The sequence below is a fragment of the Paractinoplanes hotanensis genome (genome assembly GCF_023717965.1).
In the GTDB taxonomy this organism is placed as follows: domain Bacteria; phylum Actinomycetota; class Actinomycetes; order Mycobacteriales; family Micromonosporaceae; genus Actinoplanes; species Actinoplanes polyasparticus.
Genome location: NZ_JAMQOL010000063.1, coordinates 1 through 100,780, shown reverse-complemented (window position 1 = coordinate 100,780; position 100,780 = coordinate 1). Strand labels below are relative to the sequence as shown.

The following is a 100,780-nucleotide window of genomic DNA, read 5'->3' as shown; positions in this document are numbered from 1 at the left end:
ACTGCCACTGCCACTGCCACTGCCACTGCCACTGCCACTGCCACTGCCACTGCCACTGCCACTGCCACTGCCACTGCCACTGCTGACCGCTGCCGCATGCTACGGCTTCCTGCTACTGCTGCGGGCTGCTGGCGCACCTGCATTCGCGCAATAAGGCACCAATCGGCAATGGTGTTTCCCAATCATCCGCCGAGCGAGGCTCTCAGAAGCATCGGAAGCGGCGCAGACTCGCTATTTCCGCACCCAATCTCAAAGCCTGCCCAACCGCAAGTCCTTCCACAACAGCAATTCAAGCGATTGTTTCTCGGCCGACACAAAAGCCGCAAATGCGCCCACCCACTGCCGCAAATGGCTGCACCCACCCCAACCACGACACACCGCGCCTGGCAACCGACCCCAGCCACCCACTCAGCGTTTACTGGCCGCACCCACTAAAACCACGGCGCACAGCAACACCCGAACCCCGATGCCGCGAAGACCGCAACTAAGCGATCCCCAACCCCTTAGCCCGAGGCACCGAAGCAGAAGCAGCCACAACCGGCGTGGCATCAGCAGTAGGCAGCGAAACAGTCACCTCCAGCCCACCCCCCTCCTGAGCCACAGCCGACACAGTCCCCCCATGCGCGTCACAAACCGCCCGCACAATAGAAAGCCCCAACCCAGACCCCCGAGACCCCGTACGCTCCCACCCCCCACGACGGAACGGCTCGAACAACCCAGGCACATCCCCCGGCTCCACCTCATAGCCGGTGTTACCCACCACCAGCCGGGCCTGCCCGTTGACCGTTGAGGTGCGCAACCACAACCGCCCCAGCAGGTGGTTGTAGCGGATGGCGTTCTCAATCAGGTTCCCCGCCAGCCGGTCCAGCAACGACGGATCCCCCACGACCGGCGCCGCCTGCAGGTCGGTGGTCACCTCGAGCTTCAACCGCTCGGCTTCGGCCTGCACGGCTGACAGGGCCGTAGTCGCGCTCATCGACAGGTCGGCCGGCACCTTGCGCACCAGCCGGCGCCCCGACTGGGCCTCCGAGCGGGCCAGCACCAGCAGCGCGTCCACCAGGCCGTTGGCTCGTTCCGACGCGTTGCGGACCACCTTGGCCATCCGGCGGTATTCGGCCACGTCGGCCTCGTCGTCGCTGAGCGTCACGTCGATCTCGGTGCGCATCACGGCCAGTGGCGTGCGCAGCTCGTGGGAGGCGTTGGCCACGAAGCGCTTCTGGGATTCGAACGCGCCGGCCAGCCGGTCGAGCATGGCGTCGAACGTACGGGCCAGTTCGGCCACCTCGTCGTCGGCACCGGAGTATTTGATGCGCTGGTCGAGCGTCTCCTCGCCCAGCCTGCGCGCGGTCTGGGTGACCGTGTGCAGCGGCCGCAGCGCCCGGCCGGCGACCGCGTAGGCCCCGGCGATGCCGATGATCCCGATCGCCACCAAGGCGACCAGTCCCTTGACCAGCATCTCGCGCGACGCCTGCTCGACCAGCCTTTCCTGCCAGCCCTGGGCGTCGACCACGGCGCCGTTGGTGAGCGTGACCGTCGAGCCGGCCCGCAGGTCGACGCCGGGGTGCATCACGTCGCCGACCAGCAGCCAGGCCAGGACGACCAGGATCGCGCCCGCGCCGACCAGCAGGATGCCGTTGAGCAGGGTGAGCCGGAGCTTCAGGGTGGGCCGCAGGGTGAAGCCCGGGCTTCGTTTGGCGCGGGCGGGGTAGACCGTCATGAGAGGACGACCGGTTCGGGCACCCGGTAGCCCGCGCCGACGACGGTCTCGATCAGCGGCGGATCGCCCACCTTCTTGCGGAGCGTCATCACGGTCACCCGTACGGTCGTGGTGAAGGGGTCGGTGTTGGCGTCCCACACCCGTTCCAGCAGCTCTTCGCTCGACACCACGCCGCCCCGCGCCTTGAGCAGCTCTTCGAGCACGCCGAACTCCTTGTTGGTGAGCTCGATCGGGGTGCCGCCGCGGGTCACCACCCGGCGGGTCTGGTCGAGCACCAGGTTGCCCACGGTGAGCACGGGCGGGGCGGCCGGGGTGGCGCGCCGGCCCAGCGCCTGCACCCGGGCCACCAGCTCTTCGAACGCGAACGGCTTGGCCAGGTAGTCGTCGGCGCCGAGCTGCAGTCCCTCGACCCGGTCGGCGACCGTGCCGCTGGCGGTCAGCATGAGCACCCGGGTGAGCGCGCCCGACTCGACCAGGGCCGCGCAGATCTCGTCGCCGTGCATGCCGGGCAGGTCGCGGTCGAGCACTACCACGTCGTACCGGGTCACGTAGGCCATCTCGTGTCCCTGCAGCCCGTCGTACGCGACGTCGACCGCCATCCCCTTGCGGCGCAGCCCGCGCGCGATCGCGTCACAGAGGTTCCGCTCGTCCTCGACCACCAGCACCCGCACCGCAGTTCCTCCGTCAAGCTCGCCGGTCACAGCCTCGCCGACGTGAACCGGTCACAGCCTCGCCGACCCGAGGTGAACCGGACGTGAAGAGGCCGCATGTGAAGGCTACCGAAGCCTCCACAGGGCGACGTTCGCGTTGACCAGGCGGCAGATGAGCAGACCGGAGGCTGCCTGGCAGCTGTTGGACACGTCGTCGGCCGTGCCGAGCAGGCGGACCGAGAGCGTGGCCGGGTCGAGGATCGCGTAGTGCAGCAGGTACGAGCCGCGCACGTCGAGCTTCCCGTAGAACCGCCCGTCCCCGGTGCCGGCGAGGTACTCCCAGCGGCCGAAGTTGCCCCGGACCTGGCCGGTCGCCGGGTCGAGCACCCACAGGCCGGGCTCGTCCGGTCCCCGCTCGGCCCGGGTGGCCAGCAGATAGTCGCCGACCCCGTCCGCGTACGCATATTGGGAGGACCGCCACAACTCGAGCCCCGTCGCCGGGTCGATCGCCGTCATCCCCCGCTGATGCTGGAAGGTGCAGATCAAGCGGCCGCAGCCGGCCTGCATCCAGCTCGTCGACAGATCGGCCCGGGTGTGCCAGAGCGGCGTCAGTCCGGGCAGCCGGTACGCCCCGAAGCCGGCCGCTCCCTCGTCGGCCATGACCAGGTCGTCGACCGGCCAGACCAGCCCGTTGGCCCGTCCGGGGCGCGGCGGCAGCGTCCGGGTGGCGATCAGCGCGCCGGTGTGCGGGTCGCGGCTCTCCAACCGGCCGGAATCGCTCAGCAGCACCAGCCAGCTCGGGAAGTTCCCCTCCCAGCCGGTCTCGGCGATGTAGCCGTCCGCCGGACGGGACAGTTTCCAGCGGGTGGCGCCGGTCCGCAGATCGACCCCGAGCACAGAGTCGTCGGTGCCGAGCAGCACCAGATTGTCGGGCGCGGAGACGGCGATCAGCCGGGCCGTCCGCCGCCACCGGACGTGGTCCGTGCCCTCGGTGACCGCCACCGCGGCCCAGATGCCGCTCGCGTCGACCTGGTACGAGACGACCATCGTGCCGCCCACGAGCAGCACCTGGTTGATGCCGCCCGAGACGGTGACCGTGGTGCTGCTGAGCAGCCGCGCCGCGGGCAGGGTGAAGTTCCGGACGACGCGCCGGCTCACCTGCGACACGAGCGTCGCCGAGCCGCCGACCAGCAGCATCCGGTCGCCGCTGAGGAACGTCGTGTCGCCGAGCCGGGCCGGCACGATCGTCGGCGACAGCCGGAACGGCACCGGCGCACCCGCCGTGACCAGGGCCAGCAGGGCGATGGACAGCAACGCCAGCAGGGCCCGGCGCGGAACCAGCCGGTCGGCCTGGGCGGCGTCGGGCGGTGCCTCGCGGGGCACCTCGCCGAGTTCGATGACTCCGTTCGCCACGGCGCACCCCCGCCCATTGTGGCGCTGGGCGGGTCAGGCCCGGTAGGCCCAGATTCGCAGACCGCCATCCGTGCGGCACACCACGTGCTGCTCGTCGGAGGCGCAGTCGCTGACCGGGCCGCCGGTCTCGCCGAGCGGCTGGATCACGTCGCTGCGCGGGAGCACCACGCCGAAGGTGCTCGCGCCGGCGTCGAGGCCGCGCCGCAACACCATGGGCCGGCCGGGCCGGCCGAGCACCTCGTTCTGCCAGCCGGCCAGGTCGACCCGGGTGGCGCCGGTGGCCGGGTCGGCGAGCCGCACCGGCAGCCCCGACTCGCTGTTCCACTCGATCACGTAGCCGTCCTGCTTGCTCAGGTCGACGTCGTCGGGAGCCCGCCAGAGCGCGTCCCCCGTGCGGGGGTCGAGCACGTCGAGCTTCCGCCGCTCGCCCGCGCAGAACAGGCCGCTGCAGCTGGCCGGGTCGACCATGGTTGCGGGCACGGGTCGCGACCAGCGCCGCTCGACGGTGTCGGCCGAGTAGGCGACCTCCTCGGTGACGATGCCGTCCCGGCCGTACGCGACCGCCATGAGCCCGTCGACCAGGGCGCCGCCGGACGGCCCGGCCCCGTTGACCGGCGGCAGCGGCGCGGCCCGCACGACGGCGCCGGTCGTGCCGTCGATGCGCTGGAGCCGGTCGGACGAGAGCATCAGCAGCGCCGGCTCGTCGCCCGGTGCGACCGTCACGCTCACCGCCCCGCGGGCGCTCACGGTCCAGATCGTCCGGCCGGTGCCGAGGTCGACGCCGCGCACGTCGGTGCGCAGCGGGGGCTCGGTGTGCGGTACGCCGGTGGCCGAGAAGAACAGCTGGCCCGGCTCGCCGGACGCCTGGTCGTAGACCGTGCCCGGACGGAACTCGTGCTGCTGCACCACGCCGACCCGGCCACCCGGCAGCGGCGTGATCGTCGCCGGTGACGTCCACCGCGTCCGGCCGCTGCCCGCGTCGACGACGGACGTGACGTTCCGGTAGGAGAAAAGCACCACGTCGCCCGCCTGCTGGGCCTCGAGCCCGCCCCAGCCCATGTCGTCGGGGTCGGCGAGGGTCACCCGCAGTTGGTTGCGCCACAGCTCCCGTGGGGGCTCGGCGATGCTCCAGGCGGTGGTCACCCGCTCGGAGCCGTGCACCGCGACGGTGTAGACCCGGCCGCCGGTGAGCTGGAACGGCGTCTCGGGGCCGCCGGGCGCGGGCACAGCGCCGAGGTAACGCCAGAGCACGGGATACACCGGAGCCGCCCCGCCGATGGCGAGCACGAGCACGGCCACGAGCACCAGGCCGGGGACGCGGTAACGGTGCGCGGGCGGCGGCGCGGTGAGCGTCGGGTCGGGCTGGGCGGTCAGGTCCAGCTCGATCACCGCCAACGCCTACCCCTTCCGGTCGTACGCCCAGACGACGAGCTGGCCGTACATCGAGCGGCACACCAGCCGCCCGGGTGCGGCCTGGCAGTCACCCGTGCCGGCCGGCAGCGGCCCCAGCAGCCGTGGCTGCGTCTCGCCCGGCTGGGCGACGGCGACCATGGTACGGCCTCCGACCTCTTCCGAACGGGTGACCAGCAGGTGGTCCTCGTGCTGAACACCACTGGAACCGGCCGCACCGTAGATCGGGCGCCAGCCGGTGAGGTCGACCTCGAGCTGCCCGGTGTCCGGATCGATCAGGCCGAGCGGCTGGGTGTTCTCGGCCGACCCGTAGGCGACGAACTGGTTGCCGAACTGCTGGACGCCCCGCCACTGCGGGTTGGTCCAGCGCACGTCTCCCGTCGCCGGGTCGATCGCGCGCATCCCGTCCGGCCCGGTGAGGCAGGCCAGCACCCCGCACGCCTCGATCTCGTAGTAGCCGTCGGCCGGTTGCGACCACAGGTTGCGCAGGGTCACCCCGTCGTACGCCGAGAACTCCATGTTCGGCCGGCCGGGGTGCCGCAGCAGGATCGTCCCGTCGACCACCACCGGGTTGCTCGGGTCGTAGTCGGCCGGCGGCACCGCGGCGGTGGCCAGCCGCTCGCCGCTGACCAGGTCGTGCACGGCCATCGTGCGGTCGTCGTGCACCAGCAGCATGCGGGTGCCGGAGTCGCCCGGGCCGGGCAGCCCGATCAGCACGGCGCTGGACGGCACGTCGACGGTCCAGCGGGTGCTCCCGGTCAGCGGGTCGATCGCCTCGACCGGCCCCTGCACCCGCCGGGCGGCCCCGCCCATGCTGCGGGTGGGCGAGGCGGCGAGCAGGGTCGGCGAACCGGCCAGGGTGACCACGGTTCCCGACCGGCTCCACCGCTCGCTGCCGTCGGCGAGCGAGATCGCGGTGGTGCCGGGGTCGCGCGAGCCGATGGTCCACGGCCGCATCAGGATCAGCCCGGAGCCGAGCCGCAGCCGGAAGGCGGGGGCGGTCTGTCCGGCCTCCCACTGCGTCCCGCCGTCGCTCAGGTTGTAGGCGCTGAGCATGCCGAAGGTCTGGGCCAGCAGGCGGCCGTCGTCGGTCAGCGCGTACGCGTCGGCCGGCCCGACCTGCAGGCTGAACACCTCGGTGAGCGGCGCCTTGGCGGGCGCCGTCGAGGCGCCCGCGGTGAACAGCACGAGCGCGGCCAGGACGGCGGCCGGGAACCAGATCGGGAACACCGAGCGTTGCGGCGAATCGTACGAATCGGGTTCTCCGCGTTCCAGACCCAGATCGATGATCACCGTGTTGCTCTGCACCGTCATGTTCCAAAGGTAACGAGCAGATAACGGTGATGCCCCACGCTGGTCCGGTTCGCGGGGCTATCACCGAATTATCGGAGCCGGGAAATCATGCTTTACGCTGAAGCTCCGGCTGGTCGGCCAGCTTCGACACCCACTCGGTGACGTCGCGGGAGATGTCCTGCGCGGTGAGGCCGAGTTCGGCCAGGAGCTCGCCCCGGGTGCCGTGCGGGTGCCACCCGGCGGGCACGCCGAAGTCGCGCAGCGGCACCTCGACGCCCGCGTCGCGCAGGGCGCCGGCCACCGCATCGCCCACACCGCCGGCCCGCACGCCGTCCTCCAGCGTGACGACCAGACGGTGCTGGGCGGCCAGGCCGGTCAGCTCGATCGGCACCGGGCGGACCCAGCGCGGGTCGACCACGGTGACCCCGAAGCCCTGCCCAGCCAGGCGGTCGGCCACCTCGAGGCCCAGCCCGGCGAACGAGCCGACCGCGACCAGAAGCACGTCCTTGGTCTCGTCTTCGCGCAGCACGTCGACCTGGCCGACGCGGTGCACCGCGGGCAGAGCGGCCGGTACGGCGCCGGTCGGGAAGCGGACAATCGTCGGGCCGTCCTCGACGGCGACCGCCTCGCGCAGTTCCTCGCGCAGCGTGGCCTCGTCGCGAGGCGCCGCGATGCGCAGGCCGGGCACGACGCCGAACACGCTCATGTCCCAGATGCCGTAGTGGCTGGGGCCGTCGGGGCCGGTGATGCCGGCCCGGTCGAGCACGAAGGTGACCGGCAGCTCGTGCATCGCCACGTCGAGCAGCACCTGGTCGAAGGCCCGGTTGAGGAACGTGGCGTAGACCGCGACCACCGGGTGCAGGCCGCCCATGGCCAGGCCGGCCGCGCTGGTCACCGCGTGCTGCTCGGCGATGCCGACGTCGTACGCCCGTCCGGGGTACTTCTTGGCCAGCGCGGCGATGCCGGTCGGCTCGGCCATGGCGGCGGTGATGCCCACCACGTCGGGCCGCTCGTCGGCGATCTTGACCAGCTCGTCGGCGAAGACGTTGGTCCACTTCAGCTTGGCCGAGGCGAGCAGCTTGCCGGTCTCGGCGTCGAAGCTGCCCGGGCTGTGCAGGCAGTCGGCCTCGTCCTGCTCGGCGGGCCGGTAGCCGTAGCCCTTGCGGGTGACCGAGTGCACGATGACCGGCGCGTCGAAGCCTTTGGCCCGGCGCAGCGCCGATTCCATGGCCTGCTGGTCGTGGCCGTCGACCGGGCCGATGTACTTGATGCCGAGGTCCTCGAACATGGGCTGCGGGCTGACCGCGTCCTTGATGCCGCGCTTGACCGCGTGCAGCACCTCGTAGACCGGCTTGCCCACGACCGGGGTCGAGCCCAGCGCGTCCTTCACCAGGTCGAGAACCTTCTCGTAGCCCGGGTTCAGGCGCAGCGTGGAGAGGTGGTCGGCCAGGCCGCCGATCGTCGGCGCGTACGAGCGGCCGTTGTCGTTGACGACGATGACCAGGCGGTTCTTGGCCGCGGCGATGTTGTTGAGCGCCTCCCAGCACATGCCGCCGGTGAGCGCGCCGTCGCCGACCACGGCCACGACGTGCCTGTCCTCGCCGCGCAGGGCGAACGCCTTGGACATGCCGTCGGCGTAGGACAGGGCGGTCGAGGCGTGCGAGTTCTCGATGAAGTCGTGCTCGCTCTCGGCCCGGCTCGGGTAGCCGGTCAGGCCGCCGCGCTGGCGCAGCAGGTCGAAGCCGCCCTGCCGGCCGGTGACGATCTTGTGGACGTACGCCTGGTGACCGGTGTCGAAGAGCACGCGGTCGCGCGGCGAGTCGAAGACCCGGTGAATGGCCAGGGTGGTCTCGACCACGCCGAGGTTGGGGCCGAGGTGGCCGCCGGTGCGGGACACCTTGGCCACCAGGAAATCGCGAATCTCCGCCGCCAGGAGGGTCAGCTGCTCGGGGGTGAGGCGCTTGAGGTCACCCGGAGAGGTGATGCTGGCCAGGATGCCGTCAGAGGCGGAGACGTCGCTCATGGGGTCGAAGTCTATCGGCGTGGGGCGACAACGCATCCCGTCCGAAGGGCCGTCCCCAGCTCCTACACACAACCGACACATGGACGCGACCTGCGATCTTGCGGTGATCTACCGCACAGTAACAACCCGGTATCAAAGACTGGGGCGGCGTCGGGCAGACTTGGGGCACGCGACTGGCGGCACCGGGGATGGATCGACCATCGGGGAGCCTGTCACGGGGAGTCGACCGCCTGGGCCCCCGTGCGACAAGGGGGTCGCATGTCCGCACGCCTACTTCCCGGCGCTCCGGTCGCCGAGGCGGTCCTGGCCGATGTCTCCGAGCGCGCTGCCAAGCTGAAGGCCCAGGGCGTCACGCCCAGCCTGGCCACCGTGCTCGTGGGCGACGACGACGCCAGCGCCGGCTACATCCGCATCAAGCAGCGGCAGGCAGCCGAGCTGGGCTTCGAGTCCCCGCACCGGCACCTCTCCGGCGACACCACCCAGCAGCAGTTGCTCGACGTGATCGCCGAGCTGAACGCCGATCCGGGTGTGCACGGGGTGCTGATCCAATACCCGATCCCGGCCCACCTCGACTACGACGCGGCGCTGCAGACCCTCGACCCCGACAAGGACGTCGACGGCATGCACCCGCTCAACATGGGACGCCTGGCCGTCGGCCTGCCCGGTCCGCTGCCCTGCACCCCGGCCGGCATCGAGGCGCTGCTGGCCCACTACGAGATCCCGGTCGCCGGCCACGAGGTCGTCATCCTCGGCCGGGGCGCCACGCTGGGCCGGCCGCTGGCCATGCTGCTCGCCCAGAAGCGCCCGACAGCCAACGCCGCCGTCACCGTGGTGCACACCGGCGTGCCGGACTGGGCCCGCTACGCCAAGCGGGCCGAGATCCTCATCGCTGCCGCGGGAGTGCCCGGCATCATCCAGCCCGAGCACGTCCGCCCGGGCGCGACGGTGATCGGCGCCGGCGTCCGCTACGAGGGCAAGCGCCTGCTGCCCGATGTGGCCGAGGAGTGCGCCGAGGTCGCCGGAGCCATCACCCCGCGCGTGGGCGGGGTGGGCCCGACGACGGTGGCGATGCTGTTCCGCAACGCGATCACCGCCGCCGAGCGCGCGGTCGCTACAGCAGCGTGACCTTCCCGGTGTCCGGGTCATAGCGCGCGTCGGCCACGCCCAGGTGGCCGGCCTGCGCCTTCTCGCGCGCGATCTGGCAGAGGCGCTCAGCGCTCGAGCAGCGCGACGCACTCCACATGCTGGGTCATCGGGAAGAGGTCGAAGGCCCGCAACGCGGTCAGGCGCCAGCCCAGCTCCTGGAACGTGTTGATGTCGCGCGCCAGCGAGGCCGGGTCGCAGGCCACGTAGGCCACCGCGCGGGGCGCTGCCGCCACGACCGCGCGCACGACCTTGGCCCCGGCGCCGGCCCGGGGCGGGTCGAGCACGACGAGGTCGACCGGGCCGGTCACCCGGCGACGCAGCAGCGCGGAGTCGACCCGCGCCTGCACCACCTCGGCGTGCGGCAGGTCGGCCAGATTCGTCCGGGCCGAGGCCACGCCGGCCGAGGAGGACTCGACCACCGTCGTACGGCCGTGGGTGTGCCCGGCGACAGCCGCCGCGAACAGCCCGGCCCCACCGTAGAGGTCCCACATGCTCTCGCCCCCGGCCGGCCGCAGCATCTCGACCACCGCCGCCACCAGCGTCTCGGCCGCCGCCGGATGCACCTGCCAGAAGCCCTCCGGCGGCACCCGCCAGGCGCGCCCGACGGCCCGTTCGGTCACCTCGGCCGGGCCCTCGACGAGCTGCCGCCCGCCGCCGCCCAGCGTCGTGCCCTCAGCCGGGTCGTCCGGCGGCAGCAGGCCCCCGGCGCCGGTCGGGCGGGCGAGCACGGTCACGTCGCCACCGGTGGTCGCCACCGCCTCCAGCGCGTCCGCCTCGGGCCATTCCCGCCGCAGCAGGTCGAGCTTCTGGATCGCGGGATGCGCGATGCGGCAGCGGTCGATGGCCACCACCTCGTGCGAGCGATGCTTGAGCAGCCCGGCCCGGCCGGCCGCGTCGACCGCGTAGCGCACGCGGCTGCGCCAGCCCAGCAGCCCGCCCGGCAGCTCCTCGACGTGCACCTCCCGGCGCAGTTTGGCCAGCCGCCGCAGTTGCTCCTCGACGACGGACGCCTTCCACCGCCGCTGCGCCTCGCCCGAGGCATGTTGCAGGTCGCAGCCGCCACAGGCGCCCGGGCGGGCGTACGGGCAGGGCGGCTCGACCCGATCGGCCGAGGCCTCGTGGATCTCGACCGCGTCGGCCCGCAGGAAGCCCTTGTGCAGCTCGGTGATCTCGGCGGTGACCCGCTCGCCGGGCAGCGCGTGCCGCACGAACACCACCTGGCCGTGCTCGCCGCCCACCCGCGCGACGCAATGCCCGCCGTGGGCGGGAGCGCCGACGGTGAGCTCGACGCGTTCACCCTCTTCCAGTGAATTCACGAGCGCGACTCCGTCTCCTGGTCGGCCGGGGGCTCGGCGGCCCGCACGCGGGGCCCGCGGGCCGGCACCCGGGTCAGGCTCTGGTCGAAACGGTCGAGGTCCCTGTCCTGGCTGGAGCGCAGCTGCCAGGGCACGCTGGTGACCATCACGCCCGGCTCGAACAGCAACCGGGCCTTGATGCGCAGGGCGCTCTGGTTGTGCAGCAGGTTCTCCCACCAGCGGCCGACCACGTATTCCGGCACGAAGACCGTGACCACGTCGCGGGGGGAGCCGCGGCGCACGCCCTTGACGAAGTCGATGATCGGGCCGGTGATCTCCCGGTACGGCGAGTCGACCACGGCGAGCGCCACCGGGATCTGGCGGCGCTCCCACTCCTCCTGGATCGTCCGGGTGTCCTTGTCGTCCACGTTCACGGTGACCGCGGTGAGCGTGTCGGGCCGGGTCGCCTGCGCGTACGCCACCGCACGCAGGGTGGGCATGTGCACCTTGCTGACCAGCACGACCGCGTGGTTGCGGGAGGGCAGCACGGGCCGCTCCTCGGTCGGTTCCAGCTCGCGCGCCACCCTCGTGTAGTGCTTGCGGATGGCCACCATGAGCCCGTAGATGGCCACCATGGCGGCGATCGCGATCCACGCCCCGAGCAGGAACTTCGTGACCAGCACGATGATCAGCACGGTGCCGGTGAGGCCCATGCCGAACGTGTTGATGGCCCGCGACCGCACCATCCGGCGCCGCTTCTCCGGGTCGCGCTGGGTGCGCAGCAACCGGTTCCAGTGCCGGATCATGCCGCCCTGCGACAGCGTGAACGACACGAAGACGCCCACGATGTAGAGCTGGATCAGCCGGGTCGTCTCGGCCTGGAACGCCACCACCAGGATCATCGCCGCGATGGCCAGGAAGATGATGCCGTTGCTGAAGGCCAGCCGGTCGCCGCGGGTGTGCAGCTGGCGGGGCAGGTAGCGGTCCTGGGCGAGGATCGAGCCGAGCACCGGGAAGCCGTTGAAGGCGGTGTTGGCGGCCAGGAAGAGGATCAGGGCGGTGACCGCGCCGACCACGTAGAGCAGGACCGACCCCGACCCGAAGATCGTCTCGCCGAGCTGGGCGGTGACCGGATGCTGCACGTAGTTCGCCGGGCCGGACACGATCTGCAGGGTCGGATCCTCGACGTACTGCAGGTGGGTGGCCCGCGCCAGCAGCACGATGCCGAACAGCATGACGATCGAGAGGCCGCCCAGCAGCATCAGCGTGGTCGCGGCGTTCCGGCTCTTGGGCGGCTTGAACGCGGGCACGCCGTTCGAGATCGCCTCGACGCCGGTGAGCGCCGCACAGCCGGACGAGAACGTGCGGAGCAGTAGATAGGCGAAACCGAAGCTGGTGAGGTGGTCCTCCTCGGCCGCGATGACCAGGCCCGCGCTGGGCGCCCGGAGGTCGTCGCCGAGCACGTAGATCCGGAACAGACCGGTGAGGATCATGCCGAGGATCACGACGATGAAGGCGTACGTCGGCACCGCGAACGCCGTCCCCGACTCGCGCAGCCCCCGCAGGTTGAGCGCGGTGAGCAGGGTGATCGCGCCGACCGCGAAGGCCACCTTGTGCTCGGCGACGAACGGCACGACCGAGCCCAGGTTGGTCACGCCGGCTGTGGTCGACACGGCCACGGTCAGGATGTAGTCGACCAGCAACGCGCTACCCACACCAAGCCCGGCCCGCGGGCCCAGGTTGACCGTGGCGACCTCGTAGTCGCCGCCGCCCGAGGGATAGGCATGAACGTTCTGGCGGTAGCTGGCGACCACGGTGACCATCACGACCGCGACGGCCAGGGTGATCCAGGGTGAGATGTAGAAGGCCCCGGCCCCGGCGATCGACAGCGTCAGCAGGATCTCGTCGGGCGCGTAGGCCACGCTCGAGAGGGCGTCGCTGGCGAAGACGGGCAGGGCGATGCGCTTGGGCAGCAAAGTGTGCTGCAGCCGGTCGGAACGGAACGGCCGGCCGAGCAGCAGCCGCTTCGCGAGGGAGGTCGGACTGGCCACGAGTGCAAAGCGTACGGCCGCACCTCGAGCCCTGTACCCCGCCCCGGCCACCGGCTCTGGCGGGCGCATGGCAATCTCTCACCCAGGAGCACGATCCGGGGAGGGCACGACACGTGCACGTGGTGATCATGGGGTGCGGGCGGCTCGGTTCGACGCTCGCTCACAACCTCGAGGAACGGGGCCATTCGGTCGCCGTCATCGACCAGAATCCGGACGCCTTCCGCCGTCTGGGCTCCCACTTCGGCGGCGCCACGGTGACCGGGGTCGGCTTCGACCGCGACGTGCTACGGGCGGCCGGCGTCGAGCGGGCCGACGCGTTCGCGGCCGTCTCCAGCGGCGACAACTCCAACATCATCTCCGCTCGGCTGGCCCGCGAGACGTTCGGCGTCTCCCGGGTCGTGGCCCGCATCTACGACCAGAAACGGGCCCAGGTGTACGAGCGCCTGGGCATCCCCACCGTGGCCACGATCCGCTGGGCGGCCGACCGGATGGTGCGCCACCTGGTCCCCGAGGGCATGGTCGAGGTGTTCCGCGACCCAACCAGCGTGGTCTCGATCGTCGAGGCGCCGCTGCACCGCGACTGGGTCGGCCGCACGCTCAAGTCGCTCGAGGAGCTCTCCGGCGCGCGGGTGGCCTATCTGATGCGGTTCGGCATGGGCACCCTGGGCACCCCGTCCACCGTGCTGCAGGACGGCGACCAGGTGTTCATGCTGGTCACCGACGAGACGGTGGGCGCCGTGCTCGACGTCGCCTCCGGCGCGACCAGGGAGGGGCTGTGACCATGCGGATCGCCATCGCCGGAGCCGGCAACGTCGGCCGCTCGATCGCGCAGGAGCTGATCGGCAACGGCCATCAGGTCATGCTCATCGAGCGGCAGCCCCGCCAGCTGCGGCCCGAGCGGGTGCCCGAGGCCGACTGGGTGCTGGCCGACGCGTGCGAGCTGAGCAGCCTCGAGGAGGCCGACGTGGCCGGTTGCGACGTCGTGGTGGCGGCCACCGGCGACGACAAGGCCAACCTCGTCGTCTCGCTGCTGGCCAAGACCGAGTTCGCCGTGCCGCGCGTGGTGGCCCGGGTCAACCGGGCCGAGAACGAGTGGCTGTTCACCGAGCAGTGGGGCGTCGACGTCTCGGTCAGCAAGCCGCGCCTGATGGCCGCCCTGGTCGAGGAGGCGGTCACCGTCGGCGACCTCGTCCGCCTGATGACCTTCCGCCAGGGCGAGGCCAACCTGGTCGAGATCACCCTGCCCCGGAACGCGCCGTACGAGGGTCAGCCCGTCCGCGACGTGCCGCTCCCCCGCGACTCGGCGCTGGTGGCGATCCTGCGCGGCAAGCGGGTCATGGTGCCCACGGCCGACGACACGCTCGAGGCCGGGGACGAGCTGATCTTCGTCTGCACGGCCGAGGTGGAGGACCAGATCCGCGCCGTCGTGCTCGGCAGCGAGGGTCGCGAACTCGGTTAGGCGGTGGTCTCAGCTGCCTTCTGCTCGCTGGTCACGCGGTGGATGGCCCACGCGGTGAAGGCGAACGTGGCGGCGTAGATCGGCCAGCTGATCAGGATGCGCACGATGCCGAGCGCGTTCGCCTCGCCCATCTGCCACAGCACGAACTGGATGCCCGCGCGCAGGCTGAGCGAGACCACCCAGACCAGGGTGAGCCACTGGAACGTCTTGAACAGGCGGGCGTTGCCGAACCAGTCCTGCTGGCCCTTGTTGGCCATGATGCCCCAGACGTAGCCGATGATCGGCTTGCGGACCATCACGCTGATCAGCAGCGCCGCCGCCTGCGCGAACGTGAGCAGGATGCCGGGGAGGTAGAAGTCCTCGGCGTTGCCCGTGCGCCAAGCCAGGAAGGCGCCGATCGCGATGCCGAAGAGACCGTTCACCGCATGGCGTACGGGCTGCTTGCGGGCCAGCCGGAAGGCGCCGATGGCCAGCGCCGTGAAGACCGCGCCGCCGATCGCCCAGTAGAGCGCCGTACGCTTCTCGAGCCCGACCACGGTGTCGCCGAGGATCACGTTGAGCATCACGAAGGTGAGCACCGGAAGGCTCGACTCGATCAGCCCGCGGACCCCGCCGAGCTGCTCCGAGATCTGCTCCGACATCGAGGGGAAGGGCTCCTCCCCGTCGTCCTTCTTCGCGGGCTCCGGCACCGGATGAAGGTCGAGATCCTCGACGACCTCCTCGGCGAGCCGTTCCTCCACGGTTTCGTGCGCGGCGTGACGCGGCTCGCTGCCGGGTGTCACCGGGGCGCCTCCAGCTCGTAGTACGGGTTGTAGATGACCTTACGGTCGTCCCTGATCGCGATGCGGCCGCGCGCGGTGAGCTGTCGGCCGGGCTCGATGCCGGCGATCGACCGGCGGCCCAGGAAGATCAGGGTCACGACGTCGCTGCCGTCCCAGAGGTCGGCCTCGAGCGTCGGGAGGTTGGTACGGGGGGTGTATGCCACCGTACGCAACCGCCCGTTCACCGAGACGACCTGACCGCGGGAGCACTGGCCGGCCGGCATCGCGCCGCACTTGGCCACCTCGCGCTGAAGATCCCGCGCGTCGAGCTCGGAATCGGTGGCGGTCAACCGGTCGAAGAACCGGCGCAGGCCGGTGCGCTCGTCGGTGGTCATGACCTCTCCTCGCCCCACACGGGATGAACGGCACGGACCAACGCCGTGCCGCCCTTACAAGGTACGCCCTGGGTGACCACTGTCACGAGCCGCTAGGCGGGCCGGCTGCCGTTCGTTGCCGGGCCCTGCTCCTGCTCAGCCTGTTCCTGCTGGGCCTGCTCGGTCATCTCCTTGGGCAGCTGCAGCGGCAGCGCCTCGCGCACCGGGCGGGCCTCGTTGTCGCGGACGACCACCAGACCGGCTAGAACCTCGCCCAGCCGGCCCTCACGGGACGGATCGGCCGCGGCCGCGCCCTGGTAGAGCGCGCGGACCATCCAGCGCGGCCCGTCGACGCCCACGAAGCGCACGTCGGCCGGTCCCTCCGGGGTGTTCACCCGGGCGGCCAGCTCGACGCCGTACGGCCCGTCGATCTCGCGGGGCGCCACACCGTCGGAGGTCATCGCCCCGGCGATCTCGGCCCGCACCTCGTTCCAGATGCCTTCGGAGCGCGGCGCCGCGAAGACCCCGAGCTGGAGCGCGCTCTCGCCGTCGACCAGCACGATCTGCTCGACCGCACCGTCCGGGTTGGCCTGCACCCGCACCTCGACGCCGTCGACGGCCGGGATCTGCAGGCTGCCCAGGTCGAGCCGCTGCACGTCGTCGGGGGCGTAGCTCGCGTCCCACGGGCCGTGGTCGGGCGGTGGGGGCTCGTCGCCCGCGGCCAGGCTCTGCTTGAGCGCCTCGGAGGGCGCCGCGTCGGTCGCACGTACGTGCTTGGGGCCGCCGCGCTTACGGGAGAACATCTCTACTGACCTTCCATCTCATGCCTGTCGGGTGGGCAACGCACTGTGCCCGCCCGTCGACCCGTGGCCACCGGCGCCGCGGGAGGTGTCGTCGAGCTCCTCGACCACGTGGAACGACGCCCGCTCGACCCGCTGGACGACCAACTGGGCGATGCGGTCGCCGCGGGAGATCTTGACCGTGCCGGCCGGGTCGTGGTTCACCAGGATCACCAGAATCTCGCCGCGGTAACCGGCGTCGACCGTACCCGGCGCGTTGAGCACCGTGACGCCCAGGCGGGCGGCCAGACCGGAGCGGGGATGCACCAGGCCGACATACCCCTGCGGGATAGCGACCGCGATGCCCGTCCGCACCTTGGCACGCTGCCCGGGCGCCAGTTCGACATCCTCGGCGGCAACCAGGTCGGCCCCGGCGTCGCCCGGGTGCGCGTACGCCGGCAGCGGCAGGTCCTTCTCGAGGAGGCGGATCGGGATCACTACATCGGTCAAGGCACAGATTCCTCACTGGTGCGGCGGCGGGCGGCACTCACCCTGCCATCCTGCCGTGCCCCGTCGCGGAGGCGCGCCGTACCCTTCCAGGGTGACACCGGAGTCCTCCACGCGCACCACCGCGGCCCCCGTTTACGCCGAGCGGCTGCACCTGACCTGGTGGATCTGGCCGGTCATGCTGCTGGTCGTGGCGATCCTCGCGGTCGAGGTGCTGCTCGGCTTCCCCGACATGCCCGCCTGGGCGCCCTTCGCCGTCCTGGTGCCGCTGGCCGTGGCCGGCATGATCTGGACCAGTCGCATCCGGGTCGCCGTGACCGACGACGAGTTCCAGGTCGACGACGCCCGGCTGCCGCTCGAGTTCGTTCAGGACGTGGTGGCGCTCGACGCCGAGGGCAAGCGCGAGGCGCTGGGCGTGGGCGCCCACCCGCTCGCGTTCGTGGTGCAGCGCCCGTGGATCGGCCCGGCCGTCCAGGTGCTGCTCAACGACCCCGGCGACCCCACGCCGTACTGGATCGTCAGCACCCGCCACCCGGTCGAGCTGGCCACGGCGCTGCTCAGCCGTCGATGACCTTCCGACGGCTCTTCCGCAGGTCTTTCATGATGTGTTCGCCCAGGTTCCGGGTGGCCCGCCGGTTCAGATAGCCGGCCACCGCCGCACCCGTCAGCAACGGGCCCAGGGTGGTCAGGTTGCGGCCGAACCGCTTCAGCAGGGTGCTCTGCAGCTCCTTGCGCGCGGCCGTGCCGAGCACCGATGCCACCCCCACGCCGGGCACCAGCGGATTGACCCCGCGCTGCTGCGACCAGGCCTGGATGAGCGCGCCGGCCCGCTGGCCGAGCCCGCCCCGGATCGGCTGGCCGTAGATCTCGTGCAGCTCGCCGACGAGCTTGAGCTCGATCGCCACCACGGCGACTGTCTCGGCCGCGAGCAGCACCGGTGCGGTGAGCAGGGTCGGCGGCGCGACCCATTCGACCGCGGCGACGCCGCCCCCGGCCGCACCGACGCCGGCCGTCGAACGGGCCGCGTTGCGGATCAGGCGGTCGGCCAGATCGTCGTCGCCCAGGCCGGGGAAGTGGCGTCGCAGTGTCTCGACGTCGCGGACGGGCACATGCGGTGCGACGTCGGCGACGACGTCCCCCATCCAGCGCATCGCCGCCGTGGGCTTGAACAACTGACCGAGCCCCCGCCGGCGGATGTCCCCCACGAGCCGGCCGAGGAGTTGCCGCCGACCGGCCGGTTCCAGGTCGTCGGCGGTGAGAGCGGCGACGGTCGCCCCGAGCTCGGCGTCGACCGCGGCCAGCTCCTGGTTCTTGGCAGTCGTCTGCTCCAGGGCCCGCGAATCGCTCGTCTCGGCGGTGTGGTCGGTTCCGCTCATCGTTGTCCTCCCGTCGTCGGTCCCGGGGCTCATGCCTCCATGGTGATGCCCCGTGTCGACCCCGGGTCAAACCCGGCGACGGCCTGACGCCCGACCGCGAACCGCGGCCGGGTTGTGGTGCACTGCGCGAGTGGCCTGGTCAGGCGCACTCGCGGCAGATCAGCTCCCCGTTCCGCTCCGCGGCCAGCTGGCTGCGGTGATGAACGAGGAAGCAGCGAGCACAGCGGAACTCGTCGGTCTGCATCGGCAGCACCTTGACGGTGAGCTCTTCGTCGGCCAGGTCAGCGCCGGGAAGCTCGAAGCTCTCCGCCACCTCGACCTCGTCGACATCCACTGAACCCGACTGCGAGTCGGCGCGGCGGGCCTTGAGCTCCTCGAGGCTGTCCTCGCCGAGGTCGACCTCATCGCGACGCGGAGCGTCGTAGTCGGTGGCCATCGGTCTTCACTCTCCTGTATCGATGTGTCACTTGGCGTTAGTAACGCCAGCGACGTTGTTTCGGTTCCCGGTTCCGCCGGACGATTTCCGACACTGCTTCCGACACTGCCCCTGACACGCCGAACACCCCCGGTGAGCGGGGAACACTACCGCTGTCGCGGCAGTGATGTACGCGCACGGGCGGCCCATTGTTCCCGATGTGACCGAGGCGACATCAAAGTAGGGGTAGCAGCCTCTGGATCATCGTCGGCGCGCCGGAAGTATTCCCTGTTTCCGCGTGCCTGGCGCACAGACGCTAACCTCTCGACAGGTCCCACCCCTTCCCCGGGCGGGCCTCAGACCCCCAGCTGCACCTTCCAAGAATCACTGGAGCCAACCCCATGAGCTTTGCGCGCGTACGAGCGCTCGTCGTCGTCGGCGTGCTTGCCGTGGCCGCGGTGGTGTTCGTCATCGTCGCGCTGGTCCGGGACACCCAGGGCGGCCCGGCCGCCGGTGAGGGCTGTCCGGCCGGAGCGCCCCTCGCCGATGTGACCCTGCCCGATGATCCCGCCGAGGTCACCGTCAAGGTGCTGAACGGCACGGATAACCCCGGGCTGGCCGACAGCGTCACGAACGAGTTCAAGAACAGGCGCTTCACCACCCAGAAGCCGGCTGAGAGCAAGTCCAAGCTCAAGGGCGTCGCCGAGATCCGCTACGGGCCGGACACGGTCGGCAAGGCGCAGCTGCTGCGGGCGTACTTCCTGGCCCAGTCGAAGATGACCTACAGCGCCAAGCGCAAGGGCGGGGTCATCGAGATCGTGATCGGCAACCAGTATCGCCAGCTCGCCACCACCACCGAGGTCAACCAGTCGCTGGTCGAGGTCGGCGAGCCCACGCTGCCGCCCGGCGCCTGCGTCAAGCCCGCCGACAAGGACTCCTAGGGTCTGTTTCGTAATTGGGGTGGGAGCGAGGCGCGGTCCAGATTTCGTCTGGTGGTGGCCCGTGGAAGCCCGGCTCCCGGTGTTGGAACCGGGTTTTCGCGGGACGCCGCCAGGCGGGATCTGGACCGCGCCGCAGCCCCGCCTCAACCACGAAACAGACCCTAGGCGCCGCCGGCCGCGTCCAGGGCGGCCAGGGCGTCGTGCAGGGGACCGTGAACGGCCGGCGGGGCGGCTACGAGCATGTCGATGCCGGGGGCGACCCCGCCGAGGCCGGAGACCACGATCCCGGCCTCGGTGGCAACCAGACCGCCGGCGGCCCAGTCCCACGGGTTGAGGCCCTTCTCGTAGTACGCGTCGAGCGTGCCCTCGGCTACCGCGCACAGGTCGAGCGCCGCCGAGCCGAAACGCCGGATGTCGCGCACCTGGGTGATCAGGCCGGCCAGCACCCGGCCCTGATGCTCGCGCCGCCTCGCGTCGTACCCGAAACCGGTGCCGACCAGAGTCTGGCTCAGACTGCCGGGGGCCGAGCCGTGCAGCCGCTTCCCGCCCCGCCAGGCGCCCCCGCCGAGGGTGGCCGTCCACTCGTCGTCGTTGGCCGCGTTGACCACCACGCCGGCCACCACCACGCCGTCGAGCTCGGCGGCCAGGGAGACCGCATACTGCGGCAGCCCGTACAGGTAGTTGACCGTGCCGTCGATCGGGTCGAGGATCCAGCGCACGGCGCTCGTGGCGCTCGTCGCCGAGGTCCCGTACTCCTCACCCAGCACGTCGTCATCGGGCCGGGCCGCTCGCAAGGCCTCGATCACCTGGCGTTCAACCGCCTTGTCGGCCGCCGTCACCACGTCGGTGGCGGTGCTCTTGGTCTGGACATCGCCGATCGCCTCGGCCCGCATCCGCCGCGCGGTCGCCGCGGCCTCGCGGGCCACCCGGACCGCGAGCCCTAGCAAAGCGCCGGGTGTCGATGGGGTCGAAGCCGCCGAAAACTCACTCACGTGTACGCCCTTTCCGCCGTTAGCATTCTCTCGCCGGCCCTCATCACCGAGGTCGGCGGCCCCCGCGGCGTGCTGCGGCGGGAGGATCTCGCCCGACGGCGCTACAATTCACCCCTGCCCACCGCTTCGCGGACACCACAGCACCGATCGTCCGCGTCCCGGGGGTCCCCACACCAACACCGGCCAGCCTCCCCGCCGTGCGCTGCGCTGGGCTCAATGGCCGTGCAAATCCTCGCCTCCGGAAGGTCTTTCGTGACAGAAGCCCACCAGAACGGTGCCGACGTTCGTTCTCTCACCGAGGCCCTGATCGCCCATGCACAGGGTGCGGGCGGGCAGCTCACGTCGGCCGAGGTCGCGCACACGCTCGAGTCCGCCGAGGTGAATCCGGCTCAGGCCAAGAAGATCCTGCGCGGGCTCGTCGACGCCGGTGTCACCGTAGTCGTCGACGGCTCGGTGAGCACCCGCCGCAAGGTCGCGGCCGCCCGCGCCGCCACCCCGGCCTCCAAGGCCACCACCGCCAAGGCCGCCCCCGCCCGCAAGGCGACGCCGGCGCCGAAGCAGGCGGCCGCCGCGGTCGAGGCCGGCGAGGCAACGCCCGCCACCGCGGCCAAGAAGGCTCCCGCGAAGAAGGCCGCCGCCAAGGCCGTCCCCGCCAAGAAGGCGGCCGGCCCGGCCAAGGCCGGCAAGCCCGGCGAGGAAGGCGCGCCGGCCGAGGGCGAGATCGACCCCGAGGAACTCGCCGCCGAGATCGAGGACGTCGTCGTCGAGGAGCCGGCCGCCATGGTCGCCGCGGCCGCGACCGACGCCGCCAGCTCTGCCACCGACGGCGACTTCGAGTGGGACGACGAGGAGTCCGAGGCGCTCAAGCAGGCGCGTCGCGACGCCGAGCTCACGGCCTCGGCCGACTCGGTCCGCGCCTACCTCAAGCAGATCGGCAAGGTCCCGCTGCTCAACGCCGAGCAGGAGGTCGAACTGGCCAAGCGGATCGAGGCCGGCCTCTACGCCGCCGAGCGTCTGCGCGCCTGCGACGAGGGCGAAGAGAAGCTCGAGCGCAACATGGAGCGCGACCTGCGCTGGATCGGCCGGGACGGCGAGCGGGCCAAGAACCATCTGCTCGAGGCCAACCTGCGTCTGGTCGTGTCGCTCGCGAAGCGCTACACGGGCCGCGGCATGGCGTTCCTCGACCTGATCCAAGAGGGCAACCTGGGCCTCATCCGCGCGGTCGAGAAATTCGACTACACCAAGGGCTACAAGTTCTCCACGTACGCCACCTGGTGGATCCGCCAGGCCATCACCCGCGCCATGGCCGACCAGGCCCGCACCATCCGCATCCCGGTGCACATGGTGGAGGTCATCAACAAGCTCGGCCGCATACAGCGTGAGTTGCTCCAGGACCTAGGGCGCGAGCCCACTCCTGAGGAGCTGGCCAAGGAAATGGACATCACCCCCGAGAAGGTGCTGGAGATCCAGCAGTACGCCCGGGAACCGATCTCGCTCGACCAGACGATCGGCGACGAGGGCGACAGCCAGCTCGGCGACTTCATCGAGGACTCCGAGGCGGTCGTCGCGGTCGACGCGGTGTCCTTCTCGTTGCTGCAGGACCAGCTGCAGCAGGTGTTGCAGACCCTGTCCGAGCGCGAGGCGGGCGTGGTGCGGCTGCGGTTCGGCCTCACCGACGGCCAACCGCGCACGCTGGACGAAATCGGTCAGGTGTACGGGGTGACCCGCGAGCGCATCCGGCAGATCGAGTCCAAGACGATGTCGAAATTGCGACACCCGTCCCGCTCCCAAGTCCTGCGTGACTACCTGGACTAGGGCATTAGGTCAACAATCAGTGTCCGAATGGTCACCACCCGTACATCATCGGGTGGTGATCAGACCGTTGTGCAGAAGTGATCGTTGACGTGGCACCCTTGGATCACGGCACACTTAGAGCCCAGCACGTGTGACCTCGGTCCCCCCGGGGCACAGTGGGAAGGCCGCAACGGTGCAGGGTGTTGCACGATGGTGAGCAGTAGCCGAGGAACGTGTTCATCGGTTCGAACAGAGGAGGAAGGCGATGACCCCGACTCTCACGCCGCCGGCGGGAAGTGTGGCCGGCACCGCAGCCGATGAACGGTGCGACCGCTGCAATGCAGCCGGAAAGCTCCGTTTGACCCTGGCTGGTGGCAGTGAGCTGGTGTTCTGCGGACACCACGCCAACCGGTACGCCGAGGACCTGGTGAAGATCGCAGTCCAGTTCACCGCAGACCCGGAATTCACCTGGCGTGGCGCCGACATGATGTCCAGCTCCAACTGAATATCCCCCGTTCCCCCGACCAAAGCTTGAAAGGGGCGCCCACGGTGTGGGGCGCCCCTTTTCTATGCCCTCGCAAAGTCCGTGCCCTCGCAAAGTCCGTGCCCCCGCAAGCCCGTGCCGCCGCAAGCCCGTGCCGCCGCAAGCCCGTGGCCTCGCAAGCTTCCGAACGCCTATACCTTCCGGCGTGCCCCCACAGTTGGCTCTGAAAGCCTGCACCCGCTCTTGGCGCCCGCCCCCACTCCGGCGCAGCGCTTCGCGCGGCACTCGCCCACGCCCGCTCCCAAACGCCCACACGTGCTCTTGCGGCGCCTACACCGCCCGCCCTGCGCCCTGAGCGCCCACACCCACCCATGAGCGCCCACGCCCACTCCCGAGGTGCCCGAGCCCGCTCCTGAGCGCTCAGACGCGCTCCTGAGCGGCCGCCTGCAGTGCCGGGGCGGGCGGGCGGCCTACTGGTCGCCGGCCGGCTCGGCGTCCCACAGGTCTTCGACGCTGGCGTTGAGCGCCTTGGCCACCTTCAGAGCCAGGTAGACCGAGGGCGCGTAGTCCCCCGTCTCCATCGCGATGATGGTCTGACGGCTCACCTGGACGGCCGCCGAGAGCCCCTGCTGGGTCAGGCCGGCTTCTTTGCGCGCGGCCCGGATGCGTACACCGGCCGTGCCGCCCGCCTCGGGAGCGCGCACCGGCCCGGCTGGAGGGGCCATCAGTCTTCGTCCGCGGCGACAGCTTCGAGTTGACGCCGGCGCCGACCTTGGACGACCTGAACCACCAACCCGGCCACGCCGCCGACGACGCCGCCGACGGCCGCGCCCCGCCACGTGGCGCCCTCAGGGTCGTAGGCGTAGAGCGCGCCGACCAGGAACACCGCGTACGGGATGCCGCCCACGATGCCCCAGAAGACACGCTTGGCAGTCCAGGACCGGGGCAGGGTGTCGACGCGGCGCCGGCGCACGTACAGCGTGCAGACCCACATCGGGACGAGCATGGCGGTGAGCACGATGGCCAGCGGGATCACCGAGGGGCGGCCCAGCACCCAGACCAGGATCGCCCCGGCCCACGGAACAGCGATCCACTGCATCGAGGCGGCGGCGGCTATGCCCTCGTACCACCGGAAGCGCTCGCGCTCGTCGCCGTACCAATCGCCGTCAAGATCGAGATTCCACCGCACAATCCGATCGAGAATTGTCGTCGTCATGCATCCAGGATGGCGTCAAGTCCTCTTGACGTCAAGGGGACTTGACGTCAAGACTGCTTGACATGCCGGCGTCACAGCGTCTGGATCGTCGCGATCCGTTCCTCGAGCTGCTCGATCGTCGCCTGCGCGCTGGGCGGCCCGCCGCAGAGCCGGCGCAGCTCGGCGTGAATCTTGCCGTGCGGCAGGTTCGTGCGGTGGTGGTGCGCGGCGACCAACGTGTTCAGCTGCCGCCTGAGGCTGTTGCGGCGCTCCCCCGCGGTCATCGGCGGCGGGGCCTCCCGTTGGGCCGGAGCGGCCGGCTCAGCCGCCTTCTGCCGCTTCTTCGCGGCCAGCTGGTCCGCCTGCCGCTTGTCCAGCAGCACCGAGACCTGGTCGGCGGTGAGCAGGCCGGGCAGCCCGAGGTATTCCTCCTCCTCGGGCGTTCCCGTCAGCGCCCCCATGCCGAAGGACGTGCCGTCATAGATGACCTGGTCGAGTTCCGCGGTCGCCGAGAGCGCCTCGAACTGCTTCTCGAGCTCGCCCTCCGCGTTCTCCTCCCGCTGCGCCCGCCCGAGCAGGTCGTCGTCCAAGCCGTCCTTCTGCTTGGGCAGGCCCAGCACGTGATCGCGCTGCGCCTCCATCTCGCTGGCCAGCCCGAGCAGGTGCGGCACGCTGGGCAGGAAGACGGTCGCCGTCTCACCCGGGCGCCGGGCCCGCACGAAGCGGCCGATCGCCTGCGCGAAATACAGCGGCGTCGAGGCGCTGGTGGCATAGACACCGACGGCCAGCCGGGGGATGTCGACGCCCTCCGAGACCATCCGCACGGCGACCAGCCAGCGGTCCTGCGAGGTGGCGAAGGTCGCGATCCGCTTCGAGGCGCCCTCGTCGTCCGAGAGCACCACCGTCGCCGGCTGCCCCGAGATCTCCCCGATGAGCTTGGCGTAGGCGCGGGCGGTCTGCTGGTCGCTGGCGATGATCAGCCCGCCGGCGTCGACGATGCCGTGCTCCCGCAGCTTGGTCAGCCGGCCGTCGGCGGCCCGCAACACCTGCGGCATCCAGTCGCCGCGGTGGTCGAGGGCCGTACGCCAGGCCTGGGCGACCAGGTCCTTGGTCATCGGCTCGCCGAGCCGGGCGGCCAGTTCGTCACCCGCGTTGGTACGCCAGCGCGTCTCGCCGGAATAGGCCATGAAGAGCACCGGCCGCACGACCCCGTCGCGCAGCGCGTCCGAATAGCCGTAGACCGAGTCGGCCCGCGAGCGCTGCAGCCCGTCCTCGCCCCGCTCGTAGCTGACGAAAGGGATCGGGTTCTCGTCCGAGCGGAAGGGCGTCCCGGTGAGCATGAGGCGGCGTTCGGCGGGTTCGAAGGCGGCCTTGACGCCGTCACCCCAGCTCCGCGAGTCGCCGGCATGGTGGATCTCGTCGAGGATCACCAGCGTCGGACGGGTCATCGTGCGCCGCCGGTGCACCGCCGGCGCCATGCCGACCTGGGCATAGGTGAGCACCGCGCCGTGGAAGTCGCGCGACGAGTGGATGTCGGAGTTGCGGAAGGCGTGGTCGAGCTGGATGCCGACCCGGGCCGCGGCCGACGCCCACTGCACCTTGAGGTGCTCGGTGGGGCAGACCACAGTGACCGCCTCGACGGTGCCGTCGGCCAGCAGCTCGGCGGCGATCCGGAGCGCGAAGGTGGTCTTACCGGCGCCGGGGGTCGCCACCGCCATGTAGTCGTCGCTGCGGCGGCGCAGGTAGCCCACGAGGGCCTTGCGCTGCCAGTCGCGAAGCGGGGGGAAGGTCTCCAGATCCGGCAGTGGCGGGCTCAAGCTGCGACGATCCTTTCCCCTCAACAAAACACCCCCGGCAAGGGACCGGAGGCGGCATTCAGCATAGCCGCGGCGGCGGCCCGGCGCGGGCTACGGCGCAGCCACCGGCGCCGACCATCGGCGGTACAGGGCCACCAGGCGCACCCCCGTGATGAGCAGCGCCGATGCGGTCATCGTGAGCGGGTCGACGACCCCCGCCCCGCGCAGGATCGTGACAAGAATCGCGCCGCCGAGAGCGGCAACGGCATAGATGTCACGCTGCAGAACCGCCGGGATCTCACCGGTCAGCAGGTCGCGTGCCAGCCCGCCGCCGATCGCCGTGAGCATGCCGATCAGGCACGCGCCGACCGCGGGCACCCCGGCGTCCAACGCCTTGAGGGTGCCCGTGACCGTGAAGAGGCCGAGCCCGGCCGCGTCGAGCAGCAGCACCGCGCGGCGCCACCGGCTCAGCTGAGGGTGCAGCCAGAAGACGGCGAGCGAGGCGACGACCGCCGTGACCGCGTAGCGCCAGTCGCCGAAGGCCAACGGCGGCACAGCATCGATCACCAGGTCGCGCACGATGCCGCCGCCGAGCGCCGCGACGAAACCGACGAAGGCGATCCCGAACAGGTCGAGCCGCTTCGCGATTCCGGCCGAGGCGCCCGAGGCGGCGAAGACCGCCACTCCGACCAGGTCGGCGACGAGGAGCCCGTCCCCCGCGTTCACCGGGCCCCTCGGGAGGAACGACCGGTCAGTGCTGCATCGATTCGTAGATCTCCTTGCACTGCGGGCACACCGGGGAACCCGGCTTCGGCGACTTGGTCACCGGAAACTTCTCGCCGCACAGCGCGATGACGTACGTGCCCATGACCGCGCTTTCGGCGATCTTCTCTTTGCGCACGTAGTGGAACATCTCTGGCCCGGTGTCGGCGTCTTTGGTTTCCGGACGCTCCAGAATCTCCGTGCTCACGACATCTGCCCTTCAGGTCACGTGGTCAGGATCGTCGAGCCACCGGTCCCCCCGGCCCACGGCAGCTGACGAAAGCTCCAACCCGCAAGTGTGGCACCTCGGACCGGGCCGGTCCAACGACCAGGTCGCCGGTCTTTGTCCAGGTGAGGATCGGGCACCGTACGGTAGCTCTCGTGACTGACTTCGCGATTCGATACGGCGAGCACGTGACCCGCGCCCGCCGGGAGGGCCGGCCGGTGGTCGCCCTCGAAAGCACCATCATCTCGCACGGCCTGCCGCACCCGGACAACCTGCGGGTGGCGCGCGAGATCGAGCAGACCGTCCGCGACCAGGGCGCCGTACCCGCCACGATCGGCATGATCGGCGGCGAGTTGCTCGTCGGCCTCGACGACGCCCAGATCGAGCACCTGGCCCTCGCCGAGGGCGTGGCGAAGCTCTCGGTCCGCGACCTCGCCGTGGCCGCCGCCCGGCAGGTCGACGGCGCCACCACGGTCGCCGCCACCAGCGCGGTCGCGGCCGCCGCGGGCATCGGCGTGTTCGCCACCGGCGGCCTGGGCGGAGTGCACCGCGAGGCAAACGTCACCTTCGACGAGTCGGCCGACCTCACCACGCTGGCGCACACGCCCATCGTGGTGGTCTGCGCCGGTGTGAAGTCGATCCTGGACGTGGGGGCCACGCTCGAGCGGCTCGAGACGCTCGGCGTGTCCGTGGCCGGCTACGGCACCAAGCGCTTCCCCGGCTTCTTCATCACCGACGGCGGCTTCGACGTCGACTGGCAGCTCGACTCCCCCGAGCAGGTCGCCGACGTGATCCGCGCCCGGTCGGATCACAACGTGGGGGCCGGCGCGCTGATCCTGGCCAACCCGCTTCCCACCGACGAGCAGCTCGACCCGGAACTGCACGACCGCACGCTGTCCGAGGGCCTCTCGCTGCTCGCACGGGGTGGCATCACCGGCAAGGCGGTGACCCCGTTCCTGCTGAGCCACTTCCACGAGAGCACCGAGGGCAAGAGCCTCGAGGTCAACGTCCGCATCATCCTGCGCAACGCGGCCCTCGCCGCGCAGATCGCGGTGGCCACCGCCACCGAGGCGACCGCGCCGCTGGGCTTCACCGTCCCGGCGTGACGATCATCGTCGTCGGCGATCTCGTCACCGACGTGCTGGTGGCCCACGGCGGGCCCATCGAGCTCGGCTCGGACACCGCCGCCGCCATCACGGTGGGCGGCGGTGGTCAGGCCGCGAACACGGCGGCCTGGCTGGCGCACACCAGCCGGCCGGTCACGCTGATCGCCGCGGTCGGCGACGACGCGGCCGGCCGCGAGCGGGTGGCCGAGCTGACCGCGGCCGGGGTGAGGTGCGCCGTGCGCGCCCACTCCGACGCGGTCACCGGCAGCGTCGTCGTGCTGGCCGGCCCCGAGGAACGCACGATGATCACCGACCGCGGTGCGGCCCTGCTGCTCGACCCGGCCGACGTCCGGGCCGAGCTCGAGGCCACCGACGCGACACACCTGCATCTGTCGGGCTATCCCCTGCTGCACGACGGGTCGCGGCCGGCCGGGCTCGAAGCACTGGCGGCCGCCGCCGAGCGGGGCCTGACGACCAGCGTCGACGCAGCCTCGGCGGCTCCGCTGCGCTCGGTGGGCGCGCAGGCCTTCCTGACCTGGGTCGCCGACTGCGACCTGCTGCTGTGCAACGCCGACGAGGCCGACGTGCTCGCCGGTCCCGCCCCCGCCGCCGAGCAGGCTCGGCGGTTGACCAGCCACGTTCGCAATGTGGTGGTCAAGCAGGGCGCCGCCGGCGCGACGTGGGCCTCCTCGGGCGGCACCGTGGTCACGGTGACGCCGTCCCGCGTCCCGATGAAAGATCCGACCGGCGCCGGTGACGCCTTCGCCGCGGGTCTGCTGGCCGCATGGTGCTCGGGCCAGGAACCGAAGGCCGCGCTGAAAGCCGGGGCCGCGCTCGGCGCCGAGGCAGTGGCCTCGATCGGCGCCCGACCCCGTCGCTGACAAGTTCGCCGGTCGCAGTCGCTGGAATCCGGCGTTGCCCCGGTCTCGAGCGCGCGGCCAACGCTTCTCGGGGGTCGGCCGGGATCCAGCGGTGCACCGGCTCGAGGGCGCGGCTAACGCTTCTCGCTGGGTCGGCCGGGATCCAGTGCGGGTCTCGAAGGCGCGGCTACCGCTTGTCGCGGGGGTCGGCCGGGATCCAGTGTTCGCCGGTTTCGGTGGGTTCGAGGTCGATGGTCAGGTATTCCGTCGACTCGGGCGAGTGCTGCGGCAGGGTGACCTGCGGCTTCGGCTCGCGGGCGAGCGCGTCGGCGGCGCGTTCGGCCTTGCTCTTGGGCGGGCGGTCGTTGGCGATCAGCACGGCCGCCCAAGGGAGGAAGACCATGCCGGCGGCGCAGAGGGTCAGCCACAACGGGAGCCATGGCGGGCGGACACTGATCAGCACCGCGCCCACAATCAGGCAGGCGGCACGAATGCTCATCATCGACACGTAGCGGATCTGCCGGCTGCGGAACTGAGCGTCCTGACTACGAGCGGCGTCCGTGATGAGAACCGCTCGGTCCGGCTGCTTCTTCACGATGGGGTCTCCGATCGACAGCCCATCCTTGCACCGTTCGTGCCGGTGCGCCCACTGCCTGCCGGTCGCAGGCCAAGAACAACTCGATGGCGTACGCACGACCGCAGGCCACACGGGCGTTCAGGCGCAACCGGCTCAGGCCTTGGCGGCGGCCTTCATCTCTTTCTTGTAGGCGCGAACCTTGCCCAGCGACTGCTCGTCGACGATGTCCGCCACCGACTTGTACGAACCCAGATCGCCGTAGCCCCCGGCCGCCTCCCGCCACCCGGCCGGCTGCACGTCGTACTGCTTCCCGAGCAGCGCCACAAAGATCTGCGACTTCTGTTTGCCGAACCCCGGCAACGAGACGACCCGCTTGAGTAACTCGGCCCCGTCATCGACGCCGTCCCAGAGATTGGCGGCATTGCCGTCGTAGCGGTCGACCAGCGCCCGGCAGACCTCTTGCACCCGCGCCGCCATCGCCTTGGGGAACCGGTGCAACGCGGGCGGCTTGGCGAAGATCTCGATCAGAGCGTCGGGGTCGAACTCCGCCAACTCGACCGCGGTCGGCGCGTGCCCGAGCCGCTGCGCCAGCACGAACGGTGAGCTGAACGCCTTCTCCAGCGGAATCTGCTGATCGAGCACCATGCCTAACGTCAGAGCCAGCGGATCCCTCTGGAGAAGGTCGTTCGCCTCAGGCGTGATCGGCAGCGAGATTGTCATACCTACATCTTCGCAGGTGAGGACCGCTCGCCGGCACGGCCTACAAGGAGCGGCGCGACCGAAGATGTACATCTTCTTGTACCATTGGCCTATGACACGTCAGGAAGTGCTCGGCGTCGCCGAGGCGCGCAAGCAGTTGCCCGACCTGCTCGCCGGGTTCAGCCGCGGATCGGCAGACTCGGTGTTTCTCGGTGCCCATCGGAAAGCGGTCGGCGTGCTGGTGCCAGTCCGGGTGTACGACGAGCTGCGTGGAGAACGCGAGCGGGCCGTAGACGACGCAGTCGGCTCACTGCGCGCCGAAGGGTTGGAGCCCTCGTCGGTAGCCACCGAATTGACCGACCTTTTCGCGCATGGTCGCATCACAGCCGGGCAGATGGAAGCGATGCTGCTGGCGTACCACCGCGCTGCATGACTGGCGAGGACCCCTACGTCGACACCAAGGGCGTTCTCCTCAACAAGCTCGACATCACCTCCAGTAGCGCTCTCAGCCAGGCCGAGACTGACTTGAGCCTCGCCGCGATGCTGCGCCTGTCGGTCCACCCGTTGCCCGGCAGCTACGACCTCGGTCATCTGCAAAGCTTCCACAGGCAGATCTTCGGCGCCGTCTATCCATGGGCCGGGGAGCTGAGAACAGTAGACATCGCCCGCACCGGGCAAGACGTGTTCTGCCGATGCGCGTTCATCGAGTCGTACTCGGCCGGAGTCTTCGCGGACCTCGCCGCCGAGGGACGGCTCATGGGGTTGCGGCGCAACGCCTTCGTTGCGCGGCTGGCGCACTACTACGGTGAGATCAACGCCATCCACCCGTTCCGCGAGGGCAACGGCAGGACGCAACGAGCCTTCCTCGGTCAGCTCGGCCGGGACGCCGGCTGGCGCATCGCCTGGAGCGCGATGGACGGTCATCAGAATGACACCGCTTCAGCCGCCGCACTACAGGGTGACACCACGCTTCTGGCCACCATGTTCGAGAGCCTCGTCCGGCCGATCTAGCCGTTCGCACCTCGCATGACACTCGCTGATTCTCTGTCGTCAGAGCATCTGCTGGTCGAGCACCATGCCGATCAGCAGCGCCAGCGGATCGGTGGACAGCAACTCGTTGGCCTCGGCGTCGATCGGCAGCGAAAGCGTCATGACGCTCATCTTCGCAGGTCTCCCGGCCTTGCCGCCGCTGTCCCCACGGTCATCGGAGGCCGCCCTCGTAGGCGGCGATGACCAGGTGGGAGCGGTCGCGGCCATCGAACTTGGCCAGTAGGCGGTTGATGTGGGTCTTGACCGTCGACATGCTGACGCCCAGATCGGCGGCTATCTGGTCGTTCGAGAGGCCACGCGCCACCAGGACCAGCACCTCGCGTTCGCGGCCGGTGATGTGGGGCAGCGGCGTCACCTGGCGCTCGGGGAGCTCGACGTAGGCGTCGATCAGCCGGCCCTGGGCCGTCGGCGCCAGCAGCCGCCCGCCCGCCGCCACGTGCTTGATCCCCGCGATCAACTCCTCGGGCAGCGCTTCCTTCATGAGGAAGCCCTGCGCACCGGCCCGAAGCGCCCCGAGAACGTACTCCCGCAGGTCGAACGTGGTCAGCACGAGCACCCGTGTCTCGACCGCCGGAAGCCCCCGGCAGATCTCGCGGGTGGCCTCGATGCCGTCCATGTCGGGCATCCGGATATCCATCAGCACGACGTCGGGGCGTTCCCGGCGGACGACCTCGACCGCCTCCCGCCCGGTGCCGGCTTCCCCGACGCACGCGAGCCCGGGCGTGTGGTCGATCAACAGTCGGAAGCTGCCCCGCACCAGCATCTGGTCGTCGGCGACGACCACTCGGATGTCGGTCATGCCGCGTACCGCATGGTCGTCGCCACTACCCACCCGCCGTCCGGCCGCGGGCCGGCGTTCAGCTCGCCACCGAACTGGGCTGCGCGTTCCCGCATGCCGGCCAGACCATGACCGGCCGCGGATCGGGAGGCCGCGCTCTCGCCCTCGCCGTGTCGGGAACCGTCATCAGTCACACGCACACCGACATGGCCGTCACCGGCCACGATTTCGACCTGGCAGCGTGTCGCCCCGGAATGGCGGACCACATTGGTCAGGGCCTCTTGCACCACGCGATAGACCGACAACGCGACATCGTCGGGTAGATCCGCTGAGCGTGCTGTCTCGGCCCGGGAGTCGAAGTCGACCGTCAGCCCGGTGGATCGGGCTGCCTCGACCAGGTCGTCGAGGTCGGCCAGCCTGGGCATCGGCTTCATGGCCGCCTCGGCCCGGACGACCCCCAGCGCCCGCCGGATCTCACCCAGCGTCTCGCGACTGGTGGCGGCGATGACCCGCAGTGCCTCGCGCATCTCGTGCGGATGCTCGTCGCCCACGTGGTCGGCGATCGTCGCCTTGACCGCGATCATGCTCATGCTGTGGGCGACGATGTCGTGCAGCTCGCGGGCGATGCGCAGCCTCTCCTGCTCGACCGCCAGCACGGTGGCCTGCTCGGCCCGGGCAGCTGCGTGGGCTCGACGCTCCCGGACCACGCGCCCGGTCGCCCAGCAGGCGGCGGCCACCCAGGTGATCAGGGCTGTGCCCATCACGTCGCGCGAGGTCGCACCGAACACCGCCGCCACGACCACCGCGGCCGCCAGAACGACGGGCACCGAGTGCCGGCGTCGCACCTGGAGGCCGACCGAGTAGAGGACGAGGCCCAGCGCGACGACCGGCGCCGGGCCGGCGTAGAAGGGAACAGCGCCGGAGCCGACGGCGAGCGCGACGAGACCGAGGACCGCGGCTGCCGCGGCGACCGGCCACAGGCGACGGACCGCGACCGGCAGGCCGACGGCCAGACCGACGAGGAAGGACGCCCAGCCCGGCTCGGACCAGCCGGCCTGGGGGCCGATCGGCGTCTCGGTCGCCGCGTACCAGCAGACCAGCACGGTTGCGGCGGCCAGCAGACCGTCGATGGCGATCAGCTGGCCACGGCTGAGCCTCCGGAGGAGGAGCGAGGGCGTAGCGGCAGTCACGAGGGCGACGTTAGCGAGGCCGGATGATCCGTGGCGTCAACCCAGGGTTCGATTTTCTGCCTCCCCGCCTCGGAACCCAGGTTTGACGACATCCGGCCCGTCCCTCGCGAAGCTCGACGCCATGACGACACCGATGGTTTCGATGCGAGATCTCCGGATGGAATACGGCGCCGGTCCGAGCCGGGTGACCGCGCTCGACGGGCTCTCGATCGATCTCGCGGCGGGCAGCTTCACCGCTGTGATGGGCCCGTCCGGCTCGGGCAAGTCCACCTTGCTCCACTGTGCCGCCGGCCTCGACCGTCCGACCTCCGGCCAGGTGACGGTCGACGGTGTCCGCCTGGCCGAGCTCGACGAGACCGGTCTGACTCTGCTGCGCCGCCGCCGGATCGGCTTCGTCTTCCAGTCCTTCAACCTGATCTCGTCGCTGAGCGCGGCGCAAAATGTCGCCCTGCCGCTGCGGCTGTCCGGCCGGCGCGTCACGCCCTGCGCGGTGACCGCCGCGCTCGAGTCGGTGGGTCTGGCCGATCGGGCCAGGCATCGTCCGGTCGAGCTCTCCGGCGGTCAGCAGCAGCGCGTGGCCATCGCCCGCGCGATGATCACCCGGCCCGCCGTGATCTTCGCCGACGAGCCGACCGGCGCGCTCGACAACCAGACCTCCCGCCACGTCCTCGAGCTGCTGCGCTCCCTGGCCACCGAGCAGGGCCAGACCATCGTCATGGTGACCCACGATCCGGTCGCCGCGGCGGGCGCCGACTCGGTGCTGCTGCTGACCGACGGGCGTCTCGCCGACCGCCTCGACGGCGCCCCGGCCGAGGTCATCGCGACCCAGATGACCCGGGCCGAGGCGTCATGCTGACGCGTGACCGACTCGGCTCCCTCATCGCGGTTCTCGTCGGCGCGGCCGTGGTCACCCTGACTCTCACGCTGCTGGCCTCGGCCCGTCCGCAGCGCCCCGACCGGTTCGCCGCGGTGACGGTCGCCGTGCACAGCCCCGGGGTGACCACACCGGCCGATCCCTTCCCCGAGTCCCGCCCGTGGCCGAGCGACGAGGCGGTGCAGCTGTCAGCCCGGCTCACGGCCGTGCCCGGCGTGGAGGCGGCAGTCGCCGACCGCCCGTTCTACGTGCAGCCGGTGGTGGCCGGGCGCCCGGTGGCCGAGATCCGGCAGGGCTACGGCTGGGCCGGCGCAGCAATGGCGTCCGATCACCTCGTCGCCGGACAACCGCCGACTGGCGCGCGCGAAGTGGTGCTGGGCGCCAGCCTGGGCATCCCGGTGGGCGGCACGGTGACCGTCCTGACCGCCACCGGCCCCGCTGCCTGGAAGGTCACGGGCCTGATCGACGCCGCGCGGCTCTATGTCGCCGACACCGAGGCGGCGCGCCTCGCGCCCGGCGTGCGCATCATCGGGTTGACCGGCGATCCCGACCCTGACGACGTACGGGCCGCGGCCCCGGGCGCCACCGTGCTGCACGGCGACGGGCTGAGCCGGTTGGAGCCGCGGTCCGACGCGCGCAACCGGTGGATCGGGCTCCAGGTGCTCACTGCCATGGTCGCCCTCTCGGTGTTCTCGTCGATCTTCGTTATCGCCTCCACACTCGCGCTCTCGGTCAACCAGCGGCGGCGCGAGATCGGCCTGCTGCGGGCGGTCGGCGCCACGCCCCGTCAGGTCTGGTTCGCCGTGCTGCGAGAGGCCGCGACGATCGGGCTCTGGGGCGGTGCCGGCGGCGCCGCCTTGGGCCTGCTGTGCGCCCCGTTGGTCGGGGGCGTGCTTGTCGATGCGGGGTTTCAACCCGAGTCCTTCCGGGTGAGCGTCCACGTCTGGCCGATCCTGGCCGGTGTCGTCCTCGGGCCGTTCGTCGCCGTGGCCGGTGGGCTGCTGGCGGCTCGCCGGGCCGCACGGGTGCGCCCGCTGGAGGCGTTGCGCCGGGCCGAGGTCGAGACCCGGCCGATGACCCGCGGCCGATGGCTCGTCGGGCTGGTGTTCGCCGCCGGCGGTGTCGCCGCCGGCGCGGCCACGGTGGTCACCGACGACCTGTCCGCGTTGGGCACCTACGCGCTGCTGGGGGCCATGGCTCTGATCGTCTCCGCGACCGTGCTCGCGCCGGCCGTGGTGCCAATGGTGGTGCGGCTGATCCTGCGACCGGCGGGCGGGGCGCTGGGCACGGTGATCCGTGAGAGCGCCCTGGCCGGGTCCCGGCGGACGGCCTCCACGGCAGCGCCGGTGCTGCTCACGGTGGCCTTCTCGGTGTTCATCGCGGGCAACGTCCAGACGGCCGAGAAGGCCTACGCCGACCGCCGGGCCGAGGCCACGGGCACGCAGAAGGTCGTCGTTCCGGACGGCACGCCCGGCCTCAGCGATGCCGCCGCGCCCACCGGCGAACTGGTCACCAGCGTCTACATAGGCGAGACGGTGACGACGGCCGCCGGGTCGCCGTCCGCGCCGGGCGACGGCCGCGTGGTCCTCGCCGAGTCCCGTGCCCGCGAGTTCGGCGTCGCCCAGGGAGGCACGATCATCGCGACGTTCGCCGACGGCGCCCGGGTCGCGCTGCGGGTGTCGGCCATCCAACCGGACCGTCCAGGGTCAGCCGGGATGCTGTTGTCCCGGCGGGCGGTGCGCAGCCACGACCCGTCCGCGCTGGTGCCGGCGATGCCTCTCGACGGCGGTGCTCCACCGAAATCTTCCCCCGGCGGCGGCGAGGTGACAGCTCCACCCGGCGGCGGCCTGGCGACGGCTCCCCCAGGCGGCAGTCGGGCGATGGTGCCCTCGGGCGAGGGCGTTTCGGCGGCGGCTGCTCTCGGCGGGCGGGTGGTCGATGTCGCGACATACGCGCGGGAGGCCGACGCCGAGGAGGACCGGCAGGTCTGGATCTTCACGCTGTTGCTGATCGGCATCTCGGTGGGGTACGGCGCGCTCGCTGTCGCGAACACGCTGGCCATGGCGACGGCGCGACGGGCGAACGACTACCGGCTGCTGCGGCTGGCCGGCGCTACCCGGCGGCAGGTCCTGCTGGCCGTCGCCGGCGAGTCGGCGCTCGCCGTCGTGGTCGGCTCGTTCCTGGGAATCGCGGCCGCAGTCCTCGCTCTCCGCGGGGCGACGGCGGGCCTCCGGGCGCAGACCGGCACATCGGTCGCGCTCACGGTGCCGTGGCCGGTGCTGGTGGCCGCGGTGGGCACATGCTTCGTCCTCGCCGTGATTGCTGCCACGCTTCCGGCCCGGGCTTGTCTGACCGCTGCCAACCCGCTCCGGGAGCGAGCATGATGACCGTCGGGGGACCTCGCATCGGCTGCGCGCCGGGGCGGGCTCCGGGCGCCCTCGCCGGTCCGAACACCTGGCGGCAGGCACCCCGACACCCAGGGGTGATCGTGGCCACGCCGCGCACCACCTCGCGGTTTACCGGCGGGCCCTCGGGGCACCTCCAGCCGATCTGCCGAAAGGAAAACGAGATGAGCGACTCGCAGGAAGACATCGAGCGGGAGATCTTGGGCGGCGACTACGGCCCGGGCGCTCTCGACGAGCCCAGCACCTACCGGCCCGAGAAGGGCGACGACGACCCGGGGCTGTCCAGCACGCTGGCGGCGGGCACCGACACCGATCAGCTCCAGGACGGCGGACCGCACCCCGAGCACGGCGTCATGACCACGACCGGCGGCACCGCGGGACCGAACAGCTTCCGCACGCGCCCGCGCTCCGGTCCCGGCGTCGCCAACACGACGACCGGCGACGCGACCACCGGCGCGATGGAGACGCCGGTCGACGGCTACACGAGCGACGCCAGCAGCAACGCCGTCGACTGACCACGATCCACCCACGGCCGTCCCACCAGCGCTTACGAAGAGCGTCGGCGGACGCCGGCCGTTGGGCGCCGTGGCTTTCCCGGTGAGGAAGGGGCGGTCGAGCGCTGTGGCGTCTTCGGCGGCGGATCGCGCGGACGGCGACGGTGCAGTGCCGGACCGACGTGGCCGGTCGAGCGCTGTGGCATATTCGGCGGCTGGCGGAAGCGGTCGGGTGCTGTGGCGTCTTCGGCTGGCGGGGCGGGTGCGTCCTGTGGTGTTGCGGCGGCGGTCTGCGGGCCGCCGCCGAGGGGCGCTGTGGGCTACCGTCACCGGCGTGGGCAGAGATGCGCTGGGTGAGCCGTTCGCCTCGGGGCGGGAAGCGGATGTCTACGCGCTCGATGCGGGGACGGTGCTGCGGCGGTACCGGGGCGGTGGGGACGCTTCGCGGGAGGCCGCGGTGATGGCGTACGCCGCGAGCCTCGGTTATCCGGTGCCGCGCGTTTTTCGGGCCGACGGCCCTGACCTGGAGATGGAGCGGCTGGTCGGGCCGACCATGGCCGCCGCGTATCTGGACGGGAAACTGGCGCCGGACGCGGCGGCGGCGATCATGGCGGATCTGTTGCGCCGGCTCCACGCGTTGCCGGGGCGGGGTGGGGTGGGGTCGGTCGTGCACCTCGACCTGCACCCGGACAACATCCTGCTGACCGACCGCGGGCCGATGGTGATCGACTGGTGCAACGCGGGCGACGGAGATCCCGACTTCGACACCGCGCTGACCGCGTTGATCCTGGCTCAGGTCGCGATCGGGTCGATCGGCCACGAGATCGGCGCCGACGCCGGGGCCATGCTCGACCGGCTGATGCAACTGGTGCCCGGCGACCCGATCGCCCAGCTGGACGAGGTCGTCGCCTACCGGGCCGGGCAGTCGACCATGTCTGCCGACGAGGTGGCCGCCCTTCCGATCGCCGCCGCCCGGGTGCGGCGCGCGGGAAGCGATGCCGCCGACAGCTGAATAAGCTTTCGCGTGCTGGGCGTAGGTCTCGTGGATCGCCTGCGCCAGCGGGTGCAGCGTGCGTGAGCCGGCCGGCGTCAGCGCGGCGAGACTGGGAGTGGGACAGATGCGGGCGTTGGTACAGACCGTCAGCCGGGCCGCCGTCACTGTGGATGACGAAGTCGTCGGCAAGATCGAGGACGGGCTGCTCGTGCTGGTCGGCGTGACCCACGACGACACTCCGGCCAAAGCCGCTGAACTGGCTCGTAAGACCTACGAACTGCGCATTCTGGACGATGAGGCCTCCGCAGCCGACCTCGGTGCGCCACTGCTGGTGGTCAGCCAGTTCACGCTCTATGGGGACGCCCGCAAGGGACGGCGCCCCACCTGGAACGCGGCTGCGCCCGCCGAGGTAGCCGAGCCGCTCGTCACCGCGTACGTCGAAAGCTTGCGCGCCCGGGGAGCGACCGTAGAGACCGGCCGCTTCCGGGCGCACATGCTCGTCGAAAGCGTGAATGTCGGACCGCGGACGATCCTGATCGAGCTCTAGAAGAACAGGCCGCGTCGCTGGGCCGACTGACGCAGCCAGTTGTCGAGCTGACCGGCCCAGTCGGTCTGGTCGACGGTCGCGTAGTCGATGTCGAAGCGGCCGAACGCGTCGCGACCCTCGGTGAATACTCCGCCCCGCTTGTCGATCTCGAGCACCACCTGCAACTTGTGCGGCGTCGGGATGAACGTCAGCTCGAGCTGGTTGATGCCGCTCGCGTAGGCCGACGGCGGGTAGAACTCGATCTCCTGGTAGAACGGCAGGTGCTGCTCGACCCCGTAGACCCGGCCACGCTCGACGTCGGCCCGGCTGAAGCGGAAGCCCAGCCGCAGCAGCGCGTCGAGGATGCGTTCCTGGGCCGGCAGCGGGTGCACCGCCACCGCGTCCAGGTCGGATTTGTCGACCGCGCGGGCGATCTCGAGCTCCGTGGTCAGGCCCATGGTCATGCCGTGCAGGTGCTGCCCGTACACCTCGGTGATCGGTGTCTCCCAGGGCACGTCGAACCGGAACGGGACGTCGTACTTCGCGCCCGGGTCGAGCCGGAAGGAGCCGGTCAGCCGCTGCCGGTGGAATTCCTGATCGGTGTTGTACTCGCTGTCGCCGCTCTCGACCTCGACGCGGGTGATCAGCCCGACCGCCAGATATTCGACGTCGACGGCGTGGTCGCCGCCGAGCACGTGGACCTGGCCCTCAAGGAAACCGCCCGGCCGGCAATTGGGGTTGGCCAGCACAGTTTCGACCGACGGCCCGCCGACGCCGAAGGCTTGCAACATCTTTTTGAAGACCACTGAACCATCTCCTCCACGAGGGCGTTTGGGGAACATTATCGGCGCGCAACACGCGGCGAGTACCGGCGAACCGGTTACTTGTCGGCTTGGCGACGTCAGGGTTCTCCCTGATTCATGCCACCTGGACGCTTGCCTCACCTCGGTTTAACGCGCCCCAGGCCAAGCTATCGATCACACCGGCACGAAGCGGCTGGGAATGCACGAGACGGTTATCAGCGGGGAGGGGACTGAAAGGTGGTCCTGCAGATGAAGGCGTCGGAGTCCAAGACGGCGGTTGCCGTCGACAACAGCAGCATGACCGACGGTGTCGAGCTCCTGACCGACCTGGACGCCACGGACGAGCGCGGCGTCTCCGCCGATCTGGTTCGTGCGTACCTCAACGGCATCGGACGCACCCGGTTGCTCACCGCGGTCGAAGAGGTCGAGCTCTCCAAGCGGATCGAAGCCGGCCTGTACGCGGAGGAGAAGTTCGCCGAGGCCGCCGCAGACCTGGCACCCCTCCTGCAGATCATCGCCGCGGAGGGCAAAGCGGCGAAGAATCACCTGCTCGAGGCCAACCTGCGACTCGTCGTGAGCATCGCCAAGCGTTACACCGGGCGGGGCATGGCGTTCCTCGACCTGATCCAAGAGGGCAACCTGGGCCTCATCCGCGCGGTCGAGAAATTCGACTACACCAAGGGCTACAAGTTCTCCACGTACGCCACCTGGTGGATCCGCCAGGCCATCACCCGCGCCATGGCCGACCAGGCCCGCACCATCCGCATCCCGGTGCACATGGTCGAGCAGGTCAACCGGATGGTGCGCAGCCGCCGCGACCTGGCCGCGTCGCTCGGCCGCGAGCCCAGCATCGCCGAGATCGCCGAGGCCATGGCGGTGCCCGAGTTCCAGGTCATCGAGCTGATCTCGTACGACCGCGAGCCGGTCAGCCTCGACCAGGCCGTCGGCGAGGACGGCGAGAGCGCGCTCGGCGACTTCGTGGCCGCGGTCGACCCGAGTCAGCCCGGCGCGACAGTCGGCTCCGGCGAACTGCGCAGCGAGGTCGAGATCGTCCTGGCCACGCTGAGCGAGCGCGAGTCGGCGGTGATCCGCCTGCGGTTCGGCCTCGACGACGGCCGTCAGCGCACCCTCGACGAGGTGGGACGCGAGTTCGGCCTGAGCCGCGAGCGCATCCGCCAGATCGAGAAGGTCACCATGCTCAAGCTCCGCGACCCGGAGCGCTCCTCCCGGCTCGAGGCGTACGCGGGCTGATCTTCTTGTGACATCACCGCCCGGCGAGCTTCGGCTCGACCGGGCGGTTTTTGCGTGCTCAGGGGGTGCGGAGGCGGCGGGGGCCGGTGTCGGGACGGCGGGCGGGGTCGCCGATCTCGGTGGCGGCGTGCAGCACCGAGATGCCGTCGGGGCGGGCCAGCACCGGGTTGAGGGAGAGTTTGCGCAGGCGGGGATGGTCGTCGGCGAGGCGGCCCACGCGGAGCAGCAGGTCGGTCAGTGCCTCACGGTCGACGGGGACGGAACCGCGGTAGCCGTGCAACAGCGGGGCCGCGCGCGGCTCGACGACCAGGGCCTCGGCCGCGCGGTCGGTCAATGGCGCGGCCCGCCAGGCCAGGTCACCCAGCAGTTCGCTGGCTACTCCCCCGAGCCCGAACCCGACGATCGGGCCGAAGGCGGGATCTTCCATGACCTCGACGCGGCACGCCACACCGGCCGCAACCATGGTCTGGACCAGCACGTCGGGACCGAACGCGGTGGCCAGTTCGGCGTAGGCGGCGCGCACGTCGTCCTCGTCGGCCAGGGCCAGGCGGACCGCGCCCAGGTCGATGCGATGACGCAGGGCACCGCCGGCGGCCTTGAGAGCCACCGGGTAGCCGAGCGCCCCGGCGGCCGCGATGGCCTCATCGGCGGTGGTCGCCAGCGTGGACGGGACCACGTTGATGCCGTACGCGGCCAGCAGCTCACTGGGTGGGCCGTCCACCTGAGCGGCGACCGGATCGACGCCCTCGAGCAGCGGGATCACGCCGGGTGGGCGGCGTAGCCAGTCGGCGTACGTGGCGACCCGGCCCAGGGCACGCACAGCCTCCTCGACCGACGGATAAGCGGGGACGCGCGGCGTGAGGCTGCCCAGCAGGAAGGTCGACACGGTCGGCTTCTCGCCGGCGAGGGCCACGCTGGCCAGGGCGGCGGCGAAGTCGGCATCCTCGTCGGCGAGCTGGCCGGGCAGCGGAGGCGCGAACACCACGACGAGGGCGTCGGCCCGCTCGTCGACGGCCGCGTCGGCCAGCGCGTCGGCGAAGTCGTGCGCGCCGGCCTGCGGGCTGATGTCGCGCGGATAACCGGCGGCGACGGTCAGGCCGTTGGCCCGGCAGGCGGCCACCGCCAACTCCGACAGTGCGGACGAGTTGCCGACCACGGCGACGCGGCGACCGGCAGGTAGCGGCTGGTGGGCCAGCAGCAGACCGACGTCGAAAAGCTCTTGGACGGTGTCGACGCGGATCACGCCGGAGCGGGCGAACAGGGCGGTCACCGCATTGACGTCCGGACCGGGCAGATCGCCGGCGAGACCGGGCGGGCGGGTGGCCGAGGCGACCGCGACGACCGGTTTGACCCGGCTCATGCGGCGGGCCAGGCGGGCGAACTTGCGCGGGTTGCCGAACGTCTCGAGGTAGAGCAGCACCGCGTCCGTGCCGGGGTCGTCGCGCCAGTATTGCAGTAGGTCGTTGCCGGAGACGTCGGCCCGGTTGCCGGCCGACACGAAGCTGGACAGGCCCAGCCCCCGGCGTTCGGCCTCGGCCAGCAGCGCGACCCCGAGGGCGCCGCTCTGGCTGAAGAAGCCGACCCGCCCGGCGACGGGCAGGCGTGGCGCCAGGGTGGCGTTCAGCCGTACGCCGGTGTCGGTGTTGGCCACCCCCATGCTGTTCGGCCCCACCACGCGCAACCCGGCAGCATGCGCGCCCTCGATCAGCGCGCGTTGCGCGACGCCGCCCTCGGGGCCGGCCTCGGCGAACCCGGCCGAGACCACCACCAGACCACCCGCGCCGCTGGCTGCGGCGTCGGCCAGCGCGGCCGCGACACCCTCGGGCGGGACGGCGACGAGCGCGAGGTCGATCGTGACGCCGGCCTCGGTGGCCGAGCGGTAGGCGCGCAGCCCGGCCACCCGGTCGGCACTGCGGTGGACGGGCACGATCGGGCCGGTGAAGCCGCCGTCGCGCAGGTGGCCGAGCATGGCCGCGCCGATGCCCTGACCGCTCGCGCTGGCGCCGTAGACCGCGACCGCGCGCGGGGACAGCAGCCGGGCGATCGAGCGGGCCTCGGTGATGTGCTCGCGCGATTCCTGCACCTCGCGCGACTTCTCGGTGGGCGCGATCGGGAAGCCCAGGTGGACCACGCCGTCGGCGTACTTGCGCTGAACCTGATAGCCGAAGTCGCTGAAGACGCGGAGCATGCCGCCGTTCTCGGGCAGGACCTCGGCGACGAAACGGGTGATGCCGTTGGCGCGGGCGGCCTCGGCCAGGTGTTCGAGCAGGACCGAGCCGATGCCGCGGCCCTGGTGGGCGTCCTCGACGACGAAGGCGACCTCGGCGTCGGGCGAATCGGGGCCGAGGCGCTCGTAGCGGCCGACCGCCATGATGCGCGGGCCGCTGACGATGACGAAGGCCTCGCGGTCGTGGTGGTCGACGTTGACGAAGCGTTCGAGGTCGCGCTCCGGAATGCGCGGATAGGGGGAGAAATAGCGCAGGTAGCGGGTGCGGTCACTCATCCGGGAGTGGAACTGCACGATCGCTTCGGCGTCGGAGGGCTGGATCTGTCGCAGGTGGACGGCACTGCCGTCGGAGAGCAGGACGTCCGCGCTGATGTCCATGTCTCCTCCTCTCGCCGCTGGCGCTCGTCGTGGTTTCGTCGGCCCGCGGGCCGGTCAGTCGCGGGGGTCGTGGGGATCGAGCCCGTGCAGCGGGAAGACCTCCACGCGGCTGGCCAGGATGGCCCGGTCGACCGCGTCGGGGGTGGTGCCCGGCTGCCACCGCTCGACCGGAGGTGGCGTGCCGTCGGTCATCGTCTCGGGCACCGTGACGCCGGGGCACCGCTCGGCGGCGAACTTGCGCCAGGCCTGCGGCGTGGGCGTACGCGGGTCGAGCGGATCGCCCGTGGCCGTGGCGAGCAGATGGGTCCAGGCCCTGGGCACCACCTCGACCAGCGCGTAGCCCCCGCCGCCGGTGGCCACCCAGCGGCCGTCGCAGAGCTCGTCGGCCAGGTCGCGCATCGCCAGGTGGGCCGCGCGCTGGCCGTCGACGGAGAGCCGCAGGTCGGCAAGGGGGTCGAGCAGGTGGGAGTCGGCGCCGCACTGGCTGAAGATGATCTCGGGGGCGAACGCGCGCAGGACCGAGGGCACGATCGCGTGGAAGGCCCGGAGCCAGCCTCCGTCGCCCGTGCCGGGGGGCAGCGGGACGTTGACCGCCAGGCCCTCGGCGCCCGGCCCGCCCGTCTCGTCGGCGAAGCCGGTGCCCGGGAAGAGGGTGAGCGGGGTCTCGTGCAGGCTGATCGTCAGCACGCGGGGATCGTTGTAGAAGGCGGCCTGCACGCCGTCGCCGTGGTGGACGTCGACGTCCACATAGGCCACGCGCTGGGCGCCCCGGTCGAGCAGGCGCGCGACGGCGACCGCCGGATCGTTGTAGACGCAGAAACCCGCCGCGCGGGCCGCCATCGCGTGATGCAGGCCACCGGCGATGTTGACCGCGCGGGTCGTCGTACCTGACCAGACGGCCTCGGCCGCCGCGATGCTCGCGCCGCAGATGCGGGCGGAAGCCTCGTGCATGCCGTCGAAGACGGGGTTGTCGGCGGTGTTGAGGCCCCAGCCGCGGAAGAACGGGTCGACCGGGGCGTGCCGGACCGCGTCGAGGTAGTCAGGACGGTGGATGCGTGTGAGATCGGCCTCGGTCGCCGGCTCGGGCGTGACCATGCGCACGCCCGGGCGATCGAGGACGCCCAATTCCCGGGCCAGAGCCATGGTGAGCTCGACGCGCACGGGATTGAGCGGGTGTTCGCCCATGTCGTAGTCGAGCAGGGCCCTGTCCCACACCACCGTGGTCGTCCGATCAACCATGACGGTCATGCTGCCACGCTTTCCGCGTGTGACCGGCAGATGGACGGTCAGGTAGGCTTCTTGCACCTGCTCGGGGCGTCTGTCAACCCCCGGCAACGAGGTATTATCGCTGCTGGGAGGGCCGCATTGTGAATGTTTCTGTCGTCAGCTCCGCGCTGGCGGTCCACCGAGACCGCTTGGAGGTCGGGGCATGAAGGCGTCGGTGCACAACCACGACCTGATCGACACCACCGAGATGTATCTGCGCACCATCCTCGAGCTCGAGGAAGAGGGTGTGCCACCGCTGCGGGCGCGTATCGCCGAGCGGCTGCACCAGAGCGGTCCCACAGTGAGCCAGACGGTCGCGCGGATGGAACGTGACGGCCTGCTGACGGTCGAGAACGATCGTCATCTCGTCCTCACCGACGAGGGCCGTTCGACCGCGGTCTCCGTCATGCGTAAGCACCGGCTGGCCGAGCTGCTGCTGGTCAACGTCATCGGCATGCCCTACGAGGAGGCCCACGAGGAGGCCTGCCGTTGGGAGCACGTGATGAGCGACTCGGTCGAGAAGAAGGTCTACGAGCTGCTCAACAAGCCGACCCGCTCGCCGTACGGAAATCCGATCCCCGGTCTCGAGGCGCTCGGCGTCCCGGACGACGAGGAACCGCTCGACAGCGCGGCGCAGGTCAGCGTCGGTGAGCGCAACCTCGCGTTCCCGGGTCTGACCGGCAGCGTCGTGGTCCAGCGCATCTGCGAGAGCGTGCAGACCAACGCCGACGTGCTGCGTCAGCTGCACGCGGCGGGCATCGACCCGGGCACGACGGTGACGGTGGCCCAGGAACGCGACGGTGTCACCATCGACCGCTCCGGCGACAAGATCCGGTTGCCGCGCGAGGTGGCATCGCGGGTGTTCGTCGCGGCGCACTGAGTTCCGCCGCTGAGAAGGGCGTCAGCCGTCGGTCGTGTCCATCGCCTTGGCGAGCGCGATGAGCTTCGGGTTCATCGCGGACACGGCGGCGGCCGGCGCCTTTTTGTCGAAGGTGAAGCGCAGCGTCTGCAGTTGCTTCGCCTCGCTGAGCCAGCCGATCTCGATGGTCGGGCCGTGTCCCGCGGCGGGCGGGGTGTAGAGGCGGTACGCGGCCTTGCCGACGCCCTTGAGTTTGGTGGCCTTCGACGGCTTCAGGTCGGCCAGGAACTGCGCGGGGCTCGCCTGCGTGCTCTCCACGACCGAGAGCATCAGGTCGGGGTAGTCGCCGGCCGTGGTCTGCACGACGCAGGTGGACGTGTCGTCGATCTGGTCGGACGCGGCCACGTCGAACGCCACGCCGACCTTCTGCTTGATGAACGCGTAGTCCCACAGGATGCAGGCGCCGCCGGCCGACGCGGCCGGAGCCTGCTCGACCGTGACGGGCTTCGGGGCGGAGGCCTGTTCCTCGCCCCGCTTCTCGCAACCGGTCAGCGCGAGCAGCAGAACGACGCCGACCACAGCGACGGAACGCACTATTGACCCTCCCGAGAGATCCGGGACACACCGTACTGGTCCGGGCAAGGCTCACGAAAGCCCGCGGGCGAAACGATTGATGTACGCACAGTGATCCCCGCAACTGGACACTCAGCGTCAACGGCCGACAGGATGGCGACATGATTAATGACCGGCTGATCGATGCGGGCGACGTGCCGCTGGCGGTGCGCGACTTCGGGGGCGACCAGCCGCCGCTGCTCCTGCTGCACGGGGCCGGGGGCAACCTCGCGACGATGACCACGCTGGCCCGGGCGCTGCGGCCGAACCACCGGGTGATCACGGTCGACCTGCGCGGGCACGGGCGCTCGGGCGAGGGCGCCTGGACGTGGGACTCGGCGCTGGGCGATCTGGCCGCGGTGTGCGTACAGATGGAGATCGAACGACCGGCCGTGGTGGGGCATTCGCTCGGCGGCATGCTCGCGGCGCTGTGGGGCCACCGGCATCCGGAGGCCCCGGGCGTGGTCAGCCTGGACGGCAACCCGCCGCCGACGTCGGTCGACCAGTTGCCCGGCCTCGATCCCGCGAAGGCGTCGGCCGAACTCGAGCGACTGCACGCGACCTTCAACCAGATCGAGGCCCAGGCGGGCCGGGTGATCGAGGCCGATCGACTGGCCGACCTGGTCGAGAGCCAGCAGGCCGCGGCGCGCGACATGGGCGCCAACGAGAAGGTCTGGATCGAGGGCTTCCGGCGCAACCTGGCCCACGAGAACGGCGAGACGTCGCTGCGCCCGTCGGCCGCGGTGACCAGCCAATTGCGTACGCTGATGAACGAACTCGACCTCGGGCCGGTCTACGCGGGCACGTCGTGCCCCGAGTTGGTCGTCCTCCCCACGCGCAACCTGCCCCAGCAGGAGCCGTTCGCCGAGCTGTACGAGGCCCACCGCCGCTTCCTGCTCGAGCAGGTGCGGGCCGCGGGTCATCCGCGCTACCTGCAGCTGGCCGACGCGTCGCACGCCATGGTGGTCGAGCAGCCGGCCGTGCTGGCCGGCCTGATCACCGACTTCCTGCGTTCGGCGTAGCCGCCAGATAGGCCGGCAGGCGGGTCAGGCAGCTCTCCCATCCGGCGCGGTACATCGCGGCCGTGTCGTCGTCGACCTCGTCGTGGACGATCCGCAGGCCGGTGCCGTCGCCGGACGGGGTGAGCTCGATGGTGACCCGGCTGTCACGGTCGTCACCGGCCCAGCGCCACGACTGCACCAGGCGGCGCGGCGGGTCGAGCTCGCGGTATTCCCCCGCGAAGCCCATGTCGCCGGCCTCGATGCCGAAGCGGCCGCCGACCACCGGCTCGGAGAACGCGCGGGGCTGCATCGCGGCCGGCCAGTACCAGACGGTAAGCGCGGCGGCGTCGGTCAGCGCGAACCAGACCTGATCGGGCGGGGCGTCCACTCGCGACTCGATCACCGCTGAGCTGTCGTAAGCCATCGCCCGAGGCTGTCACTCCTTCGTCGCTCGTGCCACCCCGTCCGGCTCGACCGGCAGCGGCCGGGTGGCCCCCGAGGCTGTCACTCCTTCGTCGCTCGTGCCACCCCGTCCGGCTCGACCGGCAGCGGCCGGGTGGCCCCGGAGGCGATCAGGCCGATGGCCAGGGCGCCGAAGACGCAGAGCATGGCCCGCAGGACGCCCAGATGTTCGGCCAGCAGCCCGATCAGGGGCGGGCCGGCGAGAAACGCGCCGTAGCCGATGGACCCGGCCACCGAGACCCGGATCGCCGCCCGGGCCGGGTCGTCGGCCGCGGAGCTCATGCCGATGGGGAAGCCGAGCGACGCGCCCGCTCCCCACAGCAGGGCGCCGGCGATGGCGACCGGCACGCCGACCTCGGTCACGACCAGCAGCAGGCCCAGCACGGCCGAGCCCGCGGTGACCCGCAGGGTGAAGACCCGGCCCCAGCGTTCGATGGCGTAACCGCCGAAGAGGCGACCCAGCGTCATGGCGGTGACGAACACGCCGAAGGCGATCGCACCGACGGTGTCGCCGGCGCCGTAGCCGTCGACCAGGCCGATGGCCAGCCAGTCGTTGGCGGTGCCCTCGGTGAAGCCGAACCCGAGCATGACCAGGCCGATCAGCACGGTGCGGGGTTCACGCCAGGCGCGGCGGACACTCATCGCGGGCTTCTGGCCGGCCGGCAGCGGATGGTACGGCAGGAAGTGGCGCACGGTCGGAGCGGTGACGGCCGCCGCGAGCGCCGCCGTGATGTAGAGCTGCGCCCAGATGGGGAGCCCGGCCGCGGCAGCCACGGCGCTGAACGCGGCGCCGACAACCGTGCCCAGGCTGAAGCCGGCATGGAAGCGCGGCATGATCGTCCGGCCCAGGCGGCGCTCGACGTCGGCCCCCTCGACGTTCATGGCGACGTCCCAGGTGCTGTTCCCCATGCCGACCAGCACCAGGCCGACGCCCGCGAGCGGGACCGAGCCGAGGAGCGTGCCGGTGGCGAGGCCGGTCAGGCCGACGACCATCGACGTGCTGCCGAGGAGGACGGCGCGGGCCGGGCCGACCCGCTGCACGAGCGGGCCGGCCAGCGGGATGGCAGCGATTGCGGCGGCCGAGAGGCAGAGCAGCAGCAGACCGAAACCGGCGGCTGACAGTTCCAGACCGTCGCGGACCGCGGGCGCCCGGGCGAGCCAGCCGGCGTACGCCAGACCGTTGGTGGCGAACGTGAAGCCGACGGCGATTCGCGCTCGGTCGAGGCGTGGACGATCGAGTTCAGTCGCGGTCACGACCTCAACTTACACGTTAAACCTGGACCTCCAGGAGCTGCTCGAAGGTGCTCCGGCACGGCAGGTGGGTCAGCAGATGACGGACGTTGCGGTCGGCGTAGCGGACCTCCCCGGGGGTGGCGGCCTCGAGAGCCAGATCCAGCTGACCGGCGACGTAGTTCTGCAACGCTGTCGCCGCGCCGTGGAACGACGCGAGGGTCAGCGCGCCCGGCTCGGCGCCGTAACCGGCCAGCAGGGCCCGGGCGCCGGCGACGTTGACGCCGCCGTCCGGGTCCACCGTCCACCTCGTCAGGGTGGCGGCCAGCTCCCACTCCGGCGGCAGACCGGCCGCGTGCTCCCAGCCCGTGATCACGAGACGACCGGCGGACCCCACGCGTACGTTGCCCGGGTTGAAGTTGTTGTGGCAGAGAACCGGAGTTTTCGTAGCCGTCCCGCCGCCCAGCGACCCCAACCCCACCAGGGTGGGGACGGCGGCGGTGAGGAGCGGCGCCCACGGAGCCGCCTTGGCATGCGCACGGTCGGCCAGTTCGGGCCAGCTCGCCCCGGTCAGGCGCCCGGCGTTCCAGGGGCAAATGCCCGGCGCCGGGAAGGCCAGGCCGTGCAGGATCGCCAGCAGCCGGCCCACCTCGTGGGTGATCGTGCCACTGACGGGAGCGGCCAGTGGCGGACCCGAACGCGGCGACTCGTAGACACGCCACCGGTTGCCGAGGATCAGCTCCGAGGCCGCGCCGTCGACACTGCGGATGGGAGCCGGCAGCAGCACGCCGGCGCGGGCCGCCTGCTCCTGGAAGCGGGTGTTCTGCTCGCCGTCGGTCGGCGGATAGACGTCGTCGACCGTACGCGGGGCGAACCGGCCGCGGTCCGTCTCGAGCAGCCAGCGCCGGCCCGACTCGTCGGGACGGGCGAAGGACCGCATCTCGCCGCGCACCGATCCCAGGGCGAACCAGTCAGCGATCTGCTGGGCCAACCCGGCCGGGGCGACCTCGGCTCGGCTGTGGTGGTCGACCTCGGCCTTCAGATCGGCCCACGTACGGAATCCGTACTGCCCGGCCAGGGCGGCCTGGGCGTCGGCCAGGCTCGTGCCGGGGTCCGAGTCGCGCAGGCCGGCCAGCAGATCCTTGGCCTGGCGGCGCAGGTGGTCGAGGTTGGCGTTGTCGGGCAGGGTCTTCATGGTTCCTCGCTCAGCGCCCGGACTCGCACAGGCACAGTGCCACCTTGGCGGGGATGGCTTCAAGCCTTCCGGCGAGTCTCGGCGCGTACCCGACACGCGCCACTCAGATTAGCCCATCCGGCCCGGCGATGCGGAGTGTGATCGGTCGACTACCAAGTTCGTGCCGCGAGCCGGCCGCATCGATGCTCCGCGTTCCCTGCCGCCCATAGGTTCTGGGCAGCAGGCAACTATCCGAAAGGGACACGACAGTGCGAGCACCGAGAGTCATCGTCAGAACCGTTCTCGCCGCCGCCGTGGCGGGAGCCGGAGCAGTAGCGGCCGGCGCGTCACCCGCCCAGGCCGGCTGGAACAACGGCCTGTTCACCGGGACGGTCCGGAACGACCGGGGCGCGGTCGTGGCCGGCGCCACGATCAGCGTCTGGCCCACCGTGAACGAGGACAGCAACCCCGTCGCCGTCACCACGACCAACGCCGCCGGCAAGTGGCGGGTCGCCGACCTCGACGCCGGCCGGTACAGGGTCGAGATCGGACTGGCCGGCTGGTCCGAGTACGCACCCGGCCGCGAGCGCAGCCACCAGAACGCCCGGATCTATCCGGTGACGGCCCACCGCCTCACCGTCGTCAACAGCGTCGTCGAGCGGGCGGGCTCGTTCTCCGGCCGGCTGACCACGCCGACGGGTGGCCCCGCGGCCGGCGTGCCGGTCACCGTCGACGACTACAACACGGCCCGCCCGTTCCAGACCACGACGGCCCCCGACGGCACGTACTCGCTGCCGGTGCCGCCCCGCGGCGACTACGTCGTCAGCTACCGCGACGGCAACTTCCAGCAGTACGCCGTGGGCACCACCGACGAGCAGCAGGCCCGCCACTACACGGTCGCGTCGGGCCAGAAGGTAAGGGTCGACGACCAGTTCCTGGAAACCGCGTCCCTCACCGGTCGCCTCGTCGACGCCGCGGGGGCGCCGGTCGGGGCGGCCACGGTCCGGTTCATCTACACCGAGACCGCGTTCGAGCTCCAGACCACCACGGACGCGGACGGCCGCTATAACTTCCAGAAGCTGAACCCCGGCCCGGTCAAGGTCTCGTTCCGCACGGCTGACGGCCTGCGCCAGTACGCGTACCAGGCCGCCTCCTACGACGAGGCCACCGAGTTCACCCTCACCCTGGGCACGGTGACCACCGTCAACGACACCCTGCTCCCCTGAATGGAAAGGGCGGCCCGGCATACGCCGGGCCGCCCTTTTCGTGCTGCCCGGCCTCAGCTGCAGCCGGAGGTGCTGCCGCAGCCCTCGCAGACGTAGCAACTGCCGGCCCGGCGCATCTTGGTGCCGCAGGTGAAGCAGAGCGGCGCGTCGGCCGAGTGGCCCGTCACGATCTCGAGCAGTTCGGTGGAGGAGCCGGCGACCGGGGAGGGGGCTGCCTTGTCCCCCGCGTCGAGTGTCGGGGGCTTGGCCTCGACGGGGGCGGAAGCTGCGCCCACGGGGGCGGAGACCGGGGCGGACGCGGCCATGCCGGCCAGGTCGACTGCGGCGGCGGCGTCGGCGGCGGCTTCGGCCTGGACCTGGGCGGCCCGTTCCTTGGCCGTGAAGATGCCGAGGTCGGCCCGGGTGTCGTACGGCAGGAAGTCGAGCGCCAGGCGACGGAAGATGTAGTCCATCACGGAGGACGCCATGCGCACGTCGGGGTCGTCGGTCATGCCGGCCGGCTCGAAGCGCATGTTGGTGAACTTGCTGACGTACGTCTCGAGCGGGACGCCGTACTGCAGCCCTATCGAGATGGCGACGGAGAAGGCGTCCATCACCCCGGCCAGCGTCGAGCCCTGCTTCGACATCTTGAGGAAGACCTCGCCGAGGCCGTCGTCGGGGTAGTTCGACGCGGTGAGGTAGCCCTCGGCGCCGCCGACCGAGAAGGACACCGTCTCGGACGTGCGCTTCTTGGGCAGGCGCTTGCGGACCGGGCGGTACTCGATGACCTTCTCGACGACCTTCTCGACCTCGGTCGACGCGGCCGGGGTGACCTCGGTCGTGGTCTTCTTGGTACCGGCGGCCGACAGCGGCTGACCGACCTTGCAGTTGTCGCGGTAGATCGCGAGCGCCTTCAGGCCGAGCTTCCAGCCCTGGTAGTGGATGTTCTCGATCTCTTCGACGGTCGCCGTCTCGGGCATGTTGACCGTCTTCGAGATGGCGCCCGAGATGAACGGCTGCACCGCGGCCATCATGCGCACGTGGCCCATCGGCGCGATCGCGCGTTCGCCCATGGCGCAGTCGAAGACCGCGTAGTGCTCGGGCTTGAGGCCCGGGGCGTCGACGACGTTGCCGTTCTCGGAGATGTGCTCGATGATCGCCTCGACCTGCTCCTCGGGGTAGCCGAGGCTGCGCAGGGCGCGCGGAACCGTCTGGTTGACGATCTGCATCGAGCCGCCGCCGACGAGCTTCTTGAACTTGACCAGGGCCAGGTCGGGCTCGATGCCGGTGGTGTCGCAGTCCATCATCAGGCCGATGGTGCCGGTCGGGGCGAGCACCGACGCCTGGGCGTTGCGCCAGCCGTTCTTCTCCCCGATCTTGAGGCCCTCCTGCCACTGCTTGGTCGCCTCGCGGACGAGGTCGGTGGCGACCGAGCCGGCCGGGCGGATGTCGTCGTTGGCGGCGGCGTGCTTGCGCATGACGCGCTTGTGCGCGTCGGCGTTGCGGGCGTAGCCCTCGTACGGGCCGACGACCCCGGCGATCTCGGCCGAGCGGCGGTAGGCCGTGCCGGTCATCAGGGACGTGATGGCGGCGGCGACGTTCCGGCCGGCCTCCGAGTCGTACGGCAGGCCCGAGGCCATCAGCAGCGCGCCGATGTTGGCGTAGCCGATGCCGAGCTGACGGTAGGCCCGCGTGGTGACGCCGATCTTCTCGGTCGGGAAGTCGGCGAACGCGATCGAGATCTCCATCGCGGTGATGATGAACTCGACGCTCTTGACGAACTTCTCCACCTCGAAGCCGCCGTCGGCCTTGAGGAACTTCATGAGGTTGAGCGACGCCAGGTTGCAGGACGAGTCGTCCAGCGACATGTACTCCGAGCACGGGTTGGACGCGGTGATGCGGCCGGTCTCGGGGTTGGTGTGCCAGTCGTTGATGGTGTCGTCGTACTGCATGCCTGGGTCGGCACACTCCCAGGCGGCCTGGGCGATGTCGCGGAACAGCTTCTTGGCGTCGATGGTCTCGATGACCTCGCCGTCCTGCCGGCTGCGCAGGCCGAACTCGGCGCCCGCCTCGTACGCCTTCATGAACTCGTCGCTGACGCGGACCGAGTTGTTGGCGTTCTGGTACTGCACGCTGACGATGTCGGCGCCGCCGAGGTCCATGTCGAAGCCGGCGTCACGCAGGGCGCGGATCTTGTCTTCCTCACGCGCCTTGGTCTGCACGAACTCTTCGATGTCGGGGTGGTCGACGTCGAGGATGACCATCTTGGCCGCCCGCCGGGTGGCGCCACCGGACTTGATGGTGCCGGCGCTCGCGTCGGCGCCGCGCATGAAGCTCACCGGTCCGCTGGCGGTCCCCCCGGACGACAGCAGTTCCTTGGACGAGCGGATGCGCGACAGGTTGACGCCGGAGCCGGAGCCACCCTTGAAGATCAGCCCCTCCTCCTTGTACCAGTCGAGGATGGAGTCCATCGAGTCGTCGACCGAGAGGATGAAGCACGCGCTGACCTGCTGCGGCGACTTGGTGCCGACGTTGAACCAGACCGGCGAGTTGAAGCTGAACACCTGGTGCAGCAGCATCCAGGTCAGCTCGTGGTCGAACAGCTCGGCGTCGGCCTTGGTGGCGAAGTAGCCGTGCTTCTCGCCCGCCGCGCGGTAGGTCGAGACGACCCGGTCGATCAGCTGCTTGAGCGACCACTCACGGTCGGGCGTGCCGACCGCTCCGCGGAAGTACTTGGTGGTGACGATGTTCGCCGCGTTGATGCTCCACGCGGTGGGGAACTCGACACCCTTCTGCTCGAAGTTGATCGAACCGTCCCGCCAGTTCGTCATGACGACGTCGCGGCGCTCCCACTCGACCTCGTCGTACGGGTGGACCCCCTCGGTCGTCCAGACCCGCTCGACCCGCAGCCCCCCGCCGGCCGCGCTGTTGCCGTTCGTACGGCTGCGCTGCCGACCTGCTGTGATGCCGTCCCCGGCCATACTGCTCCCCCTCGTTGACACTGCTTCTACCACTCGTCTTTGCTTCGTGGTCCGCTTCGGCTTCGTCATCCGCCGATTTTCGGTGTGCGGCCGCCGGACCGCGGCGCCACCGGGTGGCGCAGACCGGACTCACGGGCGATCGTCGCCTCGCGGAGCGCGGTGATCTCCTTCTCGAACTCGTCGAGCGAGTCGAAGGACTTGTAGACGCTGGCGAACCGGAGATAGGCCACCTGATCGAGTTCCCGCAGCGGGACCAGGATCGCCAGCCCGACCTCGTGACTGGGGATCTCGGCCGCGCCCTTGGCCCGGACGGTCTCTTCGACCTTCTGCGCGAGCAGCGCGATCGAGTCCTCGTCGACGGGCCGACCCTGGCAGGCCTTGCGGACACCGCTCATGATCTTGGTGCGGCTGAAGGGCTCGGTGACACCGCTGCGCTTCACGACGGCGAGAACGGCCTCCTCGACCGTGGTGAACCGCTTGCCGCACTCGGGGCACGATCGACGGCGACGGATCAACTGACCGTCGTCGGCCTCGCGCGAGTCGACCACGCGAGAATCGGCGTGGCGACAGTACGGACAGCGCACCTGGAACCCCCTCCGGCGCCTGTCACCGGAAACGCGGGCACGCAAAAATACGGCTACTCGCTGGCAACGGGCCAGCTCGCGCCGTTCACGGCCTGTGGATAACCGGTGGAGGCGAACCCCAACCTGTGGATGACTTACACCCTTGTAACTACTAGATGTTGGGGTAGACGCTATGCCGCAGCGGACGCGGACGCAAGCCAACTGGCACGCCGACGCGCCGTATTTTGCGACTCAACACGAGCGGTTGACCGCGCCCTCACGGAACGAGGTGATCATGCGCTGTTTTCCCGCCGGACACCGCTTTGATCTTGCGGAGCCCCGCTTCGATCACGCGTCCCGCGGCAAGATCAAAACATCGCCGGGCCACACGACGGAGCCCGACAGGCCGTTGAGGCGGCGCAACTCGTCGACAGCCGCCCGGCCGTCGCGCTCGGGCGAGGTGCGCGCGGCAATGTCCCACAACGTGTCACCCGGGCGGACCACGATCGACGGCGGCGGGCCGGACGGCGGCTGCTCGGCCCGGGACGCGGTGGTGAACAACACGGCGCTGGCGACCGAGGCCAGCATGACCAGGAAGCCGAGCACAACGGCCCGCCCGCGCCGGGTGAGCCGCAGCGGGGGCTGGCCCGGCCGCACCCTCGGGGCCACCACAACGTTCGTCACCATGGCTTTCCTCCCGGCGGAAGACGATCTTCGTACGGGCGTTCGATCGAACGCCCGTACGACGGTCTATCAGAACACGCGTACGGAAGTCGAGCACTTCCGGGCGACACGCCGGAAGAATGTCGTACAGATGTTTGAATATGTCGCACCCCGCGATTACGGTTCTCCCTCAAAGGGGTCAGCCGGGCACACGCCATCCCCACGGCAAGGCGCTCGGCTCCGCGAAGAGCACCACGTGCCGACAAGGCACTGGCCGACAGGGAGGCGGACGTGTCGACCGACGACCGGACGAGCAGCCGGCAACATCAGACCAAGCCCGACAACGGCGCGGCCCTGCGCCGCCGCACACCGAGCCGCGGGCGTGCCGCCGACGCGCCGCAGCTGCGTTCCGTCACTCCGGTGGTCAGCCAGTTCCCCGAGCCGGTCACGGCCGATCTGACCGCCCGACAGCGCCGCATCCTCGAGTTCATCCGCGACTGGGTCGACCGCTACGGCTACCCGCCGAGCGTCCGTGAGATCGGCGAGGCGGTCGGGCTGGTCTCGCCGTCAAGCGTGGCCTACCAGCTGAAGGCGCTCGAGACCAAGGGCTTCCTGCGGCGCGACCCCAACCGGCCGCGGGCCGTCGATGTGCGCTCCCCCGCCGAGATGGTCGACGACGAGACGATGCGGTCGGCCCGTCCCCAGCCGGCCTATGTGCCGCTGCTCGGCCGCATCGCCGCCGGTGGCCCGATCCTGGCCGAGCAGGCCGTCGAAGAGTTCTTCCCGCTGCCGCGCGAGCTGGTCGGCGAGGGCGAGGTCTTCATGCTCGAGGTCAAGGGCGACTCGATGATCGACGCGGCCATCTGCAACGGCGACTGGGTCGTCGTACGGCAGCAGCCCACGGCCAACGCGGGCGACATCGTGGCCGCGATGATCGACGGCGAGGCGACCGTGAAGCGCTACCGCCAGCGTGACGGGCACGTGTGGCTGATGCCGGCCAACCCGGCCTTCGACCCGATCCCCGGCGACGACGCGACCATCATGGGCCGCGTCGTGGCCGTCCTGCGCCGCGTCTGAGCCGACCGCAAGCCCAGCCTGGGCGCAGCACCTGGCCCAGCCTGAGCGCAGCACCCGGCCCAGCCTGGGCGCAGCACCCGGCCCAGCCTGGGCGCAGCACCCGGCCCAGCCTGGGCGCAGCACCCGGCCCAGCCTGGGCGCAACGCCCGGCCGAGGCTGAGCGCAACGCCTGCCCGTAAGCACGACGCTGGGCGCAGCGCCCGGCAGTAAGCACGACGCTGGGCGCAGCGCCCGGCAGTAAGCACGGGCTGGGCGCGGGCTATGCCTGGCGCGGTCTGGATGAGGGGCCGAGCCTTGGAGCGGCCGGACGTCGGGCACGAGCCCGGCCCCTAACCGGGCCTTGGCCGAGCCTGGAAGGACTTAACGGGGGCTGTAGCCGTCGAAACGGCCCTCGGCGGTCCGGCGGAACTCGTTGTAGCCGTTGCTCGCGACCGGCGGCTGGCCGCCGCTGTTGCCGCCGTAGACCCCGCCGCCGCCACCCCGCGGCGGTTGGCCGTGCGGCCCACGCGGCGGCTGTCCCTGCGGACCACGCGGCGGCTGGCCTTGGGGGCCACGCGGGGGCTGACCCTGCGGACCACGCGGCGGCTGACCCTGCGGACCACGCGGCGGCTGACCCTGCGGACCACGCGGGGGCTGACCCTGGGGACCACGCGGGGGCTGACCCTGGGGGCCGCGGGGCGGCTGACCCTGGGGACCACGCGCAGGCTGACCCTGCGGACCACGCGGCGGCTGACCCTGCGGACCACGCGGCGGCTGACCCTGGGGACCACGCGCAGGCTGACCCTGCGGACCACGCGCAGGCTGACCCTGCGGACCACGCGGCGGCTGACCTTGAGGGCCACGCGGGGGCTGACCCTGCGGACCACGGGGCGGCTGACCCTGGGGGCCACGCGGAGGCTGACCACCCGGGCCCGGGGCGCCCTTGCCGCCGTACACGCCGGCGCGCGCCGGCTGCTGGCCGTTCGCCTTGGCCGGTGCGCCGCCGTAGACCCCGTTGGACTGCGGCTTGCCGCCGTAGACGCCGTTGGCCGCGGGCCCGGACGAGCCGTTCACCACCGGGCCCGACCGCGCCCCGCCATAGACCCCGGCCCGCTGCGGGGTGCCGCCGACACCGATCAACTCGGTCTCGGGATCGCCCTCGAGCGGGTTCTTGAAGTCGTCGTCGTCGGCCACCGCGGGCATGGCGGCCATGCGCTTGCGGTGCCGCGTGATCCCCAGCACGCCCGCCCCGACCAGAATCAGCCCGAGCAGGCCGACCCCGCCCACGGCGTACGTGATGTCGCTCAGCTCGAGGTTGGCGTACCACTTCTCGCCGCTCTCGTCGCCGCCGTTCTTGGCGGCGGTGGCCACAGTGGTGGCCGGCGTGTAGCGGAGGATGTAGTTGGCCGTCCCGGTCTCGCCGTTCATGTCGGAGACCGTGTAGAAGACCTTGCCGTCGGGGCTGTAGCTGATCGCCTCGCCGGTGATCTCGTTGGGCAGGCCGGTCGTGCGGGGCTCGTTCTTGAGCGCGCCCAGCACGTCGCCGTTGGTCACGTCCCACTCGAGCGCGTCGGTGTAGGTGCGCAGCGCCACTTTGGTGCCGCCGGGCGCCACCGCGCCGCCGCTGATCGTCTGGTTGCCGATGCGGGCCAGCGGGTTGCCGTCGGTCTGGGTGGCCGAGACGGGAAGCTCGGCGACGCGCTTCATCGGCACGCCGACCTCGTTCTTGGCCTTCAGCGGCGCCGTGGGCTGATAGACGTAGGCCGGCTTGCCGATCTCGCGAGTGACGATCAGCGGGGAGCCGTCGCCGCTGAACAGCAGCGCCTCGGCGTCGTGGGCGTCGCCCTGGGGGTAGCTGAGCCGGTGGATCGTGGGCTCGGCCGAGCCGTTCGACGGCATCGACCAGAGGCTGACGGCCGGGCGGCGATCCTCGGTGTCGAACTTGTTGTCGCCGATGTCGGCGATCCAGAGCTTCGTGCCGTCGGGCGAGAGGATCAGATCCTCCGGGTCGAACGGTCCCTTGCCCGAATACTTGACCGCCTTGGTGACCTCGCACTTGGTGTTGAGGAAGAAGATGCGCTTGTGGCTGTCCTTGTCGGTGCTGTCGTTGACGACGACGTAGCCCGACTTGGTGGCGACGAGACCGGACGCCTCGTCGATCCGGTCGTCGCTGATCTTGCACATCTTCTTGCCCGCAACGGCGGGAACGCTGACCGTCGGGGCCGGATCCTCGGCAAACGCCATGGACGGACCGATCATCACCAGCCCGGAGGCCACGATCACCGGGAACACGAGACGCCGCATCCGATCAGTGTCGCATGCGGCGTCCCGTACTGGTGTTACGCGTCAGTCAAGCCCTCACTGCGAAGCAGGGCACTCGGCACGCTCAGTGCCGGAAGGACTCCAGCTCGTTGGCGAGTCGCTCGTCGACGAGGATTCTCATCTCGGTGCCCTCCTCCACATGGAGGGTGTGCAGCACCTGACCGGTCCGATGAATCCGGGCGACCAGATCACCCCGGTCATAGGGGAGCAGAACACGCAGATCCACCGCGGGCTTGGGCAGCCGCTCGGCGATCGCCTGCTGCAGCTCGGCGATGCCCGCGCCGGACCGGGCCGACACGAACACGGCGTCGGGCCACGCGCGCTTCAGCCGCAGCACCGTCTCCTCGTCCGCGGCGTCCATCTTGTTGATCACCAGCAGCTCGGGGATGGCGTCGGCGCTCACGTCGGCCAGCACCTCGCGTACGGCGCTGACCTGACCCTCGGGGTCGGGGTGGGCTCCGTCGACGACGTGCACGACCAGATCGGCGTACGACACCTCTTCGAGCGTGGAGCGGAACGCCTCCACGATCTGGTGCGGCAGGTGGCGGACGAAACCGACCGTGTCGGAGAGCGTGTAGACGCGCCCGTCTTCGGCCGCCGTGCGCCGCGTGGTCGGATCGAGGGTGGCGAACAACGCGTCCTCGACCAGAACGCCGGCCTGGGTCAGACGGTTGAGCAGGCTCGACTTGCCGGCGTTGGTGTAGCCGGCGATCGCCACGGCCGGGACGCCGCTGCTCTGCCGGCGCGAGCGCTTGGTCTGACGTACGGTGCGCATGGCCTTGATCTCGCGGCGCAGCTTGGCGATGCGCTGGTTGATGCGGCGACGGTCGGTCTCGAGCTTGGTCTCACCGGGACCACGGGTGCCGACGCCACCGCCGGACCCGCCACCGGCTCCACCGCCCTGGCGGGACAGCGAGTCACCCCAGCCGCGCAGACGCGGCAACAGGTATTGCAGCTGGGCCAGCTCGACCTGGGCCTTGCCCTCTTTGCTCTTCGCGTGCTGGGCGAAGATGTCGAGGATCAAAGCCGTGCGGTCGACGACCTTGACCTTGGTCTGCTGCTCGAGGTTGCGCAGCTGGCTCGGGGAGAGCTCGCCGTCGCAGATGACCGTGTCGGCGCCGGTGGCGACGACCGCGTCGCGCAGCTCTTCGACCTTGCCGCGGCCGATGAACGTGGCCGTGTCGGGACGGGAGCGCCGCTGGATCAGGCCCTCGAGGACCTGGGAACCGGCGGTCTCGGCCAGCGCGGCCAGCTCGGCCAGGGAGTTGTCGGCATCCTCGACGGAGCCCTCGGTCCAGACGCCGACCAGGACCACCCGCTCGAGCCGCAGCTGCCGGTACTCGACCTCGGTGATGTCGGTGAGCTCGGTGGAAAGACCGGCGACGCGCCGCAGCGAGTGCCGCTCCTCGAGCTCGAGTTCCCCGGATGTCACATCCGGCTCGTCGACCTCAAGTACGGGTGCCTGGTAAGTGTTTCGCAAAAGGTGACCTCCTCGGCCCCGATCGTGGCACGTCGCCGTGGTCGGCGCATCCACATAACGTGGCCGGGCGTTCTCGAATGAGTGGCAGGACTATGCACAACGACCCGGATGGAACCCGATATTCCACGGGGGCAAGATTACGGTGACGCACCCACCAATGTCGGAGGGACAACCGTGGTGACGACCCGCCTGCCGAGCGCAGGATTCTCGATCACGATCCGGATAGCCGTTACCGCGGACGCCTCGTCCATCGGCCGGCTCACCACCTGTGTCGGCGAGGCCGGCGCCATCGTGACGGCCCTGGACGTGGTCGATTCCGACCCCACCCGCGTGCTTGTCGACCTCACCTGCGACACCGCCGACTCCAACCACGCCGACCAGGTCGTGAAGCAGCTCGAGGAGCAGGACGGGGTCGACGTCCGCAAGGTCTCCGACCGCACCTTCCTGCTGCACCTCGGCGGCAAGATCGAGGTCACCTCGAAGGTCGCGCTCCGCAACCGCGACGAGCTCTCCCGGGCGTACACGCCGGGGGTGGCCCGGGTCTGCATGGCGATCGCCGAGAACCCGGCCGACGCGCGCCGGTTGACGATCAAGCGCAACACCGTGGCCGTGGTCAGCGACGGCTCGGCCGTGCTGGGCCTGGGCAACATCGGCCCGGCGGCCGCGATGCCGGTGATGGAGGGCAAGGCCGCGCTGTTCAAGCGGTTCGGCGGCGTCGACGCGTGGCCGGTCGTGCTCGACACGCAGGACACCGACGAGATCGTGAACATCGTCCGGGCCATCGCCCCGGCCTACGGCGGCATCAACCTCGAGGACATCGCGGCGCCGCGCTGCTTCGAGATCGAGGCTCGCCTTCGGGAACTGCTGGACATCCCGGTCTTCCACGACGACCAGCACGGCACGGCCATCTGCGTGCTCGCGGCGCTGACCAACGCGCTGCGGGTGGTCGGCAAGCGGCTCGAGGACGTGCGTGTCGTGGTCTCGGGCGCGGGCGCGGCCGGCACGGCGATCATGAAGCTGCTGCTGCGCCAGGGCGTGGGCGACATCATCGCGTACGACCGGAAGGGCGCCCTGCACCGCGGCATGGCCGACATGTCGGAGACGTGGGAGTGGCTGGCCGAGCACACCAACAAGAGCAACTACTCCGGTGACCTGCCGGGCGCGATCGTGGGCGCCGACGTGTTCATCGGTGTGAGCGCGCCCAACCTGCTCACCGGCGACCACATCGCGAAGATGGCCGAGAAGTCGATCGTCTTCGCGCTGGCCAACCCCGACCCCGAGGTCGACCCGCGCGAGGCTCGCCGGCACGCCGCGGTCGTCGCCACCGGCCGCTCCGACCAGCCCAACCAGATCAACAACGTGCTGGCGTTCCCCGGCGTCTTCCGCGGCATGCTCGACGTGGCCGCCACCGAATTCACCGAGGAGATGGCGCTGGCCGCGGCCCGGGCCATCGCCGACGTGGTGGGCGACGACAAGCTCAACCCCACCGTCATCATCCCCAGCGTGTTCGACCCGAAGGTGACCCCGGCCGTGGCGGCAGCCATCCGCGCCGCGGTGCGTGGCCCGGTCGCCGGGACGCACAACGCGGCCGCCCTGTCCGCGGCCGAGCTGGACGAAGCGCCGAAAGAAACGTTCTGAGCCGCGATGACCCCCACCGGCAGAATGCCCGGCGGGGGTCATCCGGCGCCAACCCGGCAACAACGCGAAACAGGCTCAGCCTTCAGTCCGTTCAAGGGCGGCGGTTGGACGGCGCCCGGTCCCACCGGGGACCGGGCCCGTGTCGAGGCGGCGCTCGGAATTTGTGCGCCCCTGGTCAATCCGGGGCGCGGCCGAGATTCCGTACCGTTATGAATAGAAGTTGATCTAGTTTGCCTGCTCCGCGAGGGCGAGGAACTGACGCTTCGACGACAAGGCCTGCTCGGCTTCCTTGATGCGGCGCTGGTCGCCGGCCGCGCGCGCCCGCTCGAGCCGCGATTCCGCCTCGGCCACCTGCTCACGCATCTGCTGGAGCAGCGGGTTGTCCTGCGGGGCGGTCTTGCGCCAGGCCGAGTCCATCGCCACGCGGATGCGGTCTTCCGCCGCGCGCCAGCGACGGTCGAGCGACGCCGCCGACTCGCGCGGCACCCGGCCCGCGTCGTGCCAGGCGGCCTGAGCGTCCCGCAGCTTGTTCTGCGCGCCCCGGGGGTCGGCGTCGACGTCGAGCGCCTCGACCTCGGCCAGGATCGCCTGCTTCTTGTCGAGGTTGCCCTTGTATTCCGCGTCGCGGGCCGAGAAGACCTCGCTGCGGCGGGTGAAGAAGGCGTCCTGCGCGGCCCGGAAGCGTTCCCAGAGGCGCTGCTCGGCCTCCTTCGCGGCGCGCGGCGCGGCCTTCCACTCGGCCATCAGTTCCTTGAGCCGGTTGGCCGTGGGCGCCCACTCGGACGATTCGGACAGGCTCTCGGCCTCTTTGACCAGCTCTTCCTTCGCCGTCTGAGCCTGCTTGCGCTGGCCGTCGAGGGTGGCGAAGTGGGCGCCGCGGCGGCGGGTGAAGCCGTCGCGCGCGGTGGCGAACCGCTTCCAGAGCTCGCCGTCGGTCTTCTTGTCGACGCCGCGGATGGTCTTCCACTCGTCGAGGATCTCTTTGAGGCGGTCGCCGGCGGACTTCCAGCCGGTCGACTCGGCGGCGATCTTCTCCGCCTCCTCGACCAGGGCCGTCTTGCGGGCGAGGGCTTCGATGCGGGCCTGCTCGCGGGCCGCGCGGGCCTCGCCGGCCTTCTCTTCGGCCAGGCCGGCCAGGCGGTCGAGGCGGGCCGCGAGCCCTTCGATGTCGCCCACGACGTGGGCCTCGTCGAGCTGCTGGCGCAGGCGCTTGACGCTGCTCAGCGAGTGCGACGCGTCGGCGGCGCCCGACTTGAGGCGGGCCTCGACGAGGTCGACCTCGGTCACCAGATCGGCGAAGCGCCGCGCGAAGTGGGCCAGCCCCTCTTCCGGTGTGCCCGCCTGCCAGGAGCCGACCACACGGTCGCCCTCCGCGGTCTTGACGTACACGGTGCCGTCGGCGTCCACACGCCCGAAGGTTGTCCAGTCGATCATGACCCATCCTCGTCTTCCCGGCGTCCCCGATCTCGCCTGACCGGTGACCACCGCCACAGCACAGTTGAACGCCTAGCTTCTCTACGGCATTCTTTCTCGCGCATTGTCACAGGTCCAACCCGGTTACGGGGAAGCGCCCGACGATGACCGTGGCCAAACCTTGTCCTACCGTTGCTCCGTGCCGTTCGAGACAGCTCCGCGCGTGGTCACTGTCGTCGGGCCGACGGCGGCCGGAAAATCCGCCCTCAGCATCGCCCTCGCTCACGAGCTGGGCGGGGAGGTCGTCAACGCCGACTCCATGCAGCTCTACCGCGGGATGGACATCGGCACGGCGAAACTCACCCCGGCCGAGCGGGACGGCGTGCCGCACCATCTGCTCGACATCTGGGACGTCACCTTCCCGGCGGCGGTGGCCGAGTACCAGGAGCTGGCCCGCGCGGCGATCGACGACATCGCGGACCGGGGCCGGGTGCCGCTGCTGGTCGGCGGGTCGGGGCTGTACATCCGGGCAGTGCTCGAGGAGTTCGAGTTCCCGGGCACCGATCCCGCCGTCCGGGCGCAGCTCGAGGAGGAGCTGTCTCTCATCGGGGCGGCGTCATTGCACGACCGGCTCCGCGCGCGCGACCCGGAAGCCGCGGCGAAGATTCTTCCCTCGAACGGGCGGCGCATCGTGCGGGCGCTGGAGGTCATCGAGCTGACCGGGCAGCCGTTCACCGCTTCGCTGCCGGCGCCGACACCTCACTACCCCTCGGTGCAGATCGGCGTCGACCGCGACGCCGCCGTGCTGGACGATCGGATCGCCGCGCGCGTCGACCTGATGTGGGAACAGGGTCTGCTCGACGAGGTTCGGAGGCTGATCCCCCGGGGACTGCGTGAGGGGCGTACGGCCAGCCGGGCGCTCGGCTACCAGCAGGCGCTGGCGGAGATCGACGGCTCGCTCAGCTCGGAAGAGGCCCGGGCCGACACCGTACGGGGGACCCGCCGCTTCGTGCGGCGGCAGCGTTCCTGGTTCCGGCGCGACCCCTCGGTCACCTGGCTCGACGCCGCCGCGCCGACGCTGGTGGCCGACGCGCTGGCGCTTGCGCGAGAATGGACCGCGTGAACTTCACCAAGGGCCACGGCGCCGGCAACGACTTCGTGATCGTCGAGGACGTCGACGGCGCGCTCGACCTGACGCCTTCCCAGGTGGTCGCGTTGTGCCACCGCCGATTCGGCATCGGCGCCGACGGCGTGCTGCGCGTCGTGCGCACCGCCAAGGACCCGGCCGGCGCCGAGCTGGCCGGCGAGGCCGAGTGGTTCATGGACTACCGCAACAGCGACGGCTCGGTCGCCGAGATGTGCGGCAACGGCGTCCGCGTGTTCACGCGCTACCTCGTGTCGCACGGCCTGGCCACCCCGTCGCCCACCGGCATCCCGGTGGCCACGCGAGCGGGGGTCATGCTCGCGATCGTCGAGGGCGACCAGATCCGCGTCCGCATGACCAGCCCCCGGGTGTACGCGGCGAGCACCGCGACCACCGGCCCGCTGACGTTCCCCGGCGTCGCCGTCGACTGCGGCAACCCGCACCTGGTCTGTGGCCTGCACGACGGGCTCTCCCTGGCCTCGCTCGACCTGCACGTGCCGCCCGGCTTCGACCGCGCGCTGTTCCCGGCCGGGGTGAACGTCGAGTTCGTGGTCGGCGCCGCTCCGCTGCCCGAGGCCGATCTGCACGTCGAGATGCGCGTCTTCGAGCGTGGCTCGGGCGAGACGCTGGCCTGCGGCACGGGCGCCCTGGCAGTCGGCGCGGTGGCCCTGCGCGACGCGGGCCTGGCCATGGGCGTGGTCGCGATCGACCTGCCCGGCGGCCGGCTCACGGTCACCCACGACGCCGACGACAGCTGGTGGCTGGCCGGGCCGGCCGTACTGGTCGCGGCGGGTGAGACCACCCTCGCCTGATGCGCAACGTCGCCCACCGCGGCTATTCGGCCGTCGCCCCCGAGAACACGCTGCCCGCCTTCGCCGCCGCCGTCCGGGCCGGCGCGACGCTGGTCGAGTTCGACGTCCGCACCACGGCCGACGACGTCCCGGTCGTCATCCACGACCGCACGCTCGACCGCACGACGACCGGTTCCGGCCACGTCTGGGACGCCTCCTACGCCGAGGTGGCGGCCGTCGACGCGGGCTCGTGGTTCTCCCCGGCCTATGCCGGCGTCCGCGTTCCCACCCTGGCCGCGACCCTGGAACTGCTCCGCGAGGCCGGCCCCGAGCTGCTGCTGGAGATCAAGCCCCCGGCCACGCTGCCGCAGGTCAAGACCGTCGTCGAGATGGTCAACGCGTACGGCCTGGCCGCCCGCACGATCGTGCAGAGCTTCGACCCGGCGATCCTCCGGCTGGTCCGCGAGGCCGGCCCCGAACTGCGCCGCGGCCTGCTGCGCCTGCGCTTCGAGGCCGACACCGTGCCCCTGGCCGACGAACTGGAGGTCGTCTGCCTCAACCCGTCGACGGCGGACGTGCTGGGCGACCCGGCCACGGTGGCCACGCTGACCGACCGCGGCATCGGCGTGATGCCGTGGACAGCCAACGACATGTCCGAGTGGCCCGAGCTGACGAAAGCGGGCATCGCCGGCCTGATCACCGACCGGGTGGCCGAGCTGACGGGGTGGTTCGGGGCACAGGATCAACTGCGAATTCATCCGGTACGGAGTTCGGGCGGCGGCCCGGGCTGACCAGGGGCCCACGGAGTTCGAGCACCGCCTCGACCGGGCCGGGTTTCGGGTGAGACCGGGCCCCGTCCAACCGCCCCGCCCGCCGCCCCTGAACGGACTGAAGGCTGAGCCTCTTTCGCCTTATTGCAGGGCGGCGCGTTATTGCAGGGCGGCGAGTTCCCGCGGTGAGGCGTTGCCGCCGGTGCAGACGATGGCGATTGTGCGGCCGGCGAAACGGTCGGGCTGGTCCAGCAGGGCGGCTAGGCCGGCGGCGCCGGCGCCCTCGGCCAGGGTGTGCGCCGCGGTGGCCAGCAGGCGCTGCGCCTCGGCGATGCGGTCGTCGTCGACGAGCAGGAAGTCGGCGAGGTCACGCATGTGCCGCTGCGGCAGGTAGTAGCCGCGGCCGGTGGCCAGGCCCTCGATGCGCGTGCGGTTGGGGCGGGTCGCCAGGTCGCCCGAACGCCAGGAATCGTGGGCGGCCGGGGACGACGCGGATTGCACCCCGATGACCTCACACTTCGGGGCCAGCTCGCGGGCGACCACGGCGGCCGCGGCCGCGCCGGTTCCGCTGCCGACCGGGACGAGGATCGCATCGACGTCCGGGCGGGCGGTGAAGATCTCCTCGTAGAGGGTGCCCACGCCGGCCAGCAGTTCGGGGGTGTCACCGGGGCTGACCAGGCGGTGGCCGGTTCGGGTGGCCAGCTCGACCGCGTACGCCTCGGAATCGGCCAGGACGGAACCGGCCAGCACGACCTCGGCGCCCCAGGCCCGGACGGCGGCGACCTTGGACGGGTTCGCATCCTCGGGCATGACGACCGTGCACGGCAGGCCGAACAGGTGACTGGCCCAGGCCATCGACTGGGCGTGGTTTCCGGTCGAGTACGTGACGGTGCCGGTCTTCGCGGACGACAACAGGTTCAGCGCGCCGCGGGCCTTGAACGCTCCGACGGGCTGGGTGTTCTCGTGCTTGACGAGCACGGTCGCGCCGACGGCGCCGTTGAGCACCGGGTACGACCACATGGGGGTGGGCGGCAGGTGGCGGGCGACGGTGGTGGCGGCGGCGCGGACGGCGGCGTACGAGAAGTCCATGCTTCGATCCTCGGGCCGCCGAATCCATTGGTCCAATGCCGATTCGTGCGCGAACCTATAGACGTGCTCGATGTGACTCGATTGCGGGTACTGGCCGCCGTGGCCCGGCACGGAGGTGTCACGGCTGCGGCCGAGGCGCTGCACTACGCCCAGCCGTCGGTGAGCCACCACTTGGCGCGGCTCGAAGCCGAGACCGGCAGCCGGCTGGTGCAACGTGTGGGGCGCGGCATTCGGCTCACCGAGGCGGGGCGCGTGCTCGCCGACCGCGCCGAAGAGATCCTGGGCCGGCTCGACGCCGCCGAGCAGGAACTCGCGGCACATACCGGGCTGCGGGCGGGACGCGTACGCCTGGCCGCCTTCCCCTCCGCGCTGGGCACCTTCGTGCCGGCCGCGGCTGCCGCGTTCGACAGCGATCATCCCGAGGTCGAGCTGCGCTTCCGCGAGGCGGAGCCGCCCGAAGCGGTCGACCTGCTGCGCCGGGGCGAGGTGGAGGTCGCTGTGCTGTTCGCGCACGCCGGCGGGCCCGACCTGGCCGGGCTGCGCACCGAGGAGCTGTTCGAGGACCCGACCTACCTGGTGACACCCTCGGACGTCGGCGGCGACCGGCTCGCCGACCACCAGGACCGGCGGTGGATCGGCGGGTGCGAGCGCTGCCGCGAGGAGTTGTCGCGCGTCTGCGCGGCGGACGGGTTCACCCCGGACATCCGGTTCACGACCGACGACTACGTGGCCGCTCAGCAGCTCGTCGCCCGGGGGCTCGGTGTCACCACGCTGCCGGCGCTGGCGCTGGCCGCGCACCGGAACCCGGGCGTACGAGCCGTGCCGCTGCCCGGACACGCGCGCCGGGTGCTCGTCGCCGTCGTGGGCGAGCCGCCCGACCCGCCCGCGACGAGGGCACTGCTGGACAAGCTCAGAGCGCGCAGCCCTGAGTGGCCGGCAGCGGAGCCGGGACACCGATCGTCGGCAGGCCGAGCGAGACGCCCTTGAGCTTCGGGGTGCGTCCGGCCTCGAACGCGTCGCCGGCCCGGGTGCGGCGGTGGCTGAGCGGTGCGCCGTCGGCGTTCAGGTGATGCGGCGCCGCGTACGTCACCACGGTCTCGACGATGTCGCCGGGGCGCGGGGCGAGGTCGCCGGTGGCGAAGTGCACCAGGCGGCCGTCCCGGGCCCGGCCGCTCAGCCGGCCCGTACGCTCGTCCTTGCGCCCCTCACCGACCGCGACCAGCACCTCGACCTTCTCGCCGACGAGCCGCTTGTTCTCGGCCCAGGTGATCTCCTCGAGCAGGTTGATCAGTCGCACGTAGCGTTCCTGGACGACGGCCTTGGGCAGCTGCTCCTCCATCACCGCGGCGGGCGTGCCGGGGCGCTTCGAGTACTGGAACGTGAACGCGCTCGAGAAGCGGGCCCGGCGCACGACCTCGAGGGTCTGCTCGAAATCCTCGTCGGTCTCGCCCGGGAAGCCGACGATGATGTCGGTCGTGATCGCGGCGTCGGGCATCGCGGCCCGCACCTTGTCGATGATGCCGAGGTATTTCTCCTGCCGGTAGCTGCGCCGCATGGCCTTGAGCACGCGGTCGGAGCCGGACTGCAGCGGCATGTGCAGCGAGTGGCAGACGTTCGGCGTCTCGGCCATCGCGGCGATCACGTCGTCGGTGAAGTCCTTCGGGTGCGGGCTGGTGAAACGCACCCGCTCGAGGCCCGCGATCTCGCCGGTGGCGCGCAGCAGCTTGCCGAAGGCGAGCCGGTCGCCGAACTCGACGCCGTACGAGTTGACGTTCTGACCGAGCAGCGTGACCTCGAGAACGCCCTCGGCGACCAGCGCCTCGACCTCGGCCAGGATCTCGCCCGGGCGGCGGTCCTTCTCCTTGCCGCGCAACGACGGCACGATGCAGAACGTGCAGGTGTTGTTGCAGCCGACGGAGATCGAGACCCAGCCCGCGTACGTCGATTCGCGCTTGGTCGGCAGCGTCGACGGGAAGACCTCGAGCGACTCGAGGATCTCGACCTCGGCCTCGTGATTGTGCCGGGCGCGTTCGAGCAGCGCCGGCAGCGAGCCGATGTTGTGGGTGCCGAAGACCACGTCGACCCAGGGCGCCTTCTTGACGATGTCGCCGCGGTCCTTCTGCGCCAGGCAGCCGCCGACGGCGATCTGCATGTCGGGGTTCTTCACCTTGGTGGGGCGCAGGTGGCCGAGGTTGCCGTAGAGGCGGTTGTCGGCGTTCTCGCGGACGGCGCAGGTGTTGAACACCACGACATCGGCCGCCTCGGGATCGGCGGCCCGCACGTACCCCGCGTCCTCCATCAGACCGGAGATGCGCTCGCTGTCGTGCACGTTCATCTGGCAGCCGTACGTGCGCACGTCGTACGTGCGGGCGGCGCCCGGCGTTTCGGTAAGGCTCTGCGTTTCGGTAGTCATGGCGATTGACCAGCCTACGCTTCAGGCCGCCGGACGGTCGCGCCGGAGACGCCTCTCGGGGCCGGCGTCGGTCTCCACCTCATCGAGGACAACCTCGGTCAGGCTGCCGTCCGGCGCGGCGAGAACGAACCCGCCCGGGTCGAGCGAGTCGTCCGGAAGGATGATCTCCACGCCCAGCCGGACCGCGACGGCGCTGGCCGCGGTGGCCTCGGCGATGTTCTCCGGCGCCAGGTAGACATCGATGACCGTCGGGAAATCGCCGCCGACGTGATACACATCGCAGAGAACCCCCGTGTTCGCCTCGAGGGGCCCGACCGTGCGCTCCAGGGCGCCGGCGAGCGCGCCGTGGACCCGATCAGCGGGAAGGGACGATGCGGCCGCCCAGTTCCAAAGGCCGCCTGTCGGATCCATGTCAGCCATACCGAACATGGTGGACAATGCCCTCTCTTCACACTCGCTGTGTTACCGCTCCGTGACCATTCTCGGTGTGAACCGATACAAGGGCCCACATAGAGTGTGCCCATCCGGGTGATCCGCCAGAACAGGGACGGTGGTCCAGCAGTGTCCGACGAGGCTCTCATCGTCCTCGACAAGGTCAACAAGTGGTTCGGCCCGTTGCACGTTCTCGACAACGTGAACCTCACCGTCGCCAAGGGTGAGGTGGTGGTCGTGATCGGACCATCAGGGTCCGGCAAATCCACGCTCTGTCGTGCGATCAACCGGCTCGAGCCGATCAACGACGGCACGATCACCTTCGACGGCCGGGTGCTGCCCGCCGAGGGCCGGCCGCTCGCGCGCCTGCGCAGCGAGGTCGGCATGGTCTTCCAGTCCTTCAACCTGTTCGCGCACAAGACCATCCTGCAGAACGTCATGCTCGGCCCGCTCAAGGTGCGCAAGGAGAAGCCGGCGGCCGTCCGCGAGCGGGCGATGAGCCTGCTCGACCGGGTCGGCATCGGCAACCAGGCCGACAAGTACCCGGCGCAGCTCTCCGGCGGCCAGCAGCAGCGCGTGGCGATCGCGCGTGCCCTGGCCATGCAGCCCAAGGCGCTGCTCTTCGACGAGCCCACCAGCGCCCTCGACCCCGAGATGGTCGGCGAGGTGCTCGATGTGATGACGTCGCTCGCCAAGGAGGGCATGACGATGGTCGTCGTCACCCACGAGATGGGTTTCGCGCGGCACGCGGCCAACCGGGTCGTCTTCATGGCCGACGGTCAGCTCGTCGAGCAGGCGCCGCCTGAGGAGTTCTTCGCCAACCCTCGCAGCGAACGGGCCAAGGACTTCCTTTCCAAGATCCTCACTCACTGAACCGCCCTCGGTGCGCAGACCACACGGCGTCCCGAACGATAAGGAGAAACCATGCGTTTGACACGGGTAGCCGCGCTGGCAACGGCGTCGGCTCTGGCCTTCGGCCTCGCAGCCTGCGGCGGCGATGACGCGGACGGCGGCGACGCCGGTTCCGCCAACACGTCGTTCGCCGCGGGAAGCACGATGGAGCGGCTCAACAAGGCGCAGGCGGTCAAGGTCGGCACGAAGTTCGACCAGCCCGGCTTCGGGCTCAAGGGGCTCTCGGGCAAGCCCGAGGGCTTCGACGTCGAGGTCGCCAAGATCATCGTCAAGGAACTCGGCATCCCCGAGGACAAGATCCAGTACGTCGAGACGCCCTCGAAGGTCCGCGAGGATGTCATCACCAACGACAACGTCGACTTCGTCGTGGCCACCTACACGATCAACGACAAGCGCAAGGAGCGGATCGCGTTCGCCGGTCCCTACTACGAGGCCGGCCAGAACATCATGGTGAAGAAGGACGACACCACGATCACCGGCCCGGACTCCTTCAAGGACGGCACCAAGAAGGTCTGCTCGGTCACCGGCTCGACCCCGGCCGAGGAGATCAAGAAGTACGTCAAGGACGTCGGCACCCAGCTGGTGCTCTTCGACACCTACGACAAGTGCCGCGACGCCCTCAACGGCGGTCAGGTCAACGCGGTGACGACGGACAACGTCATCCTGCTCGGCTACATCGCCAAGGATGAGGCCTCCTTCAAGCTCGCCGGTGACAACTTCACCAAGGAGCCGTACGGCATCGGGGTCAAGAAGGACGACACCGCCTTCCGTGGCTTCATCAACGACACGCTCGACAAGGCCTTCAAGGACGGCACCTGGAAGAAGGCCTGGGACGAAACGGCCGGCAAGTTCGGCGCCGAACTGGGCAACCCGCCCACCATCGACCGTTACTGACACGCACGCCTGATCTGACCTGAGGAACGGGGAGAAGCCGCACTCGTGGATGTGTTGATCGACAATTTCGATGTCTTCGCGGGCGGCTTCTGGCTCACCCTTCAAATCTGCATACTCGCCGCGATCGGCGCCCTCGCTCTGGGCGCCGTCGTGGCGGTACTGCGCATCTCGCCGGTTCCGCCGCTGCGCGCGGTCGGCACGGCGTACGTGACTGTCTTTCGCAACATGCCCCTGACGGTCGTGATGTTCTTCTCCGCCTTCGCTCTGCCGGCTCTCGGCTCGAACGCGGACTTCCTGCGCATTCCGGTCCTCGACTCCATCTTCAGCCGGCTCGGCACCGACCTGCCGTACTTCCGTTTCGCCCTGATCGCCCTCGTGCTCTACACGGCGGCGTTCGTCTGCGAGGCCCTGCGCTCCGGCGTCAACGCCGTTCCGCCCGGTCAGGCCGAGGCCGCACGGTCGATCGGCCTGACCTTCGGGCAGAACCTCAGGTACGTCGTCCTTCCGCAGTCCTGGAAGGCGTCGATCGTGCCGCTCGGCTCAGTCATCATTGCGATGATCAAGAACTCGGCGCTGATCGGCTTCTTCGGCGTCGTCGGCGACCTGTCGCAGACGGCCGACCAACTCACCTCGGCCGGTGGCTACCCGTTCATCCCGGTCGCCATCGGCATCTCGATCGGATACCTGATCATGACCGTGCCGCTGGGCGCTCTGCTCGACCGGATCGAGCGCGGGCAGGCGGTGGCGGCCCGATGAGCCAGCAGGCCGTTCTCTACGACGTTCCCGGGCCGCGTCAGCGCCGGCTCACGCTGATTCTGAGCATCATCGCCGCCGTGGCCGTGCTGGCCGGGCTGTACTTCTTCGTCTACCGCGCGCTGGACGAACAGGGTCAGTTCTCGATGGAGCTCTGGGGCCCGCTCATCGACCCCGGCAACGAGAACTTCTCCCAGGTGTGGGATCGCATCGGCGTCGGCATCAAGAACACTCTGACCGCGGCGGCATTGGCCATCGTCAGCTCGCTGGTGATCGGCACCCTGCTCGCTGTCCTCCGGCTCCAGCTCAAGGAGCTGAACAAGCGCCGCTTCACCGGCCTTGCCACCCCCGTCTCGCTGCTGCTGCGCGGCTTGAGCGCCTCGCTGTCGGCCATCACGCGGGTGTGCGTCGAGGTCTTCCGCGGGCTTCCGGTGGTCATAACGATCTTCTTCGTGGCTCGGGGCTTCCCGGAATTCGGCATCACCTTCAGCACCTTGTGGTACCTGGTGATCGGCCTGACGATCTACAACGGCGTGGTGATCGCCGAGATCCTGCGGTCCGGCATGGAAGGCCTGCCACCCGGCCAGCGCGAGGCCGCGGTCGCGATCGGCCTGTCGCCGTTGCAGACCACGGTCACCATCCTGCTGCCACAAGCGTTTCGGATCATGTTGCCGGCCTTGATCAGCCAACTTGTCGTGGTGCTGAAGGACACGTCACTCGGCTTCATCATCAGCTACGAGGAACTGCTGAACATCGGCAAGCAGATCATCGGCGTGCTGAGCAACCCGATCCAGGTCTACACGGTGATCGCCGTCCTCTTCATCGCCGCGAACTACTCCCTGTCGAAGCTGGCCCAGTACCTGCAGCGTCGCGTTGCCCGCGGGCGCCGGAGCTCGGTCCGCGCGACGCCGGTCCCACCGCCGCCGGCGGTCGCCGCGGCAAGCAACGCGACCGAGAACGATTGACGATCGCGAAAGGGGTCTTTCCCGCCTTGGAGCGCGGGAAAGACCCCTTTCGCGGACTCTCTCAACTGGTGATCGATCCGGTCGTCAACGTGGAGTTTCCGCTGAACGACACGATTTCGATCCGGCCGTAGAAAGAATCATTTCCGGAGTAGTCCGGGTAGGTCACCGAATGAGAATCGGTGGAACACGTCCACTCCACGCCGGCGCCGGTGAAGCACGTGGCGCTGTTCTTCTTACTCTGAATGATCTCGTTGCCGTTCCGGAAGAGCCGCACGCGGATCGTCGTCGGTTCCGGAGTGTTCCACAAACCGCTGTCCGTGGGGCACGAGAACCCACCGTAGACTTCGATGTTGCCGGACGAGGTCTCGTCGCTCACGCCCACGATGGCGTCGCAGGCGCCGGTTCTATCGAAACCGTCCTCGCTCGCCAGTCGCGACGCCGCGGCGGCCGCCTCGGGAACCGAAACGATCACGGCAGCACCGGCGATGATCGATGTCGCGGCCCGAGCGAGCTTTCCGGTGGTGCCGGTCATGAGCGCACCTCCCCCGTGCTGACGATCGTCGGGTCGTAGCCCGGCCGGAAGATCCACAGGTCGGCGTGCCAGTTCTGGACCCCGGAGACGTTGTCCGCGGTGACGTCGACGTGGTCGGTGGGCCCGTTGACCGCCTTCTGGTCAGTGCCGATCGTCGCGGTTCCGTCGCGTAGCGTCAGCCGCAACTGGCCGACGTAATCGAACGATGTGGGGCACGTGTATCCGCCCCACGCCTCGACCTTCCCGGGCGACCCGGTGAGATCGTCGGAGACGTACACCGAGGCGTCGCACGAGCCGTAGAAGTTGTCGGCGACCCCGGCGGCGGTCTGCGCGGCCGCCGGAGCCGCCGAGACGGCCAGGATTGTCGTGCTCGCACCAGCGACAGCGAGTGCTGTGGCAGATCTCCGGGTCCTCATCAAAACATTCCCTCCGCACATTCATAGGAGCCGATTGCTTGACGACCACGCTAGAAACGGCTCGGGAAGCCCGCAATGCACGTCGGCGGTTCTCCCGCGAAATGAGTGGGAGTCCGGCGCCGATCTCCCTGGTCAGGGAATCGGAAAGAGCCCAACATTCGCTCAGTGAGCATCTTCACGCTTACTCCGGAGCGTGCCGGGTAACGCAAATAACGGCCCCCGCGCGCGAATATGACAAAAGCGGAACGAACGGTGAACAGACGCGCGACACCGATCGGCGCCGCGCACGGAAGGCTGTGACATGCTCATCGCATGATCTCCGCCGACGACGTCATCAACGAGCCGGAACGGGTCCAGCTCGAGGTCTTCCTCGAAGAGCACCGGCGGGCGCTGCACGACTGCCTCGATGATCTGACCGAGGAGCAGGTGCGGCGTTCGCTGGTGCCGTCCCGCACCACACTGCTGGGGCTGGTGAAGCATGCCACCTTCGTCGAGCGGGTGTGGTTCGACGAGGCGGTCACCGGGCGTTCCCGGGTCGAGATCGGCATTCCGCTCGACGCTGACGAATCCTTCATTTTGGACGATTCGGATACCATTGCCTCGGTGCGCGCCGACTATCTGGAAGCCATCAGGGCCTCCGGCGCCGCGATCGCCGGCCTCGGGCTGGACGATGAGCTGACCGGCAACCGGCGTGGGCCGATCCCGCTGCGCTGGGTCTACCTGCACATGCTGCGCGAGCTCGCCCAGCACTGCGGCCACGCCGACATCCTGCGCGAACAGCTGGGGCTAACGAGCGAGCTCGGTGACGCGTGATTCCCGGACGACCGTGACCCGGATCTGCCCCGGGTAGGTCAGCTCTTCCTCGATCTGCTTGGCGACGTCGCGGGCCAGCACCGCGGCGCCGATGTCGTCGATGTCGTCCGGGCGCACCATCACCCTGATCTCGCGCCCGGCCTGCATCGCGAAGACCTTCTCGACGCCCACCTTGCCGGCGGCGATCTCCTCGATGCGCTCCAGCCGCTTCACGTACGCCTCGAGACTCTCCCGCCGTGCGCCGGGCCGGCCGCCCGAACAGGCGTCCGCGGCCTGGGTCAGCACCGCCTCGATGGTCTGCGGCTGCACCTCGTTGTGGTGCGCCTCGATGGCGTGCACGACGTCGTCGCTCTCGCCGTACTTGCGGGCCAGGTCGGCGCCGATCAGGGCGTGGCTGCCCTCGACCTCGTGGGTGAGCGCCTTGCCGATGTCGTGCAGGAACGCCGCCCGCTTCATCGACGGCACGTCCAGCCCCAGCTCGGCGGCCATGATGCCGGCGATGTGGGCGGTCTCGACGAGGTGCTTGAGCACGTTCTGGCCGTAGCTCGTGCGGTAGCGCAGGCGGCCCAGCAGCTTGGCCAGCTCGGGGTGCAGGTCGGTGATGCCGACGTCGACCAGAGCCTCCTCGGCGGCCCGGTCGCAGAGCTGCTCGACCTCGCCCTTGGCGCTCTCGAAGACCTCCTCGATGCGGTGCGGGTGGATGCGCCCGTCCAGCACCAGCTTCTCGAGGGTCAGGCGGCCCACCTCGCGGCGCACCGGGTCGAAGCACGAGAGCAGCACCGCCTCCGGGGTGTCGTCGATGATCAGGTTGACCCCGGTCACCGACTCGAACGCCCGGATGTTGCGGCCCTCGCGGCCGATGATCCGGCCCTTCATCTCGTCACTGGGCAGGTGCAGGACGCTGACCACGCTCTCGGAGGTCTGCTCGCTGGCGATGCGCTGGATGGCGTCGACCACGATGCGGCGCGCCCGGCCGTCGGCCGTGTTCTTGGCGTCGTTCTCGATGTCCCGCACGAGGATGGCCGCCTCGCGCTTGGCCTGGGCCTCGATGCTCTCGACGAGTTCGGTGCGGGCCGCGTCCGCGGTCAGCTCGGCGATCCGCTCGAGTTCGCGGCGCTTGGCCTCCTCGGCGACGGCCAGCTCCGACTCGCGTGCGGCCAGGGCCGACTCGCGGGTGACCAGGTCGGCGTCCATGGCGGCCAGGCGGCGCTCCCGCTCGACCAGTCGCTCCACCTCTTCGGCGTGCAGGCGCTCGCGCTCGTCGATGCGGGCGGTGCGGCGCTCGACCTCGGCCGCCTGCTCCTTCGCGGTCGTGTTGAGCAGGGCGACCTCGCGCTCGCCCTGGCGGCGGGCGGCCGTGCGGACCTGCTCGGCGTCGGCCTCGGCCTGGCGATGGGCGTGCTCGAGGATCGTGTCGGCCTCGCTGTGGGCGGCTTCGAGCACGCGGCGGGCCTCGGCGCGGGCGGAACTGGCCTCGGCCTTGGCCGCGGCGGCCTCGGCCCGAACGGACGCGGCCTTGGCGTTGGCGTCGTCGACCTTCGCGTTCGCGTCCTCGACCTTGGCGTTGGCGTCCTCGACCTTCGCGTTCGCGTCCTCGACCTTGGCCAGCGCGTCGTCGACGGCCTGATCCGGCACCGGGGAGCCACTGCGCGACTGGAGCCGGCGCAGGGCACGGGCGCCGAGCACCAGGCCGGTCACCACGAGGGCGGCCAGGACGACGAACGCCACCACCAGTACCCAAACCAGGGCGGTCATCTCGCCGCGTCTCCCTTCGCCGCCCGGCGCGCCGGAGCACGCGCGGACCAATTGCGGGATGCCCGACCATGGCAAGACGACCGCGTGCGTCATCGGACCACGGCACCGCAGGGGTGCGTGGGGCCGACCGCGCTATGACAGACCCTCGGCCCTTGCGGTCCACGTGCCGAGGCGTTTATCAAGACCCGCTCGGGGCCAGAAGTGATGCCGTAATGTAATCGCTTCTATGTTGTGCGTGTTGCATGCGATGGTCGAACAAACCTTGTGTAACGCGAGGCTAGGTCGCGAGTGGCACTTCGGTCAAGGTTCCATGATTCGGCAGCGGATGGGACTTAGGGCACAGACTCGCTTACCCCCAGCTCACGACACCGGCGGGCAATTCAGGCGTACCGGGACCAGAGATCGCGCATCGGCTCCCACTTCTCACCGAGGCCCTCCTTCCAGTACGCCAGCAGATTGCCGGCGACCGGAGTCCGGGCGTCGTCCCACCACATGCCGCTCACCGTCCGGGTGGTGCCACCCTCAGTGAGACGGTATGCGTACTCCAGGTAGTTGCCGGTGGTCCGGCCCGAAGGAGTGGCCCGCTCCGTCGCCGGGGCGACCCCTGGAGTGAGCGTGCGGGCGTCGACGGCCTGCCCGAGGACCTTGACCCGCGCCTTGTCCCGCTCGGCGACCGACTCGTACGCCACGAAGATCGCGCTCATGCCGTCGAGCGTGCAGCGGACGCGTACCTTCTCGCCGTCGTTGAGCTTGGGCCCACCGGGCGATCCGCTCCGCGAGCAGGTCGACAGGTAAGGAAGCCAGCCCTCGGCCAGGGTGGTCAGCCCGGTGCCGGCGAAATCGGGCTGGTTGACGGCGACCTGGTTCCGCTCGAAGACGCCGAGGGCGCCGCTGGGAGCAGGGACGCTCGGGCCGGCGGCCTCGGGCGCGGTGACACGGCCGGCGAAATAGCCGCCGGCGCCGAAGAGCAGCAGCCCCGCGACCAGGCCGGCCAGCAACCCGACCATGAGGCGGCTGCGCTGCGGGGGTGGCGACGGCTCGATCCGCCGCCCCGGAGGTGCGGCGAAGCCGTACGGGGTGTCGGTCCAGCCTTCCTGCTTCTCGCCGAACGGGTCGGGCGTGCCCTGGAACGGGCCGTAGCCGGAGCCGCTGGTCGGATAGGACTGGCCGCCCGGATAGGGATTGCCACTCGTCGGGTGCGGGGCGCCGCTGCTCGAGGACCGTTCCGCGTTGCCACCCCAATACGGATCGCCGCCGGGCTGGGAACCGCCAGTGGGATACGGGTCACCGCTTTGCTGGGGGCCAACGGTCGGGTACGGGTCGCCGCCCTGCTGCGGGGCACCGGTCGGGTTACCGCCGGCTGGATGCGGTGCGCCGCTCGCGGGAGCAGGGCTGGGGTCTGATTGGTGCTGAACGCCGCTCGCAGGGGCCGGACCGGGGCCCGGCTGATGCGGGACACCACTCACAGGCGCGTGATCAGGGCCCGGTGGATTGGGGGCACTCGGCTCAGGCGGGTTGCCGGCCGTTGGGCCGTTATCCGCATGGGCGGCCTGGCTGTCCGCCGCTCCGGTCGCCTGGACCGGTACGCCGCTCGCGGGCGCCGGAACAGCAGACGAAGGCGGATGTGAAGCGCTCGGCTCGCGCTCGTTGTCAGCCGTCGGGCCGCCGCCCGCCGCTTCCGTCGCCTGAGGTTCGACCGGCTGTTGGGCGCCGAACGGGGCGGTCGGCTCGGCACCCTCCGGGAAGGGACCGTAGCCACGCGTGTTGCTCTGCGAGTACTCGGTCACAAGCTCACACGTTACCAATCAGTGGCGAACGCCGATGTCCGGCGAAGATCGTGAGCCCGGCCGCGGCACGGTGCGCCACCCAGTGCGCGCGTCGCATCAGCGCCCGGGCGGCACGGCGAGGTCACCCTCAGCGCAGCAGGGCGCTCAGCGCCGTGCGGTAAGGCGTGTCGCCGCGCTACCGCGACACATCACTGCAACCCGTTGCGGGGCAACGCAACACCTCGGCGGTGCGATGTAGCGGGTCGTCGCGGTGGCGCGTCAGGAGGTGGGGTCGGCGTCGGAGGCCAGGGCGTCGGCGTCCAGTTGGTCGGCGAATTCGGCGGCCTCGGCGTCGCGGGCGGCCAAGGCGTCTTTGACCGCGCGGATGGCCACGCCGGCGGAGTAACCCTTGCGGGCCAGCATGGCGACCAGGCGGCGGAAGATGGCGTCGGGCGCGCCGCTGGCTGTGCGGAGTTTGCGGTCGACCAGGGCCCGCGCGGTTGCGGCCTCGTCTTCCTCGTCGACGGATTCCAGGGCCTCGGTGGCCACCTCGGCGTCGACGCCACGCTGGCGCAACTCGTTGGCCAGCGCCCGGCGGGCCAGGCCGCGGCTGTGGTGGCGGCTGGTGACCCACGCCCGGGCGAAGGCCGCGTCGTCGATGATGCCGACCTCGTCGTAGCGGTCGAGGACCTCGGCGATCACCTCTTCGGAGATCTCTTTGCGGGCGAGCACCTTGGCCAGCTCGGCCCGGGTGCGCGGGCGCACAGCGAGCTGCCGCAAACAGATCTCGCGGGCCCGTTCGCCCTCGCTCTGCGCCGGCTGGACGGACTCCGGCGACCGACCGGCACGACGGCCGCGCCCCGCCCCGGGCGCGCCGTCATGGTCGGAACCGTCAGGAGGGCTGCCACCCGGAGAACGACCTCGCCCGTCACCGAAGCCGCGACGGACGGCGCCGGACAGGTCGAACCCGTCGAGGGAGGGGTTGCCGCCCGGCGAAGCCCGCCGGCGACGGGCGGGAACGTTGCCGCGTTCCGCGTCGTCGCCGGACGGAGGCTCGCCGGACGGGTGCTCATCGTCGGCGCGGGCTGGGCGAGGTGGGATGGGATCCCACCCGCGCCCGGAACGCGCGCCTCGTCGGGCCGGCATGGCCGGTCAGCCGATCAGAAGTCGACCGGCGGGAGCTCGGGGCCGCCGGCCGCGTCGCCGGTCGTCTGGCCGACGCCCAGCTTCTCGAGGATCTTCTTCTCGATCTCGGCGGCCACGTCGGGGTTCTCTTTCAGGAACTCGCGCGCCTTCTCCTTGCCCTGGCCCAGTTGGTCACCGTCGTACGTGTACCAGGCGCCGGACTTGCGGATGATGGTCTGCTCGACGCCGACGTCGATCAGCGAGCCCTCACGCGAGATGCCCTTGCCGTACATGATGTCGAACTCGGCCTGCTTGAACGGCGCGGCCACCTTGTTCTTCACGACCTTGACGCGGGTGCGGTTGCCGACCACGTCGGTGCCGTCCTTGAGGCTCTCGATGCGGCGAACGTCGAGCCGGACCGAGGAGTAGAACTTCAGCGCGCGGCCACCGGTCGTCGTCTCGGGCGAGCCGAACATGACGCCGATCTTCTCGCGGAGCTGGTTGATGAAGATCGCGGTCGTGCCCGAGTTGCTCAGGATGCCGGTGATCTTGCGGAGCGCCTGGCTCATGAGGCGGGCCTGGAGGCCGACGTGGCTGTCGCCCATCTCGCCCTCGATCTCGGCCCGCGGCACGAGCGCGGCCACCGAGTCGATGACGATGATGTCGAGCGCGCCCGAGCGGATCAGCATGTCGGCGATCTCGAGAGCCTGCTCACCCGTGTCGGGCTGGGAGACCAGGAGCGCATCGGTGTCGACGCCGAGCGCCTTCGCGTATTCCGGGTCGAGGGCGTGCTCGGCGTCGATGAACGCCGCGATGCCGCCGTTGCGCTGGGCGTTGGCCACTGCGTGCAGAGCGACCGTCGTCTTACCGCTGGACTCCGGTCCGTAGATCTCGATGACGCGGCCGCGCGGCAGGCCGCCGACACCGAGCGCCACGTCGAGGGCGATGGAGCCGGTCTTGATGATCGCGGTCTCCACGACCGGTCGCTCACCGAGCCGCATCACCGAGCCCTTACCGAACTGCTTGTCGATCTGAGCCAACGCCAGATCGAGCGCCTTGTCCCGGTCAGGTCCTGCCACCATGTCCGCCACCCCTGCACTAGATTTTCCGGGCGTCTTCGCCGATGCGTTTCTGTTCATCGCCACGGGCACCAAGGTAGGCGGTGGGTATGACAAAAATTCGCCGCCCGGCCCGAGCTGTGGATAACTGAACCGCTGTGGACAATAGCCGAACACCTGTACGACGATCGAGTGACACGCCAGAACGGGTGTACTAAAAACGCGTCACCGCAGGCGGGAGGGCACCCGATCGGGGTACGCGGCTACCACCGCACGCCAGATGGTAGCCGTCTCGATACCGTCCGCAATCGCTTGGTTTATCGTCCGGTTTCCCAACTCGCCGAAAGAATGGTCCGCCGCGATGCTGCGCGCATACGCGGCGCCGAAGACTTCCCCCAGCCGCGCCCAGAATTCCGTCAACCGCACTCCACGAGCCTACCCACTCCGCAAACGACGGTAGGCCCGCGCCGACAGCGGCAGGAACACGGCCGTGAGCAGCAGCGGCCAGCCTACGGCGAGCCACACGGCCGAGTCGGCCAGCGGCCCCTCGGTGATGCCGGTCGGGTTGCCGAAGAGCTCGCGCGCCGCCGTGGCCGTGGCCGAGAGCGGGTTCCAGGCTGCGATCGCGCCGAGCCAGGCCGGCATCGTCTCGGCCGAGACGATGGCCGTCGACAGGAAGCCGATCGGCCACACCAGCACCTGCACGGCCATCGTCGCGCCCTCGCCGCGGAACGCCAGCCCGACGAAGATGCCGATCCAGAGCATCGAGAATCGGAAGAGCAACAGCAGCAGTACGGCGAGAGCAGCCGAGGCGGGATCCGAGGTGATCCGCCAGCCGATCAGCAGGCCGCCGGCGATGAGCACCAGCAGCTCGACCGCTGAGTTGGCCAGGTCGGCGCCCACCCGGCCCAGGGCCACCGAGGCGCTGCCGATGGGCAGGGAGCGGAAGCGGTCGGTAATGCCCTTGCGCGCGTCGTTGGCCATCGCGGTGGCCGTGGCCTCGACGCCGAACATCATGCTCAGCGCCAGCATGCCGGGCAGCAGGAAGGTGATGTAGTCCCCACCGCCGGGCACGGTGATCGCGCCGCCGAACAGGAAGCCGAAGACCAGCAACAGCATGATCGAGAACATCAGCCCGAAGATCGGCGTCCACGGCTGGCGCGCCCAGTGGGCGAGGTTGCGCTGGGTGAGAATCCATCCGGCCCGTACGGCGGTCATCGCGCAGCCTCCTGCGGAGCGGCGGTCAGGGTGAGGAAGACCTCGTCGAGGGTCGGCCGGCGCAGCACCAGGTCCTCCGGGACGAGGCCGAGGTCGTCGAGAGCACGGACGATGCCGGCGAGCGCGGCGACACCGGCCCCGACCTCGAAGGTGAGGCTGTGCGATTCGGCGTCGGGCACGGCCGGGATACCGACGGCCGCGGTGAGCTGCGCGGCCACCGATTCCAGCGGAGCGTCGGCCGCGACGGTCACGGTCACCCGGTCGCCGCCGATCTGGCGCTTGAGCGCAGCCGGGGTGTCGTCGGCGACGACACGGCCGTGGTTCATCACCGAGATGCGGGCCGCCAACTGGTCCGCCTCGTCGAGATATTGCGTGGTCAGCAGCACTGTCGTGCCGGCCTCGGCGACCTCGCGGACGGCCGCCCACACCTCGTTGCGCGCCCGCGGGTCGAGCCCCGTGGTCGGTTCGTCGAGGAACAGCACGGCCGGAGTGAGGATGAAACCGGCGGCGATGTCGAGCCGGCGGCGCATGCCACCGCTGTACGTCGAGACAGCGCGCTCCGCCGCCTCGGTGAGCTCGAACATGTCGAGCAGGCGGTCGGCCTTCGCTCGCGCGTCGACCTTGCTCAGACCGTAGAGCCGGCCGAACATCACCAGGTTCTGCCGGCCGCCGAGGATCTCGTCGACTGCCGCGTTCTGCCCGATCAGTCCGATCCGGCGCCGGACCTGGGCGGCCTGATTCCGTACGTCGAAACCGGCGACCCGGGCCGTGCCGCCGTCGACATCGATGAGGGTGGCGAGCGCCTTGACCGCCGTGGTCTTGCCCGCGCCGTTGGGGCCCAGCAGGCCGTGGATCACGCCGGGCGGCACCGCCAGGTCGAAGCCGTCGAGAGCTTGCACGTCCCCGTACCGCTTCCGTAGCCCTTCAGCTTCCAGATTCACCGCTGCTCCTAACTCCGTATGCCTTACGGTATTTGGTGCGGCGTTCACCGTACACCCCACGGGGTAATCTCGGCACATGGAAAACGGGGACGTCGACCGCACGCTGAGCCTGCTGTGGCGACGCACCCTGGGAGTGCCGCAAGGGTCGCGCGGCCCGAAGCAGCGATTCAGCGTCGACGAGGTGATCCGGGCGGGGATCGCGGTCGCCGACGAGGAAGGACTGCCCGCCTTCTCGATGCGCAAGGTCGCCGACCGGCTCGGGCTCAAGCTGATGTCGATCTACACGTACGTGCCGAGCCGCGACGAGCTGATCGGGCTGATGGTCGACGAGGTGATGGGCGAGCCGGGGCTACCACCGCACGAGGGCGGGTGGCGCGAGCGGCTGACCGTGGTGGCCCGGCAGATGTGGGACGAGTTCCATCGGCACCCGTGGCTGCTCCAGGTCGAGCAGGCCCGGCCGTGGATCGGCCCGAACGGATCCGACCGCTACGAATGGCAGCTCGCCGCGATCGACGGGGCCGGCTTCACCGACCTCGAGATGGACCAGGTCATCACGCTGATCAGCGACTTCACCGCGGCGTCGGCCCGGGCTGACGTGGCGGCCCGGCGCACGGCCGAGCAGTCCGGCATTTCGGACGCCGAGTGGTGGGCGGTCAACGCGCCCGTGCTGGAGCGGTTGATGCCGCTGGACGCCTATCCGATCTCGGGCCGGGTCGGCACCGCGGCCGGCGAGGAGTACAACGCCGTCCGCGATTCGGAGCGATCGTTCCGATTCGGCCTCGACCGCATCTTCGACGGGCTCGACCAGTTGCTCGGTTCACGCTCTCAGCCGCCGTCGCACGCCTGACGGGCGCTCACTTCACGGCGGCGGCGGCGATCTTGAGGTCGTCGACCAGGCCGCGGTAGGCGGTCTCGCGGTCGTCGGCGCGCAGCACGGCGGACGGGTGGATCGTGGCCAGGGCCTGGATCTCGGCGACCGGAAAGTCGCCGGGATGCTGCGCCGAGGCGGGCCACGGCATCAGCTTTCCACGCTGCTGGGTGACCCGGAACGACGGACCGATCAGCGCCCGGCCGGCGGTGGCCCCGAGGATCACCACCAGCTCGGGCTTCAACAGCGAGAACTCCGAGACGAGCCAGGGCCGGCAGGCGGTGATGTGCGCGGGCCCGGGATTCTGGTGGATGCGGCGCTTGCCCCGCAGCTCGAAGCGGAAGTGCTTCACCGCGTTGGTGATGTAGACGTCGGCCGGGTCGATGCCGGCGAGGTCGACCGCCTCGCGCAGCAGCCGCCCGGCCGGCCCGACGAAGGGCAGGCCCTGCTGGTCCTCGACGTCGCCCGGTTGCTCGCCGACGAACACGATCTTGGCGTTCGCGGCGCCCCGGCCGAAGACGGTCTGGGTGGCGTCCGCGTACAGCTCGCAGCCCTCGCAATGTGCCGCGGCCTCTTTCAGCTGCTCGATGCTGCGCGGCTCGGGCGGCACCCACTGCTGCGCGCCGACCGGCGCTTCGGTCCTAGGCATGGAGAAGGTTTTACCCCAATCAAGCGGGAAGAAGCGTCGGCGCCCCCTAACGAGTTGGGGCGTAGAGGGCGGGCGGGCGAACGGCCATGGCCACGGCCTCGGCCAAAGCGGGGATCTCCGGCTCGTCGAGGGGGCCGATCGAGATGCGTACGCCCGGGGGTGCCGACACGCGGAACAGGGAGCCCGGCGCCACGGCGTAGCCCGCCTCGCGCAGCAGGCCGACCGTGCGGGTCTCGTCGGTGACCGGCACCCAGACGTTGATGCCGGTGTCGCCCTCGGCGGCGACCCCCTGCGCCCGCAGGGCATCGCACAGGGCGCGACGGCGACGGCCGTACGTCTCGACGGCGGCCGCCACGGCCCGGGTGACCTCGTCGTCGTTCCACAGATGCAAGAGCATGCGCTGGAGCACAGTGGAGACCCAGCCCGAGCCGATCCGCATGCGACCCACCACCCGGGCGATGGTGGCCTCGTCGCCGGCGAGCAGCGCGATGCGCAGGTCGGGGCCGAAGGGCTTGGACGCCGAGCGGGTCAGTGCCCACGCGCCGGTGACCGGGCCGACGCAGTGGGGCGGCTGCTCGGCCAGCTCGGCGGCGTGATCGTCCTCGATCACCAGCACGCCCGGATGGCTCGCGAACAGATCGCGCAGAGCCTCGGACCGGGCCGCGCTGACGGCCACGCCGGTCGGGTTCTGCGCCCGGACGGTGACCACCGCGGCCCGCGCGCCCGACTGCAGGGCCGTCGCCATCGCGGCCGGATCGGGGCCTTCCGGATCGACCGCGACGGGGAGCGGGCGCAGGCCGAGGGCGGCCAGCAGGTCGAGCAGATTGGCCCAGCCCGGATCTTCCACAGCGACCGCGTCGCCGGCCCGCAAGTGGGCCGAGAGCAGGCGTTCGATGGCATCGAGCGTGCCCGAGGTGACGGTGATCTCGGCATCGGCGGCCGGGATGCCGTCGGCGACCAGACGCGGACGGGCCGCCTCGATCAGCTCGGGCATCGCGGCTGCCGACGCGTAACCCTGGGGGGTGCCGTTGGTCTCGGCCACCGCTCGCAGCGCGCGGCCGAGCGATGGCAACAGGCGGACATCGGGCTCGCCGGAGGAGAGGTCGCGCACACCCTCGGCCGCGGGCAGGCGCATCGCGGACCGGGGGCCGGCGACCGGCGGGCGGGACCGGATGCGGGTGCCGCGGCGGCCCTCCGTCTCGACCACGCCGCGTTGCCGCAGCTCTTGATAGGCCTTGGCCACAGTGGCCGGGCTGACGTGCAGCGCGTCGGCGAGGACCCGGACCGGCGGCAGAGCCGCGCCGAAGACCCAGTCGCCCGTGCGGACGCCCGCCTCGATGCTGGCGGAAATCGAGGCGGCGCTGTCACCGCTGACCTGATACTGTGCTGACACACGAGAGATTTTGTACTAGCACAAGAGCGAACGCAAGTCGTTCAGCCGGCAGGGAGGCCCGATGTCCGACACCTACACACGGACGAGCCGCACGACAGCCACCCGCTATCGCGAGCGCATGCATTACGACCGCGCGCTCGCGCACGCCATTCTCGACGAGGCCTACGACTGCACGATCGGCTTCGTGGCCGAGGGCGAGCCGCGGCTGCTGCCCACCCTGCACGTCCGCGTCGGCGAGACGCTCTATCTGCACGGCTCCTCCGGCGGCCGCATGGGCCTGTCCGCGCGGCACGGCGAGGTGCCGGTCGCGGTCAGCGTCACCCTGCTCGACGGCATCGTCTACGCCCGCTCCCACGTGCACCACAGCGCCAATTACCGCTCGGTGGTCGTGCACGGCTCGGCCCGGCTGGTCACCGACCCCGAAGAGAAGAAGGCCGCGATGGCGGCGCTGGTCGACAAGGTCGGCGCCGGCCGCGCCGCCGACAGCCGGCCGCCGAACCGGCGCGAGATGGCCGAGACGAGCGTGCTCGCCCTCCCGCTCGAAGAGGTCTCGGCCCGCGCCCGCTCGGGCGGCGTGATCGACGACGAGGACGATCTCGCACTGCCGCACTGGGCCGGCGTTCTTCCCGTCCGGCGGGTGTTCGGCCCGCCCGCGTCCGCCGAGGGTGTCTCGGCAGCCGAGCCGGCCTACCTACCGGTCGGCGAGCAGCCCTGGGCCGTCGCTCCGGTGCCGTTGACCGGCCGGCACGTCCGGCTCGAGCCGCTCACCCTCGGACACGCGGCCCGGATGGTCGAAGCGCTCGGCGACGACGAGGTCTGGCAACACATCCCGGCCCACCGACCGCAGACGGTCGACGCCATGCGGGACTATCTCGCCCGGTTGCTGGCAGCGCGCTGGACCGGCAGCCAGGTGGCGTGGGCCCAGGTCGAGCCGGCCACCGGCCGGGTGATCGGCCTGACCAGCTATCACGACATCGACGCCGACCGCCGGGCCCTGGGGATCGGTCACACCATCGTCGGCAGGCCGTGGTGGCGCACCGGGGTCAACACCGAGGCCAAGCTGCTGCTGCTGGCGCACGCCTTCGACGATCTCGGGGCCGAGCGCGTCTTCTGGCACACCGACATCCGCAACGAGCGCTCCCAGCAGGCGATCGCCCGGCTCGGCGCGGTGCGCGAGGGCGTGCTGCGCCGGCACAAGCAGCGGCCCGACGGCTCGTGGCGCGACACCGTGATCTTCGGCATGACGGTCGACGAGTGGCCCGAGGCCGGCCGTAAGCTGCGGGAACGGCTGGCTGCGGGCTAGAGGCATCCCGCCGGCGGGACTGCCCCGGCTCCCGGCTGGCCACGAGCATGCTGCGGGCGGCTCCGCAGGTGCGAAGCCGCCCGCAGGTGGCCGTGCGTTCCGCCCCAGTGGACCGCACGGCCGGAGTGAGTCACTCCTCTTCGGAGCCGCCGCCGTCGTCCTCGAAGACTTCTTCCATGGCCTCGCCGAGGATCATGCCGCCGACGACACCGCCGGCCACGCCCGCGGCCATCGCGCCCATGCCCATGCCGCCGTGGCCACGGCGGTAGTGACCGTGGTGGCCGGCGTGCCCGTAGCCGCCGTGACCCGGCGCGCCATGGCCGCCGAAACCGCCGGCGGCGCGCATGCCCTGGTAGCGGCCCGCGGCCTCGGAAACCCACTGCTCAACGACCGCGGCCCAGTCGGTCGTGTCCGCGTCGGAGTGCGAGACGCGGAAGCGGCCGTACGAGTCGTGCCCGGGGGCGAGGAAGCCGCCGCGCTTGTCGAACTCGAGCACCACCTCGACGCCCTGCGGGTCGGCGATGAAGGTCACCTCGACCTCGTTGATGGCGCCCGCGTACTGCGGCGGCGGGTAGAACTCGATCTCCTGGTAGAACGGCAGCGTCGTTCTGACGCCGTAGATCGCACCCCGCTCCAGGTCGGCGCTCTTGAAGCGGAAGCCCAGCCGCGCGAAGGCGTCGAGGATCCTCTCCTGCGCGGGCAGCGGGTGCACCGCCACTTCGTCGAGGTCACCCTTGTCGACGGCCTTGGCCACGGCGAGCTCGGTCCGCAGCCCCATCGTCATGCCGCGCAGCCGCTGGCCGTAGACGTCGGTGATCGGCGTCTCCCACGGCACCGGGAACGAGAAGGGCAGGTCCCGCTGCTCGCCCTTGCTCAGCTTGAAGGCGCCGGCGACCGGCAGCCGGTGGAACTCGACGAAACTGTCGCCGTGCTCGGACTCGACCCTGGTCACCAGACCCAGCACGACTCCGTCGATGGCGACGTCGTGGTCACCGCCGGCGATCTGCACCTGGCCCTCCAGGGCCAGACCGGGCCGCGTGTTCGGGTTGGCCAGCACGGTGTCGACGGTCGGCCCGCCGACGCCGAAGGCGCGCATCATCTTCTTGAAGACCACCGGGTCATTCCTCCTTGAATCGACGATGGGGTGGCTGAACGTGGGACGAGCCACGCGGAACGGCGGGTGACCGCGAACGTCACGCGCCGGTGGTGGCGGGCAGGTCGTCGGTCTCGTCGTCGAAACGACCGATCACCTGCTCCAGGAGGTCTTCGAGGGCGACGAAGCCGACCTGCTCGACCGCCCCGCCGGCGGCGGGCACGGTGACGACGGCCAGCTGGGTGCGGCCCGCCCGCAGCTCGGCCACGGCCTCGACCACATTGACCCCGGGGTCGAGCAGGAAAGCCGGTTCCATCAGCTCGCCTGCCGTCGCGGCGCGGCCGGCCGCGCTGGCCCGCACGGCCTCACGGACGTGCACGATGCCGACCACCTGACCGCCGTCGTCGGTGACGGCGATCCTCGATCGGCCACTCGTCAGCGACGCCAGCTCGACATCGGCGACCGACACGGTCTCGGGCACCGACACCAGCTGCGCGGTCGGCAGCATGACATCGCGCACGGGCAGCGAGGCCAGGCCGAGCACGCTGGTCAGCAGCTCGCTCTGCTCCGCCTCGATCAGGCCCTCGGCCCGCGAGCGGTCGAGCAGGATGCGCATCTCGGCCGGGCCGTGCGCCTGGGCCAACTGGTCCTGCGGGTGGACGCCGAACGGCTTCAGCGCCGCGTTGGCCATAGCGTTGAGCACCCGCAGGGCGGGGCCGACGATGCGGGCGTAGTAGCGGAACGGCAGCGCCAGCAGGATGGCCGATCGCTCGGGGTGCGTGATCGCCCACGACTTCGGCATCATCTCGCCGATCACCAGGTGCAGGAACGTGACGATGATCAGCGCGAGCAGGAACGCGATGATGTGGCTCGCCATGTCGGGCAGGCCGAGCGCGTGCAGGGCCGGGCCGAACAGGTGCTCCAGCGACGGCTCGGCCAGCGCGCCCAGGCCCAGCGAGCACAAGGTGATGCCGAGTTGGGCGCCGGCCAGCATGACCGACAGCTCCCTGGTGCCGTCGAGCGCCGCCTTGGCCGCCCGGCTGCCGGAGGCTGCGGACTGTTCCAGACGGTGCCCCTTGCTCGCCACGAGGGCGAACTCGGCGGCGACGAAGAAGGCGTTGCCGATGAGCAGCAACGTGACCCAGAGGGCGTTCATCGTGAGATCCGAACCGTGAGGGGGACGTGCCGGTCGACGCTTTCCACCCGTACGGAAAGGGACCCGCCGTCGAGAGTGACCGAGTCACCGGCTTGAGCCACCCGCCCGAGCCGGGCCAGCACCAGGCCGGACACCGTCTCGTAGTCGTCGCCGACCGGCAGGTCGACGCCCGTGGCGTCGGTGATCTCATCGATCCGCCAGCGGGCCGGCACCAGCCACGAGCCGTCGGGCTGGCGCACCGGAGCGGGCTCGGCCTCGTCGTCCTCGTCGCGGATCTGGCCGACCAGTTCCTCGGCGATGTCCTCGAGCGTGATGATGCCCGCGAAGCCGCCGAACTCGTCGACCACACACGCGAGCTGACGGTGGGCCGAGCGCAGGCGTTCGAGCACCGTCGGCAGCCGCAGTGAGGACGGCACCAGGACCGGCGCCGACATCACCGACGAGACCGGCACCGAGGAGCGGTCGGCGGGCTTGATCGCCAGGATGTCGGCGATGCTCACGACACCGACGATCTCGTCGACCTCGTCACCGCGTACGGGAAAACGAGAACGATGCGTGTCGAGCAGGGCGACCACGTCGGCCGCGCTTCCGGTGGCCGGGATGGTGTGCACGTCGACGCGCGGGATCATCGCCTCGGCCGCGGTGCGCCCACGGAAGTCGAGACCACGGTCGAGCAGCGTGGAGAGTTCGGCGTCGAGGCCGCCGTTGGCCCGGGACTCACGGATGATCTGCTCGAGATCCTCCGAGGTCGCACCCTCGGGCAGCTCCTCGATCGGCTCGATGCCGATGCGGCGCAACAGGCCCGCGGCGGCGCGGTCGAAGAGCCGGATGATCGGGCCGAAAACGGTCAGATACATCAGCGTGGAGCGGCTGAGCGCCTTGGCCAGGGTCTCGGCGCGGGCGATGGCGAGGTTCTTCGGCGCGAGCTCACCCAGCACCATCTGGACGACCGTGGCGACCAGCAGAGCCAGGGCGACCGAGACGGGCAGGCTGACCGCGGTGGGCACGCCGGCGCCGCCCAGCAGCGCGGAGAAGCCCTCACCCAGGAACGGCTCGGCGACGTAGCCGACCAGCAGCGCGGTCACGGTGATGCCGAGCTGTGCCCCCGAGAGGACGAAGGAGAGGCGCTCGGTGACCTGCAGAGCGCGGGCTGCGGCCTGGTCGCCCTGCTCGGCGTCGCGACGCAGGCGGCCGCGGTCGGCGGCGACATATCCGAACTCCTGCGCCACGAAATAGCCGGTGACCGCGGTTACCACCAGCACAAGGAGAAAGCCGGTCAGGATCAACACGGCGGGAAGGATCTGACGGGGAGCCGGGCCGAGCCCGGCTGACTACTGCCGATCATGACGCAAAACGATAGCAGCGAAGACTGAACGTACGCTGTGAGACAAGCGCTTTAGCTTTTTGCGTAAAACGAGGTCAGCACCATGTTGATCTTTGCTAGGTCGCCGGTCCAGTCGAAGTCGCGGGTGGCCCAGGTGATGGCGAAGCCCTGACCGCCCTTCACGAACCAGCGGGTCTGCGCGTGCATCCGCGTCCCGCCCAGGTCGTACCGGTATTCCCAGTCCGCGGCTTTGTTCAGCAAAGGCTTCTTTTCGAGCAGAACCTCTTCGTACCCGGGCAGGGCTCCGGCCCGGACGAGCCGCGTGGCCTCGGCCCGGCAGGCCTGCAGCGGGTCACCGGCCGGGTTGCGGCCGGTGTCGAGGCTCATCACCGTGTCGCCGACCGGGTCGCGGAAGCAGAACGACGTGCCGACCCGCTGATAGGTCCAGCCGTCGGGCACCGGCATGCGGAACCCGGAGCCGTCGCTGAAGTAGGACCAGCCGGAGATCAGCGACAGGCCGGCCACCCCGCGCAGCGCGTTTCGCTGCGGCGCGGCCGGGAGGCCGCTCGGCTCCGGCCGGCTGCAGACGGCCGCCGAGAAACCGCCGGCCGCGGCCGCAGCCGGCGAGGGCGGCGCGGCTCCGGCCGCCGGCCCACCGGCGGTCGGCTTGTCGCGAACCAGGTAACCGGCCAGGATGCCGCCGATCCCGAGCACGGCCACCAGCGCGAGGCCGGCCGCGACCAGGGTCGGCCGAGGGTGCTGCCTCGCGCGTACGGCCGGTGACGGGCCCGGACCGAGCGGCTCGGACAGCAGGCCGACGCCCGGAGCGACCGACGACCGCACGGCGGCCGACTGATCTACATCGGACGAGATCATCGCTCGTGCGGCCCGCGGCGAGGGCACCCGGGGCGGGGCCGGCGTGGACGCGACGATCATCCGGAGGCGGCGGTCGACCTCGACCGCCGCCAGCCTCTGCCGCGGCTCACGGCGCAGCAGCCCGGTCAGCACCGGGCCCAGCATGCCGGCCCTGGACGGCGGGTCGGGCTCTTCGGTGGCGAGTGCCATGAGGGTGGCCATGGCATTCTCACGGGCATAGGGCGAACGGCCCTCGACGGCGGCGTAGAGCGTCGCCCCCAGCGACCACAGGTCGGACTCGGGTGTCGAGGTGCCGTCGCGGGCGCGCTCCGGAGAGACGTACTGCGGGGAACCGACGACCAGGCCGGGGCCGGTGACCGAACCGTCGTCCACAAAGGTGGCCAGACCAAAATCGGTCAGCACGACACGACCGTCGTCGCCGATGAGAACGTTGTGGGGCTTCACGTCGCGGTGCAGCACGCCGGCCGCGTGGGCCGCGCGCAACGCGTCGAGCAGGGCCACGCCGATCCGGGCGGTGGTAGCCGGGGAGAACGGGCCGTCCTCGTGGATCACCTGATGCAGCGAGCGGGACGGCACGTACTCCATGACTATCCAGGGCAGGCCGTCGAAGTGCACGACGTCGTAGATGCGGACGACGTGCGGGTGGTTCAGGCGGCCGGCGCTGCGGGCCTCGCGCAGGGTGCGGTCACGCAGCCGGACGCGTTCCTCGTCGGTCATCCACTCGGGCGGGACGAACTCCTTGACCGCCACGTCGCGGTCGAGCATCTCGTCACGGGCCAGCCAGACCCGGCCCATGCCGCCGGAGCCGACCGGCTCGCCAAGACGATACCGACCAGCGACGAGCATGCGTGCGACCGCCATCCCGCCCCCACCCGTCGACTCGATCTCAACCATAATTCGGCCTGCCCGCCGGCGGTATCACGATCACCCGGCCACCGCGTAGACCACGAGGTTGTCGCGGTAGGACCGCAGCGAGCGATCGAACACGCCGCCGCACGTGATGAGCCGCAGCTGGCGGTCCGGGGTCGGGCCGTACACCTCCTCGGTGGGGAATTCGGTCTTGGGGTACCACCGGATTGCCGTCACCGTGAACCGCATCGATTCGCCGCCACGCACGACCTCGATGCGGTCGCCGGTGGTGAGCTCGCGGAGCCGGTAGAAGACGGCCGGCCCGGTCTTGGAGTCGACGTGGCCGGCGATGACCGCGGGACCGGTGTCGCCGGGAGCGGTGCCGTCGGCGTACCACCCCGCCTTGGCGAACGCCTTGGGCGGCTGCAGGGCGCCGTCGCCGCCGATCCGCAGCGTCTCGAGGGGGGTGTCGATCTTGACGGCGCCGATCCGCAGCCTGGTCGGGGCGCCGGTGGGGGCGACCGCGACGCTGCCGAACGGGTCTCCGGCGGGTCGCTCGCCGACGGTCGTCGCTCGGGGGGCGGCACTTTCGGCCTGGGCGCCCCATCGGCCCAGATCTTCGACGGGACGGTAGGTCACGGTCAGATATGCGGCGCCGGCCACGAACGCGGCCACCGTCGCGGCGACTGCGGGCAGGGCGGCGCGACGGACCAACCCCTTCTTTCGTACGGGGTGAGGGCCGTCCTTCGGTAGCTGGTGTTCCGCCTGAGCAGCCGGAACACTCGTGCCATCGGTGAGGGGAGCATCCATGATTGCCAGTTGTTCGGAGCGGTCGGCCGCGGGGATTGCCGCCCGCAGTGTCGGCGGCCTGATCGCCTCGGGCTCCACGCCCGGGTCGGCGCGACGGGGAAAGACACGACGCGGGAACGGCATGGCCGCCTGGCCCAGCCTGAGCAGCCGGCTGGGCTTCGGCCGCGGGATCGACAAGGCGCCCGGCACGGTCGCCCGGGCTTGGACGGTGCCGGGCTTCACGATCTTGGCCACGCCGCGCGCGACCCAGCCCAGGCCCTCTGCCTCGTGCTCCTCCGCAGCCCGGGGAACGTTGCGGACGGTGGTGGCCGCGCGCGCCTCCGGGCTGGCGGGCACGCGAACGATCAGCGGGGTGTCGGCGTCCTCGGCAGCCACCGCCGATCCTCAGGCTGTACGGAGCCGGCGTCGGAAGGCGACCACCAGGCCACCGGCGACGACGGCGGCCACGAGAGCGGCGGCTACGACGCCAGTGGCCGGGGAACCCGGGCTCGTGCCGCCCACACCCGTGGCCACGCTGCCCAGCGGCACCGTGCCCTGGCGTTCGGCGTCGACGTGAAGCTCGGGCTTGAGACCGCCGGCGTCGTCGTCGAGCACCACCAGGGAATAGACGCTGCCCGCGCCCAGCGTGCACGGCAGCTCACTGACGCGGCCGCCGCCCGTGGGCTCGACCTCGACGCTCCACTTACCGGGGTTGACCTCGCGATAGGCCGTCGTGGTGGCGAACTCGACGCCGTCGGCGATCGTCGTGCCGTTCTTGCCGGCGACGTCGAGCACGGGCGCCTTGACCGAGGCCTGGATGATGCGCACCTTCGACTTGCCGGGATCGGGCAGGCGCAGGTCGTCCTGAAGCACCCGCAACCCGAGGTCGGCGAAGCGCCCCACCCCGGCCACCGTGTAGGCGCCCTTGTCAGCCACGCTGACCTGCGTGGTGATCACCGGCTTCTCGCTCGCCGGCGCGCCCGCCTTGCGCATCGCGACCTGATAGGTGCCGGCGGGCAGGCGCAGGTAACGGGACATGTCGCCGTAGGCGACGGCCTTGAAGGTCTGCGGATCGACCGCGCCGGAATCGGCCTTCAGATAGACGTCGACCGCGGGTGTGTCCGGGGAGAGGTGGGCAAGCCGCACGTAGCCGTCGCCGGCCGCGGCGTGCGCCGGCGTGGCACCGAGCGTGACGATCGTCAGCGCCGCCGCAGCGGCGGCCAGGCGCCGCATGTGCCGGATCGGGAGGGACACGGTGCCTCCTTCATCGATGAAGCTCGTCCACTTCGAGTGGCGCCCATGTATATCCACCCGCCACTCGATCGCACCATGGTCCGGCCCGTCAAGAAATTCCGCTGGCCGGCCGCCCGACCCGTGCCCGGATGACCATTAAGCGGTATTCAGTTTTTGTCATACCCCCGAGAGAGCATGGTGAGGTGAAAGAAGTGTTGGAGCAGTTCGGTCCGGCCACGCGCGAGTGGTTCACCGCGGCGTTCGCCGCGCCCACCGCCGCCCAGTCCGGCGCGTGGCGAGCCGTCGGCGCCGGGCGCAACGCGCTCGTGGTCGCCCCGACGGGCTCCGGCAAGACTCTGGCCGCCTTCCTGTGGTCGCTCGACCAACTGGCCCGCGAGGGCGCTCCGGAAGATCCGAAGCGCCGGTGCCGGGTGCTCTACGTCAGCCCGCTGAAGGCTCTCGCGGTCGACGTCGAACGCAACCTCCGGGCCCCGCTCACCGGCATCCGCCAGGCCGCGGGCCGTCTCGGGCTCACCCCGCCCGACATCACCGTGGCCATGCGCACCGGCGACACCCCGGCCGACGAGCGGCGCCTGTTCACCCGCACCCCGCCCGACATCCTGATCACCACTCCCGAGTCGCTGTTCCTACTGCTCACATCGGCCGCCCGCGACTCGTTGCGCGGCGTCGAGACGGTGATCATCGACGAGGTGCACGCGGTCGCCGCGACCAAGCGCGGGGCCCACCTGGCCCTCTCCCTCGAGCGGCTCGACGCGCTGCTCGGCCGCCCGGCCCAGCGCATCGGCCTGTCGGCCACGGTCCGCCCGATCGACGAGACGGCCCGGTTCCTCGGCGGCGCGAACGACGTCGAGATCGTCCAGCCGCCGACCGCCAAGACCATCGAGGTCACGGTCGAGGTTCCGGTCGAAGACATGACCCGCCTCGACGAGGTGCCCGACGTCGACCCCGGCGATCCCGGCGCCGGCCGCCACACGCCGTCGATCTGGCCCGCGGTCGAGGAAAGGGTGCTCGACCTCATCCAGAGCCACCGGTCGACGATCGTCTTCACCAACTCCCGCCGGGGCGCCGAACGGCTCTGTGCCCGCATCAACGAACTGGCCGCCGAACGCGCCGGCGAGGAACCGGCTCAGCCGGCAAAGCCGCCGGCCCAGATGATGGCCCAGGCCGGGCAGGCCGGTGGGGCGCCGCCCGTGGTCGCCCGGGCCCACCACGGCAGCGTCTCGCGCGAGGAACGCAAACAGATCGAAGAGGCGCTGAAGTCGGGCGTCCTGCCGGCCGTGGTCGCCACCTCGAGCCTCGAGCTGGGCATCGACATGGGCGCGGTCGACCTGGTGGTCCAGATCGAGGCGCCGCCGTCGGTCGCGGCCGGGCTGCAGCGCATCGGCCGGGCCGGCCACCAGGTCGGCGCGGTCTCGCGCGGCGTGGTCTTCCCGAAACACCGGGGCGACCTGGTCTCGTGCGCGGTCGTGGCCGACCGGATGACGGCCGGCGCGATCGAGGAGCTGCGCTACCCGCGCAACCCGCTCGACGTGCTGGCCCAGCAGATCGTCGCCATGGTGTCGCTCGACGCGTGGCAGGTCGACGAGATGGCGGCCCTGGTGCGCCGGGCCGCGCCCTTCGCCGAGCTGCCCGAGTCGGCCCTGCACGCGGTGCTCGACATGCTCTCGGGCCGCTACCCGTCCACCGCCTTCGCCGAGCTGCGCCCCCGCCTGGTGTGGGACCGCGGCACCGATGAGCTGACCGGTCGCCCCGGCGCCCAGCGCCTCGCCGTCACCAGCGGCGGCACCATCCCCGACCGCGGCATGTTCGGCGTGTTCCTGGCCGGTTCCGAGCGGGCGTCCCGGGTCGGCGAGCTCGACGAGGAGATGGTCTACGAATCCCGCGTGGGCGACGTGTTCCTGCTGGGCTCCACCTCGTGGCGCATCGAAGACATCACGCCCGATCGAGTGCTGGTCTCCCCCGCGCCCGGCGCCCCGGCCAAGATGCCCTTCTGGAAGGGCGACTCCCCGGGCCGCCCGATCGAACTGGGCCGGGCGATCGGCGCCCAGCTGCGCACGCTGACCCGCGCCGACGACGAGCAGGCCACGGCGACCCTGCGCCGGACGGGCCTCGACGAGTGGGCTGCCGGCAACCTGCTGGCCTATCTGCGCGAGCAGCGCGAGGCCACCCGCAACCTGCCCGACGACCGCACGGTGGTGGTCGAGCGGTTCCGCGACGAGCTGGGCGACTGGCGCATGACCGTCCACTGTGTGCTCGGCGCCCGGGTCAACGCGCCGTGGGCGCTCGCGATCGCCCGGCGGCTGTCCGAGCGCTACGGCGTCGACGGCCAGGTCATGCCGTCCGACGACGGCATCGTCGTGCGGCTGCCCGACACCGCCGAGGAACCGCCCGGCGCCGACCTGGTCGCCTTCGACCCCGAAGAGATCGCCCAGCTGGTCGAGGAATCGGTCGGCACGTCGGCGCTGTTCGCCTCCCGGTTCCGCGAGTGCGCGGCCCGGTCGCTGCTGCTGCCCCGCCACGATCCGCGCCGCCGTCAGCCGCTCTGGCAGCAGCGGCAGCGCTCGGCCCAGCTGCTCGATGTGGCCCGCGAGTACGCCGACTTCCCGGTCACGCTCGAGGCCGCCCGCGAGTGCCTCCAGGATGTGTTCGACCTGCCCGGCCTGACCGGGCTGATGCGCGAGGTGGCCGGCCGCAAGGTTCGCCTCATCGAGGTCGAGACGCCGCGGCCGTCGCCCTTCGCCCGGTCGCTGCTCTTCGGCTATGTGGGCGCCTTCCTCTACGAGGGTGACGCGCCCTTGGCCGAACGCCGGGCCGCCGCCCTGGCTCTCGACGCCACCCTGCTCGGCGAGCTGCTGGGCCGGGTCGACCTGCGTGAGCTGCTCGACCCCGAGGTCGTCACCGAGACCGAGTCCCAGCTCCAGTGGCTGAGCACCACGCGCCGGCCACGTGACGCGGAGGACGCGGCGGAACTGCTCCGCCTGCTCGGCGACCTCTCTCCCGTCGATCTGGCCGCCCGCGGCGTCGACGAGGCGTGGCTGTCCACTCTGGAGGCCACCCGTCGGGCCATCCGCATCCGGGTGGCGGGCGAGGAACGCTGGATCGGCATCGACGACGCGGGCCGTTACCGGGACGCGCTCGGTGTGGCGCTGCCGGTCGGCATTCCGGAGGCCTACCTCGAATCGGTCGCCGACCCGCTGGGCGACCTGGTCGCCCGCTACGCCCGCACGCACGGGCCGTTCGCCGCGGCGACGTGCGCGGCCCGGTTCGGGCTGGGCGTCTTCGTGGTGGAACAGGCGCTCAAGCGCCTCTCCGCGACCGGGCGGGTCGCCTCGGGCGAGTTCTCCCCGGGCGGCGCTGGCACCGAGTGGTGCGACGCCGAGGTGTTGCGCATGCTGCGTCGACGGTCGCTGGCGGCGCTGCGCCGCGAGATCGAACCGGTGCCGCCGCGGGTGCTGGCCGCGTTCCTGCCCCGCTGGCACCAGATCGGCGGCAACGCCCGTGGCACCGATGCGCTGGCCGCCTCGATCGAACAGCTGCAGGGCATCGCGGTGCCCGCCTCGGCTTGGGAAAGGCTGGTGCTGCCGGCCCGGATCAACGACTACGCGCCGCCGATGCTCGACGAGCTCACCGGTGGCGGTGACGTCCTCTGGGCCGGGTCGGGGTCGATCGGCAGCAACGACGGGTGGGTCACCCTGGCCTACTCCGACAGCGCTCCCCTGCTGCTGCCGCCGGCCGACGACGAGTTCGCCGCCACGCCGCTGCACCGGTCGGTGCTCGACGCGCTCGGCGACGGGCAGGCGCTGTTCTTCCGTGCGCTGTCCGATCGGGTCGGCGCGATCGACGACACTGCGCTGGCGGCCGTCGTCTGGGACCTCGTGTGGGCCGGCCACCTGACCAACGACACCCTGGCGCCGTTGCGGGCGTTGCTCGGCGGCAGCGGTGCCCACAAGGCCAATTCGGCGCCGGCCCGCACCCGCTACCGCCGTCCGGGCCGCCCGGCCATGCCCTCGCGCGGCGGACCGTCCAACATGGCCGGTCGCTGGTCCCGGCTGCCCGACCGCGACCTCGACCCCACCCGGCGCGCCGCCGCGCTGGCCGACCTGCTGCTCGAACGCCACGGCGTGGTCACCCGCGGCGCGGTCATGTCCGAGGGGCCGGTCGGCGGTTTCGCCGGGGTCTACCCGGTGCTCGGCGCGCTCGAAGAGAGGGGCGCGGCCCGGCGCGGCTACTTCGTCGAGGGCCTGGGCGCGGCCCAGTTCGCTGTTCCGGGTGCGGTCGACCGGCTGCGCGCGCTGGCCGAACCGGCCGAACTGGCCAAGCGCACCGGCGCCACAGCCGTGGTGCTGGCCGCCACCGACCCGGCCAACCCGTATGGCGCGGCCCTGCCGTGGCCCGAGCGAATCATCGACAGCGGCGACGGCGAGCCGGTGGCCAAGGCAGGTCACCGGGCCGGGCGCAAGGCAGGCGCCCTGGTGGTGCAGGTCTCGGGCGACCTGATCCTCTACGTCGAACGCGGCGGCCGCACCCTGCTGTCCTTCGTGGACGATCCCGAGGCGCTCATCGCGGCCGGCCAAGCACTGGCAGCTTCGGTGCGTTCGGGGGCGCTGGGCCCCATGTCGGTCGAACGCGCCGACGGCGATTCGGTCCACGCCTCCCCGCTGCGCGACGCCCTGACCACCGCCGGCTTCCGAGCCACACCAAGGGGTTTGCGCTTACGCGGATAGCTCGTCGGCGGGCTATCCGCGTCAGGCCGGTGCCGGCGGGCCGCGTCGTCAGGCCGGGGGCGGCGGGCCACGTCGGCAGACCGGGGGCGGCGGGCCGCGTCGGTGGGCCGGGGGCTGCGGGCCGTGCCAGGGCCGGAGCGGGGGGCCGAGCCAAGCCGGGGGTGGCGGGCCGCGTCAGGCTGGGGTTGGGTGGTCGGGGTGGAGGCCTGCGGTCAGCTCGCGGTAGGCGTCGAGCACGGAGCGGGTCTGGTCGGCCAGGTCGGCGGCGGCGTCGGCCGGGGTCAGAGCAGTCTGGCTCAGGGCGGCCAGGTCGAGGTCGGGGGCGCCCAGGGTTTCCCTGGCCTCGCGGATCGCGCGGCGCATCTCGTCCTCGCGGATGAAGTTTCGGCCTGCTTGTTCGGCTCGGCGCAGGCTGGCCAGGCGCCTGGTCAGGTCGGCCTCCAGGACTGCCAGGGCCTGCTCGGTCGCGTGCAGGTGGCTGCGAAGTTCCAGCGCCGTCTCGTCGGACGGGGACTGGGCGGCGAAGTCGGGGCGGCTCAGGTCGGCCAGCACGCGGGCCAGCTTCTGACGGCGGGTCAGCACGCCGGCGATCTCCCACAAGGCGTCGGCCAGCATGGCTTCGGCCTCGGTGGTTTCGATCAGGGCGCCGAGGTGGGGCCAGGTGGTGCTGACCGAGTCGGCCAGGCGGGTGGCTTCCTCGAAGGCGGCGCGCTCGGCGGAGGCGGTGAGGATGCGAGCGCTGATGGGAGCGGAGCGGGAACGCTTGGCCTCGAAGCGACGGCGGAGGGAGGGTTCGACGTAGGCCAGACCGAAGAAGGTCACGGCGGCGACCAGAATTCCGAGTTCGGCCGCGCCGAGCGAGGCTGCGATCCCGCCGGCTATCAGCGGCGAGAAGATGATCCAGCCGGCGCCCCTGCTCTCGTGGCGTTCGTCGGGTTTGCGCACGTCGGGCACCGTCACCTCGACCAGCGCCGACCAGGGGCGGTCGACGAGCCGGGCACCGGCCAGCGGCAGGCGTTCCCGGGAGACCACGGTGGCCGCCGAATCGCGTGCGACGAAGAGCCGTGACCCCGCCAACCGCTCTCTCCCGTCCCGCTCGCTCAGTGCCGAAGAACTCGACCCCGAAGGATAGGCGGTCTGCCCCAGGCCCGCCGTCCACCGTTCGCCCCGCCCGGAGGATCGGCCCAACCCGGTCGCCCAGCTGGACTGTCATGGGCGTCGGCGCCGCGATGACCACCCCGGTTCGATAGCGCTCGGCGAGGTGCTCGGCCCCGGCCACGAACGGAGCCGGAGCCCGGGGCGATGAGAGAGCGGAATGGGGGTCGTCCGGGTGCCCCGGAGTCGCCCGGACACAACACCGGTATCCGGGCGATTCCTGCGTGCGGCTGGGCACGCCCGACCGCGTGGTTGGTGGGCCGGGCGACATCGAGATCCGTGAGGCGGGTTCGGTGCGCCCGGCTCTCAGCCCGAGACGGGGCCAGGTTCTGTTTCGTAGTTGGGGTGGGAGCGAGGCGCGGTCCAGATTTCGTCTGGCAGCGTCCCGCGAGCACCCGGTTCCAACACCGGGAGCCGGGCTTCCACGGGCCACCACCAGACGGGATCTGGGCCTCGGCGCAGCCCCGCCTCAACGACGAGACAGAGCCTAAGGGCTCGCCGAGAAATAACACGTTGGTTGGATCTTTATCGGGCGGGGTTTAGGACCGTTTGGTGCCGGCCGCG

Annotated in this window: 93 protein-coding genes and 1 riboswitch; of the genes, 34 read left to right on the top strand and 59 right to left on the bottom strand. The window is 70.9% G+C overall.

Features of this window, described 5'->3' with window-relative positions; genetic code table 11:
- Positions 1-484 precede the first annotated feature (484 nt).
- From LXN57_RS39825 to dxs, 6 genes are all read right to left on the bottom strand, one after another.
- Positions 485-1,717 (bottom strand): sensor histidine kinase, encoded by a 1,233-nt coding sequence (locus LXN57_RS39825; RefSeq protein ID WP_251803431.1) that lies wholly within the window; start codon positions 1,715-1,717, stop codon positions 485-487.
- Positions 1,714-2,388, bottom strand: coding sequence for a response regulator transcription factor (locus LXN57_RS39820; protein WP_133874990.1), 675 nt, complete (start codon positions 2,386-2,388; stop codon positions 1,714-1,716). Before LXN57_RS39820 ends, LXN57_RS39825 begins: the two co-directional genes overlap by 4 nt.
- 105 nt (positions 2,389-2,493) lie before the next feature.
- Entirely contained in the window at positions 2,494-3,780 is a 1,287-nt protein-coding gene (locus LXN57_RS39815) for an outer membrane protein assembly factor BamB family protein (protein WP_251803429.1), read from the bottom strand.
- Positions 3,781-3,813: 33 nt separating this feature from the next.
- Positions 3,814-5,169 (bottom strand): outer membrane protein assembly factor BamB family protein, encoded by a 1,356-nt coding sequence (locus LXN57_RS39810; protein WP_251803428.1) that lies wholly within the window; start codon positions 5,167-5,169, stop codon positions 3,814-3,816.
- Between the two features lie 9 nt (positions 5,170-5,178).
- A complete protein-coding gene (locus tag LXN57_RS39805; protein ID WP_251803426.1) occupies positions 5,179-6,504 on the bottom strand; it encodes an outer membrane protein assembly factor BamB family protein in 1,326 nt (441 codons plus the stop codon).
- An 85-nt stretch (positions 6,505-6,589) separates the two neighbouring features.
- The gene (gene dxs, locus LXN57_RS39800) at positions 6,590-8,506 is read right to left on the bottom strand and encodes a 1-deoxy-D-xylulose-5-phosphate synthase (protein WP_251803425.1); all 1,917 of its coding nucleotides are present in this window, start codon (positions 8,504-8,506) and stop codon (positions 6,590-6,592) included.
- Between the two features lie 159 nt (positions 8,507-8,665).
- Positions 8,666-8,749, top strand: a riboswitch (ZMP/ZTP riboswitch).
- Positions 8,750-8,764: 15 nt separating this feature from the next.
- Between dxs and LXN57_RS39795 the strand changes: the two genes are divergently transcribed.
- On the top strand, positions 8,765-9,631 hold the full coding sequence (locus tag LXN57_RS39795; RefSeq protein WP_251803423.1) for a bifunctional 5,10-methylenetetrahydrofolate dehydrogenase/5,10-methenyltetrahydrofolate cyclohydrolase: 867 nt from the start codon (positions 8,765-8,767) through the stop codon (positions 9,629-9,631).
- On the opposite strand, the gene LXN57_RS48075 is transcribed toward LXN57_RS39795, so the two are convergent.
- Genes LXN57_RS48075 through LXN57_RS39785 form a run of 3 tightly spaced genes read right to left on the bottom strand, consistent with a single transcriptional unit; the run spans position 9,618 to position 12,998 of the window.
- Positions 9,618-9,749: a hypothetical protein gene (locus tag LXN57_RS48075; RefSeq protein WP_285904722.1), complete on the bottom strand. Its 132-nt coding sequence runs from the start codon at positions 9,747-9,749 to the stop codon at positions 9,618-9,620. The genes LXN57_RS39795 and LXN57_RS48075 overlap by 14 nt on opposite strands.
- The gene (locus LXN57_RS39790) at positions 9,718-10,968 is read right to left on the bottom strand and encodes a class I SAM-dependent RNA methyltransferase (protein ID WP_251803421.1); all 1,251 of its coding nucleotides are present in this window, start codon (positions 10,966-10,968) and stop codon (positions 9,718-9,720) included. Before LXN57_RS39790 ends, LXN57_RS48075 begins: the two co-directional genes overlap by 32 nt.
- Positions 10,965-12,998, bottom strand: coding sequence for an APC family permease (locus LXN57_RS39785; protein ID WP_251803419.1), 2,034 nt, complete (start codon positions 12,996-12,998; stop codon positions 10,965-10,967). Before LXN57_RS39785 ends, LXN57_RS39790 begins: the two co-directional genes overlap by 4 nt.
- A gap of 113 nt (positions 12,999-13,111) precedes the next feature.
- Here LXN57_RS39785 and LXN57_RS39780 point away from each other — a divergent pair, with 113 nt between their 5' ends.
- A complete protein-coding gene (locus LXN57_RS39780) occupies positions 13,112-13,777 on the top strand; it encodes a potassium channel family protein (RefSeq protein WP_251803417.1) in 666 nt (221 codons plus the stop codon).
- Entirely contained in the window at positions 13,774-14,457 is a 684-nt protein-coding gene (locus LXN57_RS39775; protein WP_251803415.1) for a potassium channel family protein, read from the top strand. The genes LXN57_RS39780 and LXN57_RS39775 overlap by 4 nt, the downstream gene beginning before the upstream one ends.
- Here LXN57_RS39775 and LXN57_RS39770 read toward each other — a convergent pair.
- From LXN57_RS39770 to dut, 4 genes are all read right to left on the bottom strand, one after another.
- Entirely contained in the window at positions 14,454-15,239 is a 786-nt protein-coding gene (locus LXN57_RS39770) for a DUF3159 domain-containing protein (protein WP_251803414.1), read from the bottom strand. The genes LXN57_RS39775 and LXN57_RS39770 overlap by 4 nt on opposite strands.
- Complete coding sequence (locus LXN57_RS39765; RefSeq protein WP_221378760.1) at positions 15,236-15,613, bottom strand: OB-fold nucleic acid binding domain-containing protein; 378 nt, start codon at positions 15,611-15,613, stop codon at positions 15,236-15,238. The genes LXN57_RS39770 and LXN57_RS39765 overlap by 4 nt, the downstream gene beginning before the upstream one ends.
- 92 nt (positions 15,614-15,705) lie before the next feature.
- Positions 15,706-16,395 (bottom strand): DUF3710 domain-containing protein, encoded by a 690-nt coding sequence (locus LXN57_RS39760; RefSeq protein WP_251803412.1) that lies wholly within the window; start codon positions 16,393-16,395, stop codon positions 15,706-15,708.
- An 18-nt stretch (positions 16,396-16,413) separates the two neighbouring features.
- Positions 16,414-16,881 (bottom strand): dUTP diphosphatase, encoded by a 468-nt coding sequence (gene dut / locus LXN57_RS39755; RefSeq protein ID WP_251803411.1) that lies wholly within the window; start codon positions 16,879-16,881, stop codon positions 16,414-16,416.
- 91 nt (positions 16,882-16,972) lie between these two features.
- Here dut and LXN57_RS39750 point away from each other — a divergent pair, with 91 nt between their 5' ends.
- Positions 16,973-17,449 carry a DUF3093 domain-containing protein gene (locus LXN57_RS39750; protein ID WP_251803409.1) on the top strand — a complete coding sequence of 159 codons (477 nt, stop codon included), beginning with the start codon at positions 16,973-16,975 and terminating at the stop codon, positions 17,447-17,449.
- Here the strand turns inward: LXN57_RS39750 and LXN57_RS39745 are convergent.
- Together LXN57_RS39745 and LXN57_RS39740 are read right to left on the bottom strand one after the other, a co-directional pair.
- Positions 17,436-18,287, bottom strand: a complete 852-nt coding sequence (locus tag LXN57_RS39745) for a hypothetical protein (RefSeq protein ID WP_251803408.1) — start codon at positions 18,285-18,287, stop codon at positions 17,436-17,438. The two genes, LXN57_RS39750 and LXN57_RS39745, sit on opposite strands and share 14 nt — an antisense overlap.
- Before the next feature lie 106 nt (positions 18,288-18,393).
- The gene (locus LXN57_RS39740) at positions 18,394-18,690 is read right to left on the bottom strand and encodes a DUF4193 domain-containing protein (protein WP_221378756.1); all 297 of its coding nucleotides are present in this window, start codon (positions 18,688-18,690) and stop codon (positions 18,394-18,396) included.
- A 380-nt stretch (positions 18,691-19,070) separates the two neighbouring features.
- Here LXN57_RS39740 and LXN57_RS39735 point away from each other — a divergent pair, with 380 nt between their 5' ends.
- Complete coding sequence (locus LXN57_RS39735; RefSeq protein ID WP_251803406.1) at positions 19,071-19,610, top strand: LytR C-terminal domain-containing protein; 540 nt, start codon at positions 19,071-19,073, stop codon at positions 19,608-19,610.
- A gap of 161 nt (positions 19,611-19,771) precedes the next feature.
- Here the strand turns inward: LXN57_RS39735 and LXN57_RS39730 are convergent, their stop codons facing one another.
- Positions 19,772-20,602 (bottom strand): inositol monophosphatase family protein, encoded by an 831-nt coding sequence (locus LXN57_RS39730; RefSeq protein ID WP_251803404.1) that lies wholly within the window; start codon positions 20,600-20,602, stop codon positions 19,772-19,774.
- A 216-nt stretch (positions 20,603-20,818) separates the two neighbouring features.
- Here LXN57_RS39730 and LXN57_RS39725 point away from each other — a divergent pair, with 216 nt between their 5' ends.
- Positions 20,819-22,417, top strand: coding sequence for an RNA polymerase sigma factor (locus LXN57_RS39725; RefSeq protein WP_251803402.1), 1,599 nt, complete (start codon positions 20,819-20,821; stop codon positions 22,415-22,417).
- 244 nt (positions 22,418-22,661) lie between these two features.
- Entirely contained in the window at positions 22,662-22,901 is a 240-nt protein-coding gene (locus LXN57_RS39720; protein ID WP_221378753.1) for a DUF7455 domain-containing protein, read from the top strand.
- A gap of 449 nt (positions 22,902-23,350) precedes the next feature.
- Here the strand turns inward: LXN57_RS39720 and LXN57_RS39715 are convergent, their stop codons facing one another.
- The 5 genes from LXN57_RS39715 to LXN57_RS39695 all read right to left on the bottom strand — a co-directional run bounded on the left by LXN57_RS39715 (position 23,351) and on the right by LXN57_RS39695 (position 26,841).
- A complete protein-coding gene (locus LXN57_RS39715) occupies positions 23,351-23,605 on the bottom strand; it encodes a helix-turn-helix transcriptional regulator (protein ID WP_251803401.1) in 255 nt (84 codons plus the stop codon).
- Positions 23,605-24,096, bottom strand: coding sequence for a hypothetical protein (locus LXN57_RS39710; protein WP_251803399.1), 492 nt, complete (start codon positions 24,094-24,096; stop codon positions 23,605-23,607). Before LXN57_RS39710 ends, LXN57_RS39715 begins: the two co-directional genes overlap by 1 nt.
- A 71-nt stretch (positions 24,097-24,167) precedes the next feature.
- Complete coding sequence (locus tag LXN57_RS39705) at positions 24,168-25,892, bottom strand: DEAD/DEAH box helicase (protein WP_251803397.1); 1,725 nt, start codon at positions 25,890-25,892, stop codon at positions 24,168-24,170.
- A gap of 90 nt (positions 25,893-25,982) precedes the next feature.
- Entirely contained in the window at positions 25,983-26,597 is a 615-nt protein-coding gene (locus LXN57_RS39700) for a trimeric intracellular cation channel family protein (RefSeq protein ID WP_221378748.1), read from the bottom strand.
- A gap of 25 nt (positions 26,598-26,622) precedes the next feature.
- Positions 26,623-26,841, bottom strand: coding sequence for a DUF3039 domain-containing protein (locus tag LXN57_RS39695; protein ID WP_221378747.1), 219 nt, complete (start codon positions 26,839-26,841; stop codon positions 26,623-26,625).
- 173 nt (positions 26,842-27,014) lie between these two features.
- Between LXN57_RS39695 and LXN57_RS39690 the strand changes: the two genes are divergently transcribed.
- Together LXN57_RS39690 and LXN57_RS39685 are read left to right on the top strand one after the other, a co-directional pair.
- Positions 27,015-27,965, top strand: a complete 951-nt coding sequence (locus tag LXN57_RS39690) for a pseudouridine-5'-phosphate glycosidase (protein ID WP_251803396.1) — start codon at positions 27,015-27,017, stop codon at positions 27,963-27,965.
- A 2-nt stretch (positions 27,966-27,967) separates the two neighbouring features.
- Complete coding sequence (locus tag LXN57_RS39685; RefSeq protein ID WP_251803438.1) at positions 27,968-28,846, top strand: carbohydrate kinase family protein; 879 nt, start codon at positions 27,968-27,970, stop codon at positions 28,844-28,846.
- A 166-nt stretch (positions 28,847-29,012) separates the two neighbouring features.
- Here LXN57_RS39685 and LXN57_RS39680 read toward each other — a convergent pair whose 3' ends face one another.
- A complete protein-coding gene (locus tag LXN57_RS39680) occupies positions 29,013-29,420 on the bottom strand; it encodes a DUF3099 domain-containing protein (protein WP_438870914.1) in 408 nt (135 codons plus the stop codon).
- 135 nt (positions 29,421-29,555) lie between these two features.
- Positions 29,556-30,122: an HhH-GPD-type base excision DNA repair protein gene (locus LXN57_RS39675; protein ID WP_251803394.1), complete on the bottom strand. Its 567-nt coding sequence runs from the start codon at positions 30,120-30,122 to the stop codon at positions 29,556-29,558.
- A 91-nt stretch (positions 30,123-30,213) separates the two neighbouring features.
- On the opposite strand from LXN57_RS39675, the gene LXN57_RS39670 reads away from it, so the two are divergent.
- Together LXN57_RS39670 and LXN57_RS39665 are read left to right on the top strand one after the other, a co-directional pair.
- Complete coding sequence (locus tag LXN57_RS39670; protein WP_251803393.1) at positions 30,214-30,534, top strand: antitoxin VbhA family protein; 321 nt, start codon at positions 30,214-30,216, stop codon at positions 30,532-30,534.
- Positions 30,531-31,112 carry a Fic/DOC family protein gene (locus tag LXN57_RS39665; protein ID WP_251803391.1) on the top strand — a complete coding sequence of 194 codons (582 nt, stop codon included), beginning with the start codon at positions 30,531-30,533 and terminating at the stop codon, positions 31,110-31,112. Before LXN57_RS39670 ends, LXN57_RS39665 begins: the two co-directional genes overlap by 4 nt.
- 190 nt (positions 31,113-31,302) lie before the next feature.
- On the opposite strand, the gene LXN57_RS39660 is transcribed toward LXN57_RS39665, so the two are convergent.
- Positions 31,303-31,950, bottom strand: a complete 648-nt coding sequence (locus LXN57_RS39660) for a response regulator transcription factor (RefSeq protein ID WP_251803389.1) — start codon at positions 31,948-31,950, stop codon at positions 31,303-31,305.
- Positions 31,947-33,119: a sensor histidine kinase gene (locus LXN57_RS39655; protein ID WP_251803387.1), complete on the bottom strand. Its 1,173-nt coding sequence runs from the start codon at positions 33,117-33,119 to the stop codon at positions 31,947-31,949. Before LXN57_RS39655 ends, LXN57_RS39660 begins: the two co-directional genes overlap by 4 nt.
- Before the next feature lie 121 nt (positions 33,120-33,240).
- On the opposite strand from LXN57_RS39655, the gene LXN57_RS39650 reads away from it, so the two are divergent.
- From LXN57_RS39650 to dtd, 5 genes are all read left to right on the top strand, one after another.
- Complete coding sequence (locus LXN57_RS39650) at positions 33,241-33,975, top strand: ABC transporter ATP-binding protein (protein WP_251803386.1); 735 nt, start codon at positions 33,241-33,243, stop codon at positions 33,973-33,975.
- Complete coding sequence (locus tag LXN57_RS39645) at positions 33,969-36,377, top strand: ABC transporter permease (protein WP_251803384.1); 2,409 nt, start codon at positions 33,969-33,971, stop codon at positions 36,375-36,377. The genes LXN57_RS39650 and LXN57_RS39645 overlap by 7 nt, the downstream gene beginning before the upstream one ends.
- 185 nt (positions 36,378-36,562) lie before the next feature.
- Entirely contained in the window at positions 36,563-36,913 is a 351-nt protein-coding gene (locus LXN57_RS39640; protein WP_251803383.1) for a hypothetical protein, read from the top strand.
- A 313-nt stretch (positions 36,914-37,226) separates the two neighbouring features.
- Positions 37,227-37,904, top strand: coding sequence for a phosphotransferase (locus LXN57_RS39635; RefSeq protein ID WP_251803381.1), 678 nt, complete (start codon positions 37,227-37,229; stop codon positions 37,902-37,904).
- Between the two features lie 106 nt (positions 37,905-38,010).
- Positions 38,011-38,433 (top strand): D-aminoacyl-tRNA deacylase, encoded by a 423-nt coding sequence (gene dtd / locus LXN57_RS39630; RefSeq protein WP_221378734.1) that lies wholly within the window; start codon positions 38,011-38,013, stop codon positions 38,431-38,433.
- Here dtd and LXN57_RS39625 read toward each other — a convergent pair.
- Positions 38,430-39,218: a sporulation protein gene (locus LXN57_RS39625; RefSeq protein WP_251803380.1), complete on the bottom strand. Its 789-nt coding sequence runs from the start codon at positions 39,216-39,218 to the stop codon at positions 38,430-38,432. The genes dtd and LXN57_RS39625 overlap by 4 nt on opposite strands.
- A gap of 294 nt (positions 39,219-39,512) precedes the next feature.
- Between LXN57_RS39625 and sigB the strand changes: the two genes are divergently transcribed.
- Positions 39,513-40,466, top strand: coding sequence for an RNA polymerase sigma factor SigB (gene sigB / locus LXN57_RS39620; protein ID WP_251803436.1), 954 nt, complete (start codon positions 39,513-39,515; stop codon positions 40,464-40,466).
- Between the two features lie 58 nt (positions 40,467-40,524).
- On the opposite strand, the gene LXN57_RS39615 is transcribed toward sigB, so the two are convergent.
- Both LXN57_RS39615 and LXN57_RS39610 read right to left on the bottom strand, forming a co-directional pair.
- Positions 40,525-43,071 (bottom strand): bifunctional acetate--CoA ligase family protein/GNAT family N-acetyltransferase, encoded by a 2,547-nt coding sequence (locus LXN57_RS39615; protein ID WP_251803377.1) that lies wholly within the window; start codon positions 43,069-43,071, stop codon positions 40,525-40,527.
- Positions 43,072-43,125: 54 nt separating this feature from the next.
- Positions 43,126-44,310 (bottom strand): acetoin utilization protein AcuC, encoded by a 1,185-nt coding sequence (locus LXN57_RS39610; protein WP_251803375.1) that lies wholly within the window; start codon positions 44,308-44,310, stop codon positions 43,126-43,128.
- A gap of 190 nt (positions 44,311-44,500) precedes the next feature.
- On the opposite strand from LXN57_RS39610, the gene LXN57_RS39605 reads away from it, so the two are divergent.
- Entirely contained in the window at positions 44,501-45,217 is a 717-nt protein-coding gene (locus LXN57_RS39605) for an iron-dependent transcriptional repressor DtxR (protein WP_251803374.1), read from the top strand.
- 21 nt (positions 45,218-45,238) lie between these two features.
- Here LXN57_RS39605 and LXN57_RS39600 read toward each other — a convergent pair whose 3' ends face one another.
- Positions 45,239-45,790 (bottom strand): hypothetical protein, encoded by a 552-nt coding sequence (locus LXN57_RS39600; RefSeq protein ID WP_251803373.1) that lies wholly within the window; start codon positions 45,788-45,790, stop codon positions 45,239-45,241.
- A 140-nt stretch (positions 45,791-45,930) separates the two neighbouring features.
- Between LXN57_RS39600 and LXN57_RS39595 the strand changes: the two genes are divergently transcribed.
- Positions 45,931-46,830 (top strand): alpha/beta fold hydrolase, encoded by a 900-nt coding sequence (locus LXN57_RS39595; RefSeq protein WP_251803371.1) that lies wholly within the window; start codon positions 45,931-45,933, stop codon positions 46,828-46,830.
- Here the strand turns inward: LXN57_RS39595 and LXN57_RS39590 are convergent.
- The 3 genes from LXN57_RS39590 to LXN57_RS39580 form a co-directional block, all read right to left on the bottom strand.
- Positions 46,805-47,233, bottom strand: a complete 429-nt coding sequence (locus LXN57_RS39590) for an SRPBCC family protein (RefSeq protein ID WP_251803370.1) — start codon at positions 47,231-47,233, stop codon at positions 46,805-46,807. The genes LXN57_RS39595 and LXN57_RS39590 overlap by 26 nt on opposite strands.
- Positions 47,234-47,313: 80 nt before the next feature.
- A complete protein-coding gene (locus LXN57_RS39585) occupies positions 47,314-48,525 on the bottom strand; it encodes an MFS transporter (RefSeq protein WP_251803368.1) in 1,212 nt (403 codons plus the stop codon).
- Positions 48,526-48,541: 16 nt separating this feature from the next.
- Positions 48,542-49,696, bottom strand: a complete 1,155-nt coding sequence (locus LXN57_RS39580; RefSeq protein WP_251803366.1) for a phosphotransferase — start codon at positions 49,694-49,696, stop codon at positions 48,542-48,544.
- Positions 49,697-49,944: 248 nt separating this feature from the next.
- On the opposite strand from LXN57_RS39580, the gene LXN57_RS39575 reads away from it, so the two are divergent.
- A complete protein-coding gene (locus LXN57_RS39575; RefSeq protein ID WP_251803365.1) occupies positions 49,945-50,901 on the top strand; it encodes an MSCRAMM family protein in 957 nt (318 codons plus the stop codon).
- 53 nt (positions 50,902-50,954) lie between these two features.
- Here LXN57_RS39575 and LXN57_RS39570 read toward each other — a convergent pair whose 3' ends face one another.
- The 3 genes from LXN57_RS39570 to LXN57_RS39560 all read right to left on the bottom strand — a co-directional run bounded on the left by LXN57_RS39570 (position 50,955) and on the right by LXN57_RS39560 (position 55,111).
- Entirely contained in the window at positions 50,955-53,861 is a 2,907-nt protein-coding gene (locus tag LXN57_RS39570) for a vitamin B12-dependent ribonucleotide reductase (protein ID WP_251803364.1), read from the bottom strand.
- A 65-nt stretch (positions 53,862-53,926) separates the two neighbouring features.
- Positions 53,927-54,445, bottom strand: a complete 519-nt coding sequence (nrdR, locus tag LXN57_RS39565) for a transcriptional regulator NrdR (protein ID WP_251803363.1) — start codon at positions 54,443-54,445, stop codon at positions 53,927-53,929.
- A gap of 327 nt (positions 54,446-54,772) precedes the next feature.
- Entirely contained in the window at positions 54,773-55,111 is a 339-nt protein-coding gene (locus LXN57_RS39560) for a LysM peptidoglycan-binding domain-containing protein (protein ID WP_251803362.1), read from the bottom strand.
- A gap of 267 nt (positions 55,112-55,378) precedes the next feature.
- Here LXN57_RS39560 and lexA point away from each other — a divergent pair, with 267 nt between their 5' ends.
- Positions 55,379-56,164 (top strand): transcriptional repressor LexA, encoded by a 786-nt coding sequence (gene lexA / locus LXN57_RS39555; RefSeq protein ID WP_438872966.1) that lies wholly within the window; start codon positions 55,379-55,381, stop codon positions 56,162-56,164.
- 360 nt (positions 56,165-56,524) lie between these two features.
- Here lexA and LXN57_RS39550 read toward each other — a convergent pair whose 3' ends face one another.
- Together LXN57_RS39550 and hflX are read right to left on the bottom strand one after the other, a co-directional pair.
- Entirely contained in the window at positions 56,525-58,447 is a 1,923-nt protein-coding gene (locus LXN57_RS39550; protein WP_251803360.1) for a hypothetical protein, read from the bottom strand.
- An 82-nt stretch (positions 58,448-58,529) separates the two neighbouring features.
- The gene (hflX, locus tag LXN57_RS39545) at positions 58,530-59,945 is read right to left on the bottom strand and encodes a GTPase HflX (protein ID WP_251803359.1); all 1,416 of its coding nucleotides are present in this window, start codon (positions 59,943-59,945) and stop codon (positions 58,530-58,532) included.
- Between the two features lie 174 nt (positions 59,946-60,119).
- On the opposite strand from hflX, the gene LXN57_RS39540 reads away from it, so the two are divergent.
- On the top strand, positions 60,120-61,583 hold the full coding sequence (locus LXN57_RS39540) for an NAD-dependent malic enzyme (protein ID WP_251803358.1): 1,464 nt from the start codon (positions 60,120-60,122) through the stop codon (positions 61,581-61,583).
- 225 nt (positions 61,584-61,808) lie between these two features.
- Here the strand turns inward: LXN57_RS39540 and LXN57_RS39535 are convergent, their stop codons facing one another.
- Positions 61,809-63,017, bottom strand: coding sequence for a DUF349 domain-containing protein (locus LXN57_RS39535; protein WP_251803357.1), 1,209 nt, complete (start codon positions 63,015-63,017; stop codon positions 61,809-61,811).
- A gap of 178 nt (positions 63,018-63,195) precedes the next feature.
- Between LXN57_RS39535 and miaA the strand changes: the two genes are divergently transcribed.
- Genes miaA through LXN57_RS39520 form a run of 3 tightly spaced genes read left to right on the top strand, consistent with a single transcriptional unit; the run spans position 63,196 to position 65,722 of the window.
- The gene (gene miaA / locus LXN57_RS39530; RefSeq protein ID WP_251803356.1) at positions 63,196-64,119 is read left to right on the top strand and encodes a tRNA (adenosine(37)-N6)-dimethylallyltransferase MiaA; all 924 of its coding nucleotides are present in this window, start codon (positions 63,196-63,198) and stop codon (positions 64,117-64,119) included.
- Positions 64,116-64,952, top strand: coding sequence for a diaminopimelate epimerase (dapF, locus tag LXN57_RS39525; RefSeq protein ID WP_251803355.1), 837 nt, complete (start codon positions 64,116-64,118; stop codon positions 64,950-64,952). The genes miaA and dapF overlap by 4 nt, the downstream gene beginning before the upstream one ends.
- A complete protein-coding gene (locus LXN57_RS39520) occupies positions 64,952-65,722 on the top strand; it encodes a glycerophosphodiester phosphodiesterase (RefSeq protein WP_251803354.1) in 771 nt (256 codons plus the stop codon). The genes dapF and LXN57_RS39520 overlap by 1 nt, the downstream gene beginning before the upstream one ends.
- Positions 65,723-65,860: 138 nt before the next feature.
- Here the strand turns inward: LXN57_RS39520 and LXN57_RS39515 are convergent, their stop codons facing one another.
- Positions 65,861-66,790: a threonine ammonia-lyase gene (locus tag LXN57_RS39515; protein WP_251803353.1), complete on the bottom strand. Its 930-nt coding sequence runs from the start codon at positions 66,788-66,790 to the stop codon at positions 65,861-65,863.
- A 63-nt stretch (positions 66,791-66,853) separates the two neighbouring features.
- On the opposite strand from LXN57_RS39515, the gene LXN57_RS39510 reads away from it, so the two are divergent.
- Complete coding sequence (locus LXN57_RS39510; RefSeq protein ID WP_251803352.1) at positions 66,854-67,777, top strand: LysR family transcriptional regulator; 924 nt, start codon at positions 66,854-66,856, stop codon at positions 67,775-67,777.
- On the opposite strand, the gene miaB is transcribed toward LXN57_RS39510, so the two are convergent.
- Together miaB and LXN57_RS39500 are read right to left on the bottom strand one after the other, a co-directional pair.
- Positions 67,701-69,209, bottom strand: a complete 1,509-nt coding sequence (gene miaB, locus LXN57_RS39505) for a tRNA (N6-isopentenyl adenosine(37)-C2)-methylthiotransferase MiaB (RefSeq protein ID WP_438872968.1) — start codon at positions 69,207-69,209, stop codon at positions 67,701-67,703. The genes LXN57_RS39510 and miaB overlap by 77 nt on opposite strands.
- A gap of 15 nt (positions 69,210-69,224) precedes the next feature.
- A complete protein-coding gene (locus LXN57_RS39500; protein ID WP_251803350.1) occupies positions 69,225-69,623 on the bottom strand; it encodes a hypothetical protein in 399 nt (132 codons plus the stop codon).
- A 141-nt stretch (positions 69,624-69,764) separates the two neighbouring features.
- Here LXN57_RS39500 and LXN57_RS39495 point away from each other — a divergent pair, with 141 nt between their 5' ends.
- From LXN57_RS39495 to LXN57_RS39480, 4 genes are read left to right on the top strand one after another with little or no spacing between them, the layout of a single operon-like run.
- Positions 69,765-70,508, top strand: a complete 744-nt coding sequence (locus tag LXN57_RS39495) for an amino acid ABC transporter ATP-binding protein (protein ID WP_251803349.1) — start codon at positions 69,765-69,767, stop codon at positions 70,506-70,508.
- Between the two features lie 51 nt (positions 70,509-70,559).
- On the top strand, positions 70,560-71,441 hold the full coding sequence (locus LXN57_RS39490; protein WP_251803348.1) for a glutamate ABC transporter substrate-binding protein: 882 nt from the start codon (positions 70,560-70,562) through the stop codon (positions 71,439-71,441).
- 45 nt (positions 71,442-71,486) lie between these two features.
- Positions 71,487-72,197 (top strand): amino acid ABC transporter permease, encoded by a 711-nt coding sequence (locus tag LXN57_RS39485; protein ID WP_251803347.1) that lies wholly within the window; start codon positions 71,487-71,489, stop codon positions 72,195-72,197.
- On the top strand, positions 72,194-73,159 hold the full coding sequence (locus tag LXN57_RS39480) for an amino acid ABC transporter permease (RefSeq protein ID WP_251803346.1): 966 nt from the start codon (positions 72,194-72,196) through the stop codon (positions 73,157-73,159). Before LXN57_RS39485 ends, LXN57_RS39480 begins: the two co-directional genes overlap by 4 nt.
- Positions 73,160-73,220: 61 nt before the next feature.
- Here LXN57_RS39480 and LXN57_RS39475 read toward each other — a convergent pair whose 3' ends face one another.
- Both LXN57_RS39475 and LXN57_RS39470 read right to left on the bottom strand, forming a co-directional pair.
- Positions 73,221-73,691 (bottom strand): hypothetical protein, encoded by a 471-nt coding sequence (locus tag LXN57_RS39475; RefSeq protein WP_251803345.1) that lies wholly within the window; start codon positions 73,689-73,691, stop codon positions 73,221-73,223.
- Positions 73,688-74,107: a hypothetical protein gene (locus LXN57_RS39470; RefSeq protein WP_251803344.1), complete on the bottom strand. Its 420-nt coding sequence runs from the start codon at positions 74,105-74,107 to the stop codon at positions 73,688-73,690. Before LXN57_RS39470 ends, LXN57_RS39475 begins: the two co-directional genes overlap by 4 nt.
- A gap of 312 nt (positions 74,108-74,419) precedes the next feature.
- Here LXN57_RS39470 and LXN57_RS39465 point away from each other — a divergent pair, with 312 nt between their 5' ends.
- Positions 74,420-74,920, top strand: a complete 501-nt coding sequence (locus tag LXN57_RS39465; RefSeq protein ID WP_251803343.1) for a DinB family protein — start codon at positions 74,420-74,422, stop codon at positions 74,918-74,920.
- Here LXN57_RS39465 and rny read toward each other — a convergent pair.
- The 7 genes from rny to LXN57_RS39430 all read right to left on the bottom strand — a co-directional run bounded on the left by rny (position 74,894) and on the right by LXN57_RS39430 (position 82,783).
- Positions 74,894-76,675, bottom strand: coding sequence for a ribonuclease Y (gene rny / locus LXN57_RS39460; RefSeq protein WP_251803342.1), 1,782 nt, complete (start codon positions 76,673-76,675; stop codon positions 74,894-74,896). The two genes, LXN57_RS39465 and rny, sit on opposite strands and share 27 nt — an antisense overlap.
- A gap of 380 nt (positions 76,676-77,055) precedes the next feature.
- Complete coding sequence (locus tag LXN57_RS39455; protein ID WP_251803341.1) at positions 77,056-78,141, bottom strand: hypothetical protein; 1,086 nt, start codon at positions 78,139-78,141, stop codon at positions 77,056-77,058.
- 579 nt (positions 78,142-78,720) lie between these two features.
- The gene (locus LXN57_RS39450; protein ID WP_438872967.1) at positions 78,721-79,401 is read right to left on the bottom strand and encodes a regulatory protein RecX; all 681 of its coding nucleotides are present in this window, start codon (positions 79,399-79,401) and stop codon (positions 78,721-78,723) included.
- A 200-nt stretch (positions 79,402-79,601) separates the two neighbouring features.
- Positions 79,602-80,648, bottom strand: coding sequence for a recombinase RecA (gene recA / locus LXN57_RS39445; RefSeq protein WP_251803340.1), 1,047 nt, complete (start codon positions 80,646-80,648; stop codon positions 79,602-79,604).
- Between the two features lie 201 nt (positions 80,649-80,849).
- A complete protein-coding gene (locus LXN57_RS39440; protein WP_251803339.1) occupies positions 80,850-81,050 on the bottom strand; it encodes a DUF3046 domain-containing protein in 201 nt (66 codons plus the stop codon).
- A gap of 9 nt (positions 81,051-81,059) precedes the next feature.
- Positions 81,060-81,842, bottom strand: a complete 783-nt coding sequence (locus LXN57_RS39435) for an ABC transporter permease (protein WP_251803338.1) — start codon at positions 81,840-81,842, stop codon at positions 81,060-81,062.
- Positions 81,839-82,783, bottom strand: a complete 945-nt coding sequence (locus LXN57_RS39430; protein ID WP_251803337.1) for an ATP-binding cassette domain-containing protein — start codon at positions 82,781-82,783, stop codon at positions 81,839-81,841. The genes LXN57_RS39435 and LXN57_RS39430 overlap by 4 nt, the downstream gene beginning before the upstream one ends.
- Before the next feature lie 76 nt (positions 82,784-82,859).
- Here LXN57_RS39430 and LXN57_RS39425 point away from each other — a divergent pair, with 76 nt between their 5' ends.
- Positions 82,860-83,630 (top strand): TetR/AcrR family transcriptional regulator, encoded by a 771-nt coding sequence (locus LXN57_RS39425; RefSeq protein WP_251803336.1) that lies wholly within the window; start codon positions 82,860-82,862, stop codon positions 83,628-83,630.
- Between the two features lie 7 nt (positions 83,631-83,637).
- Here the strand turns inward: LXN57_RS39425 and LXN57_RS39420 are convergent, their stop codons facing one another.
- Both LXN57_RS39420 and LXN57_RS39415 read right to left on the bottom strand, forming a co-directional pair.
- Entirely contained in the window at positions 83,638-84,300 is a 663-nt protein-coding gene (locus tag LXN57_RS39420; protein WP_251803335.1) for a UdgX family uracil-DNA binding protein, read from the bottom strand.
- A 46-nt stretch (positions 84,301-84,346) separates the two neighbouring features.
- Entirely contained in the window at positions 84,347-85,693 is a 1,347-nt protein-coding gene (locus LXN57_RS39415) for an aminotransferase class I/II-fold pyridoxal phosphate-dependent enzyme (RefSeq protein WP_251803334.1), read from the bottom strand.
- 61 nt (positions 85,694-85,754) lie between these two features.
- Between LXN57_RS39415 and LXN57_RS39410 the strand changes: the two genes are divergently transcribed.
- The gene (locus LXN57_RS39410; RefSeq protein WP_251803333.1) at positions 85,755-86,996 is read left to right on the top strand and encodes a bifunctional pyridoxamine 5'-phosphate oxidase family protein/GNAT family N-acetyltransferase; all 1,242 of its coding nucleotides are present in this window, start codon (positions 85,755-85,757) and stop codon (positions 86,994-86,996) included.
- 130 nt (positions 86,997-87,126) lie between these two features.
- On the opposite strand, the gene LXN57_RS39405 is transcribed toward LXN57_RS39410, so the two are convergent.
- The 6 genes from LXN57_RS39405 to LXN57_RS39380 all read right to left on the bottom strand — a co-directional run bounded on the left by LXN57_RS39405 (position 87,127) and on the right by LXN57_RS39380 (position 94,337).
- On the bottom strand, positions 87,127-88,110 hold the full coding sequence (locus LXN57_RS39405; protein ID WP_251803332.1) for a sporulation protein: 984 nt from the start codon (positions 88,108-88,110) through the stop codon (positions 87,127-87,129).
- A gap of 79 nt (positions 88,111-88,189) precedes the next feature.
- On the bottom strand, positions 88,190-89,245 hold the full coding sequence (locus tag LXN57_RS39400) for a hemolysin family protein (protein WP_251803331.1): 1,056 nt from the start codon (positions 89,243-89,245) through the stop codon (positions 88,190-88,192).
- Positions 89,242-90,534 carry a hemolysin family protein gene (locus LXN57_RS39395; protein ID WP_251803330.1) on the bottom strand — a complete coding sequence of 431 codons (1,293 nt, stop codon included), beginning with the start codon at positions 90,532-90,534 and terminating at the stop codon, positions 89,242-89,244. The genes LXN57_RS39400 and LXN57_RS39395 overlap by 4 nt, the downstream gene beginning before the upstream one ends.
- Positions 90,535-90,641: 107 nt before the next feature.
- Positions 90,642-92,339, bottom strand: a complete 1,698-nt coding sequence (locus LXN57_RS39390) for a serine/threonine-protein kinase (RefSeq protein WP_251803329.1) — start codon at positions 92,337-92,339, stop codon at positions 90,642-90,644.
- A 30-nt stretch (positions 92,340-92,369) separates the two neighbouring features.
- Positions 92,370-93,479, bottom strand: a complete 1,110-nt coding sequence (locus tag LXN57_RS39385; protein WP_251803328.1) for a class F sortase — start codon at positions 93,477-93,479, stop codon at positions 92,370-92,372.
- 9 nt (positions 93,480-93,488) lie between these two features.
- Positions 93,489-94,337: a DUF4397 domain-containing protein gene (locus LXN57_RS39380; protein WP_251803327.1), complete on the bottom strand. Its 849-nt coding sequence runs from the start codon at positions 94,335-94,337 to the stop codon at positions 93,489-93,491.
- 182 nt (positions 94,338-94,519) lie between these two features.
- Between LXN57_RS39380 and LXN57_RS39375 the strand changes: the two genes are divergently transcribed.
- Positions 94,520-99,061 (top strand): ATP-dependent helicase, encoded by a 4,542-nt coding sequence (locus LXN57_RS39375; RefSeq protein WP_438872965.1) that lies wholly within the window; start codon positions 94,520-94,522, stop codon positions 99,059-99,061.
- Between the two features lie 174 nt (positions 99,062-99,235).
- Here the strand turns inward: LXN57_RS39375 and LXN57_RS39365 are convergent, their stop codons facing one another.
- Positions 99,236-100,138 carry a hypothetical protein gene (locus LXN57_RS39365; RefSeq protein WP_251803326.1) on the bottom strand — a complete coding sequence of 301 codons (903 nt, stop codon included), beginning with the start codon at positions 100,136-100,138 and terminating at the stop codon, positions 99,236-99,238.
- Positions 100,139-100,780: the final 642 nt, after the last annotated feature.

Coding starts and splice junctions, on each gene's coding strand:
- LXN57_RS39825 (WP_251803431.1), bottom strand. CDS start 1,717: ATGACGGTCTACCCCGCCCGCGCCAAACGAAGCCCGGGCTTCACCCTG.
- LXN57_RS39805 (WP_251803426.1), bottom strand. CDS start 6,504: ATGACGGTGCAGAGCAACACGGTGATCATCGATCTGGGTCTGGAACGC.
- dxs (WP_251803425.1), bottom strand. CDS start 8,506: ATGAGCGACGTCTCCGCCTCTGACGGCATCCTGGCCAGCATCACCTCT.
- LXN57_RS39795 (WP_251803423.1), top strand. CDS start 8,765: ATGTCCGCACGCCTACTTCCCGGCGCTCCGGTCGCCGAGGCGGTCCTG.
- LXN57_RS48075 (WP_285904722.1), bottom strand. CDS start 9,749: ATGTGGAGTGCGTCGCGCTGCTCGAGCGCTGAGCGCCTCTGCCAGATC.
- LXN57_RS39765 (WP_221378760.1), bottom strand. CDS start 15,613: ATGACCACCGACGAGCGCACCGGCCTGCGCCGGTTCTTCGACCGGTTG.
- LXN57_RS39760 (WP_251803412.1), bottom strand. CDS start 16,395: ATGTTCTCCCGTAAGCGCGGCGGCCCCAAGCACGTACGTGCGACCGAC.
- LXN57_RS39745 (WP_251803408.1), bottom strand. CDS start 18,287: ATGAGCCCCGGGACCGACGACGGGAGGACAACGATGAGCGGAACCGAC.
- LXN57_RS39740 (WP_221378756.1), bottom strand. CDS start 18,690: ATGGCCACCGACTACGACGCTCCGCGTCGCGATGAGGTCGACCTCGGC.
- LXN57_RS39735 (WP_251803406.1), top strand. CDS start 19,071: ATGAGCTTTGCGCGCGTACGAGCGCTCGTCGTCGTCGGCGTGCTTGCC.
- LXN57_RS39725 (WP_251803402.1), top strand. CDS start 20,819: ATGGCCGTGCAAATCCTCGCCTCCGGAAGGTCTTTCGTGACAGAAGCC.
- LXN57_RS39720 (WP_221378753.1), top strand. CDS start 22,662: ATGACCCCGACTCTCACGCCGCCGGCGGGAAGTGTGGCCGGCACCGCA.
- LXN57_RS39715 (WP_251803401.1), bottom strand. CDS start 23,605: ATGGCCCCTCCAGCCGGGCCGGTGCGCGCTCCCGAGGCGGGCGGCACG.
- LXN57_RS39710 (WP_251803399.1), bottom strand. CDS start 24,096: ATGACGACGACAATTCTCGATCGGATTGTGCGGTGGAATCTCGATCTT.
- LXN57_RS39675 (WP_251803394.1), bottom strand. CDS start 30,122: ATGACAATCTCGCTGCCGATCACGCCTGAGGCGAACGACCTTCTCCAG.
- LXN57_RS39670 (WP_251803393.1), top strand. CDS start 30,214: ATGACACGTCAGGAAGTGCTCGGCGTCGCCGAGGCGCGCAAGCAGTTG.
- LXN57_RS39665 (WP_251803391.1), top strand. CDS start 30,531: ATGACTGGCGAGGACCCCTACGTCGACACCAAGGGCGTTCTCCTCAAC.
- LXN57_RS39660 (WP_251803389.1), bottom strand. CDS start 31,950: ATGACCGACATCCGAGTGGTCGTCGCCGACGACCAGATGCTGGTGCGG.
- LXN57_RS39650 (WP_251803386.1), top strand. CDS start 33,241: ATGACGACACCGATGGTTTCGATGCGAGATCTCCGGATGGAATACGGC.
- LXN57_RS39645 (WP_251803384.1), top strand. CDS start 33,969: ATGCTGACGCGTGACCGACTCGGCTCCCTCATCGCGGTTCTCGTCGGC.
- LXN57_RS39640 (WP_251803383.1), top strand. CDS start 36,563: ATGAGCGACTCGCAGGAAGACATCGAGCGGGAGATCTTGGGCGGCGAC.
- dtd (WP_221378734.1), top strand. CDS start 38,011: ATGCGGGCGTTGGTACAGACCGTCAGCCGGGCCGCCGTCACTGTGGAT.
- sigB (WP_251803436.1), top strand. CDS start 39,513: ATGACCGACGGTGTCGAGCTCCTGACCGACCTGGACGCCACGGACGAG.
- LXN57_RS39615 (WP_251803377.1), bottom strand. CDS start 43,071: ATGGACATCAGCGCGGACGTCCTGCTCTCCGACGGCAGTGCCGTCCAC.
- LXN57_RS39610 (WP_251803375.1), bottom strand. CDS start 44,310: ATGGTTGATCGGACGACCACGGTGGTGTGGGACAGGGCCCTGCTCGAC.
- LXN57_RS39605 (WP_251803374.1), top strand. CDS start 44,501: ATGAAGGCGTCGGTGCACAACCACGACCTGATCGACACCACCGAGATG.
- LXN57_RS39595 (WP_251803371.1), top strand. CDS start 45,931: ATGATTAATGACCGGCTGATCGATGCGGGCGACGTGCCGCTGGCGGTG.
- LXN57_RS39590 (WP_251803370.1), bottom strand. CDS start 47,233: ATGGCTTACGACAGCTCAGCGGTGATCGAGTCGCGAGTGGACGCCCCG.
- LXN57_RS39580 (WP_251803366.1), bottom strand. CDS start 49,696: ATGAAGACCCTGCCCGACAACGCCAACCTCGACCACCTGCGCCGCCAG.
- LXN57_RS39570 (WP_251803364.1), bottom strand. CDS start 53,861: ATGGCCGGGGACGGCATCACAGCAGGTCGGCAGCGCAGCCGTACGAAC.
- LXN57_RS39560 (WP_251803362.1), bottom strand. CDS start 55,111: ATGGTGACGAACGTTGTGGTGGCCCCGAGGGTGCGGCCGGGCCAGCCC.
- LXN57_RS39550 (WP_251803360.1), bottom strand. CDS start 58,447: ATGCGGCGTCTCGTGTTCCCGGTGATCGTGGCCTCCGGGCTGGTGATG.
- LXN57_RS39535 (WP_251803357.1), bottom strand. CDS start 63,017: ATGATCGACTGGACAACCTTCGGGCGTGTGGACGCCGACGGCACCGTG.
- LXN57_RS39520 (WP_251803354.1), top strand. CDS start 64,952: ATGCGCAACGTCGCCCACCGCGGCTATTCGGCCGTCGCCCCCGAGAAC.
- LXN57_RS39515 (WP_251803353.1), bottom strand. CDS start 66,790: ATGGACTTCTCGTACGCCGCCGTCCGCGCCGCCGCCACCACCGTCGCC.
- LXN57_RS39500 (WP_251803350.1), bottom strand. CDS start 69,623: ATGGCTGACATGGATCCGACAGGCGGCCTTTGGAACTGGGCGGCCGCA.
- LXN57_RS39490 (WP_251803348.1), top strand. CDS start 70,560: ATGCGTTTGACACGGGTAGCCGCGCTGGCAACGGCGTCGGCTCTGGCC.
- LXN57_RS39480 (WP_251803346.1), top strand. CDS start 72,194: ATGAGCCAGCAGGCCGTTCTCTACGACGTTCCCGGGCCGCGTCAGCGC.
- LXN57_RS39475 (WP_251803345.1), bottom strand. CDS start 73,691: ATGACCGGCACCACCGGAAAGCTCGCTCGGGCCGCGACATCGATCATC.
- LXN57_RS39470 (WP_251803344.1), bottom strand. CDS start 74,107: ATGAGGACCCGGAGATCTGCCACAGCACTCGCTGTCGCTGGTGCGAGC.
- LXN57_RS39465 (WP_251803343.1), top strand. CDS start 74,420: ATGATCTCCGCCGACGACGTCATCAACGAGCCGGAACGGGTCCAGCTC.
- rny (WP_251803342.1), bottom strand. CDS start 76,675: ATGACCGCCCTGGTTTGGGTACTGGTGGTGGCGTTCGTCGTCCTGGCC.
- recA (WP_251803340.1), bottom strand. CDS start 80,648: ATGGTGGCAGGACCTGACCGGGACAAGGCGCTCGATCTGGCGTTGGCT.
- LXN57_RS39435 (WP_251803338.1), bottom strand. CDS start 81,842: ATGACCGCCGTACGGGCCGGATGGATTCTCACCCAGCGCAACCTCGCC.
- LXN57_RS39425 (WP_251803336.1), top strand. CDS start 82,860: ATGGAAAACGGGGACGTCGACCGCACGCTGAGCCTGCTGTGGCGACGC.
- LXN57_RS39420 (WP_251803335.1), bottom strand. CDS start 84,300: ATGCCTAGGACCGAAGCGCCGGTCGGCGCGCAGCAGTGGGTGCCGCCC.
- LXN57_RS39410 (WP_251803333.1), top strand. CDS start 85,755: ATGTCCGACACCTACACACGGACGAGCCGCACGACAGCCACCCGCTAT.
- LXN57_RS39400 (WP_251803331.1), bottom strand. CDS start 89,245: ATGAACGCCCTCTGGGTCACGTTGCTGCTCATCGGCAACGCCTTCTTC.
- LXN57_RS39390 (WP_251803329.1), bottom strand. CDS start 92,339: ATGGTTGAGATCGAGTCGACGGGTGGGGGCGGGATGGCGGTCGCACGC.